Here is a 109,665-nt window from a genome sequence, read left to right on the forward strand (position 1 = left end):
CGCAAAGTCAGCATTCGTCGAAACCTTCGGCTCACGAGGCTCAGGCCGGTCGGAGCTCGACGGCGTCGGCTCTGGAACTACGTCAGTATTCGGAGTAGTAGAAGGCTCATCAGATTCATCAGTAGTCGACTCATCAATGGTCTCAGACGGCGTCTCTTCGGTGGTCTGCTCTTCGGTCGTGGACGGCTCAGACGGCTTGGGGGTCTCTTCCGTACCCGGATTCTCACCGTCATCGTCCGGCAGACCCGGCTGGTCTACTGGGATAACAGACTGGGCACTCGAATTGGGATTGTTGTTGGGATGCACAACAGTGATATACGCATCTGCAGGTTGCTTCGCAATCTGAACCGACGGGTCTTTTACAAGCTTCGGAACATCAACGGAGCCTTCAATCTTATAGCCCGTAAGTGCCGTAAACTCTTCGTGCGATCCGGTAAACGCCGGGAATGCCTTCTTATCATTCTCCTTGATAGCACCAGCAGGCCAGCTCTTCGGGTTTTGCGACGAGTTCAGGAACATCAGCAGATAGACGTAATAGTTAGCAGCCGACTTGCTGTCACCCCGGGCAGCTGCAGATTCCATCTTCCGCGCGAGATTGATTACAGCGTCGTGATAGGTCTTGTCGAACTTAAGCTTCGTCGCTTTCTTCTGTTCGTACTTTTCCCACGTATTGAGCGGGGTTTTGGCGTGCGGCTCAATACACCAAGCCCAGCCCACATCGTTACCCTTATATCCGCCGTTGTTGAACCCAGGTCCTGCCGGCTTACCCGCCCAAACAAGCAGACCCCAGCTATAGTCCGCGGCGAAATGCTGCGGGTTCGTTTCTTCCTTCTTCTGCTCGTTACCAAGCGTAGTGTCAGGCACAAAATCGGTTGGCTCCGCAGCCTCCGCTCGCACTCCAGGAATGGCGACCATGGCCGCAATTACCGCAATGGCAGTCAGCACTGCGGTAAAGACCATCCACCCCTCTCTGGAGATGTTTCGTAATCTACTCATTGTTTCCTCTTCGGATGTTGCAAACTCTTACAATTTATTCTGCGCAGCGTCCGGATGGATGCTGAGAATATCTGAAATCTTGACGTGGCATTTCCACCCTGACCGGCACAAACACCTTCAGACTCTCGATCTACTCTTAAAGTCCACTCAGCAGAATATCATCACACACAGGCTCCTGCAAGATTGGTGATTCTTTCATAAATTTCGCTTATGTCGGTGGAAAGTCGGCAAACCGGCAGGTAAATCGGCATGATAACACCAGCAAATCGTGCTGTTAGCTAAAATGTTCGACGCCTTGTTGACGTATCTACATTCTCAGCTTTTAGAAAAACTGATTAAGTTGGAGTTCTCTCGTCTTAATTTCTCAACTCAGGTTTTCTAAGCTTTAGCAGGGGTTGGTATGTGCAAATTTCAACCAAATATGAACAGCATCGCGGACATTAGAGCACTGAGTGAACATGAAGCCCAGTAAGAAGGGGTAAAAAGGTTTGTTGAACCTTCAACTTTAACTAGAACGCCCGTTCCCTTGATTTTGTCAGCTTCCCCACCCTGCGCAGTCCCTGAGATAGACGAAAGCGGCCGCGCATACCGCGCAACCGCTTAAAAAATTCCTGCACACATCTACACCCAAGGGTGTAGTGTTACCTCCCCATTAGTCGTCAGCAGACCTGGTGAGCTTGGGATCGACGTCAATGACGGGCTCGGCGACTTCGATGACGTCGATGTCGGGAATGGGGGCGTCGCTAAGCGCCGGCTCCTCTGAGGCGCCCTGAGCGTACTCACTATGGCTTGACCCCACAGTAATCTTAGAAGCCGCTAAGTTGGCTCTGTCGCGGGCAGTTTCAACGTCCTCAGCGGTCGTGGACACCATGCCCATGCGGCGGCCGGCGTAGGCGCTGGGCTTGCCGAAGAGACGGACGTCAGTTTCCTCGTAGGCAAGGGCTGCGTCGAGGCCGGCAAAGGAGACGGCGTCAAGCTTGGCGTCCGCATGGAGAATGACCGCAGCACCAGGGCTGACCAACGTGACGTCAATGGGAAGGCCCAACATAGCGCGCACGTGCAGATCGAACTCAGAGAAACGCTGCGTATAGTCCGTTAGCATCGCCGTATCCAACGGGCGCGGCGATACTGAGGAGAAGTACACATCATCGCCAGCCACAAAGAGCTCCACGCCGTACACGCCGCGCCCACCCAACTCATTGGAGATACGCGCGGCCACGGAACGCGCATTCGCCAGCGCATCCTCGCTCATCGCCATGGGCTGCCAGGACTCCACCAGGTCACCTTTTTCGTGACGGTGACCAATAGGCTCACTAAACCACGTGGCCATCTTGCCCGTGGCCGGGTCAATGGAGCGAACTGCTAGGAGCGTAACCTCATAATCAAAGTCCACGAAGCGCTCCACCACCACGCGCTTATTATCTGAGGACACGTGGCGCACCATGGTCCAGGCTTCCTGAACATCCTCTTCTTCCTTAAGAAGGACGTGCCCCTTGCCGGAGGTCGTAATGTCCGGCTTCACGATGCACGGCAGGCCCAACTCCCCCACTGCCTTCTGCAGCTCCTCAGGGGACTCCGCAAAGCGATAGCCGGACACGGGCAAGCCGATGCTCTCCGCCACGGCACGAACGCTCTCACGCGATTGGGTCAGCGCGCACGCACGCGCGGAGGGCACCACGGTGGCTCCCAATTCTTCCTCCACGCGCTCGAGGGCTTCAATCGCCACGGTTTCCACCTCGGGGACCACGTAGTCCGGCTCGATGCGCTGGATGAGCTCCCAGACCTTTTCGGGGTCGCGGATATCCGCAATGTAGCTAAAGTGCGCGAGCTGCTGTGCTGGCGCTCCTGCGTAGCGGTCCACGGCATGAACTTCGAGCCCCACATTTTGGAAGGCTATGGCCAGCTGCTTGCCTAGCTCGCCCGCCCCCAGCAATAGCACCTTGGTAGCGGTTGCTGTGAGCGGGGTGCCGATGCGGCCTGCGTTATCGCCTGCGGTAGTCATTCTCGAATTATCGCACACATTTAACGCCATGCTGCTTGGCGACGTCCCCCTGCCTGCTTACTGATCTTCCATGACGTCGTGGCGCACAATGGTCTGATCACGACCTGGGCCGACACCAATGTAGGAGATACGGCAACCAGAGAGCTCCTCCAAGCGCAGGACATAATCCTGAGCCTTCTGAGGGAGGTCGTCAAAAGTCTTGCAGTCAGTGATGTCCTCATCCCAGGCAGGCATGGTTTCAAAGATGGGCTCGGCGTGGTGGAACTCGGACTGAGTCAGCGGCATCTCGTCGTAGCGCTTGCCATCAACGTCATAGGCCACGCAGATGGGGATTTCACCAATGCCGGTAAGCACATCCAGCTTCGTGAGGAAGTAGTCCGTGAAACCATTGACGCGGGTTGCGTAGCGGGCGATAACGGAGTCATACCAACCGCAACGGCGCTTGCGGCCAGTGTTGACGCCGATTTCGCCACCGGTGGTCTGCAGGTACTCGCCCCACTTATCGAAGAGCTCCGTAGGGAACGGACCAGCGCCCACGCGGGTGGTATAAGCCTTGATGATGCCCAGGGAAGTCCTAATGCGAGTTGGGCCGATGCCGGAGCCTACAGAGGCACCGCCGGCAGTCGGGTTCGAGGAGGTCACGAACGGATAGGTACCGTGATCCACATCCAGCATGGTGGCTTGGCCGCCTTCCATAAGGACGTGCTTGCCGGCATCTAGAGCCTTGTTGAGCTCCAGCTCGGCCTCAATGACCATCGGGCGCAAGCGATCGCGGTAGCTCAAGAAGTAGTCCACGATCTGATCTGGGTCGATAGCCTTTCGGTTGTACATCTTCACCAGCATCTGGTTCTTGATATCTAGAGCCGACTCAACTTTCTGGCGCAGGATGGATTCATCGAAGATGTCCTGCACACGGATGCTGATGCGGGCAACCTTGTCGGCATAGGCGGGGCCGATACCGCGGCCGGTAGTGCCGATGGCTCGCTTGCCGAGGAAGCGCTCCTGTACGCGGTCGAGCGTCTGGTGATAAGGCGCCACGAGGTGCGCGTTGGCGGAAATCTTCAGACGCGACGCATTAGCGCCGCGGGCTTCGAGGCCATCGATCTCATCAAAGAGAGCCTCCAGGTTAATCACCACGCCATTGCCCAGGACCGGGGTGGCGTTTTCTGAAAGAATACCGGCGGGAAGGAGCTTCAGCTCGTACTTCTCGCCGCCGACCACGACGGTGTGGCCGGCATTGTTACCGCCGTTGGGCTTAACTACGTAATCGACCTTGCCGCCGAGGATGTCGGTAGCCTTGCCCTTGCCTTCGTCGCCCCACTGGGCGCCGACGATGACGATCGCTGCCATTTTTGGTGTCACTTCCTAGTTATTGAAGTCAAATACGCACCTACTTTACCCGCCTTGCTGGAGCAGTGGTGGGTTTGTGACAAGGTCATCAAGAATTAGAGCGCTGGCAGCACGGAGCACCGTCCGCGAGGAGTTAAGCCTGGGGCTGACTAGACGCTTTCGGTGTTCGCGTCGCCACCGCCCGATTCCTCGTTATCGAAGTAGATGGTGTCGTTGGTGAACATCAGCCTTGACTTGTCTGGGGTGCTGACGATGATGCCGTCATCGACAACGGCGATCTGAGCTTCGATGTCACCGATGCCGATTCGGTAGAGCCCGTTTCCTTCAATTTTCTTGCCGTTGGTTGGGATATCGTCGTCATACTGGCTGAACTCGGTATTACCCTCCAGTGGCAGGAAGGTCACTAAGTTAAACTCCATGCCTTCTGGCATTGGACTCTTACCGCCCTTAATGCCCCAACCCCCGCCATCGCCATGTGCACAGTCGATAGCGCTATTCTCCTCAGCGATTCCGCAGACCATGTTCCAGCCATCGGCAGCGATAGTGAAGAGTTCTTCGCCGCGGAGGTCTTCTTCATCCTTAGCCAAGTCCGCAGATTCGGTGGGTTCAGACTTCACATCGAGGTAGAAAATGTCGGAGTTCACACCGTCAAAAGAGTCATCCATCATAGGTGCTTCGGTGCCTGGGCGCTTATAAACTTTGCCTTCAACACCAACAATGTCACCGTCGGTCTCGGACTCATAGGTGTAGCCCTCGCCATCCTCGCTGACCTCGAACGAGGAGGATGTGATGTAAAGAGCATCCTCGCTATAGATTTTGCCATTGACGAAGAAAGCAGGGACTTTAACGGATTCTCCACCGAACTTGCCCTCCAGCACCACGTAGCTGAGGAACTTGCACGGGTCATACTCGTCTTCACCGACGGTGAGGTCCTCGAATTTCTCGGTGGAGCCCTTCACGTAAGCTTCCTTGTTCTCCAACACCTTGCCGAGTTCGGTGTCTTCCAGCTTCGTGCCTTCCCCACACTTGGCGCTCGTGGTGGATGAAGCCGAGCTGCTGGAGGATGCGGTACTCGAGGTCGTGGATGCTTCGGAGCTCGACTCTGCCAGGGTCATTGCCGCCGCTGTGGTGAAAGCGGGTTCTTCGGCTTTGTCACCAGAGCCTCCGCCAAAAGTACAGGCGCTCAGCGCCAGGCCCGTAGCGGAGAGGAGTGCGAGAGTAGTCATGCGAGCAGACACAGTGAGAAACCTCCAAGGGGTAGATAGGACTCTGCTGGAACTCTTCGATGTAGGAAACCTTGTGGGGTTTGACTGCCAGACTACCCAGCCCTTGTGACGCGCACTACAGCATTGGGCAAGGCTCCCCGTTTCTCGGTTGGAGAACTGCCTGTCGTTACAGGTTTGTAGATAAGGCTTCTATGATCCTTGTATGTTCTGTGCGCTTTTATACTGCGGTGGCCAAGCCGCAGGCACCGCTTCCGCTCCCCTTGCCCATGCTGAAGAGCAAGGAGTGAAGGTGCGGCCCCTGCACATGAGCGAGGTTCCGACGCGTGCCGAACTCAAGGAGCTTGACGCACTGGCAAAGGAGGTCCTACCGGAGGACCCGACGCCAACGCTCGATGAGATCGCTGCACAGCCGGATGTGGATCATTTAGGACAGCCCGGCTCAGCACCGCAAGCACGGTTCTTGCGCGAGCCATTGCGCGTAGTCGTCGTCGGCAGCGACGCGGCGCTGAGCGCCGTGCTCACCCGGATGATGCGGGCGGACTACCTGTGGGCTGAGGTGGGCTTCGTGCCAACGGATGAGACATCCACGGCAGCGATGAATTGGGGACTACCAACATCCACAGAAGACGCTCTCTCATTTGCGTTGACTGCGCCGGTTAAACCGGTACCGCTCATTCGAAATGATGCGGGTCTGGCCGTTGCGGGCTCTGCCACCATTGCGGAATGGTCAGGGGAGGAGATTACGGGTGAGATTATCGTCGATGATGCTGTGCTTTTGCGCGCGGACCGCGAGAAGCATGTCTTTGGCGCTCGCCTTGTCCCCATGACCGATGCACCGGGCATCGTGGCGGCAAAGGCGGTATCGAGCTTTACTGCGGAAGATGAGCCACGGAGGGTACTATTCGCTCGTCTCCGCAAACAAGCACAGCCGGGACAACTCGACCCCGATAGTGTGGTGCAGGGAAGAGCCGTGCAGGCAGGCGGGCCAGAGCTGAGCGTCAGCGTCGATGGCATCCGCGCACCGCGTCCGGTCAAACGCGTGACGTTCTACCGGCACCTTCGGGACCTGCAGGTAGTGCGGCCCTAATTCTCCTGCTTAGTAATCCGATCAATCTGGCTCAGTACCGGGGCCACTAATTTGGGAGGCCAGCACGAAATGTCGTTTAGGCCCCGATTCTCGGGCACGAGTTTGAGGGTAAAACGAAATGAGGATCCGACCAGCATTACCTTTCGGTACTAGGCTCGGAACCGGATCCTCACCGCATGCGCATTGTGCAATGCGCCTAGGCGGTATGCGGAAAACTCTACCATTCTCGACTCCCGAAAGAACAAACCCATGCCACTCACAAGAAAAGTTTCTTGGGTATCCGAGGCCAGATTCGCTCCATACCTCGAAGAATGTGGCACACCGGAGGAAGCATGGAAGCTATATGAACTCAACGCACAAATCGCAGCTGCATTGTCTGAAGTCATTCATCACACTGAGGTCTTGCTGCGGAATGCCATGAGTGATTCACTTGCCGAAGCTCACCCTTTTGACTTCGGCTGGAGTCAAGATTCTTTCGATATTTCCGCACTCTCTACGAAGCTAGCCAAGAAATACAAGCGTCCTGTCACAAAGGACGACATCATCGCGCATCTGAACATGGGGTACTGGGCTTCACTACTTTCCACGAAGTCCGATGCCAATGAGGAAATCTGGAGAAAATACCTTCGAAACGCATTTCCGGGCCAAGGTAGCAGGAAAATAGTTGCAACCTTGTTGACAGACCTCAATGTCCTACGAAATCGGTGTGCTCATCAGGACTCACTTCTCAACGTGGACCCAACGGTAGAGCTAAAGAAAATTTTAAGACTTGCCAGTTGGATAGACCAAGATGCAAGACTATGGTTAGAAAACCTCGAACGCGTCACGGAGCTAGCCACAAATCGCACTCCAAAGCTCAATACCGCGATCTTGGGGCACGCCGACGACTCCCTTTTCACCTTCTACCAAAGGGTAGGTGCCGTGGTTCTGGAAGCCTCCACGCCACTTGCACAAGTAGATTACATAGGGTTCTATTTCAGCCAGAAAATCATCGGAATCTTTCCAAGGGTTTTAGACATCGAAATCGCTTCTAACTGGAACAAGAAGACCTCAAACGAGCTTAAGAAATCATCCGACCCCGAGGAAAATCGTCTCGGGAAGATCATGAGCTACGCCCTCTCAGATCCATTCGTTAAAAGCTATCCACCGGAGAAAACCTACAAGGTGTATCACCTTAGTGGACCCAAGCACGCCTTAACTCTCACTACCGCTGGTGAGCAGGAAATCTTGCACGAAGCAAGTGGACGCGGCTCCGCATTTGTGAAGAGACCCCGGTACTTTCAGAGTAGTTCTCTGTTGGCTGCCAAAGTCACATCTGATTTGCCTTCACCGAACAAGTAGTCCGAATGATTTCCGAATTCGCACTGCTAAAGTTGCGGCCCTAGTCATCCTTAGTCTTCGTCCTCCAGCACCTCCGGCGGGTAGGCCGGGTGCTTCGACGTGGGCACTAGCTGCGCCACCGCGGACTCGCGGGACATGCCACAAATCATGAGCAAGTCCACGATGATGGAACGCGTTTGTGCCAGCACCGCATAAGCGGAGAGAACCGGCTTGTCCCCCGCCATGTCAACGGAACAGCGTGCCGCTAGCTGGCGCAGACGGTGAACAATGTCGGGGATAGCGTGGGCCTCATCCACGCGGCGTTCCCGCGCGGATTGGTGACTGTAGAGTTCTGAGAGCTCCATCATGATGTCCGAGATGTCGTCGATAAGCTCGACCTGCTCCGGGGTTGCTTCATCATCATCTTCAGCCAGGACGAGTGCACGGCGGGACAGCACACGGGTGCCGCGGACAACGTTATCGACGGGGGTGAGAATACGCTCCAAGGAGCGGACGTTGCGCTGCGAGCCCCACAGGAACGGTGATAGACGTGCGGTCTCCGCACCACCTTTCGTGGCGTTCAGCATGTTGTTGATGTCATCCTGAGTTCCGCGCACAGCATCACGTGCTTCTTGGATGCGGTCGGGGTCGTTATCCTCGAGGCCTTTCGAGACATCGACAAGCACCGATGACGTGATTCCAAGAACCTTGGACACCTCGGTTCGGCCCGCTCGCAGAGGCGAATTCGGGATGAGCATGATCATGGACAGCCCGATGACTGCACCGATAATGGCGTCAATCGCGCGGGAGACTCCGCCCATCTCCGTCGGGGGCAAAATCGTGGCAATGAGGATGGCGGCGATGACAATCTGGTTGGACACCAACTGCGATCCGGTGACGAAAGAACCGATAATCAACGCCAGACCAATGATGATGGTCATATGAATTGGGCCGGTGCCCAGAGCATCCACGAGCAACGTGCCCACGAGGACGCCGATGACACCGCCGATGGCCATATCCACCGCGCGGCTAATGCGATCACTGCCGGAGAGACCCAAAATGATGATGACCGCCATCGGGGCGAAGAAGGGCTGCTCGTGGCCGAAAAAATCATGCGCTACATAGAATGCGAGGCCAGCACCGAGTGTGCTCTGCACCATGAAGACAAGCCGGTTGCGCACGCGCGTAAAGCGCGACTTAACCGACTTATCCACCAGCCGCAGCTGCTCGCGGGTAGTCCTGCGAACGCGCTTGACGGTACTCGACGATGACTCTTGCGCTCCCATGGTTTCCGTATCTTACGCGTTCAGCTGTAGGCGTTGACTGGGGCAGCCTGGGCTGGATGCAAAAAAATGAGCACGGTAGCCTTCCGAACCGGGTGGATTCGGGAGCTATCGTGCTCAGATCATGCGCTGGCTTGGGGAGCTGTACCAGAGGGATGGCGCCAAGCAACAGCGACTTAGAACCGTTACTTAGAAACGGTCTTGCCCACAGAGTGCAGGTCGGTGCAGGCCTCAACCACGCGGTCAGCCATAGCCTGCTCAGCCTTCTTCATGTAGGAGCGCGGGTCGTAGACCTTCTTGTTGCCAACCTCACCGTCAATCTTGAAGACGCCATCGTAGTTAGCGAACATGTGGCGAGCGACCGGATTGGTGAAGGCGTACTGGGTATCGGTGTCAACGTTCATCTTGACAACGCCGTAGCCCAGAGCCTGCTCGATCTTCTCCTTCTCGGAGCCGGAGCCACCGTGGAAGACGAAGTCGAACGGCTTGGAGCCATCCTCAAGGCCGAGCTTCTTGGATGCGGTCTTCTGACCCTCATCGAGAACCTCCGGGCGCAGCTTCACGTTGCCCGGCTTGTACACGCCGTGGACGTTACCGAAGGTAGCTGCCAGCAGGTAGCGGCCCTTCTCACCGGTACCGAGGGCATCAACGGTCTTCTCAAAGTCCTCCGGGGAGGTGTAGAGGTTAGCGCCAGCCTTAGCCTGAACGCCGTCCTCTTCGCCGCCGACAACACCAATCTCAACCTCGAGAATGATGTTGGCGTTCTTTGCCTTCTCCAGCAGCTCCTGAGCGATTTCCAGGTTCTCATCGATCGGGATAGCGGAGCCATCCCACATGTGGGACTGGAACAGCGGCAGCTCGCCGCGGTCTACGCGCTCCTGGGAGAAGGCGATGAGCGGGCGCACGTACTCATCCAGAACTTCCTTCTGGCAGTGGTCGGTGTGCAGCGCAACGTTGATGCCGTAGTGCTGTGCTGCTTCGTGCGCGAAGGCAGCGAGTGCCTTTGCACCGGCAACCTTGTTCTTCACGGACAGGCCGGAACCGAACTCGGCACCGCCGGTGGAGAACTGGATGATGCCGTCGGACTCAGCCTCGGCGAAGCCGCGGAGTGCTGCGTTGATGGTTTCGGAGGAGGTGCAGTTGATGGCCGGGAATGCGAAGCCGCCCTTCTTGGCGGTATCGAGCATCTGGTTATAGACCTCAGGGGTTGCGATTGGCATAAAGATCCATCCTTTGGAGTTGCTGTGCAGTAAGCCGTGCTACCTCGCTGTTAGGCGAAACAACACGTTCCAACACCCAAGTATGCCTATCGATGTTGGTTTCCGCCGTACGATACGGTGTGATCTCACTTAAGGGGGTGATTTCAGTTCGAAGGTGTGCAGGTCTACTAGGAGTTTTGTACCTTTTTGGATTCTTCCTTGTGCTTCCAAATTCGGGCGCAGGCCTCCAGTAGCATCCAACCGGACAACTGAACGGACAAATCTCGCTCGGCCACGCGGATAATGCCGACCTTTTGGCCCAGGCTCGACGGGCCGAACCCATAGTTGTGGGGCAGTTTCGCGTCCGCGGTCCAGTCAGAACCGAAGATGGGCAGGCCGTCCACCTCGAGGCGGTGTTCCCACACGGACTCGGCAGAGCTGATGACGAGGCGTGCCGCGAGCTTTTTCGTGGCGCGATTGGCAGGCGAATCCCCAGGGAGGCGCACGGCCACGTCTGCGAGGTAGCGCACGAGAATGCCCTTGAATAGGCCGCCATCACCGTCACCGGTTTTCCAGTCAATAACGCCTGTATGGGTTGCCATACCCGTGGCCACAGCCTGAACGAGACTGCGGATGCGGGTGGTGTAGTCCATCATGTCTTTGGCCAAGTCAGCCTCGTAGATGGTGTCGATGGTTTCCAAAGAGGTCAGTCCTGATTTCTTGCGCAGAGCAAGGACAATTTCCAGGCAAGCACCGAGGACAACGCCTTGGCAGTAGGGATGGATGGCGCGAACAACTTCGCGACCGTCCATACGCATGCGGATGCCGTCCATGACGAAGCCGTCATCGTCGATGAGATGGTCATAGATCCAGTCCACGATGTGGCGGGCTTCGTCTAGGCGACCCATGCGGGCAAGCATGATGGCGCCGGGGCCGTTGGAAGGCACGTTAAGGAAGGTCTCGCCTTCGCGCCACGGCAGTACTCCCACCTGGGAATCGATTCCGGCGCGAATGTTTCCCTGCAGGACGCTGAGCTTCTTATACGGGCGCAGCTTATTTAGCTCCCCGGCGCGGGCCATGGCGAGGGCCATCCAGGCCTTGTCATCGTAGTAACGATTCTTCGTCAGCGCGCGCAGGTTGCGCACGTGAATGCCGCGCATGGTGTTGGCGATAAGCGTTCGGCGCACCTTGGTGTTTTTGCGCAGTGCGGCATCTACCTGGCAATCCAGGTAGTGGGCTTGCCACCAGTAGTGCCAATGGACAAAGAGCGATTCCTTGGTGGTGGGCGGCCAGCTCACCACCGCAAGGTTGGTACGCGGCAAGCCCCACACGGCGCTCGCGTGGCGCTCGTTGATGGCTGTCTCCGCGAGGTCAGCACGGTGTGCCCATTTTTCTTTCACGTCTGTCTCATCATTCTGGCATGTGAATTCGTTACCTCACATGTAAACATAGTGGGCGGGGCCTCACCATGCTTTTGATAAGTCGGCGTGCTGCCGAATCCACGCATGCATGGCAATACCTGCGGCCACACCTGCATTAATGCTGCGCGTGGAGCCAAACTGGGCGATGGAGCACGTCATTAGCGCTGCGTCTTGGGCCTCTTGGCTCACACCGGGGCCCTCTTGACCAAAGAGGAGAAGACAGCGTTCAGGTAGTTCTGCGGTTTCGAGAGGCACACACCCGGGGGTGTTGTCGATGGCGACGACGGTGAGCTCCTGCTCGGCGGCCCAGGTCATTAGTTCACTAACGTCCGCATGGTGCATGAGGTGCTGGTATCTATCCGTAACCATGGCGCCGCGGCGGTTCCAACGGCGGCGGCCTACGATGTGGACGGTGTCGACAGCAAAGGCGTTGGCCGTGCGCACGACCGTGCCGATGTTGGCGTCGTTCTCGAAGTTCTCGATGGCGATGTGGAGGGCATGCCGGCGGGTATCAATGTCCGCACGGATGGCCTCGCGCGACCAGTAGCGGTAGGCGTCCACGACGTTGCGGCGGTCGCCTTCGGCAAGCAGCTCTGGGTCGTATTTTTCCGCTTCTGGCCCTTCGGGAAGCGGCCCTTCCCAGGGCCCGACGCCATGGCGGCCTTCGTTCCACTCGGTGGGGCCTTTGGCATCGGTGGCTTCGTTGTGGTGAGCGGCGTCGCCGGTATTAGGCAAGGTCGAGGTCCTCAAGGCCCAGTAGGTAGCGGTACTCCAAGCCTTCGGCGGCGATGGCTGCACCAGCGTCGGTATCACGGTCCACAACGGTGGCCACGCCAACAACCTCAGCACCTGCGTTTCGCAGGGCCTTGACAGCGGTCAGCGGGGAGTTACCGGTCGTGGTGGTGTCTTCCACGACGAGCACCTTCTGGCCCTCAACGTTGAAGCCTTCAATCTGGCGCTGCATGCCGTGCTTCTTGGCTTCCTTGCGCACGACGAAAGCGTCGATGTCACGGCCATCAGCATGCATGATGGACAGCGCGACAGGGTCGGCGCCCATGGTCAGTCCGCCGGCAGCGGCGAAGTCCCAGTCCGCAGTGAGCTCACGCAGCAGGGAGCCGATGAGACGGGATGCCTCGTGCTGCAGGGTGGCACGGCGCAGGTCAACGTAGTAGTCAGCCTCCTTGCCGGAGGACAGCGTGACCTTGCCGTGGACGACGGCCAGCTCCTTTACCAGTTCTGCTAGGCGTTGCTTCTTCTGCTGATCCAGGCTCATCGCGCGCTCCTTCGGTATGTGGCTGTCTCTAGCCTTTAAAAATCCGCCCTGTAGTCTACCCTCTTCCAAGTGGCAGACCATTACACGGGCTGCAGTGCTTGCGGCGCGGACTATTCGTGGCGCTGGCTAGTCGAAAATAGAGGAACCACCATCAAAGCGGCGCGGCAGGCGGGCTTGGTTCTGCTCGTGGGTGGGGTGTTCGCGACCATCAGCGATGGCGTCCACCTCGTCCGCGCCCAGGCTCGTGTGGTCGATGGGGCCATGTGCTTCGCTCGTCGTGCGGCTCGGCATGACCACAGGTTCAGTCGGGCGCTGGATATTAGGGGCACCGACGGAGGCGTCACGGTCAGGGACGGCCGTGGGGCCAGTGGGTTCCGGCTGTGGGGGTGCGGGAATGTCGCGGCTCGGGTCGAGCTCGTCTACGCGCAGCACCTGGGTAGCTTCGGAGCGTGGCGGAAGGACGCGTGCGGTATCAGCCAGCACCGCAAGTGGTTCGAGCATCTCTTCCCACTCGGTGCTGCGAGCCTGCTTGGTGGTTTGGGCAAGTACCCACTCCCCTTCCATCCACGCAGCAGTGACTACAGCGGGTAGCGCGCGCAAAGCACGAGTGACGCGGTCATCGATGAGACGCTGGCCCACGCCGGCTTCGGAGGCGAAGACGTCGAAGCCTTCCTCCGTGCACACATGGACGAGGTCGTCGGAAGGAGTGTCCACGGTCTCCCCTACGCGACGAAAATCAATCACGATGTCAGAAGCTGCGCCAGTGCGCATGGCCATGATGGGGATAGCGCCCATATCGAAGAGCAGCGTTTCATGGCCACGAACCGTTCCAGCAATGATGTCTTTCGGCTCCTGGCCGCGGGCAGCAGCACCACGGGTCCATTCATCCGCGAGGTAGGAATCATGCTTGGCGTACTCCCAGCCGCGCTGTTGGCCGAAAGTTTTCCGCTCGCGTCGAGCGCTGCCGGGCACGAGGTGCTTGGCGCGTTCGGCGCGCTCCGTAAAGCGGGGTGCCGGAGCCGGTTCCCCGGAATTGGAATCGGCGGCAGTTTCTGGCTCTGGAATTGGTTCCGGAGTTGGTTCTGCTGCCGGCATTGCTTCCGGCAATGGCTCTGGCGTGGGTTCCGGCTCGGAAGTGGGTTCGTACTCGGGCTCAGGTGCCGGTTCGGGCTGCGGCGCAGACTCGTCTGCCGGTGCGGGCTCGGTTGCTGTATCGGTTGCTGCGTTGTCGGCAGCGTCCGATTCGGTGGCGACGGGCTCGGAGGTGGGCTGCTCAGGCAGCTGTTCGTCGGCGGAAGGAGTGGTGTCAGCGGCCGGAGAGTCGGTGCGCTGGCGCTGGTCCCACCAGAGCAGGAGCAAACCCGCGAGGAGCGCGGCGGCGGCGAGGAGTAGGAGTACGAAAGGCATTACTGACTGAGCTTAATCGCTCGGGACGAGGACGGGGCGCTTAGACGTGGTCGCGGTCGCCGCGCTCGATGGGGTTCTTCGGGTTCGCGGACCACTGAGACCAACCACCCACGAAGTGCCGCAGGCCCGTAAAGCCCACGTACTCAAAGAGGGCGATGGCTAGGGAGGAGTGGTTACCGGAGCCGGAGTAGATAATGGCGCCGTCGGTGTTCTCCTTGGTGACGCCGTGCTCGCCCAAGATGTCAAGGATTTCTTCCTTGGAGCGCCAGACGGTAACACCGTCGGTGTGGAAGAGGCGCTCCGGCAGGTTGACTGCACCCGGGATGTGGCCGGCCTTGAGGTCGAGGTTCTCGCGGCGGCCAGCGAAGCGGTTGCGCGTGCGGGCGTCGAGAAGCAGCCCCGTATGTTCCTTGACCTCATCGATCGTGACCGTGGGCATGGAACCCGGCTGAACGGTGATATTCGAGGTCATGCCCAAGTTGCCCGGCCCGGTAAGGGTAGGCATGCCCTGGGCGCGCCAATTGGACAGGCCGCCATCGAGAATGCGGACGTTCTGTACGCCCGCCCAGCGCAGCGTCCACCAGGCGCGGCCAGCGAAGAGGCCACGGCCCTCGTCGTAGACGACGACCTCGTAGCCCTCGCGCAAACCCCAGTGGTCAACCCACTCCTGGACCTTCTCCGGCAGCGGCAGCGGGTTGCGGCCCACCTTGGAGCCTGGCAGGCCCACGAAGGCAGAGGCAGCGTCCGCATACTGGGCGGTCGGCACATGGAGGGAGGAAAATTGGTTGAAGGACTCTCCTTCGCCAGGAGCCCAAAGAGAGGCAAGGATAGTTGTTTTGTCGCCGTGGTAAATCTTGTCACGAAGCTCGTGCGGGGAGACCAAAATGCTCATGCCCCCGATGATAGGGGCATGAGCGAGTTGGCGCGCGCTGTGCGGAGACGGCTCGGCTTAGCGGCGGGCAGTGAGGTCCAGGCGCTCGCCGCCATCGGCGACGTCGACATGGACGGTATCGCCATCCACGATGTCACCGGCCAGCAGCTTCTTAGCCAGCTGGTCACCGATGGCCTGCTGAATGGTGCGGCGCAGTGGGCGAGCACCATAGGCCGGGTCATAGCCGCGGTCCGCGAGCCAAGACTTGGCAGAGTCCGAGACCTGCAGGGTCAGGCGGCGGGAGGCAAGGCGCTCAGCCAGGCCACGCAGCTGGATGTCAACGATGCCGCGCAGGAGCTCCTCGGAGAGGGGCTCGAACATGACCACATCATCGAGACGGTTGATAAACTCGGGCTTGAAGGCCTTCTTCACTGCGGCCATGGTCTCCTCCCGGGTGCCGCCAGCACCCAGGTTGGAGGTCAGGATGATGACCGTGTTGCGGAAGTCCACCGTGCGCCCTTGGCCATCCGTCAAGCGGCCTTCGTCGAGGACCTGCAGGAGGACGTCGAAGACGTCGGGGTGGGCCTTCTCCACTTCGTCGAAAAGCACCAGCGTGTACGGACGGCGACGCACAGCTTCGGTGAGCTGACCACCGGCCTCGTGGCCAACGTATCCCGGAGGGGCACCGACGAGGCGGGAGACGGAGTGCTTCTCGCCGTACTCGGACATATCGATGCGGACCATGGCGGATTCATCATCGAAGAGGAAGTCCGCCACTGCCTTGGCTAGCTCCGTCTTACCCACGCCGGTGGGGCCAAGGAAGAGGAAGGATCCGGTCGGGCGGTTCGGGTCAGCCACGCCCGCGCGGGAGCGGCGCACCGCATCCGAGACCGCGGTGACGGCTTCCTTCTGGCCCACGACGCGCTTGCCCAGCACAGATTCCATATTGAGCAGCTTCTCGGTTTCTCCCTGCAGCATCTTTCCGGCAGGAATGCCGGTCCACGCGGAGACGACCTCCGCGATGGTGTCTGGGGTGACCTCCTCACTGAGCATGGTGTTGCGCTGCTGCGTGGCCTTCTCCTCAGCGGCAGCGAGGTCCTTCTCCAGCGGTGGGATCTTGCCGTAGTTGATCTCAGAAGCCAGCGCTAGGTCACCATCGCGTTCAGCGATTTCCGCCTGGCGGCGCAGGTCATCGAGTTGTTCCTTGATGTTTTGGACATCATCGATGGCCTTCTTCTCATTAGCCCAGCGGGCCTTGAGCTCACCGAGCTTTTCTCGCTGGTCTGCCAGCTCCTGCTGGAGGGTTACCAGGCGGTCCTGGGAAGCGGCGTCGGACTCCTTCTTGAGAGCCAGCTCTTCGATCTCCATGCGGCGCACGATGCGCTCCAGCTCGTCGATTTCCTGCGGGGAGGAGTCAATCTCCATGCGCAGGCGGGAGCCGGCCTCATCGACCAAATCGATGGCCTTGTCCGGCAGGAAGCGGTTGGTGATGTAGCGGTTCGACAGCTCCGCGGCGGACACCAGGGCGGAGTCCATGATGCGCACGCCGTGGTGTACCTCGTAGCGCTCCTTGAGTCCACGCAGGATGCCGATGGTGTCCTCGACGGAAGGCTCGGCGGCATGGACCTGCTGAAAGCGGCGCTCAAGGGCGGCGTCCTTTTCAATGTACTTGCGGTACTCGTCCAGGGTCGTGGCACCGACGAGGCGCAGCTCACCGCGGGCCAGCATGGGCTTAATCATGTTGCCGGCGTCCATCGAGCCGTCACCGGTAGCGCCGGCGCCGACGATGGTGTGCAGCTCATCGATGAAGGTGATGATTTGCCCCTCGGAGGCTTTAATCTCATCGAGCACGGCCTTGAGACGTTCCTCAAATTCACCGCGGTACTTTGCACCGGCAACCATGGAGCCGAGGTCCAGGCTAATGAGAGTCTTGCCCTTGAGGGACTCGGGGACGTCGCCAGCCACGATGCGGCGAGCCAGGCCTTCGACGATGGCGGTTTTACCCACACCGGGCTCACCGATAAGCACCGGGTTGTTCTTGGTACGGCGGCTAAGAACCTGCACCACGCGGCGGATTTCCTGGTCACGGCCGATAACCGGATCAATCTTTCCTTCGCGGGCACGGGCAGTAAGGTCCGTGGCGTACTTTTCTAGTGCCTGGAACTGATCCTCCGGGTTCTCCGAGGTCACCTTGGCGGCACCGCGCACGGAAGGGAAAGCACCTTTCAGCGCGTCGTAAGTCGCGCCGCGGGAGGTGAGAAGCTCAGCGGCATCCGACTTGGACCCCGCGATGGCAGCCAGCAGTACCTCGGTGGACACGTATTCATCACCGAGCTCACCGGCCAGCTCCTGGGCGCGGGTAAGAACGTTGAGTGCGTCGCGGTTAAAGTTCGGGTTCGCCATGTTGGCGCCCTCTGCCTTGGGCAGGGCATCAATAAGTTCGCGCGCCTCCTTAAGAACCGTGTCCGGGTCCACGCCGGTGGCCTTAAGGACCGGGGCGGCGATGCCGTCCTTTTGCTCGAGGATGGCTGCTAAAAGGTGTGCCGGGCGAATGTCCGGGTTGCCGTTAGCGGAGGCGACTTTCAGCGCCTGCTGCAGTGCTTCCTGCGTCTTGGTGGTGGGGTTAAAAGAATTCATGCGTTTATCTCCTTGTGTTTATTGCCCTCCCTCGCACCAAGGTGATTGTGGTTATGCCCGGTGCGGGAAGGTGGCTTCACCGACTATAACGCCAAAGAACTTGAGTCTGTTCCACTCAAGTCAAACTTTTGTGGAGATTTTTATCCGGGCAGGTTGATATAGGTTCACTCAACTTTGCGGGAGGGTTTGCAGGCTTGCCCCGAATGCAGAAAGCACGAAGCGCCCTCAGTGCGGGCGCAGGAGGGCGGGATGCGGTGCGGGTAGCGCGCGATGGGCGCGCGCTACGTGACGGGATTGTTAATCGCGCGATGGGCGCGCGCTACGTGGAGAGAATGTTAGGCGCGGAGGCCGTGCTCGAAGGTGGCGAAGACGATGCCGATAACGGCGTAGTAGATCGACCACTTCTGTTCGAGGTCAATGGAGCGGAACTCGCCTACGGAGGCCAGGTGGCACATACCGTCGGCGCCGGCCCACAGGGTGAAGTTCTTGATGTAAACCAGGCGGTCCTTGGGCTCGAGGCCGGCTTCCCACAGTGCTTCACGGTTAAAGCGCATGAGCTGCGCGAAGGACACGCCCATCTGAGTTTGGTCTTCCTCGCCGTCCTCACTCAGCGGAACCACGGAGCCTGACGCAGCTGCGATGCAGGCACCGTAGCGATCCGGAGCAGTCATGGCGTAGTGGAAGTACGCCACGGCACTGCACAAGAGTTTGTCCTTGGCACTGGCATCCGCCGGCAGCTTATCTAGGAGGTAGAGAATCATGCCCTCAAGTTCGCGGTCGGTTTCATGTTCGACGCGCTCACGCAGCACAAAGTCATTGTCCACGAGTGACGCCACAAAAACGTCAGACACACCAAAATACTCGGCGACGTTCTCGATAGTCACCGCCTGCATGCCTTGCCGGCCCGCAAGCTGAATGGCGCGTTCCATAACGGCAGCCCTAGCCCGCTCCGTAGGAAATGCCGTGAGGTCCTCAATAGTGGAGATATCCGGTAGCGCTTCGCGGCTTGGGCCGTAGGCGGAAATACGCTCGCGGAAGACAGACATGCTATCGCTAACGTCGAGTAGCTCACAGGTCTCAGCGGAATGGAAAAGCGTTCCGATGAGTGCCTTGCACACCTCGCGGAGATTAAAGCGGCGAACCACCGGGTGCTGGTGGCGCAAGACGCCCAGAACACTCAAGTGCGCCATGCCATGAACGGTGGCCCAGCTGGCCACGCTGAGTTTTGCCAGGGTCTCCGGGCACACATCTGGGCCTACCTCAAGCCCAGCATGGTCCACGATGAGAGCCATGTTCTGGTGAACAAGTTCCAAGGCCAAATTGTTGGAGGGGCCCCCCTTCAGCAACGCCTGCCATTCATCATTGAGAACGCGGGCCTTCTGTTCAAAGAGGTAGCGGAAAAGCTCCGGTTCACGCTCGGCATACTCGTAGTAGGACTCCACAAACGTGGTGAGCCTGTCAAACAAACCCGCGTAGCTCGGGACTGCCTCGAGGGTGTCTTTGAGGAAGTTCACCCTGCGCTGGGAGACGTACTCGGGGATAGCGGAGATGATCTCCTCACGGTTAGGAAATACTGCAGTGACATCGGAGGGCTTCAGATCTGCGTATTTAGCCACCGATTCCGCAGTGACGGCATCGTCGCCCTGGGCAGCGGCCACGTGGATCGCCGACTCGAGGACAGCCTCGCGAGGAGAGTCCTCATAAAGATGCTTCATGTAGTTTCCTAAAGATTGTGCCCAGCAGGCGAAAGAGAAAGATAGAGGCAGATTAACAGCCCCTCAGATTTTAGCCTGAGCAATCTTTAAACAGCAATGCGAGAAGGGTATTTAATTGCTATCCCACAGCAGCTATACAGCGTGAGTTCACTTAACCCAGCCGCAGCGCCTGCTGTAATTTCTCCTCAAAATATTTTAGTATTTCGACTATTTGCTCAGCTCCCCCTTTCGCCAGGGCGAGCACGCGTGGCGGCGGGTTCTATTGGCGCGGATTCTGATGGCTGTTGATCCTGATGGCCGTGGACGCATAGCAAAGCCCCCAGGCTGCTCGTTCATGCAGCCTGGGGAGCGACGAGGGATAGGTGCGCTCTACTTTTCTACTTTGAGGCGCCGACGTGCCCGATACCCTCCTTGAAGATGGTGCCGCGCGGAGGCATCATGCCGGTGAACTTGAACACGAGGTAGATGACCACCGCAATACCCAAGGAGAGCCAGCCAAAGCCTGCGGTGAAGCCGTACATGACGGCCAGCGGGGCGATGATGGTCCAGGAAATCTCGAAGGGGCCGAAGCCGATGTAGGCCATGCCGTACTCAGACAGCGTGCCGGACTTGAGCTTCGGGTCGACGATCTTGAGGATGGCAATACCCGTCGCCACGGTGGCGGTAGCCCAGCCCCAGCCGAAGATGCCGCGCTCGATCCATCGCTCGCCAAAGAACTCGGCGGGGAACCACATGAGGAAGAAAATGCAGTAGACAGTACCGAGGACGAAGAGCAGGAGGAGCGCCTGCCAGTAGGCGGCCACGGCGGCCGGCACGATGGCGGCCACGCCGAAGGCGATGAGGTAGTCGGTCGCCGCACCGGATACGGAGCTCACGGTGTCCTTATCCAGGTAGTCCTTGGCACCGATCATGTTCATAATGGCGCGGAAGAGAAGGCCGACGACCATGGACATGGCAAACAGCGGGATGGAGACGTTCTCCCAGAGGGAGGCGATGCCCTGAGTAATGCCGTAGGCGGTCATCACGGTCAGCGCAATGAAACCGACGTGGAGGGTGATGGGCTCAATGGCAGACGGATTGGTCGTCGCACGGCCCAGGGACGGGCGATCTTCGAGGCGGGAGATGTAGCCGCGACGCAGCTCTTCCGGAAGTTCCTTCGGAACATGGGACACCTTGCCCTTGCGAATACCCCAGTTACCGGCCACGATGCCGCCTACGATGGCGGCCAGCGTACCCACGGTAGCGGAAGTAAAGCCCAAGGAGGAGGCTGCATCCGCGCCCACGCCTTCGAGTGCGCCGCCCACGGCCGCAGCAGTACCAAAGCCACCGGTAAAGCCCACCGGAAGCATCATGCCGAACCAGTCAGGAGTGTCAAAGGCCGGCTTAAAGACCAGAAGACCCAGCACAATGAACAGGCCCCACTGGCCGGTAAACATCATGGTGGAATAACCCCACATATTGCGGGCACCTTTGCCCATGTTGCCGCCCATCTCCATGGAATACGCCATGGAGGCGAACACCACGGCGATGAGCAGCGAGGTGTAGTTGCCCAGGTTGTCCGATAGGCCGATCCAGCCCAGGACGTTGGGGCCTAGGAGCAAGCCGAGCAGGCCGGCAGTAATGGGCGCGGGTAGGAGCAAATCCTGGAATACGAACTTGACCTGGTGGCGCAGAACGTTGCCGATGACCATGAGCAACGAGATCCAGCCGACATCGACCATGATCGTATACGCAGAGAATTCTTCCATGCGAAAACTTCCTTCCATGCCGCTGAGCGCGGCGTCATAGAGATACGAGTCACCCTCTTCCGGGAAATGGACCGTAGATTACACTACAACCAGATGCCCTCTACGCCACCCCCTGCATATAACCCGTGGGTAATCGGTGGTTACCCCCGGCGACTAGGATGGGCGGGCATGAGGGAACTGGGTGAGCATCTGCGCAATCATGCTGAGGACTATCGCGACGCAGTACACAGCCACTTTTTCAGCACTGTGGCACAGGCTCGCCAGATCTTCGCTCTCTCCATGAAGGACACGCACCCTTCGATGGCGCCGGCCTTGGCGTGGGTGCTGGAGAATTTGGAGGATGGGGAGGTTCGGGGGGACGTCGCCAAGCGCATGGCCCTCATGGGCCGTGATCATCGCCGCCATGGGTTCCCACCGGAGGTCTATCCGCAGTTTGAGGCCTCGCTCATTCATGGGCTGGGGGTGCTGGGGCTCACGCCGCATCAACATGAGGTGGCGGCGCGGACGATTTCCCGTATCTGCGCGCTGATGCAGGAGGCAGCACAGCTTGACGACGCCTCCGGGATCCCCCCTGCCCACAGCGCCCAGGTCGTGTCCGTGGAAAAGCCGAATCGACGCACGGCCGTGGTGCGGCTGGAATCGGGTGTGCCGCTGGAGTACCGCGCGGGCCAGCACGTTCCGGTGACGTCGCAGCTCACGCCCGGTACCTGGCGCCTGCTGACTCCGGCTGCCCCGGCGGATCCTTCGGGTCAGTTGACTTTCCACGTGGCGTTGGCGGGCGAGGCCTCGTCGATGTTGGCCATGGCGCAGCCGGGCGATTGGTGGACGCTGGGCGCGCCTGCTGGCGAGCCGGTGACTTTGGATTCCTCCACGACGCTCATCTCGTTTGGCACGGGGTGGGCCGGTGCGCGGGCAGTGCTTCTCGACGCCCTCCCCGACCTCCCCGCCGGCCTGCGCGTGGTCGTCGTTGCTCCCACGCCGGGCAAGCACTATGACACGGAGTTTCGGGCCAATTTGAAGGCGCTTGTTCCTTCCCTTGATATTCAGCACATTGTGCGCGATGCTCACGATCCCTGGCTGCTGGGCGCAGAAGCACCAGCGGAGGGCTTTGAGCCCCTCGTGGCGGAGGAGCCTATGGGGCCCGTCCTTGCCCGCGGCACGGATCGCCGTTTCGTGCTCATTGGTCCGGCGGATCGCGTCGAGGTAGCCCAGGCGGCGCTACTCAAGGGCGGGGTGTCTCCTACATCCATCGTGACGGAGGGCTGGCAGCGCGGCAGTGAGTGGACGGCGTCGGCCGCCGAGCTCGACGGCTGGGGTGATGACTGGGAGGCGTGGGCTGCGTGGAAGAAATCGCAGTGGGCCTAAGCGCTTAGGCGTCCAGGACGGGGAGGGATTCCCTAACCTTCGTCACGGTGTCCGCGTCCACCTCACCGTAGAGGATCTCCGGTTCATATCCGGCTTCGGCCACGCGGGTGCCATCGGGCGCCACGAGTACTGAGTGGCCAATTCCCGTTGGCCCCGAGGCCTCCCCTGCCTTCGCTTCCCCGCCTGGGCGCGCCTGGCCGGCAGCGAGGATGTAGCTGGTGGAATCCAGTGCGCGGGCAGCGGACAGCAGGCGCCATTGCTCTAGCTTGCCCGGCCCATCGGCCCAGCTGGTGGGCACGACGATGAGCTGCGCGCCTTGGCGGGCGAGCTCTTTAAACTGCTCGGGGAAGCGGATGTCATAGCAGGTAGCCACGCCGACGGTGATGTCGCCGGCGTCGAAGACCACGAGGGATTCGCCCGGGCGCACGGTATCGGATTCTTTGTATTTAAAGGCGTCGTAAGTGTGGATTTTTTCGTACCCGCCCAGCACACCTGGGCCGGCGATGAGCGCCACATTGGCCACGCGGTTGATTGTCTTGCCGTCGCGCTCGACGGTATCGGCCGGCGCAAACATGCCCAGCACCACATAGACCCCGAGTTCTTCTGCCTGCGCGCGCACTGCCGTGGCCACGCGGCCGTCGAGGCCTTCCGCATGGGTGTCGAGACGCCCAGAGTCGAAGCTTTGGGTGGTGGCCTCTGGCAAGACGATGAGCGTGGCGCCATTCTCGGCGGCCTCTCGAATCTTTTCGAGGGCTATTTCGAGGTTCTCCTCAACGTCTCCGGTGCTGGTCAACTGTACTGCTGCTACCTTCATGCGGCCCACGGTAGACGAGCCCGGGCTAGTTATCCACAGATTGCGTTCTTCAGCGCCTCTGCCCCTTTACCTTGCCACGTTCGTGCCGCACTCTGGGCTGCATGAATCATCTCGATATTGACCCCGCAGCGCTTCCGCATATCCGTTCTCTCTACGACCACCGCCCACCTCCCGGCCCCGCGGCCTTAGATGCCCCGCCCCGCACCGCGGCGGCTCTTGCACGTTTAGCTTCGCGGTGGGAATCTTCCCGCCATTCCAGTGACACCGCGCGCATGGCCCAATTAGAGGACCTGGAGCGTTTCGTGGTGGCGGCCCACGATATCGATTCCGGGCTATCAGCCGGCTTGGGTGGCGCCCGATGACTAACGCTCATGCTCTCTATGCCACCTCCTCTGCGCTCGCCACTTCATCCCATGAGCTGGATCGTTATATCGATGCGTCCCACCATCATTGGGTAGCTCTAGCTATCTCCGGCGCCGCTGGCGATGCTGCCCGCTCCTCTCTTCGCCGCGCCACGGACAGTCTTCTCAGTCCCGCCCAGCAGATGCGTGCGGCCGCCCAGATCGTGTCGCTGTACGCTCCCCTCCAGGAGAAGATTGAGAACCTTCGCGCCCGCCTCAGCTCCTCCCCTCTTGCCCATCCACGCAGTAGTCTCATGGGCCAGCTCGACACGCTTGCCGACGCCCTCGATTGGGCCTGCGCCCGCCAACTCCACGCCCTATGCACTCCCGAGATGTCTGCACCCCCAACTCGGCTGGAGGATTTCGCCGACCTGTCCCTGGCTGAGCTCCATCAGGTGCAGCTCAGCGTCGCCAGCGACGAGGTCCGCGCGCTTGCCGCCGCGAACCCTGACATGACCATCCTGGAGACCAGCCCCGGGCGGCTCGTGGCTCTTATCGACCCTTCTGGACTCGCCACTCAGCCCGCACAGGTACCTCAGGTCAACACCTTCGTGGGCGGCGTGGGTTCGTCCGATCCAGCAGGCTGGCCAACCTCGCTTGAGCGGGCTCGCTCCATTGCTCACGCCACCGGCGGGCCCACGGTGGCGTGGCTCGGTTATTCTGCTCCCTCCTCCTTATCCCGCGCCGCACACGAGGAACCTGCCCAGCGCGGTGCCGCCGAACTGGTTCGCTTTCAGCGCGCACTCCGCGCTCGTTTTCCCCAGGCGCAGCACATGCTTGTCGGCTATTCCTATGGCTCGGTCGTGGTGGGCAAGGCTGTACAAGAGGCAAAGGTAGCTGATGACATCGTGCTCGTCGGCAGCCCTGGCGCTTCCACTCCCAGCGCGGACCAGCTCCACGGCCGGGTATGGAGTGCAACCAATGCCGAGGATCCCATCGCCTTGACCACCGGCCCCCTCGGTGGCATCCACGGGCCTAGCCCGTCCTCCCCCAATTTTGGCGCTTCTCCCCTCCCCGGCGCGAACGGTTTGCCGGGCGACCACGGCACCTATTGGGAAGACCCCGCATTTCTGCGGGGTCTAGGCGCTATTGCTCAGCGCCCTCATCTTGAAGACCTCAATGTCCTACCGTAACGACGACGGGAACGCCCGAATGGTCTACGCTTGGGTCAATGGTGTCGAGATAGTCACGTACCTGTGCTTCGGCGTTTTTAAGTTGAGCGGTACTTGTTGCGTTTTCCTCATCGATCACCAAATCCCAGCCATGCTCCCACCGAGAGGCGGTAACAGCTACAGGAGCCACAGTTTCAGTCACCGCCGATCACCTTCCTCACTTCTTCGATATCTAGTCTCTAGAATAGCCCAGCGTGCTCCTCTGAATAAGACACGAGCATGTTCTTGGTCTCCTGGTAGTGCCCCAGCATCATGAGGTGGTTCTCACGGCCGATGCCAGACTCCTTGTAGCCACCGAAGGCACTGTGCGCTGGGTACACGTGATAGTGGTTAATCCACACGCGGCCGGCCTGAATCTCGCGGCCAGCGCGGTAGCAAGTGTTCTGGTGGCGCGACCACACACCGGCACCGAGGCCGAAGTTGGTGTCGTTCGCAATCTGGATAGCTTCCTCGAAGTCCTTGAACGTGGCGACAGAAAGCACCGGACCGAAGATCTCCTCGCGGAAGATACGCATATCGTTGGTGCCCTTGAACACGGTGGGCTCGATGTAGTAACCGTTCTCCAGGCCTTCCACCTTGTTCACGTGACCACCGACGAGGGTTTCCGCACCTTCCTTCGGGCCCACTTCGAGGTACTCGGTGATTTTATCCATCTGCTCCTGCGAGGCCTGGGCGCCCATCATGGTCTCAGTGTCGAGCGGGTGCCCAATCTTGATTTTCTTTACGCGCTCAACGGCCAGCTCAAGGAACTTGTCCGCAATGTCCTCGTGGATAAGCGCACGCGACGGGCACGTGCACACCTCACCTTGGTTGAGGGCGAACATGACAAAGCCCTCGACGCACTTCTCTAGGTAGTCATCATCCTTATCCATAATGTCGGCGAAGAAGATGGACGGTGACTTTCCACCCAGCTCCAGGGTGACCGGAATGATCTTGTCAGCAGCGGTCTTGTTGATGATCTTGCCCACCGGAGTGGAGCCGGTAAAGGCAATCTTGGCAATGCGGTCAGAACCGGACAATGCCGCACCGGCTTCCTCGCCGACACCATTGACGATGTTGAGCACGCCCTTAGGCAGGAGATCCTCAATAATCTCGATCAGCAGCAGGATGGATGCAGGCGTCTGCTCGGCCGGCTTCATCACGATGGTGTTGCCGGCAGCTAGGGCCGGGGCAATCTTCCATGCGGCCATGAGCAGAGGGAAGTTCCACGGAATGATCTGGCCCACCACGCCCAGTGGCTCGTGGAAGTGATACGCCACGGTGTCTTGGTCGATTTGGGAAAGTCGGCCCTCTTGGGCGCGAATAGCACCAGCAAAGTAGCGGAAGTGGTCCACGGCTAGTGGAATGTCAGCGGCGAGGGTCTCACGCACGGCCTTGCCGTTCTCCCAAGTTTCCGCGACAGCAATCTTTTCTAGATTCTCCTCGATGCGGTCCGCAATGCGGTGCAGCAGCAGTGCACGTTCTGCCGGAGTGGTCTTACCGAAGGTCTCGAAGGCCTTCTCGGCGGCATCGATAGCCAAGTTAATGTCCGCTTCCTTGCCGCGGGCGACCTGGCAGAAAACCTCGCCGGTGACTGGGGTGATGTTGTCCATGTACTTGCCATCGACGGGTGCGACCCACTCGCCGCCGATGTAGTTGTCGTAGCGCTCGCAGAAGGAGACGATGGCGTCAGCGGTTCCGGGGTTTGCATACAAGGTCATGTGCGTAGTGCCTTTCTTGTGGGTTCTGTTCCATCACGGCGGCCACCCGCACAAAACACTTGGAACGTGACGGGCGACACAACGTTGAATGCGAGTGTAGCGATATATTTTGCCAAACTCACGTTTTTCCAGAAGAAAGCTTTTGACACTGGGCAATTAGCCCAGAAGGTGGCCTAGAAGAAGGCTGGGCTCAAGCATGCGGCCGGGCAGGCAGGCCGAGCAGGGCCGGCCGGGACTTGGAAAGGCCGAAAACGAAAGAACCCCCTCCATCTAGGAGGGGGTAAAGGCGCCTAGTTGTGGCGGCCGCGGCGCGGCTTCCACATCACCACGGAGGTGGAGCGCGGCACGTGGACCAGCTCGCCGCGCGATGGGCGGGCCTGGCTGCGCAGCCGTTCGACCTCTGCCTGGAGTTCGTCGCGCTCAGCAGCAAGGCGGTCACGCTCGGCAGTGAGCTCGATGATGGACTTAATGCCCGCCAGGTTCACGCCATCGTCCTGCGACAAGGTCTGAATCTTACGGAGCAATTCAATGTCGTTTTCAGAGTAGCGGCGGCCGCCGCCCGAGGTGCGAGCTGGGGAGACCAGCCCCATCCGGTCATACGTACGCAGGGTTTGCGCATGCATGCCGGATAGCTCGGCCGCCACGGAGATGACGTACATGGCCTTGGGCTTTGCGGTATCGCTTCTGCCTGGTGTTTCCTTGTTCATCACTTACCTCCTTCTAGCGCATGACCGGGTTTCCGGCCCAACCCTTGCGCGGGTCAAAACCGGAGTCCTTCTCCGCCTGCGCGTATGTGCGCAGCGCCGAGGAGGCGGCAGCGTCCAAGGTAGAGGGCACGGTCACCTGCACTGTCACCATGAGGTCGCCGGCTTTACCGGAACGCTTTGGCACACCGCGGCCCTTCACGCGCAAGGTGCGGCCGTCTGGGGTGCCGGCAGGCACTTTGACGCGTACCGGCGAATCGAGGGTGGGCACCGTAATGGTGTCCCCCAACGCCAGTTCCGCAAAGGAAACCGGGACGGTGACGTGCAGGTCATCGCCCTCACGGGTAAAGACCTCATCCGGCTTGACCGTCACGGCAACAAAAAGGTCACCAGACGGTGTGCCGTTGGGGCCGGCCTCACCTTGGCCTGCCAAGCGCACCTTCTGCCCATCAATCACACCGGCCGGAATGCGCACCGTGATCGAGCGCGTACGGTGCACCGTACCGGAACCGGAGCAATCCGCACATGGGTCCTCAGCACGCTGGCCGCTGCCAGCACAGTCGGTACAGGGAGCGGACAATCCAAAGGAGCCGCGCTGCTCCGAGGTGAAGCCGGTGCCGTCACAGGTTGAGCACTTCGACAATTTGCCGGTCTTCGAACCCGAACCGTGGCAGGTCGTACACGGCGCTTCACCACTGAGTTGAAGCGGGATGGTCGTGCCCTTGGCGGCTTCACGGAAGGAGAGGGTTATGTGCGTTTCGACGTCGGCCCCCCGCGACGGCCGAGCTGTGTGGCCAGCACTACCGCCGCGGTTGAAAACGCCACCGAAGATATCCCCAAAACCGCCGCCTTGAGCCGATCCTCGAGGGGATCCTCCGAAGATGTCGGAGAGGTCGAAGTCTTGCGCACCCGGTCCACCCATGTGCGTGGATCGAAACCCGCCGGGAAACCCGGCGCCTCCTCTCCGTCCAAAGCCGCCGCCGCTGCGCATCATGGCCTTGAACTGGTCGTAATCCTTGCGGTCGGAAGCATCTGACAGCACGTCGTAGGCTTCAGCCACCTGCTTGAATTTCTCCGCTGCCTCCGGGTTATCCGGGTTGGCGTCGGGGTGGTTCGCGCGGGCGAGCTTGCGGTAGGCGTGCTTAATCTCGTCGGCGGTAGCGGATGAGGAGACCCCCAGATCCGCGTAGTAATCTTTGTCTGCCCATTCTGGCTTAGCATTCACTGGGCATCTCCTCCTTTCAGGAGAATCGAAAAGTGTGTGTCTAAAAGAAGAGTGGCGCCAAGGACTGAACACCCTGACGCCACCATCTGTCGTTATTCTGCGTTATCCGGGTTGTCCGGACTCTCAGCCGAACCGGCTGGGTCAGCAATAATCACCATGGCGGTGCGCACGACACGCTCGCCCACCTTGTAGCCGCGGCGCAGCACGGTACCGACAACTTGCTCGTCACCAGAGGAGAGGTCCTGGACGGCCTCGTGCACCTCGGGGTCGAAGGCATCGCCTTCCTCACCGAAGGGAGACAGATTGTTGGCGGTGAGCACACCGTTGAGCTTGTCCGCGATGGCCTTGAGCGGGCCCTCGTTGAGGTCACCATGCTGGCGTGCGAGTTCCAGGTCATCAAGGATAGGCAGGAAATCTGCCAGGACCTTGGCCTTAGAAGTCTCAATCACGGCCTGACGGTCACGCTCGGTGCGGCGACGGTAGTTGGTGTACTCCGCGTTGAGGCGCTGGAGGTCCTCGGTACGCTCAGCCAGCTGAGCCTCCAGGGAGTCCTCCGCAGCGGTGTCGTCACCGGCGGCGGCTTCCTCGGCAATATCGCTCGCGGCGTCATCAACGGCCGCCTCGGCCTCAGCAGTGTCCGCAGTAGCGGCGTTGGCCTGAGCCTCAGCGGCCTCGTCCACGGCACCGTCGGCAGCAGCGGCCTCTGCGGCGGCAGCCTCCGCGGCGTCGGCGGAGGTTGCCTCAGGGTCGGTGTTGGCCGGGTTGCCCGGGTCCTGAGGGGAGGTCATGGTTTACTTCTCCTTGTTCTCGTCGTCTTCGTCGACAACCTCGGCGTCGACAACGTTCGGGTCACCAGCGGCGTCGCCAGCAGCGCCCTCGGCGTTAGCCTCAGCTGCCTGGGCCTCGTACAGAACCTTGCCCAGCTCCTGGGACTCGGTGCCGAGCTTCTCGACGGCCGACTTAATCGCCTCGATGTCATCGCCCTTGAGCGCCTCATCGACGGCGTCAGCAGCCTCGGTGACGCGGGTCTTGAGGTCCTCCGGCAGCTTGTCGGAGTTCTCATCCATGAACTTGCGGGTCTGGTAGGAGGTGGACTCGGCCTGGTTGCGGGTCTCCTGCTCCTCGCGGCGCTTCTTGTCCTCCTCAGCGTGAGCCTCGGCGTCCTTGACCATGCGGTCAATCTCTTCCTGGGACAGGCCGGAACCATCCTGAATCTTGATGGTGTTTTCCTTACCGGTGGCCTTGTCCTTAGCGGTGACGTGGACGATGCCGTTGGCGTCGATGTCGAAGGTGACCTCAATCTGCGGAACACCGCGCGGAGCCGGGGCAATGCCGCCGAGCTCGAAGGAGCCGAGCAGCTTGTTGGCGGAGGCCATCTCACGCTCACCCTGGAAGACCTGAATCTGCACGGAAGGCTGGTTGTCATCAGCCGTGGTGAAGGTCTCGGACTTCTTGGTCGGGATGGTGGTGTTGCGCTCGATGAGCTTGGTCATCACGCCACCCTTGGTCTCGATGCCGAGGGAGAGCGGGGTGACGTCGAGAAGCAGCACGTCCTTAACCTCGCCGCGCAGGACACCTGCCTGCAGAGCAGCGCCGACGGCCACGACCTCATCCGGGTTCACGCCCTTGTTCGGATCCTTGCCGGTCATTTCCTTGACCAGGTCAGACACGGCCGGCATACGGGTAGAACCGCCGACGAGGACCACGTGGTCAACCTCGGACAGGGACAGGCCAGCGTCCTTGATGACCTGGTTGAACGGAGCCTTGGTGCGGTCCAGCAGGTCCTGGGTGATCTTCTGGAACTCGGTACGGGAGAGGGTCTCATCCAGGAAGAGCGGGTTCTTCTCGGAGTCCACCGTGATGTACGGCAGGTTAATGTTGGCGGACTGGGAGGAGGACAGCTCAATCTTGGCCTTCTCCGCAGCCTCACGCAGACGCTGCACGGCGCGCTTATCCTTGGTCAGATCCACGCCCTGGGAAGCCTTGAACTTATCGACAAGCCAATCGACGATGCGCTGGTCCCAGTCGTCACCACCGAGCTGGTTGTCACCAGCGGTAGCCATGACCTCAACCACGCCGTCACCGATCTCCAGCAGGGAGACGTCGAAGGTACCGCCACCGAGGTCGAAGACCAGGATGGTCTGCTCCTGCTCGCCCTTCTCCAGGCCGTAGGCCAGAGCAGCGGCAGTCGGCTCGTTCACGATACGCAGGACGTTGAGGCCCGCAATCTGGCCGGCCTCCTTGGTGGCCTGGCGCTGGGAGTCCTCGAAGTATGCCGGGACGGTAATGACGGCATCGGTAACGTCCTCACCCAGGTAAGCCTCAGCGTCACGCTTCAGCTTCATGAGTGTGCGGGCGGAAATCTCCTGCGGGGTGTACTTCTTGTCATCGATGTCGATGGTCCAGTCGGTGCCAATGTGGCGCTTGACGGAGCGAATGGTGCGGTCAACGTTGGTGACCGCCTGGTTCTTCGCGGACTGGCCGACGAGGATTTCGCCGTTTTTGGCAAAAGCCACGACGGACGGGGTGGTGCGGGAACCCTCGGAGTTTGCAATAACGGTGGCCTCGCCACCTTCCAGAACGGATACGACCGAGTTGGTGGTACCGAGGTCAATTCCTACTGCGCGTCCCATGATGTTTCTCCTTGCTTGTTGGGGTTTGTTCTTAAGTTGATAGTGCGCGACTCAACTTCTGCCGCGTTCAGTCAGCGACTGTAGCAGAAGCAGCACCCGAAGTCATCCAAACCTGAGCGCTGGTCACTCAACCCTTTCAACGGCACGTGCCCCAAAGTTGTTCCCGGTTGGCTCAACTTTCTTTTCTCACACCACATCACCCCAGCACAGCGTGCTTTTAAATCCCCTTTTTGTGACGGGAAACACTCTTGTTCGATGGGCGGGGCTAGCTGTACTGACCGGGGACGTTGGTCAATCGAGAGATGGGCGGCTGGTAGTCACAGGCCGTGTGCGGCCGGTGGTGGTTGTACTGGTGGAGCCAGTCAGTGAGTGCGTCGCGACGCTCCTGCTCACTGGTGTAGCAGCGAGCGTAAGCCCATCCGTCAGCCATTGTGCGATGAAAGCGTTCGACCTTGCCGTTGGTTTGCGGCCGGTAGGGGCGGGTCCACTTCGGGGTGATGGACAGCGCCTCGCAGGTGTCGCGCCACAGGTGCGAGCGGTAGGCACCGCCATTGTCTGATAAGACTCGTTCGACAGTGACGCCACCATCGGTGAAGCACTCGACCGCACGGTGCAGCACAGCGACCGCAGTGGTGGCGGTCTCGTCGTCGTGGGCCTCGGAGTACGCCACTCGTGAGTGATCGTCGATCACGGTGTGGATGAAGGCGTACCCGAGCTTGGGATCGCGCCACTTGTTCTTCGGCTTGTCGGGGGTGGCGGAACGGTTCTTCTCTCCTTGGCGGCGGCCCACGTAGCGCCAGCCACCGCCATCGGGGATGTTCCCGAACTTCTTCACGTCTACATGGACGAGGGAGCCAGGGTAGCGGTGTTCGTACCGGCGAACTAGCTCGCCAGTGGCGCGGTCGAGGTAAGCAAGTCGGTTCAATCGAGCCGAGCGCAGGATGCGGTGCACGGTCGATGGAGCGACACCGACGCGCACGGCGAGCTGAACCGGTCCTTCTCGCAGTCTCATTCGCAGGCTGATACAGCGCTTCGTGACCGCGAGCGATGTCTTGGTCGGTGAGTTCTTCGGGCGCGAGGACCTGTCCTGCATGGACTCGCCGGACAGATAGCGGTCGACCCAACGCTTCACGGTGGGCTACGACACCTGGAACCGGGCTGCGATCTCGCTGATCGGCCATCCTTCGTCGACGACGAGGCGGGCGACCTTGAGTCGGTGGCGAGGTGCGAGAGCGGCGTTCGCGTGCGTCGTCATCGGACCGGCTCCCACTGGAAGCGCCACCGGCCAACGAGAGCAGCGACAGCGAGTACAACGCACAGAAGAAACACCGGCATGATCATGGCGGCTAGTGGGTCGCCGTCCCACGCGTGTTGAGCGGCTTCGACGAACCAACGGACGGGTGAATACTTAACGATCTGCTGAATCGCCGACGGCATCGCCGCCAATGGCGTAAAGGCTCCGGATGTGAGCATGAGCAGGATCATGAGCACGTTCCCTATGCCCGTAGCGGCAGTGGCGGAGGGATAGAGCGCCGCAAGCGCGCAACCCACTGCGAGGAAGGTGCTGAGCCCGATGAGGCACACGGCCAGGACACCTGGGACGTGGGTAGGCATGGGCACCCCGAAAACCCCGATCCCAATCGCCAAAGCGGTGAGCATGCCCGCAATACCTACGACGAAGTGCACGGTGAGGCTCGCTGCGATGAAGGTGGAACGACGCAGCGGCGTAAGACTCAGGCGTCGGAGTGCGCCCGTGTCACGAAGGGTCAGCATCGCCACGGGCACCTGGAGGACCCCGGTCATGGCGAGAACAAGAGAGGCGAAGGCGGGCAGGGTCGCATCGAGGAATCCCCGTCCACCGAACTCCGGTCGCGGATCGTTACCGAAGATCACACCCAAGGCCAGCACCAGAACCGGCGCGAAGGCGAAAGAGAAGAACAGGCCTACAGGGTCGCGGCGCTGGGAGCGCCATAGGGCTTTGAGAAGGGCTCGATATGCGTTCATGCCGCCTGCTCCTCTGTGGTGATGTGTCGACCGGTGAGGGCCAGAAAGACGTCTTCAAGGCCGGGAGTCGTCGTGCTCATGCTCGTTACGGTGATGCGGTGTGCCGTCAGTGCAGCAAGGACGCCCTGCAGCCCGTCCGCAGCGCCGCAGATGGTCAGTTCCCGTCCCTCTGTTCGAGCGCTGGTCACGCCAGGAACTCCGGTGAGGTCGAACTCTGCGCTAGGCGACGCCGACAGGATGAGCTTCGCCGTGGTGTCACCGGCATGTTGCTGGATGAGGGAAGTCACTGTATCCAAAGCAATCAACCGGCCGTGGTCAATGATTGCTACGCGGTCGCATAGCCGTTCGGCCTCCTCCATGTAGTGGGTTGTGAGAACGACCGTTGCACCGCCATCGCGGACGTGCTCGACGGTGTCCCACATGTTTCGACGTGACTGAGGATCGAGAGCGGTGGTGAGCTCGTCCAAGAAAGCGAGCCGGGGGCGGTTGATCAACGCGAGGGCGACGAACACTCGTTGACGCTCCCCACCCGAGAGCCTGTCAACGCGGGCGTTGGCCTTGTCCTTGATCCCCAGATCCGTCAACAGTTCGCGCCAAGGCCGCGGGCGCTCGTAGAAGGCGGAGTAGAGCTCGAGGGCGTCATGCACAGTGAGGCGAGGTGGCAGGGCCGCGCTTTGCAGCTGGACCCCAATTTGCTGAGCCAACGAGTGCTGGTCCCGCACGGGGTCGAAGCCGAGCACCTCGACGCGCCCAGACGAAGGGCGGTCCAGTCCTTCCATGCAGTTCAACAGGGTCGTCTTACCAGCACCATTCGGGCCCACCACCCCGAAGACCTCTCCTTCACGGACCTCGAAGGAGACGTCTTCGAGGGCAGTGAAGCTGCCGAAGTTGCGGCTGACAGCCGCACAGCTCACGACGTTCTTCATTCCTCATCACCCTCTGAGTCCACGGGGGTCTGATGGCCAGGCATCGCCTGCATGACGATCTGATCGAGCGTCTCCTGGCGCATCAAAGCGATCCCTTGGTTCGCGTCAGCGAGGAGGAGCAGGGTGTCGCCCGGGTGGATGTCGAAGAGCTCCCGCGCGCCCTTGGGGATGACGATCTGTCCCTTGGGGCCGACCTTGACTGTCGCGGCGTACTTGCCCGGTGGGGGCGTTTGATCCATGTCCATGTTGACCTCCTGGTTGGTGCCACAAGTATAACAAGTCTGGTTAGTGCCACAAGTATAACAAGTGGAACTAATCAGGAGGTGACCTCACGGCATGTAGTCAATCAACGTGTCCGGTCAGTACAGCTAGCCAACTGCCCCCGTTCTTTTCACCGTGAGGTCTATTACATATACTGTGCGCACATTCCATGTGACACATCACAGGAAATCCCCCGCCGTGGCCCGACTTACAGGCCCCCGTTCATCACTGAGAAAAGGGAATCGGACTCATGATTTCTGCCGTGCTCCGCACCCGCCGCGAGGGCGACCGACCACCGGTCAGCCTGGCTTTAACGCCCACCATCTCTACTACTTAAGGAAACTCAATGACGAACGCTCACACCCCCGTCCCCGAATCCACTGACATCGACGCCGCGCTTATCGACGCCTCCGCGGCCCAAGCCCACTCCTGGCTCGCCTCCACCGCCGACGAGCAGGACCCCGCCACGGAACAGCTTGCGGACCTCCTCCGCAACCCGGATGGCGTGGCCTTCACCATGGACTTCGTGGACCGCGTCATGCGCCCCGAGGATGACAAGGTGGCGGCCCACGCACTGAAATCTGTCACCGCCAGCTACGATGCGTCCTTCCTTGGCCTCATCAACGGCTCCCTCGTGGGCCTCGGTGGCTTCTTCGGCCCAATCCTGCCTAACCTCGTGATGCCGCTGGCCCGCATGCGTATGCGCCAGATGGTCGGCCACCTTGTTCTCGATGCTGAGGGCGAAGCCCTCAACAAGACCCTGGACAGGGCCGCAGAATCCGGCGAGCAGCTCAACCTCAACCTGCTCGGTGAAGCCGTGCTCGGTGATAAGGAAGCCCGCTCCCGCGCTGACCGCACCTTGAAGCTCATCCAGAACCCGCGCGTGACCTACGTGTCTGTCAAGGCCTCCTCCATGGTGGCCCAGCTCAACCCGTGGGACATCGAGGGCTCGCTGGTTCGCCTCAAGGAGCGCCTGCGCCCACTGTATGAAGCCGCGGTCAAGCGCCCGGACAAGGTCTTCATCAACCTGGATATGGAGGAGTACCACGACCTCCACCTCACCGTGCGCCTGTTTACCGAGCTGCTCAGCGAGCCGGAGTTCACCAACCTCGAGGCCGGCATCGTGCTGCAGGCTTACCTGCCCGATACTTTCGACGCCTTGGCCCACCTCGCGGACTTCGCCAAGCAGCGCGTGGCAGAAGGCGGTGCGCACATCAAGATTCGCATCGTCAAGGGCGCCAACCTCTCCATGGAGCACGTGCAAGGGGAAATCCACGGCTGGCCGTCCGCTCCCTACTCCACTAAGGAAGAGGTGGACGCCAACTACTACCGCCTACTCGACTACATCCTGCGCCCGGAATTCGCCGAGTCCGTGCGCATCGGTGTGGCTACCCACAACCTCTACACCGCAGCTTTTGCCCACGAACTGGGCAAGAAGCGCGGCGTGCTGTCCATGATGGATTCCGAGATGCTCCAGGGCATGTCCCCGGCCCAGCAGGCAGCCGTGCGCAAGGCCTTTGACGGCCGCCAGATCCTCTACACCCCGGTGGTGCATATGGAGGACTTCGACGTTGCCGTGTCCTACCTCGTGCGCCGCTTGGAGGAAAACGCTGCCCCGCAGAACTTCCTCTACGCCCTCTTTGCCCCAGAGGAGCAGGCGCTCAAGGACCAGGAGGCGGTCTTCCGCCAGGCCGTCGAGCAGCGCTGGGACACCTTTGCTGGCCCACGCCGCACCCAAAACCGCCTGCAGGAAACCGAACACGCAGCCGGACGCCAAGCACCGCGCACCGGCCGCTTCGCCAACGAGCCGGACACCGACCCAGCCCTGGAGGCCAACCGCGAATGGGCCATCCAGGCGCTGAACACCGACCCCGGTGCCCATGGCGTGGACGAGGTGACGGATGCGGGGGACGTCGACAAGCACGTGGCCCGCGCCGCCGAACTCGGTGCCGAGTGGGGTGCCCGCCCCGCTGAGGACCGTGCCCGCGCGCTCGAGGCCGTAGCTGATGAGCTGGCCAACCGCCGCGGCGAGTTCATCTCCGTCGCCGCTTATGAGGCCAACAAGACCGTCACGCAGACCGACCCGGAGATTTCCGAGGCCATCGACTTCTGCACCTACTACGCCCAGTCCGCGCGCCTGCTGGAGAACTACGCCGCCGAGTTCACCCCGCACCGCGTGACCGTGGTGACCCCGCCGTGGAACTTCCCGGTAGCCATCCCCACCGGTGGTATCGCCGCAGCTCTCGCCGCAGGTTCCGCCGTCATCATCAAGCCCGCGCCGCAGGTGGTGCACTGCGCGAAGCTCGTCGTCGATGCCTTCCGCACCGCACTGGAAGCCCAGGGCCTGGACCCGGATCTGGTCCAGCTCGTCTTCACCGATGAGGGCGAGGCCGGCCGCGCGCTCATTTCCCACGCCGACGTCGACGCCGTCATCCTCACGGGTGCGTCCGATACCGGCCAGCTCTTCCGCTCCTGGAAGCCGGAGATGAACATCATGGCGGAGACCTCCGGCAAGAACGCGCTCATCATTACCCCGTCTGCCGACCCAGACCTGGCCATTCAGGATCTCTACCTGTCCGCCTTCGGCCACTCCGGCCAGAAGTGCTCGGCGTCTTCTCTGGTCATCTTCGTCGGCGCGGCCGGCGATTCCCAGCGTCTGCGCTCGCAGCTTGTCGACGCCGTCGAGACCCTCATCCCCGGCCCCGGTCACGAGATCACCACCACGATGAACGGCCTGGCCGAAGCGCCCGGCGAGAAGCTCCTGCATGGCCTTACCCAGCTGGAGCCGGGCGAAACGTGGCTGATTAAGCCTCAGAAGCTCAACGAAGAGGGCACGCTGTGGTCGCCGGGTATCCGCGATAACGTGCGCCCGGGTTCCTGGTTCCACGTCAACGAGTGCTTCGGCCCGGTCCTCGGCATTATGCATGCGGAGACTTTGGATGAGGCCATCGAGTGGCAGAACTCCACCGGCTACGGCCTCACCGGCGGTATTCACACGCTGGATAACGACGAGATTGACTACTGGCTCGAGCGCGTCGAGGTGGGCAACGCCTACGTCAACCGCGGCATTACCGGCGCGATTGTCCAGCGCCAGTCCTTCGGCGGTTGGAAGCAGTCCGTCATGGGCCCGGGTGCCAAGGCAGGTGGCCCGAACTACGTCGCGCAGTTCGGTACCTGGGCCGATGGCGCGCTGCGCCCCTTCGACGTCGACATCACCCAGCCGGTGGTGTCCCAGCTGCGTGCCTTCGCCAACCTGTCCCTTTCTGATGAGGACACCGCCTGGCTGTGGCGCGCTGCTGAGCTCGACGAGCTGGCCTGGCAGCAGGAGTTTGGCCGCGACCACGACCGCGCTGGCCTGGTCTGCGAGGCCAACGTCTTCCGCTACCGCCCGGTGCTCACCCCGCTACAGGTGCGCATTGGGGCGGATGCCTCGCTCCGTGATGTCGCCCGTCTCGCCCTTGCTGCCACCCGCACCAACTCCCCGGTTCGCTTCAGCGCCGCCCCGGAGAAGGCTGCGGAGCTGCGCGAGCTCGGCTTTGGCGTCGATGGCGTAGCACTCGAGGCTTTTATCCGCGAGGTCTCCAGTCTCGAGTCCGGCCGTGTGCGCTCGGTAGGCTCCGTGGAAGCTGGCGTCTTTGAGGCCGCAGTACAGTCCAACTCCGTGGTGCTGGACCAGCCTGTGCTTGCCGACGGCCGCCGCGAGCTCCTCCCCTTCCTCCTCGAGCAGGCCGTATCGGTGACCATGCACCGCTTCGGCATCATCCGCACGGTGGGCAGCATCCGCGCATAGTTAATTTCCTGCGCTCATATGAGAAGATGTAGCGCATGAGTCAAAACACCGGTGATGCCACCGCTTCGGACGCCCAGAACACTGAGGCCTCCGGCGCGGCGGCGAAACCTATCAATGAAGAAGCCACCCTTCACCCCTCAGAAACCGACGACAAGTCCCGTGTCCTCGGCCGCGATGCCATTTCCCTGGCGAAGATCTGCCTGATCTTCATCATCGTGGTCGCAGGCGTGGGCCTGGCCGGCTACCTGCTGAAATTCATCTGGGTGGGCCTCCTGCCCGTGATCCTTGCCATCCTGGTCTGCACGGTACTTTTCCCGGTGACCGCCTGGCTGCGGGGCAAGAAATTCCCCCGCGCCCTAGCCGCCATCACCACCCTGCTCGGCTTCCTGGCCATCATCGGCGGTGTCTTCGCCGCGATGGCACCGGTCGTGTCCTCGCAGGGAGCAGCCCTGGTCAATCAGGCCGAGGACGGCCTGAACAAGCTCGTCGTCATGGCGAAGGATCTCCCCTTCGAGATTGATGCGGCGAAGGTGCAGGAAGTGCTTGATGACGCCATGGCGTTCATCAAGGGCCAAGCCTCCCAGATCGCTACCGGCGTCATTTCTGGTGTCTCCATGGCCAGCTCCATCGTCATGGCCTTGGCCATCATGCTGTTCGTGTCCTTCTTCATCCTCAAGGACGGCGATAAATTCCTGCCGTGGCTGCGCACCTACACCGGCTACTCCGCCGGCTGGCACGCCACTGAGCTGCTGACCCGCGTGTGGAATACGCTGTCCGGTTTCATCCAGGCCCAGGCTGCCGTGGCGGCTGTCGACGGCCTCCTCATCGGCCTCGGCCTCTGGGCCCTGCAGGTCCCGCTGGCCCTGGTTATCGGCGTGGTGACTTTCTTCGCCAGCTTCATCCCCGTCATCGGCGCGGTGACCGCCGGCGCCTTGGCCGTCATCATCGCACTGGTTTCCGACGGCCTCACCAAGGCCCTTCTCGCCCTGCTGCTCATCATCGTGGTCCAGCAGGTGGAAGGCAACGTCCTCCAGCCGATGCTCCAGTCCAAGGCCATGGGCCTGCATGCCGCCATGGTGCTACTCTCCGTCACGGTCGGCTCTGCCCTAGCCGGCATCATCGGCGCCTTCCTTGCTGTGCCGGTCGCCGCCACCATTGCCGTCGTCTTCCGCTACCACCAGGAGATGGCCAGCCTTCGCGCCGGCGAGATCGAGGCGAAGAACATCAAGATCTCCACCACCGAGGGCCATGACACCGTTATGAAGCTCTACGAGCACCTCGAGGCCAGCGGCGCCCGCTAATCACACAACCGGCTCATGGCTCGAGCTCTCTCGGCCGTGCAACTGCCCTAGTTGCCAAACTTCTCCCCCACCACCCGCGGCGGGAGCAACGGTTTTGGCAACTAGGGCACTTTCCATATGTAGGGCCTAATCTGCGGTGACCGTGCCGAAGGCCACCGCTAGTTCTTCCGCCGCGCGGTCCAGCACAGACGCCCACGTGCCATAGGACTCCTCGTTGGCGGTATCCGAGACCTGCTTGAGCAACGTGCACGGCACACCAAACTTCCGGCACACCGCCGCGATGGCATAGCCCTCCATGTCGCACAGCTCGGAATCCTGGGCAAGGCGCGTGCGGGTTGGGGTATCGGAGATAAAGGAATCACCCGTCGCCAGCGACGCCGTGGGCAACTTACCGGAGGTCTCCAGCTCGATGACCTCCGGAGGGAGATAGCGGGAAACATCGCTGAGCACGTCCAAGTGAAAGTCGTGCTTTCTCACGTGAGAGATCTCGAAGACGCCAGAGAGATCGTCGACAAGCGCGCCCGCAGTACCAATGTTGATGACACGCTCCGGCAGCACCTCAGCCGAGGCCAGCGCGTTCGTCAGCTCAATCGCGGCGGGCACCGTGCCGATCCCCGTGATGAGCAGCGGCGCGCCGTCCGGGACGTGGGAGGCTTCAGCGTCAACGGCGGCAACAAACAAGACATTCTCCATGCCTGCGAGACTACCCGGTGACCCGAGGAATGTTCTCCGCGGCTCTGGTCTGGGGTCCACGGCCGCTTGTAGGGTCTGGAATCACACCGAGACCTCAGAAAGGAGAACACAATGTTCACACCACGAGCTTTCGCCGGAGCAGCACTACTCTGCCTCCCACTCATCGCCTGCAGCAGCCCCAAAGAAGTCCAGGCCAGCCCCGTCGCCGAAGTCTGCGGGGTAGGAAACGCCCAAGCGGCTGTCAACGCCAACATCGCGCAGGTTCCGCAGTGGAATGGCCACAACTGGAAGGTTGTCGATAGCTCCCACTTCGACCCGTGCGCGGAGCTGAGCTGGCAGACCATTTCCGTCGAGGGCGGCACTGCCTCCTCGCCGCACCACATCATGCTCTTCCACAAGGGCCACTACCTCGGTACCGCGACGGCTGAGCCTTATGGTTTCTTCCCGAGCATCGAGCAGGTCAACGGTAGCGAGATTGCCGTGACCTACCACTGGCCGCAGGCAGGCGACGCCAATGCGGCGCCGACGGGCCAGACGCATGCTAGCTTCCGCTGGGACGCCGCCCAGCAGAAGGTCATCATGAACGGCGATGTTCCCCCGAAGGCCTAGATAAGATAGAGCCAGTCGTGCGCCCCACAAGAGGCGCACAATGCGAGGAAGGAACATTAATGTTGAGGCGTAGCTGTGCACTTATGGGTGCTGCCCTTCTCTGCCTCCCGCTCGCCTCCTGCTCCGGCGACGCGGCGCAGGATAATTCGCCGGCGTTCGATACCGTCCACGACAGTGCGACGGACAACGCTCCGGATGACACGGAGAGCACTGAAGACCCTGTGTCGGAACCACCGGCCGCGGGCGCCTCGCCGACGCTTCCTGCTGAGGCCCCGGCAGAAGAAGAGGACGCGGAATCCTGCGAGACTATCGACGCCCACGCTGCCTATGAATCAGGAATCGGCACGATTCCTCCATGGAAGGACAACAACTGGACGCTGGTGGATTTCTCACAGTTCGATCCTTGTGCGGATCTGAGCTGGCAAATCATCACCATCGAGCGCGGAACGGCCTCTTCGCCGTACCACATCATGCTCTTCCACAAGGGCGAGTACATCGGAACCGCCACCGCCGAGCCCTACGGTTTCTTCCCCACCGTCGAGCAGGTCAGCGGCGCTGAGATTGCCGTGACCTACCACTGGCCGCGCGAGGGCGAAGCCAATGCGGAACACACCGGGACCACGGAGGCCGGCTTCCGCTGGGACGATGCCGAGCAGAAGGTCATCATGAGCGGCGACGTCCCGCCGGGAAGCTAAGCGCGGCAGATCGGCCGCTGCAACGCAACCGTTAACGCAGCCGCTGGCCCACAAAGCCCGCGGCCAGCGTGTTGCCGCTGGAGGCATCGATGAGCAAGAAGTTGCCCACCGCGCCACGCGCGGCGTAGTCCTCGACCGGCAGCTCCGCTTGGGTCTGGACGGTGATGTAAGCGATGTCGTTCAGGGAGGCCCTTTCCGGCGACTCGTCGTCGGCCACGCCGTCGAGGTCGAGGACGCGATCCACCGACGCAATACGAGCCTTGACCAGGTCCGTGCCGTAGCGCAGCTTGAGCATCTGGCCTGGTGTGAGGTCCTTGTCGGTAAGCACGACCGCAGTCGCGGCGAACTCGCGGACTGCTTCGGGGCGCTGCGAGCCGGCGAGGAGATCACCGCGGGCAAGGTCGATGTCATCAGCCAACAACAGCACGACAGAATCCCCAGCCGTGGCCTGCTTGCCTTCCGCGAGCGGGCCATCAGCTGTGTCGATACCCGTTACGGTGGTGGAACGCCCGCCTGGCGTCGTCACGGTGTCCCCCACCGCGACGTGGCCGGCCTTCACGCGGCCGGCATAGCCGCGGTAATCGGAAGCGTGCTCGCGGATGACGTACTGAATGGGGAAACGGAAGTCCAGGTCATCGGCGCGCCCGGTTGCCACGGGGACGGTCTCCAAAACATCCAGGACGGTCGGCCCGGAGTACCAGTCCATATTCGTGGAGCGCTTCACGACGTTGTCGCCTTTGAGCGCAGAAATCGGAATAGCCACCGAATCAGTCAAACCCAGGCGCGCGGCGAGTTCGGAGAACTCATGCTCAATGGAGCGGAAGGTGGCCTCGTCGTAGTCCACCAGGTCGATCTTGTTCACGCCCAGCACCACGTGGCGCACGCCCAAGAGCGCTGCCACGTTGAGGTGGCGGCGGGTTTGCTCGACGACGCCATGGCGGGCGTCGATAAGCAGCACCACCACCTGGGAGGTGGACATGCCGGTGACCGTATTGCGCGTGTACTGCACGTGGCCCGGGGTATCGGCGAGGATGAAAGTGCGCTTATCGGTGGCGAAGTAGCGGTAGGCCACGTCGATGGTGATTCCCTGCTCGCGCTCGGCGCGGAGGCCGTCGACAAGCAGCGAGAGATCCATGCCGTCAAAACCGCGGTCGGCAGAGGAACGCTCCATGGACTCCACCTGGTCCGCCAGCACGGACTTGGTGTCATAGAGCAGGCGGCCGACGAAGGTGGATTTGCCATCATCAACGGAGCCAGCGGTGCACAGGCGCAGGGTATCGCGCTGCTTAAGGGCGCTAACATTGGGCGCGAGAGTCATCAGAAGTAACCTTCCTTCTTGCGGTCCTCCATGGCGGACTCGGAGAGTTTGTCGTCGGCACGGGTAGCACCCCGCTCGGAGAGGGTAGACACAGAGATTTCGGCGAGGATTTCATCTGTCGTAGAAGCCGTGGAATCCACCGCGCCGGTGCAGGACATGTCACCTACGGTGCGGTAGCGCACGGTGCGGGTTTCTACCTGCTCGTCCTCGCGGGGCCCGCCCCACTCTCCCGGAGTCAGCCACATGCCGTTGCGCTTGAACACCTCGCGCTGGTGGGAGTAGTAGATGGACGGCAGCTCCAGGTTGCGGGCGCCGATGTACTCCCAAATGTCAGACTCGGTCCAGTTGGAGATGGGAAAGACGCGCACGTTTTCGCCGGCCATCTTGCCGCCGTTGTAGAGGTCCCACAGCTCCGGGCGCTGGCGTCGCGGGTCCCAGCCGCCGAAGGAATCACGGATGGAGAAGATGCGCTCCTTGGCGCGGGCGCGTTCCTCGTCACGGCGCGCACCGCCCAGGACGGCGTCGTAGCCGCGCTCGGCAATGGTCTCCACCAGCGGCACGGACTGCAGCGGGTTGCGCGTACCGTCGGGGCGCTCCTGCAACTCGCCGCGGTCAATCCAGTCCTGGACCAGGGCCACGTGCAGGCGCGCGCCGGATTCCTCAACGAGGCGGTCGCGGAACTCGATGACCTCCGGGAAATTGTGGCCAGTGTCCACGTGGATGAGCTCAAACGGCACGGTAGCGGGAGCAAAGGCGCGGCGGGCCAGCTCGAAGACCACGACGGAGTCCTTGCCGCCGGAAAACAGCAGGCCTACCTTGTCGAATTGCCCGGCGACTTCGCGCAGGATGTGGAGGGATTCGTTCTCTAGGTCTTTAAGGTGTGGTGAAAGAGTCATTATTCGTGCAACCCGCATTCTGTCTTGCCGTCAGCGAATACGCGCCCGGAGCGCGCGTCCTCACCTTCGCCCACCGGGAACGTCAGCGGCGCGCAGCCGATGGAACGGTAGCCCTGAAGGGTGAGGGGGTGGATGATGAGGTCGTGGTCCTTGATGTACGCATCGGTGTCATCGAGGTCCCACGTAATGATCGGGGAAATCTTCAGCCGGCCGGTGCGGTCCAGGCTCAGCGCCGGCGCGGTGGCGCGGTGCTCGGAATCGGCGCGGCGCAGGCCGGTGACCCACCCGACGTACGGGTCCATCGCCATGTTGAGCGGTTCCACCTTGCGCATGCGGTTATACGCCGCCACATCGCGCGCATACAGGCGCGGACCGTAAATCTTGTCCTGCTCCTCGGGGCTCAGAATCGGCAGGACCCTGACCAAGGGCAGGTCCGCATAGCGCTTGGCGACGTCCCCCGCCACCCCCAACGTCTCCTCAAAGTGCCACCCAGTATCGATGAAGAGCAGGTCGGCGTCGAGGTGGGCGCGGTGAGCGAGCTCTGCGAGGACGGTGTTTTCCATAGACATCGTCACTGCAAGCCGGCCCGGCGCGTGCTCGGCGGCCCATTCGGTGATGGTCTCGGCGGAGGCGTCGTAAAGCTTGTCGGCCCAGGCGTCGACGAGTTCTTGGTTGCGCTGGGCCACTGAGGGGTCGAGAGGTGCGGTGTCTCGTGTGCCCTCGGGGCTGATGCTGGGGTCGCGGTAGTCGCCGCGGTCCAGCAGGTTGATCGGTTCGGTCATGGCATCACACTTTAGGGGTGATGGGTGCGGCGCGCAGCCCTACCCGGGGGGCTTAGTGCCGTGAGCTTGGGCACTGGGGAGAATAAAAATTGGCCGTAGTGAACCGAGCGGACTAGATTTACAGACTATACAGTCTATTTTTTCGAACCGAAGGGGTTCTCATGCAGCGTGTTGCCATCGTCGGCGATAGCCCAGCGGCGCTCTCCACCGCGGAACGGCTCATTGCGGCCGGTTTGTGTGTGGACCTCTACTGCGAGCGCCCCGCGCCCTTCGGTTTGCTGCGCCGCTTCGCAGGGCTTTCCGGTGCCGAATCCGCTCCTGCTCCGTGCCCAAAGGGAACAACGCCGAGGCTGCGACTCATCGGCAACGTCCGCGTAGGCAATGGCCCCGGCGCCGATATTAGCCACACGGACCTCAACCAGCTCTCCGCGTCTGGCGACCGCCACCTCGTTTTGCTAGAGCTCATGGCACGTGGCGTGGCCATCACGACGTGGGAAGGCCTATGCCGCCCCACTGCCGACATCGAGGATTGGGCTACCGTCGCGGCCCGCGCCCAGCGCGCCCCGGTCTGCTTCTAGCGCGCGAGCTCATCGCTCGCGCATTACCCTCATCACCACGCGGCCCCCGACTTCACCCTCATCACCACGCGGCCTCCGCCCATGCGCGAGCGCGCGGGCTAGACGCGCGAGCTAGCGCGTGAGCTAGACGCTCACGCGGGGAAACGGATAAAATTGCGCGGTCAATGCTCTTCAGCGGCCCAGCGCAGAAACCGCACGGCCGCCCACACGTATGAAACGCTGGCACATGGAACTCGTTCGCATCCTTTTATCCCGCTCCAAGCCCTATACCGGCTACGTCATCGCGGTTCTGCTCCTCCAAGCGCTATCCACCGCGGCGACGCTCTACCTGCCGTCACTCAACGCCCGCATCATCGACGAAGGCGTCGCCAAGGTCGACATCGACTTCATCTGGCGCACCGGCGGCATCATGCTAGGCGTGGCCTTCGTCCAGGTCACCGCCGCCATCGCCGCCATCTGGTTCGGCTCCCGCACCTCGATGGGCCTAGGCCGCGACCTGCGCTCCGACATCTTCCGCCGCGTCACCCGCTACTCCGCCGAAGACATGAGCCACTTCGGCACCGCTACCCTCATCACACGCGGCACCAACGATGTTCAGCAAATCCAGATGGTCTACATGATGATCCTCAACTTCATGGTCACGGCCCCCATCATGTCCATCGGCGGCATCATCATGGCCATCCGCGAAGACGCCGGAATGTCCTGGCTCGTCATCGTATCCGTCGTCGTGCTGCTCGCCGCGCTCTCGGCAATCATCGTGCGCCTCATGCCACTCTTCCGCGCCTGGCAAGACAAGCTCGACACCATGAACGGCACCCTGCGCGAGCAAATCGCCGGCATCCGCGTCGTCCGCGCCTTTACCCGTGAGGAACACGAGTCCGAACGTTTCCGCGACGCCAACCGCGACCTCACCAACCTCTCGCTCAAGGTGGGCCAGCTGTTCATCCTCATGTTCCCCATCATCACGGTCATCCTCAACGTCGCCACGGGCGCGGTCCTGTGGTTCGGCGGCCACCGCGTGGACGAGGGCCTCGTCGAGGTCGGCTCGCTGACCGCCTTCCTCCAGTACCTGCTCCAAATCCTCGCCGCCGTCATGATGGGCACCTTCATGGCCATGATTTTGCCGCGTTCCATCATCTGCGCGCGCCGCATCACCGACGTTCTCGACCACGCCCCCTCCATCGAGGAACCCACCAACCCCGTCACCCCGGCCCGTTCCGAAGGCGTCGTCGAGCTGCGCAACGTCACCTTCCAGTACGCCGGCGCCGAGGAGCCTGTGCTTCGCGACGTCTCCTTCACCGCCACCCCCGGCACCACCACAGCACTCATCGGCGCGACTGGCTCCGGCAAAACCACCGCGCTTTCACTCATCCCGCGCCTCTACCTGCCCACCGAGGGCCAGGTGCTTCTCGACGGGACGGATGTCGCCGAGATGAAGCGGGGGGACGTCGTCAAGCGTGTGGGCCTGGTGCCGCAGAAACCGTACCTGTTCAGCGGCTCCGTGGCCTCCAACCTGCGCCTCGGAGCCCCCGAGGCGAGCGATGAGGAGCTGTGGGCCGCGCTGCGCACGGCGCAGGCGGACTTTGTCGAGGACCTCGATATGCACATCGCGCAAGGCGGCACGAATGTGTCCGGCGGTCAGCGCCAGCGCCTATCTATTGCCCGCATGCTCGTCGCGCGGCCGTTGGTGTACCTGTTTGATGATTCCTTCTCCGCACTCGATGTGGTCACCGACGCCGCGGTGCGCGACGCCATGCGCGAATACACCGCCGAGGCGACGACGATTATCGTGGCGCAGCGCGTGAGCTCGATTGTGGACGCGGACCAGATTCTCGTCATGGAGGCTGGGCGCATCGTCGCGCGCGGCACGCACGAGGAACTGCTTGAAAGCTCCGAGACCTACCGCGAAATCGTAGAATCCCAGAAGACCGCGGAGGTGGCGTAAATGGCTGAACACGACGCACAAACGGCAGAGCTGGAAGAAAAGACTGGCGAGAACGCCCCGCGCAAGGCCAAGAACTTCTGGCCGTCTGCGAAACGGCTTTTTGGCCTGCTTGCACCGTTCAAGGTGCAGCTTTTCGCGATTGCCGCCATGAATATCGTGTGCGTGCTGCTGGCGGTAGCCGCGCCGAAGGTCATGGGTATGGCCACCGACGTCATTTTCTCCGGCGTTATTTCGCGCCACATGCCGGCGGGGATCTCGAAGGAGCAGGCCATTGAGGCGCTCCGCGCGGGCGGGCAGGACAACTTTGCCGACATGGCCTCCGCCATGGACTTAAACCCCGGCTTCGGCATTGATTTCTCCAAGCTCGGCACCATCATCCTCATTGTCATCGCGATGTACGTGGTGTCCTCACTCTTCCAGTGGTGGCAGGGCTTTTTGCTCAACTCCCTGGTGATGAAGGTGGTCTTCGACCTGCGCGGAGATATCGAGTCCAAGCTCAACCGCTTGCCGCTCAATTACTTCGACACGCAATCGCGCGGCGACCTGCTCTCGCGCACAACGAACGACGCCGACAATATCCAGTCCGCCCTCCAGCAGGCCATCTCGCAGCTGTTTTACAACCTGCTCATGGTCGTGGGCATTACGGTCATGATGTTCTCCGTGTCCTGGCAGCTAGCCCTCGTGGCGCTGCTCGCGCTGCCGCTGACGGCCGTCGTGATTGCGGTCATTGGTTCCCGCGCGCAGAAGCAGTTCAAGGCGCAGTGGAAAGCGACCGGTGACCTCAACGGCCAGATCGAAGAGGCCTTCTCCGGCCACGACCTCGCCACCGTCTTCGGCCGCATCGATGCCATGACGGAAGACTTTGACAAGCGCAACGAGGAACTGTTCCGCTCCGCGTCGCTGGCACAGTTCCTCGCGGGCATGATGATGCCGATCATGCAGTTCATCTCCTACCTGTCCTACGTGGTCATCGCGGTCCTCGGCGCGCTGAAAGTGGCCTCCGGCTCGCTAACTCTGGGCGGTGCCCAGGCTTTCATCCAGTACTCCCGCGAGTTCAACCAGCCGCTGGGCCAGCTCGGTGGCATGATGCAGCAGGTGCAATCAGGCGTAGCGTCAGCCGAGCGTGTCTTCGAGTTCCTCGACGCCGAGGAGGAAACCCCCGAGCAGCCCACCTCCCGCCTAGGCGGCCGCGCGAAGGGCCTCGTCGAGTTCGAGGACGTCGATTTCTCCTATGACCCCGACAAGCCACTCATCCAGGACCTTTCCCTGCGCGTCGAGCCCGGCCAGACCGCCGCCATCGTGGGCCCCACGGGTGCTGGCAAGACCACGCTGGTTAACCTCATCATGCGCTTCTACGACATTGATTCGGGCACCATCCGCCTCGATGGCATCGACACCGCGGAGATCTCGCGCCACGAGCTGCGTTCCCAAGTGGGCATGGTGCTCCAGGACGCCATGGTCTTTGAAGGCACGATCATGGACAACATCCGCTACGGCCGCCTCGACGCCACCGACGAAGAGGTCATCGCCGCGGCGAAGGCCACCTATGTCGACCGCTTCGTCCATTCCCTCCCCGAGGGCTACGACACGAAGATTGACCAGGACGGCGGCGCCATTTCCGCCGGCGAGCGCCAGCTCATCACCATCGCGCGCGCCTTCCTGGCCCAGCCGGCGCTGCTCATTCTCGACGAGGCCACCTCGTCCGTCGATACCCGCACCGAGATGCTCGTCCAGCAGGCCATGAACGCCCTGCGCAAGGACCGCACCTCCTTCATCATCGCGCACCGCCTATCCACGATTCGCGACGCCGACGTCATCATCGTCATGGAGGAAGGCCGCATCGTCGAACAAGGCACACACGCCGAGCTTCTCGACGCCCACGGCGCCTACCGGCGCCTCCACCAGTCCCAGTTCCGCGAACCCTAACCCCGTGCGGTGCTCCCGCACTGCGCGCTAGTCCACGCCCACCGCAATCACCGGCGCGGAGAATCTATCCCCGGTGAGGTTCGCCAGTTCGAGGGTGACGTTGGTGAGGGAGAGGTGGTCCATGAGGGCGTCGGGAAGCGCGGCGTCCGGGACGGGGTGTGGCTGGGGAATGCCGAGCTGGTCGAGGACGTGATTGATATCCCCGGTCAGATCCACGGTGACCGGCACGGTACGCGCGCCTTCAATGGTGGGCGTAGCGGTCAGAGACGTCGCGACGATGCGTACGGACCCCTCCACTGTGGTCTGCGCACCACCGGTGGTGAGTAGTCCATCACCGGCGTTGCCGGGCAGCGTGATGGCGAGATCCCGCGCGTCTAGGCGGTCCCCGGTGAGTTCCAGGACGCGCACCTCGCCGTCGCCGGTCGGTGTCGTGCTGATGGTGGCGCCCACGTTACCCCGCAACGTCACCTCCTTCGCGGTCACCGTGGAGAAACAAGGCTGGTCGGGGGCAACCTGCGCGCTCACGACCTCCACCCCGCCCTTCGCGCTCACCGCGAGGGCCACAGCGGCCGCGATCACTGTGCTCCGTGAGCGCGAAGGGCGGTGTTTACGTATCGCTGGGCTCCCAAGCCAAGGTCAGCGCGCCGCCAACAATGCCGAGCAGCGAGCCAACGAGGAAGCCTCCTAAATTAGACGCCGGCAGGGCGATGACCGCCACGATGATGCCCAGCACGCCAAGATACGTCGCGGTGGCGGGTCGACACCACGCGCCGAGGCCAAACATGACGAGAAGCGCGCCGATGAGCAGCGTGGATACGCCCGACACGGTGGAAATCATGACGAGTAGGTCCGAAATCTGGACCGTGAAGTAGGCGGGCATGGCAATGATGACGCCCGAAAGGATGAGCAGCAGCCCCGGGATGAAAGGCCGCTCGCGGCGCCAGGCTTTAAAGCGCGTCCACGCTGACGGTTCGGGTGCTACAGAGCCAGATTGATCGGCATCGATTGAATCGGGTTCCACGGCGCTCGTTCCTGGAGCGCCACTAGCGTCATCAGCAGGCATGGCCACGGCCCCGCTCCACGGATACGCCCACGTTCTGCGCGGACAGGGTCTTCGCGCCGATGGAGGTGGCGCGGACGTCGTCGGCGGTCAGCGAAACCTGCTTGGAGTAGAGGCCCCAGGTGCCGGGGTCGGCGGCGTCGGAAAGCTGGCGGGCGTCAATACCCACATTGGCGTCCTGCATGACCAGCGAACCTTCGATATCTGAGGCACCGACGAGGAGGTCGGTGGCCTCCACGCTGTTATCGCCCTTGGCCTTGAGCGCGAGCGTGGACTCCCCCACTGCGGGCAGGTCCGTGGTGACGTAAAGGCACAAGTCCGAGGCCACGGCGTGCTCCAGCTTGAGGCGCGCGGTGGGGACGTCCTCCTCACCCTTCTTGTCGCTATCGATGAAGAGGGAAAAGCCCTCGCCCTCCAAGTGGCGCATGTTGACGTTAAAGAACGTGCCCGACAGCGCCAGGTTCGCCGTCAGACCGCCCTGCGCCACCGCAAAGCCCGCCACGCCAAACGCCGCGAAGCCCGCTACTAGGCCCGCCGCGGCTTTCGGCACACTGATTCTGCCCACAACGCCTCCTGAAAAGTTGACCCTCAGAATGATAGCTGAATCCCGACTCCCGGAATTGAGCAGTGAGGCTTTAAGGTAGGAAGCAGCATTGAGCCAAGCAATAAAGGAGCGCGCATGTTCGGCTGGGTTGCCATCGCCGCATCGATCCCGGTGTGGCTGTATTTCTTCTACCGAGTCGGTGTGCTCTTCCGTTTCATCCGCTCCGGTGGACCCACGCAGCTCAACCGCACCGACCGCCCCATGGCGCGCCTCGGCCGCGTCCTCGTCGAAGTCTTCGGCCATACCCACTTCAAAGGCCGACCGCTGGTCAACGCCGCGCACTGGCTTGTCATGGTAGGTTTCCTCTTCGGCATTCTGGTGTGGTTTGAGGCCTATATCCAAACCTTCGCGCCCGATAAAGGCTGGCCGTGGCTCAGCGACTGGCCGGTCTATCACTTCATCGAGGAGGTCCTCGGCATCGCAACGGTGCTGGGCATTGGCTTCCTCGCCGCAGTACGCCTCAAGCTCGGCCACACTGAGCGCGGCAGCCGCTTCTACAATTCGCAGGTCTTCCCAGCGCACTTGGTGGAGGCCATCGTGTTTGTCGAGGGCCTCGGCATGCTCCTGGTCAAGGCGTCCTCCATCGCGACGTTTGGCGGTGGGTCGCCGTGGGCTGATTTCTTGACGGTGCATGTGGCGGGGGTGATGGGGGCGTCGCCAAGCATGGTGCAATTCTTTGCCCTGGTGAAGCTGCTGTCGGGCCTTCTCTTCATCGCCTGCATCGCCCGCTACTTCCAGTGGGGTGTGATGTGGCACCGTTTTATGGCGTTCTTCAACATCTTCTTCCAGCGCAACGCCGACGGTGCAAAGGCGCTGGGTGCTGTGCCCACGCCGGACCTGGAGGACCTCGAGCCGGGGAGCTGGAAAATGCTTCTCGACGCCTCCTCCTGCACCGAATGCGGCCGGTGCCAGGACCTGTGCCCCGCGTGGAATACCGGCAAGCCGCTGAGTCCGAAGAAAGTCATGATGGACCTGCGCCAGGGTGCGCTGGATAATTACAACCCGCACGAGGGACTCAACGTGCTGGCGATGGCGGGCACGATTGATGATGACGTCCTGTGGTCCTGCACCAACTGTGGTGCGTGCGTGGACCAGTGCCCGGTGGATATCGAGCACATCGACCACATCGCGGACCTGCGCCGTTTCAAGGTTCTGGCGGAGTCTGACTTCCCGTCGGAGCTGACCGGGCTGTTTAAGAACATGGAAACGAAGGGCAACCCGTGGGGCCGCAACGCCTCGGAGCGCCGCGCGTGGATTGACCAGGCGCGCGCCGACGGCATTGAGGTGCCGATTATCGGCGAGGACGCTACGGATTTTTCCGACCTCGAGTACCTGTTCTGGGTCGGCTGCGCCGGTGCCTACGACGACAAGGGCCGCGCCACGACGCGCGCGGTGGTGGACATGCTGCACACCGCCGGCGTGAAATTCGGCGTGCTGGCCACGGGCGAGACCTGCACGGGTGACCCGGCGCGCCGTGCCGGCAATGAGTTCCTGTTCCAGGTAATGGCGGAGCAGAATGTTGCCGCGCTTAACGACGCCTTCCACGGCGTCCCCCAAGGCCAACGCAAGATCATCACCACGTGTCCACACTGTTTTAATACGATTCGCAACGAATACCCCGATTTCGACGGCCACTTTGATGTGCTGCACCATACGCAGCTGCTCAACCGTTTGGTGCGCGAAAAGTTGCTCGTGCCGGTGCCACGTTCGCCGGAGAATCGCCGCCCCGTCACGTATCACGATCCCTGCTTCCTGGGCCGTCATAACAAGGTTTTCGACCCGCCACGTGAACTCGTGGAAGCGACTGGCGCAACGCTTGCGGAAATGGACCACAACCGTGACGAAGCTTTCTGTTGTGGTGCCGGTGGTGCGCGTATGTTCATGGAAGAAAACCTGGGCAAGCGCGTCAATGAGTTCCGTTCGGAGCAGGCAGTGGCCACCGGTGCTTCTGAGATCGCAACCGGTTGCCCGTTCTGTAACGTCATGCTCACCGGTGGTGTGAAGTCCGTTGCGCCGGAAACCCAGGTCAGCGATGTAGCGCTTATGCTTCGCGACGCCATCGCCCCCTCCGGCACTCTCCCCGCCCCGCGCGAGAAGGCTTTCCTCGATACGCCGCGTCGTCTGTCCCCTGCCGCACCGTCCGACCCCACCGCTTCTTCGCGACCTAACGACTCGTCGGTGCCCGACACTTCCGCGCCCGCCGTTGCCGCCGATGCGCCCACCACCCCAGAGCCTCTAGAATCTCCCGCTCCGACGCCTCCAACCCCAGCGGCGACTCCTGCAGCTCCCGCCACCCCGCCAGCTCCATCTGCCCCTTCCGCGCCTTCGGCCCCTGCCACGCCAAGCGCACCAACAGCTCCGGCTGCTCCCTCCACTCCGTCGGTGCCCACAGCACCCAGTGCCCCCACGGACTCTTCCACCCCGTCCGCACCTGCTACTCCGAAGCCACCTAGCGCTCCGGCAGCAACAAAGGCGCCAACCGCACCGTCCGCGCCCGCGGCCCCTGCAGCTCCCGCCACGCCGCCGGCTCCAACCGCCCCATCCGTGCCAAGCGCACCTGCGGTGCCGGAAGCGCCGAAGGCAGCGGAGACTCCTCGTGCGCCAGGAGCGCCGAAGGCTCCAGCAGCGCCCGCTGCGCCGGATGTACCGAGTGCCCCGGCGGCGCCTAAGGCTCCGAGCGCGCCAACAGCACCCCAGGCACCTGCGGCACCCGCGGCGCCGAAGGCACCAAGCGCGCCGAAAGCCCCCGAAGTGCCGGTGGCGCCGGGGGCGTCGGAAAGCGTGGCACAGGCCCCGAAGCCACCGAGCCAGGACTAGTTTTTAAACTAGGCGCGATTGGGGCGGCACGGGTAGTCTCTAGACATGCATTTTGACGTGACGTACGTCCTCGCCGCTGGCGAAAGCAACTACACCGACTCGCTCGTATCCTTCGCGTGGATTATGGCGGTGTCCCTGCTGGCGCCACTGGTCTCCCACCTGACGGGCAAAAAGATGCCGGCCGTGGCGCTGCTTATCTTTTTCGGCATGATTATCGGACCCTCGATGCTGGGTTTGGCGCACGAGGACCCGGGTATCGGCATGCTGAAGGAACTGGGCGTCGGCGCGCTGTTCCTGCTGGCAGGTTTCGAAATCGACATTGCCGCGCTGAAATCCAAAGAAGCGGTGACCGGGTTTTCCACGTGGGCCATCTGCATGGTGGCCTGTGGTGTCGGCGCGTATTTCCTCATGGACGACATCCCGGGAGCCATCGTGATGGCGATTGCTCTGACGTCGACAGCGCTCGGCACGATTACGCCGATGCTGAAGCAGGACAAGCTACTCGGCACGCGCGTGGGCGATTCCGTGCTGATTCACGGCGCGATTGGTGAGGTCGCACCGATTACCGCGATGGCGCTACTTCTGGGCTCGCGATCGACGCTGGCAACGATGCTCATCCTGCTGGCCTTCATTGGTATTGCCGTAGCGGTGGCGATTATGCCGTTTGCCATCACAACACTCATGCCGTGGTTCAAAGACGCGTTCATCTCAAGCGCGGGCTCGACGAACCAAACCATCATGCGTCTCATCATCCTCATTCTGGCGATTCTTATGGCGGTGACGGCCGTGTTTGAGCTAGACATCGTGCTGGGAGCGTTCGCTGCGGGCATCATTCTGAACCGCATCATCCCGGATGAATATCACAAAGGCCTGGAAAACCGCCTCGACGTGGTGTTTTATTCCATGCTCATCCCGGTGTTTTTCGTGATTTCCGGCATGGCGATTGACTGGAACGTTATCGTGAGCGAGCCCATCAAGGTGCTGGGTATCCCGTTGCTTATTTTGGTCACGCGCGGCCTGCCGGTGTTCCTACGTGAGAACATCCACCACACCGGCTCCGACGTCGAGACCACCCGCGAGCGCATTCAGGTCGCGCTCTATGCCGCGACGGGTCTGCCGATCATCGTGGCGGTGATGTCGCTGGCGGTGGCGTCGGGAATCGTCGACAACGAAATGGCGTCCATCTTCGTCGCCGGTGGCGCGCTGACGGTGGCGATCTTCCCCTTCATTGCCAGCCTGGTGCGTGAAAAGGAGCCGGCTAAGTCGGAGAAATAGCCTGTTAGGATAGGTGCTGTGACTAATCCATTCAGTATGCGGCTTTCCGACGCCGAACGGACCGACGCCGTCAACGACCTCGCCCAGGCCTTGGGTGAAGGCCGTCTGACTATGGATGAGTTTGAGGAGCGCACCGACGCGGTCATGCAAGCCACGACCCGCCGCGAATTGGCGGAAGTCTTCATGGATATTCCCACCAAGGCCAGCACGGAGCTCAAGATTTACTCCCGCGGCGAGATGGAGCGCGCGTACCAATCCACGCGGAAGCCGCGCTTGGCCACGGCCATGGTGGGCACGCTGGGGTTGTTGTTCGGCTCGATTGCATCTTTCGGCGCCATGTCCGGCGTCACCGCCGCGCTGACCGGAACGGGTTTGCTCTTCCTCATCCCCGCGCTGTGGATCATGCTCTACGTGGCCAAGGTCGGCCCGGAATCCTGGCACCGCCCCTCGCCGCGGCAGATTGAGCGCCAGCGTATGAGCGAGCTCAAGGCGGCGACGGCGGAGGAACGCGCGCAGACGAGGGCGCTGGAGCAGGCGCAGTGGGCGGAGAGGCGTCGGCAAGCAAGTGAAATTACGGGAAATGCGATGAATCTGGCGAAACGTAAGCTAGACGAGTGGAACCAGAAGTAACATATCCCGCATGACTCACCATCGGATTTTTGATCAATCCACCAAACTACAAGACGTTGCCTACGATATTCGCGGCGAGGTTTCCGCGGAGGCTGAGCGCATGGAGCTCGACGGGCACAGCATTCTCAAGCTCAACACCGGCAACCCCGCGGTGTTTGGTTTCGATGCGCCGGATGTCATTATGCGCGACATGATTGCGGCGCTGCCGACCTCGCAGGGTTATTCCACGTCGAAGGGTATTATCCCGGCGCGGCGCGCGATTGTGACGCGCTATGAGCTGGAAGACTTCCCACCGTTTGATGTCGATGATGTCTACCTAGGCAATGGTGTCTCAGAGCTCATTTCGATGGTGACGCAGGCGCTGCTTGACGACGGCGACGAGGTTCTCATCCCCGCCCCCGACTATCCCCTGTGGACCGCGGCGACGTCGCTGGCGGGTGGCACGCCCGTGCACTATTTGTGCGATGAAGAGGATGATTGGAATCCGTCCATTGAAGATATTCGCGCGAAAGTAACGGAGAAGACCAAGGCAATTGTGGTCATTAATCCGAATAACCCGACGGGTGCGGTGTACTCGCGTGAAACGCTGCAGAAAATCGTTGAGGTAGCACGCGAATACAATCTGCTGATTCTGGCGGATGAGATTTATGACCGGATTCTTTACGACGGCGCGAAGCATATCTCGATTGCTTCGCTAGCGCCGGACTTGCTGACGATTACTTTTAATGGTTTGTCGAAGGCCTACCGCGTGGCCGGCTACCGCGCTGGCTGGATGGTGCTGACGGGCCCGAAGTCCCATGCCCGCGGTTTCATCGAGGGCCTGGATTTGCTGGCGGGCACGCGCCTGTGCCCGAATGTGCCGGCGCAGCACGCGATTCAGGTGGCGCTGGGCGGGCGGCAGTCGATTTATGAGCTCACCGCTGAGAATGGTCGTTTGCTCAAGCAGCGCAACATTGCGTACGAGAAGCTCAACGAGATTCCGGGCGTATCCGTGGTGAAGCCGATGGGGGCGCTGTATTGCTTCCCGCGTCTGGATCCGGAGGTCTACGACATTCACGATGACTCGAAGCTCATGCTCGACATTTTGCGCGCAGAGAAGATCCTCATGGTGCAGGGCACGGGCTTTAACTGGCCTACCCCGGACCATTTCCGTGTGGTGACGCTGCCGTGGGCATCGCAGCTGGAGAACGCGATTGAGCGCCTCGGTAATTTCTTAGTGAGTTACCGCCAGTAGCGCGGATTCGACCGGACCTGCGAGAAATGGAGTCGGCGCAAGGCTAAGCGTCGCGGGGCGGGTCTGGTCCAGGCTCGGAGAGGGAAGCTGCGGTGGATTCGGCGGGGCCTGTCGACGAGCATGGGTAATCACCGCGGCCAGCAACGGGAGCGGCAGAGCCGGTGCTGCCAGCGACGCCGGCGGAGACAGTGCGGGCGTTGCGGAGGCGCTGGGAGCGAGGCGCGCGGTGCGGATTGACCGGTTCGCGCGGATCGCGAGGCCCTGGCGGCTGCCACTTAATGCGCCCGTTCTCCCGCACAATGCGCCCACGACCGGGCAAACCGTTGATGGCGTTGTGGTATTCGCAGAGTGGGGTGAGGTTCTCGGGGTTGGTGGCGCCGCCGTTGCGCCACTCGGTGATGTGGTGAATCTGGGCGTAGTCCGCACCACATAGGCAGTCATGCCACGCGCAGATGGGCTGCTCACCAATGGCCATGGTGCGCTGTTTGTCGGAGGCGAGGCGCTGGGTTCGGTGCAGTTCGACGGGGCCTTTGACGCGGTCGACAAGCATGACGAGGCCCTCCTCGGCGAGCTCACGCTCGATGAGCTCGGCCCCAGTGATTTTCGCACCATTGGACAGCTGGACGACGATGTCCCCAAGATCCGGCGCAGGACCAGGTTGCACCGCGGTGGTTGACGGGTGTGGGGTGACGGTGGAGCCGGGAGATGGCGGGGCAGGGTGGGAATCGGGGCGCGGGGTGGAGGGGTCCCCGAGGCGGCCGAGAATCCGGGCGTACTCGGGAAGCTCCATGACGGCGAAGGTCTGGGCGACGGGGCGGGCGAGGCGGCCCTCGCGAAACGCAGCGGTGAAGGAACCCACGGGATCGTCCTCGTCGATGTTGTAGCGCAGGTCCTCAATGACAGAAGGCGGGGCTGTCACCGTGAGCTTCGACATCTCCTTGCCGCGGCGAATTTTCACGCCGGGCTTCGGAGCAGGAGGCGGGGCAAGCTCGCGGATGCGAGTGCGGGCATGCCGAGCGACTGCCTCTTCATCGCCGCTGATGCTACACAGCTCAATGCGCAAGTCCCAGGCCTCACGCTGTTTCGTGAGGCGGCGGGCAAAGCGCTCGATAAGCATCAGCGTGGGCAAGTCATGACTATTGGCGCGGGCAGCATCGACGGCGCGGGTTTGTTTGCGGGAGAAGGTGGTGGGGGAAAAGTAGACGTCGTAAAGCGCTAGCAAGGACCGCGCCACCGACTCCGGGCCCCACGCCCGGAGCTGGTCAAGGCTGAGGCCCGCAACGGCGGCGACGAGCTCGATACCCGCCGCCTGGCTGCGAAGATGCGCTTCAACAAGGTTCATGCCAACGACGCTATTGGGTGCCACGAGAGTGCACAATGGTTCAAGAAAAAGCCTGTGGACAACTTGTTGACCGCGTCAGCATAAGTTTTCATTCTCATGACAATCGTTCACAATAGTAGGCATGACTAGCCTAAGCCCTTGGCGGACGGGACTTCTCGGATTCTTGGCAGTGGCAGCGCTCGCAACGGTGGCTGGCCTGCTTATACTCCGCCCCACCAGTGCACTAATGGAGCACACCAGCCCCGACTTCGCGTCGACGTACGCTCTCAACCAGCCGCAAGTTGAAGGTACGGTCACGACTGTGGATAACCACTTATGCAGCGACCCGCACACAGGCAAAGCCTTCGACGAGGCACCGCTTATCCCCGCCTCAGGCGATGACACGTCCTGCACGCGCGTTCTCCTTGACCTCACGTCCGGCGACGACCAAGGCCGCTTAACGCAGCTCGTGTTTTATGGGGTGGCGGGCGACCCGACACTGAACCCCGGCGATGAGGTGATGCTGTCGCGCTCGGCTGACGGAACATATGCCTTCGCCGACTATCGACGCGGCGGAAACCTCGCGTTGTGGGCCATCATCTCAGCACTCATCATCGTGGGCTTTGCCGCGTGGCATGGCCTGCGTGCGCTGGTGGGTTTGGGGATTAGCCTGGCTATCGTCCTGTTTTATCTCGTGCCTTCGCTGGTGGAAGGGCACGCGCCGCTGCCGCTGGCGATGGTGGCCTGCGCCGCGATCATCTTCCTCGTCGTACCACTCGTCCACGGAGTGAATTGGAAATCCGCCTCAGCGCTGGGTGGCGTCTTGGTGGCGTTGGGGGTTGCGGGGGCGCTGGGGTGGGCGTCGATAAGCAGCACGGCGTTGACCGGCGCCAGCTCGGAAGACAACCTCAAGTTACTGCTCTATATGCCCGGGGTGCCCGTCGTCGGCGTGCTGTTGTGCGGGTTCATTGTGGGCGCACTGGGCAGCCTTAACGACATCGCGGTGGCGCAGGCCTCGACCGTGCGGGAGCTGCACGCCGCCGACCCTTCGGCGGGCCCCGGAAAGCTGTTTGCATCAGCAATGAAGGTGGGACGCGACCACATCGCGTCCATGGTCTACACCATCGTGCTGACCTACACCGGTGCCACGCTGCCGCTGCTCATTCTTATTGCGGCGGCGCAGCGCCCAGCGGGTCAGATTCTCTCCAGCGACCTCGTGGCGACGGAGGTCATGCGCTCGCTACTCGGTGCCATGGCCTTGACCCTAGCGGTGCCACTGACCACGGCAATTGCGGCGTTTACGATGCCGGAAGGACGCGCCCCAGGGCGTCGACAGTCCAGCCGGCGGCACGCCAAGCATCGACGTTGAGCACATTCCGGCCGTCAATGATGTGGCGGCGGGCAACAAGCTCGCCGGCGACGGCCGGGTCCAAATCGCGGAACTCCTGCCACTCGGTGGCCAGGATGACGAGCTCGGAGTCCTTGAGGGCGGCGTCGGCAGTCGGCGCGTAGTTGAGGGTCGGGAACACCTTCTTGGCGTTCTCCATGCCCTGCGGGTCGAAGACCGTCACGGCAGCGCCGGCGAGGGAGAGCGAACCTGCGACGGACAGCGCCGGCGAATCGCGGACGTCGTCGGAGTTCGGCTTGAAGGCAGCGCCCAGGACGGTCACGCGGTGTCCTAGGAGAGAGCCGTCGAAGGCCTGCTTAGCCAGGTCCACGACGCGGTCGCGGCGGCGCATGTTAATGGCGTCGACCTCGCGCAGGAAGGTCAGCGCTTGGTCCGCGCCGAGCTCGCCAGCACGCGCCATGAATGCGCGGATGTCCTTGGGCAGGCAGCCGCCGCCGAAGCCTAGGCCAGCGCCGAGGAACTTGCGGCCGATGCGCTCGTCGTGACCGATGGCGTCCGCAAGCTTGACGACGTCCGCGCCGGCAATCTCGCAGATTTCAGACACGGCGTTGATGAAGGAGATCTTGGTAGCCAGGAAGGCGTTGGCGGAAACCTTGACCAGCTCGGCGGTCTGCAGGTCCGTGACGATGAACGGGGTGTTCTGCGCCAGCGGCTGAGCGTAAACTTCGCGGGCGACCTCTTCGGCTCGACTCTCACCGTCGGCGAGTCCTGCCTCGCCGACGCCGAGAACTATGCGGTCTGGGGTGATGGTGTCCTTGACCGCGTAGCCCTCGCGCAGGAACTCCGGGTTCCAGGCGATTTCCACGGTGGTGCCCTCTGAGGCAAGCTCATTGGCCATCTGCTGGAGATCCGCCGCGGTGCCCACCGGGACGGTGGACTTGCCGAAGATGATGTGCTCACCCTTCAGCCGCGGCACGAGCTCCGTGATGACGGACTTCACGTAGGTCAGGTCCGCGGCATAGGAACCGTGAGCCTGCGGCGTGCCGACGCCGAGGAAGTGCACGTTCGCGAACTCGGCGGCGTCGTCATAGCTGGTGGAGAAGTCCAGGCGGCCAGCCTCGATGTTGCGCTCGAGGACCTCCGGCAGGCCAGGCTCGTAAAACGGCACGCGGCTGTTTTTTAGAGCCTCAATCTTGTTTTCATCAACATCTACGCCGAGTACCTCGTGGCCAAGCTCCGCCATACAGGCGGCGTGTGTCGCACCTAGGTAGCCGGTACCAATAACAGTCATACGCATAACCGGCTATTTTACGCGCTGTAATGCCGGCTCGCCCGGCGAGATGCGGATTGTTTAACGGAAGTTCAGATAGGACTTCGACGGCGTCGGCCCACGCTGGCCCTGGTACTTCGAGCCGAGCACGCCGGAACCGTACGGTGCTTCCGCCGGCGAGGACATCTTAAAGATGGCCAGCTGCCCCACCTTCATCCCCGGCCACAGGGTAATGGGCAGGTTCGCAGTGTTGGACAACTCCAAGGTGATGTGGCCGGAAAAACCCGGGTCAATAAAACCCGCCGTGGAGTGCGTGAGTAGCCCCAGGCGGCCCAGGGAGGACTTGCCTTCCAAGCGGCCCGCTAGGTTGGCCGGCAGGGTGAACTTTTCCAAGGTGGCGCCGAGCACGAACTCGCCCGGGTGCAGGACGAAAGCATCGCCGTCCGCGACCTCCACCTCGCTGGTGAGGTCCGGCATCTCTTCCTTCGGGTCAATATGCGTATAGCGCGAGTTATTGAACACACGGAAGAACTTGTCGAGGCGCACGTCGATGGAGGACGGCTGGACCATCTCGGCGTCGTAAGGCTCGATGCTCAAAGCATCAGGACCTTCAGAGGCGATGGCGGCACGAATGTCACGATCTGAAAGAAGCACGGCTATCAGTCTACGCGGCCACGACCCCACTCCCCTCCTACAGGGCCATTTGCGGGCGCGCGCTATGGCGGTGCTAAGCTTTCATGAGTGCATAACCTGCATTGTGCCGACGTAGTTTAATGGTAGAACTGCAGCTTCCCAAGCTGCTGGCGCGGGTTCGATTCCCGTCGTCGGCTCCACTTGTTTACCCAGCTCAGGCTGGGTTTTCTTAGCTCCACCGCACGTGTCCGCTGTTGCGTCTATGCTTAGAGCCACGAGGAAAGGAGTCACCGTGTCCGCACCTATTTTTACCCCACGCACTACCGCCGAACTCTGCTTGGAACGCGCACAGCTCCTTCAGGATTTGAGCCCGCGCACTATTGATGAGCTTTACGCGTTGCGCGCTATCGACGAAATCACCATTGCGGACGAGGACATTCTCAACCGCTACGAAGCCCTCTCATTCGTTATTGGAGATTAGCTCGGAGATATGGATGCAGACCGTCTAGCTGAATTAGCTAACACGTTCGCTTCCAGAGCCACAAAGCTTTTGGATGATTGCCTGCCCGGACAAACCGTCATCACTGGCGAGGCTTTTAACTCTGAACTCAAGAGGTTCAGTTTTCAGCTGTCGAAACCACTGCAGGCACAAACCTCAAATGCTAAACCCGCATTGCTCGAAGCATCTTACGCAATGTGCGAGAACAGCTCAGGCGAGTATCTGGCTGTAGCATCAAGCAGCTTTAAGATTTGTTATCGCCAATCGAAAAAGCGGCCTCCTATCGTCCGCTTTGAATACGAACGGGACGCACTTAATAAACCTGTTTCCCATTTCCATTTTCATTCCGACTCCGTTGCTCTTGGACTTTTACTGGCTTCAACTGGGCAGAAAGACAAGGCTTTCCAGCAACAAGATATCCACTTCCCTATGGGAGGTCACCGCTTCCGCGTGTGCTTGGAAGATGTAGTCGAACTTGTGATTCGGGAGTTTGGCGTTGCAGCTCTCGATGGTTGGGAACAGCGCGTGCTGATGGGGCGAGAAGAATTCCGTAACTCGCAAAAGAAGGCAATCATTCGTTCCAACCCACAGTTGGCCATCGACGTTCTCCGAGAACTCGGCCATACCATCCCAGATGAGGCTGGAAATAGCCCGAAAGCAAACCTTGCCGAATGGTAACTAGGCGTCGGAGGCGGCGCGAAGGAGCGCGGCGTAGGCGCCCTCGCGGGCGAGGAGCTCGGTGTGAGTGCCGCGCTCGACCACGCGGCCGGCGTCGAGGACGATGATCTGGTCGGCGTCGTAAATCGTGGACAGGCGGTGGGCGATGACTAGGCGGGTAGCATCCGCACCAAACACCGCTTCCTGGATGGCGCGCTCGGTTTCGTTGTCGAGGGCGGAGGTGGCCTCATCGAGGATGAGGACCTGCGGGCGGCGCAGCAGCGTGCGGGCCAGGGAGAGGCGCTGTTGCTCACCACCGGAGAAGCGGTAGCCGCGCGAGCCCACGAGGGTATCGAGGCCGTCGGGAAGCTCTTTGACCACGTCGGCCACGTGTGCCGCATTAAGGGCCTTCCACATGTCCTCCTCCGTGGCATCGGGTTGTGCGAAGAGCAGGTTCTCGCGCACCGAGCCGTGGATGAGGTAAGTCTCTTGGGAAACTCCGCCGATGACCTCCGCGCGCTGCTCAGGTGGAATATCGCGTAGGTCGACACCACCCAAAAGCACGAAGCCGGAGGTCGGGTCAGCCAAGCGCGCCATAAGTGCAGCGACGGTGGACTTGCCGGAACCGGTATGCCCCACAAGCGCGGTGGTGGTGTGGGCGGGGATGGTGAGGAAGACGTCGGAAAGCGCGTCGGTGTCCGTGCCGGGGTAGCGGTAGGAGACGTGGTGGAGGGTGAGGGAGGCGTCGGCAAGCTGGGCGGGCTCGGTGGCTTCCGTGAGCTCGGGCTCCAAGTCCAGGTACTCGAAGATGCGGCTGAACAGCGCCATGGACGCCACCCACTGCGCGCCGACGTTGAGCAGGCCGGTAATCGGGCGGAAGATTTGGGTCTGCAGGGTGGAAAAGGCGATGAGCGTGCCAATCGTAATCCCCGGGCGCAGGCCGGCAACGAGATAAATCAGGGCCGGCATAACGCCAAAGATGATTTGGGTCAGCGCCATGCGCCAGCGCCCGGCTAATTGGGACTCGAGCTCCAAGCGGATGAGGGAGCGCGAGGTGGCCGAAAAGCTCGAATAGACCCGATCCTGCGCGCCCAACGTGGTGGCCAGGCGCATGCCGGAAACGGACAGGTTCTCCGAAATGGTCTGTTGGAGTTCCGCCTGGGCTTGGCTGTTTTTCTCCATGAGGCTGCGGCGCAGAACGGCGGCGCGACGCGTGAGCCACACGGCAGGAGGCAACACCAGCAAGGACAGCAGCGACAACGTCGGTGAGAGGGCCACCATCGCCACCAGCGTGGCCACCGTCATGGTGAGGTTGCTGGCCACGGACGTCGCGGTGGTAGTCACCATGCCGCGCATCGCCGCGATGTCATTGGTCAAGCGCGATTGGATTTCACCGCCGCGGTTGTTGGTGAAGAACTGCAGCGATTGGCGCTGCAGGTTGGCAAAGACCTGCGTTCGCAGCTCGTGCATGATGGTGTGTCCCACCCGCGCGGATAAAAAGGACTGGATAACGCCGATTGCCTGAGAGACCACGGTGATGGCGAGCATGCCGCCGACAAGCCACAAAAGCAGCGCGGTGTCGTGGTTCGGAATGGCCTCATCCACGGTGCGGCGCACGAGGAACGGCTGCACCACCGTAAGCCCCGAGGTCGCCACGATGAGCACAAGCACCAGCAGCAGCGTGCCGCGGTGCGGGGCAAACAGGCCGGCCACGCGGCGGAAGGCAACCGGGTGCTGGGCCAGCTGATCGACGTCCGCGGGGTCCTTCACCGCGGTATGCATCGGCCGCGTCATGATTTAACCGCAGGTGACGATAGGCTGCGGGTCATAGACCGTGGTGGTGGTCTCCCGGGAGATCTCCTTGCCGGAGAGGTCCTTGATCACGCGGGTATCGGAGGTGGTGAAGCCGGGCGCGCCAGACGACGGCGAGCAATCCTCGCTCACCGACTTGCGCTGCGGCTCGGTCTTGGCCCAGCGGCCGTTGTTGATGGACTCGACCTCAACTGTCTTCACGCCTTTGAAGCGCACGGTGATGTCGCTGCCGAAGCTGGTTTCGATGCGCACCGGGTGGTTCGAGGTGTTCTTGAACTGCAGGTCAATCGCGCCTTCGTACACGGTAGCCTCTCGGCCGGCCGGGTAGCGGGAAATGTAATAGGAGTGCGGGGTATGCGCCACATCCTCCATGCCGGCGAAGTACGCGGCGTTGTACAAGGTGGTGGCGAACTGGGAGATGCCGCCGCCCACGGCCTTGCCCGCGTGGCCGTCGATGATGATGCCGGATTCCACGTAGCCCTGCGCAGTGCCGCGCGGGCCGGTGTAGCCGTTGAGGGAGAAAGTCTCGCCTGGGTTGACCACGGCACCGTTGACCTGCTGGGCCACCAGCCGGATGTTAGTGCCGGAGGCCCCGGAGAAGCCACCGGTGGAGAACTCCGACACGGTGTCATCGAAGGTGGCCTTCTCCGCCATCTCGGTGGTGAAATCCGCGGGGTCCGGCTTGTAGTCGGCATCCCACTCGCGGTCATCTTCGCTGCTCACGCGGTCTTCGAAACCGTCGAGGGTCTTCTCCCAATCGATGACGGAGCCATCCACTGAGGGCGTGATCTGCTTGTCGTTGCCGCTGAAGGAAATCTTGGCGTTGGTGCCGGGCACCTCGGAGCCTTGCATACGCTCTTGGAAAAGCTCGCGCGCGCGGTCCTTGTCTACCTTGAGGTGCAGCTCACCGTCCTCGGCTGCGATGGAAACGAACTGGGAAATCTCCGGCTTGCGCAGGGTGCCGGCGGTGTTGTTCTCGCCTTTCAGAGTGAGCGGATTATCCAGCGCGCGGGCGGCATCACCGGTGCGCATGGCCTCAATCGCCGCAGCGTTGATCTGTGGTTCCACCACCATGGGCGTGACCTCCACGCCGTCGGGGTCGAGCCAGTGCTTCTCGACGTCCCCCCTCAACACCTCTTTCTCCACCGCCTGGCCGAGTACGGGTTTGGTCTCTTTGAGGGAGCCGTCGACAAGCTCGAGGTTTCCGTCCTCCGGCTCGATCGCAAGCTCTTCGCCTACGCGATCCAGCGCGCCGTCGAGCTGGGCATCATCGACATCGACGGCGACTGGGATTTCCTCGGTAGGTTTGATGAAGCTGTAGAGGCGGGCAAAAGGATTGAGCGAGGCATCCGGGATGCCGTCGACAGCCTTCTGGTAGTTCAGGCTCAGCCCCGAATCCTGCGGGATGAGCTCGGAGGCCTTTTCGTCTGCGCGCACGATGACGGGCCGGGTGGCCACGTCACCGAGTTCACTTTCCAGCTTTTCTACCGCGGCGGTGCGCTCCATGCGGGAGATGTCCACGCCGCCCACTGACGTCGCGCGCGGCACTTTGTGCTGATTAGCCATGACATCCCACGCGTAGGCGACGCCGGCGATGAGCACGAGGCCGACGAGCACGCCGAGGGTGACCTTGAGTCCCCGACGGTTGCGGTCGCGTCGGTATTGGCTGTGTCCGATTGCCTTTTTCACGTGTATGAGATTAACGTCTGCCAGCTAGTTTTTCCTAGTCGGCATCCTGCTGTGCCACTACTTCCACCGCCGCATCAATCACCGCGTCAATGTCGTCATCGGTGGACCACAGCGGCATGTCAGCACCTGCGGCGAGGGCGGCGGCCACGGCTTCCGGCACGCTGAAGTTCTCCGAAATGGAGGCCATTCCTCCCAGGTCATCGGTATAAATGGCGCCTTCGAAGCCAAGTTCTTCGCGGGCTAGCTGGTAGGCGCGCGGGTTAAGGGAAGCAGGTTCTTCACCCAGGCCGGGGACCACGAGGTGGCCCATCATGAGTGCTGCTTCCGGGGCTTGCGGAAGAGCTGTGTGAAAGGGCACGAACTCGTGGCCATGCAGTTCTTCCAGGGGCGGGGTAACGGCCTCACCCAGGTGAGTATCCCCGGAGGCACGCCCATGTCCGGGGAAATGCTTGAACACGGCCTTAACACCTGCTGACTGTAGCCCGCGGGCAAAAGCCGCGCCATAGTCGCCGGCGGTCTCTGGGTCGGTGGAGAAGGCGCGGTCCCCCACCACCTCCAGGCCTCCGCCATCCACATCAAGTACTGGAGCAAAGTCCACCGTCACGCCGTGCGCGCGCAGGCTGTGCCCAATCTCGGTGGCCATTTGCTCCACTTCTTCTGGGGTATGGCCCTCCGCCATGGCCTGCGGCGAAGGATAGTCGCCCAAAATCTCAGAAAAGCGCTGGACGCGGCCGCCCTCGAAATCGATGGACACCTCGAAGTCGCGGCCCACCTCCTCGCGCAGGGCGTTGATTCCCCGCGGACCATCGCTGAGTAGTTCCGGGTCGGCCCAGCTCGGGATGAACAGCCCGCCCACACCTGCGTCCAGCTTCGCGCGCGCATCCTCATAGTTCAGTGCCGGTGGCATGAGCTTCGCTGCCGCACGGGCGCGCACGTCCTCGGGCGCCTCGGCCTCGGTTGTCTCAGCCTCGGTTGTACCGGCCTCGTTGGCCCCGTCCGCAGCGCTTGGGGCGGCGGACGAAGTTGGGGTGGGCGTTGTCGGGACGTCGGAAAGCACAGGCTCCGAACCGCACGCACTGAGGGCGCACGCGGTACTCAACAGGAGGGCGGGCATTGCTTTTCTCATACCCACCAGTGTGCCTGAAGGCGCCGCGCGGGCAACACCCGGTTGTTAGGATGGTCACATGAGCAACGGAGAGACCCTGCTAATCGCCTACGACGGCTCCGACCGCGCCGACCGCGCCCTCGAATACGCCGCGAACCTGCTGCGCCCAACCGACGTCGAAATTCTCACCGCGTGGGAAACCTCCGCGCGCCAGGCCGCACGTGCGGTCAGCCGCACTGGCCTGCACCAGTCCACGATCTCGCCGGACAGCGTGGAGGAGGACCCTGCTTATGAGGAAGCCGTGGCGATTTGCCGCCGGGGAATCGCCAAGGCGGAATCCCTGGGCCTGCGCGGACATGCCCACCTGGTGGAGTCGGTGACGTCGATTCAGAGCGCGATTGTCGACGCCGCCCAGGAACTCAACGTCGACGTCATCGTCACCGGCACCCGCGCGCTGACCGGCTTCCGCTCACTGTGGACGAACTCGACGGCAGAGTACATCGTGCGCAATGCGGGCCTGCCAGTCTTTATCGTGCCGCCGGAGAACGACGACGAGGACGAGGACTGCTAGAATCTGGCGCCATGGCATTCGATAGCGACTCCCTCAACAAGCGCACCCTGGGCCCCGCCCTGGGCAGTGCTGTTGTTGGCGTGGCGTTGGGAGTCGTGACCATCCTGGGTATTGCCCAGTTCTCGCAGGCAGACGCCGTGCCGAGCGATAATTCTGTCAAGGCCTCCGACGCCGTGATGGGCGGGCCGGAGTACGGCTCGCGCGAGTAAACGTGCGCGCACGCAGCGGGGGGCTTTTCTTTCTAGCCCTCGTGGTCTTGGTGCAGCCATGGGGGCTCACCGCCGCCGATACCAAACATGATCTGGTGGCCAACCCCGCGGGCTTTCTAGCTGGTGCGCTGCATGCTTATACCGATACTTTCACGCTGGGCCAGCTGCAGAACCAGGCATATGGCTTCCTCTTCCCGCAGGGCTTGTTCTTCCTTCTGGCGGACCCGCTGCCGGATTGGATAGCGCAGCGCGCCTGGTGGTTCCTGGTCTTGTCCGTGGGCTTTCTGGGTTTCTTCCGCCTCGTCCGCACGGTGCTTCCCGCTGCGCCGGGTTATGCCGCGCTTATGGGCGGGTTGCTCTTTGCGCTCTCGCCGCGCACGCTGACGACTTTAGGCGCGATTTCCTCGGAGACCTGGCCGGTCATGCTGGCCCCCTGGGTACTGCTGCCCTTCCTGCGGCTGGGCCGGCTTTGCTGGCGGGACGCCGCACCCTCGGTGGTGGCGGTGGCGTGCATGGGCGCGGTCAACGCCACGGCCACACTCGCCGCTTGCCTTCCGGCGGGCTTGATCTTGCTGTGGCGGCGCGCGGGCAAAACCGGTCTTGCCTGGCTGGCCGGCTGCGCCGCGGTGTCCGCATGGTGGATTATCCCGCTGTTCATCCTGGGCCGCTATGCCCCGCCCTTTACCGAGTTCATCGAGTCCGCCGGGGTGACCACGCGCTGGCTTAACCTGGCGGAAATCCTGCGCGGCACCACCAGTTGGGCGCCCTTTGTGGATACCGAGCGCATCGCCGGTAATGAGCTGGCCACCGAGCCGGTCTTCGTGCTGTTCACGGCCGGTGTGGCCGCCCTGGGTCTTGTGGGGTTGTCCCGCCTGCCGCGCGTGTGGAGTTTCATGCTGCTGGTGGGCGTGGCCGTGCTCGGCACGCATGCCGCATGGTATCTCGATGCGCTCGATGGCCCGCTGGCCGCGCTGCGCAACGTGCACAAGTTCGACCCGCTGGTGCGCATCCCGCTGGTGCTGGGAGTGGCCGCGATTGCCGCCCGCGTGAGGTTGCCGCGGACGTTGTCCCTGGGGCGTCGTCAAGCAGCGGGCCTTCTGGTGTGCCTCGTGGTGATGGGGGCGACCGCCCCGGCGTGGGCAGGCCGGCTGTTGCCCAAGGGGGCGTACGAGGAGGTCCCGGCCTATTGGCACGAGGCCGCCTCTTTCATGAACAGCCTAGATACGCGCGTGCTCATCTACCCGCCGGCCTCCTTTGCCCGGCAGGACTGGGGCTGGACGCGAGATGAACCGGCGCAGCCGCTTCTCGACGTCCCCTGGGCCGTCCGCGACGCCATCCCCCTCATCCCGCCCGAAGCCATCCGTGGCTTGGACGGGGCGATGGCACAGATTTCCCGCGACCCCGCGTCCGCGCCTTTAGTGTTGCAGCGCCTCGGCATCGGCGCCGTCGCCGTGCGCCACGACCTCATCTCTGGTTCTTCGGTGCACATTCCGGGCGAGGTCCACACCTTCGGGGAGGTCGACGTCGTGGTTTTCGACCCCGACCTCTCCATGAACCTGGCACCTGCGGATCCGCCGCGCGTGGCGGGCGGCGGGGAATCGCTGGCACTCCTTTCCGGCCCCCACGAGCTCGTCTCTGCTAACGCGGACATCGTCACCGATACGCCCACCTTGCGTGACCGCAACTACGGAACGCTTTCCGGACCGGTTTCCGCGCCGCTGGCCCCTGATGACCCCACCTCCGTGCGCAATCGCCTGCGCGACTATCCCTCCGCCGGCCCGCTGACCCAGGTGGTAGAACACGATGGCCGCGTCACCGCGTCGTCATCTGCCGCGGATGCTTCTGCCTTCGGCGGGGCGAACCCGGCGCGTTCTCTTACCGCGGCCGTCGACGGCGAGAACTCCACCGCTTGGTGGCCAGCGCCTGGCGATTCCGGCTGGCTGGAGCTGCACTCCGATTCCACGTGGACCTCGCCGAAGCTGCGGCTGATGACCACCGGCACGACTGAGGTGACCATCCACAACGGCGCTTCCAAGGTGACTGTCACCATGGAGGCCTTCCGCGCCCGCGATATTCGCGTGCCCGGCGCGCATGCCTCCACTATCCGCATCGAGCCGCAACGCCGCACCGGAATTGCCGAGGCCTCCATCGTGGATCAACCCTCCCCGCGCCGCCTCGTCACCGTGCCCGATACTTCACCGGATGCCGAGCAGTTCCTCTTCCAGCAGGACAACGAACGCATCCTCATCCGCTCCTTTACTTCCCCGCGCGATATGACCGTGCGTGTGTTGGGTGAGAAGCCCGTGCTTATCGACGGCTCCCCCCACTCCCCCGGCTCCACCTTCGACCTGTCCGCCGGACAACACCTCGTGCGCACCACCGGCGATTGGGCGGCCCTGACAAATACCGCGTCCTCCTTGCCCGCGCCCCTGTCTGCCTCGTCTCCTGACCTATCCGGTTCCGCCGCCGACTCGGCCGCCGCATCCGGCGCGGACCACGGCTATGCCCCGCTCGCTGCTGGTTCCCCCATCGAGCCCGCCGACCACGACCGCCTCCTTGTCACCGGCCGCGCCTTCAACGAGGGCCTGCGCGGCGAGCTCCGCTCCCCCAGCTCAGCCCCGGGCTCGGCACAAGATTCCGCGCCAGCCTCCAGCTCGGAACCTCTAGCCCTCAAGCCGCGCTCCATCGATGCCGACACTCAGGCCTTCCTCATCCCTGCTGGCGCTAGCGGCATCTTCCACATGACTTTTGTTGCTGACTGCGCCTACCGCGTGGGCCTCGGCTTCGGCGGCGCGCTCGCCGCGCTGACTACCGCGCTGTGCCTGCTCGTCATGGCCCGCGGCCTCCGTTCCCAAGCCACTGCCCCTGCCTCATCCGCGACAAACGCAGCACACGATTCAGCCGCAACCGGCCCAGTCGCCGATGCTGCCCTCCTGGCAACCTCCGCGGCTTCCGAAACGGCCTCGCCCGCCCGTGTTGCCCACTCGTCTCTCTCGGCGCGTGTCCTTCTGGCACTACTCGTCGCGGCAACGATGGCGCTCGTCGCGGGTATGCCCGGTGTGGCCGCCGCTGCCGCGGCGTGGGCCATCACGCGCTGGACCACGCTGCGCTCCGACTACTTGGCGGGCGCGCTCACCTTGGCCGCGGGCGCGATGCTCGCCCGCGCACCCTGGCCCTCGGAGGGCTACGCCGGTGACTCGCTGCTGGTCCAGCTGCTCTGCGTCGCGGCTATCACGTGTGCTTGCCTCCCACCCCGCCGCGCCTCTTAGGGACGCAGCCGCGCTGTACATAGCTGTCCGCCCCTGCTGCTTCCTTTGGGGCCGCTGGTTTCGACGCGGACCCGCTACGCATGGTGCTCCGAGCAAAGCGCCTCTCAAAGGGCTCCCCACAGAAGGCATCCCACAGACGGCATCTTCAGCGCTAAAAACGCCATCTAGAAGGGGCAAATGGCGTTTTTAGGAGCAAAGACGCCTTTTGACTGATGCCTTGTACAAGATGCCTTTTGTCAGATGCCTGCTGCGAACTCGGAGGCGAGGCCAAGAAGGCTAGTTAGGAAGCAAAATCAGTCGAGCCAGCGGCGCTGGCAAGGGATGCGGACCCCACGGTGGCGGAATGGGAAGCGGAGCCGGCAGAGCTATCTGCCTGGCGGGGCAGGGAGCGCGGGACGGCGATGCGGCCGCGGGCAAGGGAGCGGATGAGGTCGCGGCCGGGGACCTCGACAAACGCGTAGGTCGCAGCAGACAGCACGCAACTGACCACCACTGTAAAGACCAGCACCACCGCGAAATCCCAGGCAGAACCGGAGAAGGCCGACACGCCTAAAAGCGGAAAAGCGATGGCCAGCACCGCCACGTGCCACATGAAAACCCCATACGACCAGCGGCCCAGTGCGCGCATCCACTCGGAGGAAAGCCAGCTCTCACGGGGCGCCAGCGCCACCGGCACCACGATGCAGGCCCCGCACACTGCGCCCACCGCGATGCGGCGCGCGAACTCGCCAGGCTCCGGGTGGACCAAGCCCTGCGGCCCGAACCACTCGCGGCTAGCCAGCCACACACACCCCGCGGCCACCGCCCAGCAGACGGCACGCACAATACGTCCAGCGCGTACGCGCACACCGGCCGATTCAGCCTCCGCAGCCAGCATTCCCACCGCGAACCACGAGAAATACGCCGGTGGCCAAATCTGCGTATTGACATCGCCAGATTCATATCCGGCCACAAACGGCAGGAAACCCCAGAACAGACTCAGCACGCCAACACCAGCAATAAGCACCACCCGCGGGCGTGCCGAGAGCTTATCCAACATCCACACCAACAGAGGCAACACCGCGTAGAAGGCGAACTCCACGCTCAACGACCACAATTGCGTCAGCCCAGGCACCAGCCCATCGGCGATATACAGCTGCGTGCCGGTCAGGTTGGTGAGGAGTTGAGGGAGGGTTAAGGGGGAGGCGTCGGGAAGCAAGGCGAGTACCGCCACCACGCACACCAGATACAGAGGCGCCAAGCGCGCCACACGGGAGAGCGCATACTGCCGTGCCGTATGCGCGTGCCGCCGGCGCCACAGCAAGAACCCACTGAGCACGAAGAAGACCGCCACGCCGTAGTCCAAGCGCTCGGCCCAGGCCCAGCCGGTAGCCGTCTGGAAGGACACGTGCGTGACCACGACCGCCAATGCGGCCAGCGCACGCACGCCTTCGAGCTCAGGGAGAAAGCGCATGGCCCACTACGATACTATTTTTGCAGTACATCCCTCGACCGATCGGAGCTGACGTGTTCCTTCGCTCGCGCCTAGCGCAGGTGACGATTGCCGCCGCGGTCTTCCTCATCCTCGGGTCCATCCTGCCGCCGCTGTACAACAACCAGTCGAGGCCCCTAGCCACGGACCTGACCTTCGAAGTCCGCGCGGAACAAGACGGCGCCGCGTTGACCCGGCACACCGCAACCACACCTGTGGACAAGGATGCGGTGGCACGCACACAGTCCACCATGGACCTCACCGTCGATGGCGAGACCGTCGTGCACATCACCGAGGATTCCCTGCTTAACCGCGAATCCACCTATCCGGTCGCCGGCCCCAACACGACGCAGCACATCGAGATCCCGGCTTTTGACCTGCAGGTGGACAACGAGATCGAGCGCGATGGCATGAGCTACTTCTTCCCCGCCGGCGCGGAGCAGCGGTCCTATCCCTTTTTCGATCCCCTGACGCAAAGCGCTAAGCCCATCGATTTCCTTCGCGATGAAAAGCTCGACGGCATCCCCACCTACGTCTTCCACCAGGACGTCGCGCCGGTCTCACTTCTCCAGGTCTTTGGTTTTGATGCCCACCGCGCCGGCCCCGCGGGCGATTTCTACTCGCCGGAGTCCCTGGAGCGCTACCACCTGAAGCCGGCTTCGCACGTCATCCTTGAGCCCTTCTACGCGGTGAGCCGCACGGTGTGGGTGGAGCCCACCACGGGCACCATCGTGAAGGAGGAGCAGCACCCCCGCATCTTCTGGGCAACCGACGCCACCCAGGCCCAGGCTATGGTCGACGCCGATGACACTAAGGAGCGTGCGCTTCTCGACGTCCCCCTCACCTGGTCCCCTGACACCCTCACCGAGCACCTCGACTCGGTGCGCCGGGTGATCGACACGGTGAAGGTCTTGGGTATCGTCGGCTGGCTGGGCAAGGCCATCGGCGTGGTGTTGTTGGCGGTAGCGGCCGCGATGTTCATGCGTGGCCGTAGCCAGAACGCTTAAGGGCGTCTGCCGTGTCCTCCTCGCAGCGATCTGCTCTTGCGACCTCCAGTTCTCGGGCAGTGAAGTGGGCCCTTGGGCTCTGGGGTGGAGTGCTTGTGCTTGCGGTGTGCTGGCCGTTTCTGCTGCCGGGTGAATTCGTGTGGCGCGATATGGTCCTGCTTGACCGGCCAGCTTTGAGCGCCTCTGCCTTCGGTGCCGGCGACCTGCCTGCGCGCAATGCCCCGCAAGATGGCGTGCTCGCTCTTTTCGGCGGTGCGTGGCTGGCTCGAGTTTTCATCCTTGCTGCCGCGAGTGCCTCGGCGTGGGTAGCGTGCCGGTGGGCACGCACGTCTGGCCCGTGGGCCGCATCCGCGGCGATGGCGTGTGCCGTGGCCAACCCCTTCGTCATTGAGCGCCTCCTGCAGGGCCAATGGTCCCTGGTGGTGGCTGCATGGTTAGCACCCGTGATCGCGTGGGGCTGTCTGCAAGGTCGCCCCCGTCTAGCGTGGCTGGCGCTGTGGGCTGCGTCCTTGACGCCCACCGGCGGGCTCTTCGGGGGACTCATCGCGGTTGTCTGTGAGCGCGAAGGGCGAAGAAGGTGGCTCTTTGCGGGCGGCTCGGTGTTGTTGTGGCTGCCGTGGTTGGTTCCAAGCCTCGTGGCTGGACATCCAGCCGCCTTTGGGGACCCCGCCGCCCAGGCCGCGGCCTTCGCCCCGCGCGCAGAAGCCTACGTGGGCACGGTCGGCTCGCTTCTCGGTTTCGGCGGCATCTGGAATGCCGCCGCCGTGCCGGCTTCCCGTGAGAACGGCTTCGCCGTGGCGGGACTAGCGGTCGTCGTCCTCGCCGTCTTGGGCGCCACTCGCCTTCCTCGGCGCGAGCTGCGCCCCCTTGCGGCCCTGGCAGTACTTGGCATGGGCCTGGCCATCCTCGGCGCGCTGGCGCCTGGGGTCACTGCCTTCGCCATCGAGCACATCCCCGGTGCGGGTTTGCTGCGCGATTCCTCCAAGCTCACTCTTCTGGCTTTGCCGCTGGCCGTCGCGGGAATCGGGGCCCTGCGCCACCTACCGGCCGCGCTCGCACTATGCGCCTGCCTGATCCAAGCCCCTGATGCCCCGCGGGAGCTCGTCGTGTTGAAGCCGCGCGAAACGGGCATCGACCGCCAGCTCGTCGAGGAACTCGACGGGCGGCTCACCTTCTTCGCCGACCGCCCCGCCATGGTGCCGCTCGACGACGGCATTGCCCTCGACCCCTACTCCAAGGCGGCGAACAAGCTCGACTCCGGCAAGCTCACCGTCGACGGCGTGACCGTGGATGAGCCATCTCCGCGCTACCTGGCGGCCGCCGAAGCCTGGACCACGCGCGACCTCGCCCGGTTGGAGGAACTCGGCGTGGGCGCAGTAGTCGAGGACGGCCGCATCGTTGCCACCACGAACGCACAACCGGCACCCGTACCGTGGGGGCTTAGCGTCGCATGGTGCGCACTTCCGCTTCTAGCAACTCTTCGAAACGCGCGCCGGTTTTCTCCCACGAAAAAGTAGCCGCCAATTCGCGGGCAGCCTGGCCGAGACGGGTGCGGAGAAGGGGGTCGTCGACAAGCATGCGCACCGCTGAGGCGAACTCTTCCTCACGCTGCACCAGCACACCAGTCTCACCGTCGATAACGCTGTCTTGCAGGCCAAACGCGTACCCTACCGTGGGAACCCCATGTTGGGCTGCCTCCATGACTGCCAGTCCCCAGCCCTCTTTGCGAGACGGCATGAGGTGGACGTCGGCACGCGCGAGCAACGCATGTTTATAGTCCTCGGTGACCTGACCGCGGAAGCGCACGCGGTCCTCCACCCCGTGGGCCCGGGCGTACTCGCGCAGTTGGGATTCCCACCAGCCGGAACCGATGACGTCGAGAAGCGCGCCCGGAATCCTAGCCACGGTGTCCATGGCGTGCTCAATCTGCTTGTGCGGCACGAGGCGCGACAGCGTCACCAGGTGGATCTCAGCCTCGCGCTCCAGGGTAGGCACGTGCTCCGGCAGAGGGTCAAGGCCGTTCTCAATGATGCGCGCACCGTGGATCCCTAGCTTCTCCAGGTCGCGCTTCGAGGCCTCCGAGACCGTCACCCACGTGTTCTCACGGTAGAGCCTTGGCACCACGCGGGATTCCAGGAACCAGCCCAGCCGCGCCAGGACAGGGCCGGCCACCGGCCACTGCTCGCGGTGACAGTGGTGCGTCAGGATCACCACGGGCGCACGAGTAGCCAGGCGCGCGAAAAAGGGGATGCCGTTGTGGGTATCCACCACGACATCAAAGCCGCGCATACCGGGCGCGCCGAACAACATCGCCAACAACGCGCGCGGGTAGACGCTGAACTTGGCGCCGGCGCGCGAATACAGCACACCGTTGCGGCGCTCGCGCTTCGCGGCGTTCATGTGGCGCGCAGTACGAAAGACCACCTCGTGGCCTTGGGCAGCGAGGTACTCGCCGACGCGCTCGAGGTAGCGCTCCGAGCCACCGCCTTGCGGGTGGGTGGAATCGCGCCAACAGAGTAGAAGGATTTTCATGTCGAGGAACTAGCCTAGTGGGTTATGAAACGCACCCGTAGCTTGGCCACCCTGCGCCGCTCTTGGCGGCTGCTGCGCTCTTTCCGCTTCGAGCAGACAGCGCCCGCCATCTTTTATGGTGGTTTGGCTGAGGACACCGCCGCGCTTATCGACGCCCTCTGCCACGACCTCTCCCTCCCCCTCACCGGCGCGCGCGTGCTCGACGTCGGGGGCGGGCCCGGCTATTTCGCTTCCGCCTTTGCCCAGCGCGGGGCCAGCTATGTGGGGCTGGAGCCCGACGTGGGCGAGATGGCCGCCGCTGGCATCGAAGTGGCCCAAGCCATACGCGGCGATGGCACGCGCCTGCCCTTTGCAGATGACACCTTCGACATCACGTATTCCTCCAACGTAGCCGAGCACATCCCGAACCCGTGGGACATGGGCGAGGAGATGCTGCGCGTGACCAAGCCCGGCGGGCTGGTGATCCTCAGCTACACAGTGTGGCTGGGGCCTTTCGGCGGGCACGAGACCGGCCTGTGGGAGCACTACGTGGGAGGCGAGTTCGCCCGCGACCGCTATACCCGCCGCCATGGCCACCCGCCGAAGAACGTCTTCGGCACCTCACTCTTCGCGCTCTCCGCTCGTGAGGGCTTGGACTGGGCGCGGGGCGTGACGTCGCAAGGCTCGCAGCTCGTCGCCGCCTTCCCGCGGTACCACCCGTGGTGGGCATGGTGGGTGACCAAAGTACCGGTTGTGCGCGAGTTCCTCACCTCCAACCTGGCCCTCGTCTTGCGCGCTTAACCCCCGTAAAACGCCGAATGCTCCCCCGCAGGGGAGCATTCTTAACAGTAAAGGTTAGGAGGCAGCCTCAACGCGCTCCTTGAGCGCCTTGAACTGGTCCCACACCTCAGACGGCACGCGGGAACCCAAGAAGTGCAGGTATTCCTTGTTATCTTCCATGTCGCCAGCCCAATCGGCCGGGTTCACGGCAAGGGCCTCGCGGACGTCTTCGATGTCGAAGTCTAGACCGGTGAGGTCGATATCCTCCGGGCGGGCGGTGTGGCCCACGACGGTCTCGACGGCGTCGACGTTGCCCTCGATGCGGTCCACGATCCACTTGAGAACGCGGGAGTTCTCGCCGAAGCCCGGCCACAGGAAGCGGCGGTCCTCGCCACGGCGGAACCAGTTGACCAGGAAGATCTCCGGCATGCGGTCGCCGCCGTTTTCACCCATGTCGATCCAGTGCTGTAGGTAGTCACCAGCGTTGTACCCCATGAACGGCAGCATGGCCATCGGGTCATGGCGCAGAGCACCGACCTTGCCCTCAGCGGCAGCGGTCTGGCCAGAGGACAGCAGGGCACCAATCATGGTGCCGTGGTTCCAGTCGAAGGCCTGGGTCACCAGCGGAACGGTATCCGCGCGGCGGCCGCCGAAGAGGATGGCGTCAATCTTGACGCCCTTCCAGTCATCAAACTCCGGCGCGGCGGACGGGCACTGCGTAATCGGCACGCAGTAGCGGGAGTTCGGGTGCGCAGCCTTGGTGGTGGAATCCGGGGTCCAATCGTTGCCATGCCAGTCAATGAGGTGCTCCGGGGCCTCGCCCATTTCCTCCCACCAGACATCGCCGTCGTCGGTCAGCGCGACGTTGGTGAACAGGGTGTTGCCCGGCTCCATCGTCTTCATGGCAATCGGGTTGGAGTCGTAGTTGGTGCCCGGTGCCACACCGAAGAAGCCGTTCTCCGGGTTCACGGCGTACAGGCCATCCTCGCGCAGCTTCATCCAGGCGATGTCATCGCCCACAACCTCAGCCTTCCAGCCCGGGATGGTCGGGGTGATCATGGCCAGGTTGGTCTTACCGCAAGCAGACGGGAAGGCGGCTGCGATGTGGTAGTTCTTGCCCTCCGGGTTGGTGAGCTTGAGGATGAGCATGTGCTCTGCCATCCAGCCCTCTTCCTTCGCCATGACGGAAGCGATACGCAGCGCGTAGCACTTCTTGGCCAGGATGGCATTTCCGCCGTAGCCGGAACCGTAGGACCAAATCTCCTTGGTCGCCGGGAACTGCGTGATGTATTTCTTCTCGTTGCACGGCCACGCGACGTCCTCCTGGCCCGGCTCCAGCGGGGCACCGACGGAGTGCAGAGCGTGGACAAAGTCGCCATTCTCACCAATCTTGTCCAGAGCCTGCTGGCCCATGCGGGTCATGATGCGCATGGACAGCACAACATAAGCGGAGTCAGTAAGCTGCACGCCGAGTTTGGGGTCCGGGTCACTGATGGGGCCCATGCAGAACGGCACGACATACATGGTGCGGCCCTTCATGGAACCTCGGAAGGCCTCGGTCATTTCTTCCTTCATGGCTGCCGGCGGGGCCCAGTTATTGGTCGGGCCTGCGTCCTCGGCAGTCTCGGTGCAGATGAAGGTGCGGGACTCGACACGGGCGACATCCGACGGGTTCGAGCGAGCCAGGTAGGAGTTCGGGCGCTTCTCTTCGTTGAGCTTGATGAGGGTACCCTTCTCCACGAGCTCGGCAGCGAGGCGATCGGCCTCCTCCTGGGAGCCGTCAACGAACACGACCTCTTCCGGCTGGAAGAGCTCGACGCTCTCACTGATCCACGAAATGAGCTTCTCATTCTTCGTGGGCAAGTCACCTACAAGGCCTGGAATAGTTGCGGTCATTTCATATTCTCCTGTGTTCGGTGGGCCAGGGCACTTCTTAGCGTCGGTGGGGATTTTCTCCACCATCGACGTCTCGCCTTCCAGAGTACGGACGCTGGTGATACCAAGATGTGTAATAAGGGCCACCCTGGTTATATCCACCCAGCTCACGCCGACTATCCCAAGGGTATAGGACTGTGAAATACAGCACGGCAGGGAGAAACTCACCCCTGCACGGGGGTGAAAAATCCTCTATCGGCACGTACCGTACGGCCGTACTCTTACCCCCGACTCGCCCGATCGGGCATCACCCGGGCGTCCCGCACGGCGCGGCACGTTGCCTCAAACCCCTGCTTAAGGGAAAGATATAAGCCGATGAATAGCGCAGACTCTTCCCAGAACCCCGCCGCCGAGATGCCCCATGGCCGCGGTCTCCAGACGGACTTCAATGCAGAGTTCAACAACGATCTGGACTACCCACGCCTTGGCAACGTCACCTTCCGCCGCGGCACCCTGACTGACAACCAGAACGCCCTCTTCGAGGAACACTGGCCCAAGCTGGGGCAGATGCTTGCCGACGTCCCCCTCGACATCCCCTCTTGGTTCGGCCGCGAGGGTGCGAAGACCATCGTGGAGATCGGCTCCGGAACCGGTACCTCAACCGCAGCGATGGCGCCACTGGAGCAGGACACCAACATCATCGCAGTGGAACTTTACAAGCCGGGCCTGGCCAAGCTGCTGGGCTCCATCGTGCGCAATAATATTGAGAACATCCGCATGGTGCGCGGCGATGGCATCGAGGTGCTTATGCGCATGTTCGCGCCCGAGTCCTTGGATGGCATCCGCATCTTCTTCCCGGACCCGTGGCCCAAGGCCCGCCACCACAAGCGCCGCATTATCCAGTCCGGCACGCTCAACCTCTTTGCCTCCCGCCTGAAACCCGGCGGCGTGCTCCACGTGGCCACCGACCATGCCGGCTACGCCGAGTGGATTAACGAGCTCGTTGAGGTCGAGCCCTCCCTGGATTACAAGGGCTGGCCCTGGCCGGAATGCCCCATCCTCACCGACCGCCAGGTCATCACCAAGTTCGAGGGCAAAGGCCTAGATAAGGAACACGTCATCACCGAGTACCTGTGGGAGAAAAAGTAATGGCCGGCACCTATCTTCTGGTGTGGGATGCACCCAACATGGACATGGGGCTCGGCGCCATCCTCGGCGGGCGACCCACCTCCGCACACCGCCCGCGTTTTGATGCGATTGGCCGCTGGCTGGTGGAGCTGGCCTTCGACAACGACGCCACTCCCGAAGCCGCCGTCTTCACCAACGTCACTCCCGGCGGCGCCGACGTCATCCGCCCATGGGTGGAAGCCATCCGCAATGTTGGATTTGCCGTCTTTGCCAAGCCAAAGCTGCACGAGGACGATGACGTCGACCCCGACATGGTCGAATACATCAAGGCCAACCGCGAGAACCTCTCCGGTGTCATCGTCGCCTCAGCCGACGGCCAGAACTTCCAGCACCTGCTGGAACAGCTCTCTGCTTCCGGCCTGCCCACCTGCGTCCTCGGCTTCCACGAGCACGCCTCCTGGGCTGTGACCCATCCGGAGATTGAGTTCGTCGACCTCGAAGACATCGAGGGTGTCTTCCGCGAACCGCTGCCACGCGTTAACCTGGATAATCTGCCTCCAGGCGGCGCCTGGCTGCAGCCTTTCCGCCCGCTGTCCGCGCTGCTTCCGGACCGCGCGCCCGAGCACAGTTAGGAGCCGCATGTTTTATTCTTGGGGCCGCTTCTCCTACGCCCACCGCAAGGTCATCCCGCTTATCATCGTCGGGCTCATCCTCGGCCTCTTCTTCGGCTTCGGCACCCGCCTGGGTGACCGGATGAGTCAGGAGGGCTGGGAGGACCCGGGGGCGGCGTCGACAAGCGCTGCACAGATCGAACTGGAGACCTTCGGCCGGGACAATTCCGGCGACGTCATCCTGCTTTTCGACGACCCCGAAACCCACGCCGCCGAGGCCAAATCCTTTCTGGATGACCTCAAGGCTCAGCATCCGGAACAGATCGACTCCGTCACCAGCTACTTTGATAAGCGCAACCCGAACCTCATCACGCAGGACCACTCCACGGCATTCGCCGCCATCGGGCTCAAAGGCGACGGCGAGCAGACCCTCAAGGACTTCCGCGCCATTGAGGAGTCGCTGCACTCCAGCGACTTGCCGGTCCAGGTAGCGGGCGCCACCGCCGTGGCCGATGCGCTCGACGAGGGCATGGCCGAGGACATCTCCCGCGCGGAGAAGGCCGCCCTGCCGCTCGTGGGCCTGCTGCTGCTCATCGTCTTCGGTTCCGTCGTCGCGGCTTTCATGCCGCTCGTCGTGGGTGGCCTGTCCATCCTGGGCTCTCTGGGCATCCTCTCCATCTTGGCTGGCTTCCAGCAGGTCAACGTGTTCGCACAAGCCGTGGTCACGCTGCTGGGCTTGGGTCTGGCCATCGACTACGGCCTGTTCATGGTGTCGCGCTTCCGCGAGGAGCTGGACAAGGGCCGCGATACCAAGGAGGCCGTGGCGATCACCACCGCTACTGCGGGTCAGACCGTGGTTTTCTCCGCCGCCATGGTGGCCGTGTCCCTCTCCGGGCTCTTCCTTTTCCCGCAGGCCTTCCTCAAGTCCGTGGCCTATGGCTCCATCTCCGCGGTGGGCCTGGCCGCGCTGCTGTCGGTCATGGTGCTGCCGTCCCTGTTCGGCATGCTGGGCCACAACATCGATAAGTGGACCGTGCGCAAGACCTCGCGCCGCGGGCGCCGCATTGAGGACACGTGGTGGTACAAGCTGCCGCGCTGGGCCATGCGCCGCGCAGGTCTCATGACCGCCGCCATTTGCGCCCTGCTCATCGCGCTCACCCTGCCGGTGCTGGGCGTGAAATTTGGAGGCATCAACGAAACCTACCTGCCGCCGGATAACGATGTGCGCGTGGCCCAGGACCAGTTCAACAAGGACTTCCCCTCCTTCCGCACCGAACCGGTCAAGCTCGTGGTGAAGAATGCCACGAATGAGCAGCTTGTGGACGTCGTCATGCAGGCCCGCTCCATCCAGGGCCTTACCGAGCCGATGGGCCCGAAGACCGCGACTGTCGACGGCACCACCGTCCTCGGCGCCGGCATCCAAGACCGCGAGGACTACGCACGCATCGTCCACGAACTCGAGGACATCGAGGCGCCGGAGGGCGTGGAGCTCTACGTCGGCGGCACCCCGGCCATGGAGGTCGAGTCCCTCGACGCGCTCTTTGAGACCCTCCCCTGGATGGCCCTCTACGTGGTGCTGGCCACCTTCCTCCTCATGGCGCTGGTCTTCGGCAGCTTCATCCTGCCGCTCAAGGCCATCATCATGACGCTGCTTTCCCTGGGTGCCACGCTGGGCATTCTGACGCTCATGTTCGTCGATGGCCTCGGCTCCGGCCTGCTCAACTTCACCGCCGGTCCGCTCATGAGCCCGATTCTGGTGCTCATCATCGCCATCGTCTTTGGTCTCTCCACGGACTATGAGGTCTTCTTGGTCTCGCGCATGGTGGAAGCCCGCCGCCGCGGTGCGTCCACCGATGAGGCCATCGCTGCGGGCACCGCGCACACGGGTGGCATCATCACGGCAGCTGCGCTCATCATGATTGTCGTGGCGGGAGCCTTTGGCTTCTCCGACATCGTCATGATGAAGTACATCGCCTTCGGCATGATTTTCGCCCTGCTTATCGACGCCACCATCGTCCGCATGCTCCTCGTCCCCGCCGTCATGCACCTGCTTCGCGAAGACAACTGGTGGGCCCCGCGCTTCCTTACCCGCCTGACCCATCGCCTCGGCGGCGACAACGCTCCAGCTGCCAATCCGGCAGAACAGGTCGAGGAGGCGTCGGCAAGCGATGCTCCTGTACGTGGTGACCGCAGCGCCGACACGGATGAGGAGCTCATCCCCTTCACCGAACTGATGCAGCGCCTCAACTCGACGGATAGACGATGAACAAGAAGTGGCTCACCTGGATAATCTCCCTGGTTATCCTGGCCGCGCTGGCGTGGTTCTTTCGTGACCAGCTCGACTTCATCACCGAAGGCCTGCGCCGCCTGCGCCACGCCGAGCCGCTGCCGGTGGTGCTCGTCGTGGTGTTTGCGCTGCTCTCCATCGCGGGCATGGCCGAGGTGATGAAGCGGCTCATCGGCGCCGGCGGCGTCAAGGTGCCGCTGCGCGAAACCTACGCCATCACGCTGGCCTCCAACGCGTGGTCCACGACGCTGCCCGCGGGCCCTGCCTTTTCGGCCTTGCTCACCTTCCAGGTGCAGCGCCGCTGGGGCGCGTCGGTGGCGCTGTGCAGTTATTTCCTGTTTTTGTCCTCGATCATTAGCTCGATGTTCCTCGCGCTCATTGGGCTCGGTGGGGTATTTTTCCTCAACGCCGATATGGCTTTGGGTTCGCTGATCACGACTATCGTCCTGATGCTCGCGGCACTCGGCGGGATCTTCTGGCTAACCTCGCACCCAGTGACCCTCGAGCGCTGGCTGCGCAAACTGCGCCCCGGGTCGGCGCGAGATCGGGCCATTGAGGAGATCCGCAACCTCGGCGAGGTCCACCTCTCACGAGGACCTTTCGCCATCGTGGCGGGGGCGTCGCTGGTGCACCGACTGGCTGATATGGGTGCACTGTGGGCATCCGTGTGGGCAATGACCGGGGAGATCCCCTGGCTGCGTGCGGGTGCTGATGACACCACCATCGCTGGCGTAGCCTTAGCCTTCCTCGCCGCGAAGCTGGCCGGTTCCGCGCAGGTCACGCCGGGCGGTGTGGGCACGGTTGAGGCCGCCCTCATCACCCCGCTGGTGGCCACGGGCCTGACCGTGGTGCACGCCACCTCCGCGGCCATCATCTACCGGCTTATTTCTTTTGCGCTCATCACTATCATTGGATGGGTCATCTATTTCGCCCACTACGCCCGCGATGGCTTCTCTTACGCGGCGTTGAACCGGAAGGAATCCTAAATGCGCGTTGCCCCGCTTATCGACGTCCTCGCTCTCGCCCTCTTCGCCATCCTCGCCCGCCTAGCGCACGGTGGATTGAGTTTCAGCTCGTGGGTCGATGCCTTCTGGCCGTGGACTGTGGGCGCGCTCGTGGGCTGGGTCATCATCATGGCCGCGAAGTTGGGCGGCCTGTGGAAGCAGGGCGCTGTGGTGTGGGTTAGCGCCATTGTTGGCGGCATGGCCCTGTGGATGCTGGTCAACGGGCGCCTGCCGCACTGGTCCTTCCTCATCGTGGCCACGGTCATGTCCGCGCTGCTGCTCTTCGGCTGGCGCGGCATCGCGGCCTTTGCATCCCGCTCCCGCGCTTAGTATCCGGCTTCGCCATTTCCTCTAGCCTGTTTTCTTCCCTTCACAAGACGCGCTCACGTGTTAGGGAGGCACCCGCCAGCCAGGCTTGCCACGCTTACAACCAACCATAGTCACCCCCTTTGAGCTGGGAGTTTGCCGTTCCAGTTGCGGGGTAGGTGGAGCGGGTTTAAGGTGTGAGGCATGAAGTTGGGGGACTTACTCGGGGTACTCGCTCGCGGCATGCACGTCGTTTCTTTGTGCGCGGGCCACACGCTCGATGAGATGATCGCACTTGGCGCGACTCCTCGGGTGGCACGGCAGTTAGATGCGCTCCTCCGCGTCTATTTCGGGCAGACTGCCTACACCGCCAAGCAGCGCCGCGCGCGGGAGACCACTCACGCGCTTGATACGCTGCTCACCATCGAGCGCCACGTCGCGCGCGTGAAAGATTCCCGCAAAGCCTGGGACCTGCGGGTGGAATTGTGCGAAACACCAGTGGGAGAGGTTGCGGGTGTGGCGAAGCGCCGGCTTGCCGAGCTCACCCCGAAGCCCAGCCCTGGTGTCCGTGTGCGCCGCAGCGCTACCGGTCTGCACAGCATCACGATTACGGACCGTCCACGAGCGATCGCCGACATGGTGGGCACGCTTCGGGCGACAAACGACGACCTGCTCAAAGCCGCCCACGAGGTCTTTGAGGGCGGCGGCGCCCCCGCGCCGGCGCTGCATGCCCATGTCATCGTGCGCCTCGACGAGCTGGACACAATTGTGCGTGGCGAAGGCGATGACATCATTCTGCAGGCCACCGACGGCGGCACGATGACCGGCGCGGAGTTCGTGCGCACGAAGTTTGCCGAGCGCGGCTTCGTTACCCTCATCCACCCCACCCTGGGCCCGGTGAATCTCTACGGCACGAGCCGCTTCGCTAACGACAAGATGCGGCTCATGTTGGGCGCGGAGCATCCGACGTGCGCGTGGTTTGGTTGTAATAAACCCGTCACGGAATGCCAAATGCACCACATACAACGCTGGCAAGATGGCGGGCCTACCAACATCGCCAATCTGGTGCCTTTATGCCAGTATCACAACGCAATTAACGACGACGATCCCACTCGCCCCACCGGCCGGGGTCGGGTCGACCGCATCAACGGCAGAGTCCATTGGTTGCCGCCCGGTGGCGGTCCTCCAGTTCCCAGCCCCAGTCCTGCCTGGCCCTAAAACACGGATCGAAAAAGCCCCTCCACCAGGAGGGGCTACAGGTGTTGGCTTACTTCGAGCTCAGGGAGGAGCCGGAGACGGTAACACCGGCGCGGTTGAGCAGCATGATGACGAGGTTGATGATGTCGCCACCGAGGTCAATAACGCTAGACAGCATGAGAGTTCTCCTTTATTCGATTACCTAGACTTAATGTCTATCGTGCGAGGATGCCTTTGACGTTACGCCTTACGCGAAAAATCCGGCAGTTTGTGGGGAATGGCCCTAACCGGCCACAGCCCTCCCACCCAGCACCGCGGCAGGACCGCGGCAAGCCAGAGGGTTGACCACCCCCAGTAGAGAATTCGGCAGGGCAACCATCCCGCCGGCGCGGGCGATGGGCTAAAGCGGGGAGATGGTGTGCTTCTTGGGCAGATCCTTCTCTTGCTTATCGGCCAGCTGGCGCAGCGCGCGGCGCAGGGCTAGGCGCGACTCGGAGGGCTTAATCATGCCATCGAGGTAGCCGCGCTCCGCAGCGACATAGGGCGCGGTCATGGTCTCGTCGTAGAAGTCCATGAACATCTTCTTCGTCATCGCGCGCTGCTCCGGGGTTTCGGCGGCCTCGAGCTGCTTGCCGGCAATCATGACCACAGCGGCGGCCGAGCCCATCACGGCGATCTGGGCCGTCGGCCACGCCAGGTTGATATCACCGGTCAGGTTCTTCGAGCCCATCACGGCATAAGCACCGCCATAAGCCTTGCGCACGATGAGCGAGACCTTCGGCACAGTGGCTTCCACCACCGCAAACGCGAACTTCGCGCCGCGGTGAATCAAGCCTGCCTTCTCCTGGTCCACGCCCGGCAGGTAACCCGGCGTATCGACCACGAAGACCAGCGGGATGTTGTAGGCATCGCAAATACGGATAAAACGCCCGCCTTTATCGGCGGCGTCCGCATCGATACAACCCGCCGAATGCATCGGGTTATTCGCCACAAAACCCACGGCTTTGCCATCAATGCGGCCAAAAGCAGTGATGACGTTGGGGGCGTAGTTTTCCTGGATTTCGATGAGCTCGTCGTCGTCGCCAAGCTGCGTGAGCAGGTCCATCATGTCGTAGCCGGCATTCGTGTCATCCGGCATGAAGGAATCCAACTCGGTGTCCTGGGCCACCTCTTCATCAGACGGCGCGTCGAAGACCGGCGCCTCATCGAAGCAGGTCAACGGCAAATGATCCAGCAAGTCACGAACCAAATCGAAGGCATCATCCTCCGAGGGCACCACAACGGAGACGTTGCCGTTGAGCTCCTGCTGGCGGGCGGAACCTAGGTCGTGGGAAGAAATCTCCTCGCCCGTGACCTCCTTGATCACGTTCGGGCCCGTCACGTACATCTCCGCCTCACCATCGACGGCGATGATAAAGTCCGTGGTCACCGGCGCATACACCGCGCCACCGGCGGACTTGCCCATCATGATGGAAATCTGCGGGCTGCGGCCACTAAGCGGTAGCTGGCGGCGGGCAATCTCGGAGTACATGGCCAGTGACGTCACCGCGTCCTGGATACGCGCGCCACCGGAATCCTGGATACCGATGACCGGGCAGCCAATCTTGATGGCCAGGTCCATGATGTCGGTGACCTTCTTGCCAAAGGTCACGCCCACGGATCCGCCGTAGACGGTCTTATCGTGCGCGTAAATGCACACCGGGCGGCCATTGATGCGGCCGTGGCCGGTGACCACGCCGTCGGAGTAAATCGCATCCGGGTCGCCGGGGGTCTTGCCCAGGGCGCCGGTTTCGACGAAGGAGCCTTCGTCGAGAAGCGCGGCGATGCGTTGGCGAGGCGTCGAGCGGCCGGCCTCGTCGCGGCGGGCACGGGAGCGCTCGCTGCCGGGGTCCTGGGCACGCTCGAGGCGCTCGCGCAGGTCCGCTAGCTTGTCAGCGGTGCTAGTCACTTGCGAATCTTCTCCTCGATCCAATCCTCCATGTGCTTGCCCACGATACCGATTGCCGGCTCGTCGGGAACCGCCAGGTGGTCGCCCGGCAGCTGCACAATCTCCAGATCCTTCACGATAACGCCCCAGCCGCCGTCCGGGTTAATCTCCGCATACGCCGGCTCGAGCTCGATGGCGCCGTCGTGCATGCGCTCGGAGCGGAAGAGGATGACGGGCACGCTTACCGACGCCCACCTTCCCATATCCAGCGAGCCCAAAATCTGGTTGTCTACGAAGGACGCCCGCTGGTGCTCGAGTACACCGGCAGAGAGGCCGTGTTCAGAGGCGTCGGTGGAGCTGAGGAATTCCGCGAGCATGGCCATGAGCGCATCTTCGCCGACGGTTTCCAGCATTTCGTAGGGCGGCTCGAAGTCAAGACCGTAGGTCTTCTTGGCGAAGGCAGCGTAGCGGCCCCAGCGGGCCTTGGTTTCCTCCAGCGTCTTCGGTGCCGGATGCGCCGGCTGGGTGGTATCCAGCAGAGCGATGAAGGCCACCTCAGCCGCATCCTCGCCGCGGGCTGCGCGCTCCTGGAGCTGGTAGGCCACCTCATAGGCCAGCGCGCCGCCGAAGGACCAGCCGCCGAGCACGACCTTGCGGCCGCGCGCGTAGTGCAGGATGTCCTCAATGTAGGCGGCGGCGCGATCCTCCAGGCTGCCTTCGAGGCGCTCGACGCCGTAGACGGCGACGTCGGCAGGCAGGCGGCGGGTCAGCGGCTGGTAGACCACCGTGGTGCCGCCGGCCGGGTGGAACATGAAGACTGCTGGGCCATCGGCCTCGCGCAGCACACGGATGTTGCCCTCGACCTCGGTCTCGAGGCCCTCGCGGACGAGGTCCGCCAGGTTCTCCAGCGCTTCGGCCTCCTGAACCTGCTGCGCGGTGACCTCGATGCCGGCGCGCTCGGTGAGGCGCTCGGCAATCTTCTCTGCTATCTCATCGCTGACCTGCGGCAGCGCGGAAGTCACGCCGGCGGCGGCCTTGCCCGTAAAGGTGGCCCAGGTACCGAAGACCATGCGCTCGGAGGCATCGCGCGGGGCCACGCCCACGCCTTCGTGCTCCTCGCCGCTATTTTCGCCGCGCAGCCCATCCGCGCCGTCCTTCGCGCTCACCGTGGAAGCGTCTGGGGTGGTGTCGTCGCTCTCGGTGAGCGCGAAGGGTGCGGTGCGAGCGTCAGCGGTGTGAGCGTCAGCGGCGTCGGTGGCCGGCGCGGCGGGGTCGGTTTGCTCGGCGACGGCCTCCTCGACCATGGTGATGACGTCGGCGAGGGAGGCGTCGCGAAGCGCCTGCACCTGCAGCGGCGGAATCTGGAAGTCGTTCTCCACGCGGTTCTTGATGCGCATGCCCATGAGCGAATCGAGGCCCAGGTCAATGAGCGGCAGCTCGCGCGGGAGATCGGAGACGTCGTAGCCCATGGACTCCGACACGATGAGCGCCAAGCGCTCCTCCACGCTCTCCTTCTCCGGGTCCCAGCGCACCGCATCAACGCCCACTTCGGGGTCGGCGAACTGCGGCGCGGTCACGGCCTGCGGCAGGCTCGGCTCCGGGGCGGCGACAGGCGCCTCAAGGTTGAGGGTAGAGGCGAAACCTTCCGCGATGAGCTTGGTCGACGCGCCATCCACGTAGTGCACCGCCACGGACAGGCCGCCGAGAGTGCGGCGCACAATGGTGGTGACCTCACCCTTCGCCGGCAGGTCCGCATGTTCCTCGCTGGCGGCAATCTGTGCGCCCGGGGACACGGCCTCGGCGGCAGCCTCTAGGATGGCCAGGGCACTCGGCGCCTGGTCCGCGTTTGTGGAGAAGGCCACGGCGCCCTCCGGCAGGGTGACGCGCGCGCCCGGCAGACCGGAGATACCAGCGGAAGGGCGGGCGTTGGTCCAGAAACGCTGGCGACGGAAGTGGGTCGAGGGGGCGGCAACAAGCGCGCCGGAGCCGAAGACCTTTGTGTAGTCCACTGGGACACCCGCAACGTAGAGCTTGGCCAGCACATCCAGCAGCGACTCGGTGGGGTCCACCTTGCGCTTCAGGCTGTACAGCAGCTGCGCGTCCGCCTTGCCCGCGGCGAAAGCAGTGGACATGAGGCCCATCAGCGCAATCGGGTTCGGGGAAATCTCCACGATTTGGGTATGGCCCGCGTCAAAGGCCGACTCGGTCGCGTCCTGCAGGTAGACGGAGTGGCGAGTCATGCGGATCCAGTAGTCTTCGTCGTGCAGCACAGTGCCCGGACGGTAGGCCTTGCCGCGGTCCACGGAGGAAAACAGCGTGGTATGCAGCGGGCGGGCCTCAATGCCGGCGATTTCGGCATAAAGCTCACCGAGCAGCGGGTCGACGGCAGAGGTATGGCCGGCAGCCTTGACGTTGAGGGCGCGAGCGAACTTGCCCTCACCGTCGAGCTTCTCCACCAGCGCGAGGACCTCCTCGCGCGGGCCGCCCACTGTGGTCATGCCGGGGCCGGTGTAGACGGCGGGCTCGATATTGCCTGGTAGGGCGCCAATCTCCTCGGCGGAGAGTTCGACGACGGCCATGGCGCCTTGTTGATCGTCGGGAAGCGAGGCCTCGCCCTCCCCCATGAGGCGCGCGCGGTGGCAGGCAATGAGCATGGCGTCCTCCGCGGAGATGCCGCCGGACGCGTAGGCCGCGCCGATTTCACCCATGGACATGCCGATCACGCCGGCCGGGCGCACGCCGAAGGCGGCGAACAGGTCCGTCAGCGCAATCTGGATGGCGGTAATCGCCACCTGCGCGGTTTCGGTGTTGTAGGTCTGGGAGTCATCGTGGGCGAGCTCCAGAATGGACCAGCCAGATTCGCGCTGCACAAGGGCGTCGAGTTCGACCAGACGTTCTTTAAACAGCGGCGACATCTCAATCATATCCTTGGCCATCTTGCGGTGCTGGGAGCCGAAGCCGGAGTACATGAAGACCGGGCCGTGCACCGACGGGGAATCCGCCGCGGCGATGCCCACGGAGATGGTTCCTTCAGACACCTGGCGCAGGCGCTTGATGGCCTCCTCGCTTGACGACGCCATCACTACCGCCCGCGAGCGCCCATGATTACGGCGGGCGAGGGTGCGGGCCAGGGAGAGCAGGTTCGGGTTCTCGGCCTCGATGTACTCAACGAGGTCGGCTGCAGCAGTGGCGCGGCGCGAAGGCAGCAGCCCGGAGACCGGCAGGGCAACCGGCTGGCCCTCTCCGACGGCGACCTGCGGGGCAGCCTGGTAGGTCAGCCCGCGGTAATCGGTAAGGACAACGTGGGCGTTGGTGCCGCCGAAGCCGAAGCCGGAGACGCCGGCGATTTTTTGGCCGGAGTATTCGGGCCATTCGCGTGGGTCCTCGACCACTTCGAGGTGCTCAGCGTCAAAGTCGATGTAGCGGTTGGGGCCGGCGTAATTGATGTTCGGCGGGATGACGCCATGGCGCATACCTTCGATGACCTTAATGAGGCCAACCACGCCCGCAGCGGATTCAGAGTGGCCGATATTGGTCTTGGCGGAGCCCAGAAGGGTCGGGGTGGCGGCATGGCGGCCCGGCCCGAGAACACGGCCGAGAGCGGTGGCCTCGATGGGATCACCGAGGATGGTGCCGGTGCCGTGGGCCTCGACGTAGTCCACGTCCTGTGGGCGGATACCGGCGTCGGCGTAGGCGCGCTCGAGGACGTCGACCTGCGCGTCCGGGTTCGGAGCGGTCAGGCCGTTGGAGTGGCCGTCGGAGTTAACGGCAGAGCCCTTGATGACGGCAGCGATGGTGTCACCGTCGCGTTCGGCATCCTCGAGGCGCTTGAGCACGAGAACGCCGGCGGCATCCGCGCGGACGATGCCGTCGGCGTCATCGGAGAACGCATGGATGGCACTGGTGGGCGAGGTGACGCCGAGCTCGCTAAAGCCGATGGAGGCATGCGGCGAGGCCAGGATGTTCACGCCGCCGGCCAGGGCTACGTCGGCCGCGCCGACGCGCAGATCCTTGACTGCCTGGTTGACGGCCACGAGGGAAGCGGAGCAGGCAGTATCCACGTTGAGGGACGGGCCGCGCAGATCGAATGCGTAGGACAGGCGGTTGGCGATGATCGCCGAGGAGGTGCCCGTCATCGCGTAGGGGTGCATCTCTGCTGGGTCGGCGGTGATGAGCATGCCGTAGTCGTTGTTCGTAGAGCCCATGTACACGCCAGTAGCGGTGCCGCGCAGCTGGTTGGCTGGGACCCCGGCGTCCTCGAGGGCCTCCCAGGCCACTTCGAGGAGGATGCGCTGCTGCGGGTCCATGTTGGCAGCCTCGAGCGGGGAGAGACCAAAGAATTCAGCGTCGAAGCTGGCGATGTCATCGATGTAGCCGCCGTCGGTGTTCTGCTGCTCTATCTTCTCGCTGGTGATCGGGTCGGAGGAATACTCCGACCAGCGGCCCACGGGCAGCGGGCCGGTACCAGGCCGGCCCTCCACGAGCATGTTCCAGAATTCGGCGACGTTCTTTGCGCCTGGGAAGCGGCCGGCATAGCCGATGACGGCGATGTCGCCGCCTTCAATTGCGGCCGGGCGCGGCGCCGCCGCTGCTTCCCCTGGCACGCTGTGAGAGGCCCCGTTGACCAGACGCTCCGCCAGCTGCGCAATCGTGGGGTACTCATAGGCCACGGTGGGCTCGAGTTTGATGCCGAGGAGGTTTTCTAATTCACCGGAAAGAACCACGGCGTCGCGCGAGGACAGTCCGAAGTTCTCCAGCGGTTTGGTGTCCGTGATTTCCTCTGCGGAGAGGCCGGTGGTCTGCGCAACCCAGGTGCGCAGCCAGCCACGAAGCTCTTCAACGGTCATAAATCTCTAGCTTTCTAACGCGGACTCTGGTCACAAGGCGGTCGATTTTGCGCAGCACGAAGGCGCGCTCGACGACGCTCCTATACGAGTTATCGGACGATTATCTCACTTCGTTAACTTGGGTTTCATAACCGACATACCCATTGACTCCCCCACCAGCGAAAACTCGCCACAGATCCGCACACTTACGCGCGCACGCGCGCGCGAGGGGGCGGCTTGAGCTGCGCGCACGCGCGCGAGGTGACGCCACCCGCAGGAATCTGCCCCTGTTGGGCTTGGGCTGCGCGGGCGAGTGTTGCGGGGCGCGCGCACGCGCGAGAGCGGGGGTTGCTCTCACGTGGCTCGGTGCGCTCGGTAGGTGCTAGCTAGCCTCATGCACGACAAATCCCACCCAGCCATTGTGAGCAGGGTGGGCAGCGTAGGGCGCAGACTAGGAAGCGAGGTACTCCTTCTTCGCCACGCGGCGGGCAATCTTGCCCGAGGAGGTGCGCTTAATCTCGTTGGCGTTGAACCACTGAATGGCCGCCGGGGTCACGCCGTGGTGCGAGGAGACGGCGGAGCGAATGGCCTCGGAGGCAGCCTCGTCCTCGGCGGGGCTAGCGCCATCAGCACGTTCGATCAGCAGGACAAGCTCTTCGGTACTGCCGCCCTCGACGGAGAAGGCCGCGATGGAATCAGCACGCACGTGGGACGAGGCCTCCTGCACGGTGCCTTCGATATCCTGCGGGTAGTGGTTGCGACCAGCCACCACGATGAGGTCCTTGAGACGGCCCGTGATGTAGACCTGGTTATCCACAATCGCCGCCAAGTCACCAGTAGCAAGCCAGTTGTTGTCCTCCGGAGCATTCGGTACGCGGGACCCTTCAGCCAGGCGCTCGCCCAGCGTGTTGTGGAAGGTGGACGCGGTTTCCTCTTCACGGCCCAAGTAGCCGGCCGCGCGGTTTTCGCCGTGGAGCCAGATTTCGCCCACGAGACCGTCGGCAAGCTCGGCTCGGGTCTCCGGGTCCACGATGGTGAGTTCCTGGGCAATAACGCTCTGACCACAGGAAGCGTAGGCCACGGAGTCCGCAGACTTCTCCACGATGACAGCCTCGCCCTGCGCCAAGCGCTCGCGGTCGAAGTGCGAAATGATGGGGCGCTCCGGGGTCTGCGGCGTGGTGACGATGAGGGATGCCTCCGCCATGCCATAGGACGGGCGCAGGGTTTCGCGGCGCAGACCGTACTCTTCCTTGCCAAAGGTCTCCCAGAAGGAATTCACTGCGCTCTCCGTCACCGGTTCCGAGCCAATCACGATGCCATCGACGGCACTAAAGTCGAGCTCTTCCCCCGCTGCCGGCGCTCCATACCGCGCGGCCAGCTCGAGAGCAAAGTTGGGGACTACGGCGTAGGTGCCCTGCAGGTGGGCGTCGACAGGCTGGCGCTTGAGCTGATCTACCCAGCGCTTGGGCTGCTGGACAAAGTCGCGCGGGGTCATAATCTCCAGGTTAAGCCCCAGAATGGTGACGAAGACAGCAAGGATGATGCCCATATCGTGGTGCATCGGCAGCCAGGAGATCACGCGCGCAGGCAGCTTAATCTGCAGGGCAGTGAAGATCTGCAACACGTTCGTCATGATGTTGCGGTTGGTAAGCAGCACGCCCGCCGGGGTGCGCGTGGAACCGGAGGTGTACTGCAGGAAGGCCGGGTGGTCCACCGGTGCGGTCTGCAGAGCGGCGAGGGCGGCCTTGCCCTCTTCAGTCTCCAACGGGTTCACCCAGCTGGCGGCGAGGGAATCCGGCAGAGAATCAATAGAGATGATGCGCGGACGCTCGGCGGCGGGGCGGTCGGAGAAGTACGCGCGGTTGGCAGCTGCCGAGACATTGTTAGTCAGGACAATCGGCGGGTTGGCATCCCCGAACACCGCGCGCAGGTGGTCAGTGTGGCCCGGCTCGTTCGGGTCATAAAGCGGAATCGGAGTCATGCCTGCATACAAAGCACCAAGGAAGCCGAAGATGTACTCCGGGGAATTGCCGGCCAGGATGGCCACGCGGTCACCCATCTTGCCTACCTGCTGCAAACGCGCGGCCACCACCTTGATGCGGGTGTTGACCTGGGAGCGAGTGAAGTCACGCGGGGTGCCTTCCGGGTTATCAGTGAAGACCCACTGGCGCATGACCGGGCGGTCCGGAATTCCTGCCTGCTGCTCGGCGGCATAAACGTGTTCCGCCAAACCTGCCAAGGTGAGGTGCGGCGGCAGGTTGATGGCGCCCTTCTCGTCGAAGAACTGGCCGATCAATGCTTTCAGGTCCATGTGGGACTCCTTTGTGGGATAGATAGGTCACGTACTTTTGACACTGAAAATATCAGAGAAGGCGTGGCGAATGTTACACGGCGCGCCATTTTTAGTGTGCGTCGATGGTGTCCTTAGCCCACTGCGTGACCCACTGGTTGGCCGTTGTGCCCTCAATAACGTCCGGGTTTGAGGCGTACATGGCATGCACACCGTTGGCCTCAATGAGGTCCATCGCGCGGTCAAGCCCGTTGCTGACATCCAGCGGCGCATCACAAATGGAGTCGTTGGGTGCGCAAATCTGGAAGGTGCGGTCGGCCAGTTCGCCAAAGCCATTGGGTCGGGCCCCACGCATGGTCGCTCCCGGCACGATGCCCTGGATAAGGGTCGAGACCGGCTGCAGCGCAATCTCCGCGCCGACGCCGCCTACTTGGGCACCGGGGTTGATGCCGACGCCTTCTTGACGACGCCCATCCGCAATCACCGCCACACCAGCCACGCTGGAGGCAGGAATGGGACCATTGCCGCCACCGATACGGTCAGCGATATCTCCCACGATGACCGCGCCTTGGGAGAAGCCGGACAAGATGAACTTCGTGTCCGGGCAGGTCTCGTGCATGTAGGTCAGCTCGCCCTCCAGACGGGAGGTTCCTTCATCACGCGATTCGTCGTAGCTCATCTCGTGTTGGGCGTTGATGTTCTTGAACTGCGCGGTATACGGCAGCGTCCACACCTTGACGTCCTCGGGAACGTACGCCTCCTTAAGAGGATTGGTGATGGAGAGCATGAAGGAGTTCGGGTTGGCACCGGGGTTGATGGGATCATCATCCGCGGCAGATTCCCACGTGCCCGGCGCGGAGACAAACTCGAAGCGCGGGCACCAGTCCGGCTGTGTGGGAGGCTCCTCCGCGGGCTGTGCCGGCGTGTCGGAGGGTTCGCTGAGAATCCCTGGTTCGCCTTGGTCGCGGGTGTTGAGGAAGTGGACCACTCCGCCGCCGATGACAACGAGGAGGACAACGACGGCGAGGACGGTGATTGTTTTACGCATGAGGAAATTTCTACCTTGGGAAGGTGCGGGATTCCCTGAGGAATCCCTGCCACGGGGCTGGGTGCGCTTGACGACGTCTCCCTCGCCACCCCGCCACACCTACTCGGCGCAGAGCGCGCTGCCCTTCTCGCTGATGAGCTGGGTCAGCTGCTCGTGGCTGAGCTCGCTACGGCCTTGCTCAATGAGCTGGCCGGCCACGGCGGGCACGGTGACGGTATCGCCTTGGCAGGCAGCCTGGGCGGCACCGACGAGCTGATCTTCTACACCTTCGGTGTTGACGCCGCCGTCGGAAAGCGCGGCCAGGAACTCCTGGTGCGGGCCTTCGGCGGGTGCGGGGGCGGGGGCGGGGATTTCGGAGATTTCGCGTGCGCCGCGGTCCTCCGGTTCTTCGCCGGAACCGCGGGAAGAGCCGCTGCCGGACGAGGCCTTGTCACTCGAGCTCGCTGCCGATGAACTCGACGTCGAGGAGGATTCCGCCCCTTCAGACGAGCCGGAAGAGCGCTCGAGCGGTGCCACGGAGGTTTCGGTGGCTTCACTCTCGTCGACAGTGGCGGAGCCACAGCCGGCCAACAGGGCACCGGTGGCCAGCAACGCTGCGGCTGTCACCCGAGCCGAGGAGCTTAGTCGTCGCATGCGCATGGCTTAGTTCTTGTCTGCCTGGATGTTGCCCATAACCTTGCGGATGACTCCATGCTGGAAGGTCTGGGTCAGACCACCAGCCGGGATCTCCTTGTAGTCTTCGGTAGGCCAGCCGAACTCGCCCTGCTCGAAGCCGTGCTTGCCCCACTCATCAAAGATGTCGCCCTTGAGGATGTAGTGCGCACCGGAGTCCATGGACCAGTAGATGTTGCCGTGCTCGAATTCCTGGAAGAAGCCGCCATTGACCGCCTTCTCCTCGCCGACTGGGTATCCCAGGTCGGACTCGGCGGCCTTGAGCTCCTTGTACTTGGCACCGATGGCGCCGTGCACAATATGGAAGGAACCGTCCGGGTTGTGGGTCAGCACACCATCCTCAAATTCCTGCACCACGCCGTCGCCAACCTTGCGGACGTCGGAGGTCGGGTACTTGAGGTCGCCCATCTCGAAGCCGTTCTTGCCCCACTCGTCGTAGAGATCCTTCGGGATTGGCCAGGCGCCGTTCTCCGGGGTCCAGTAGATGGAGCCGTGCTCGAAGTGGACAAAGCGGCCGCGGCCGTCGAGGGTCTTGCCTTCGCCGGACGTCGGGAAGCCCAGCCAGGAGGTCGGGCCGCCCAGCTCAGAGTAGCGGGCGCCAATGCGGCCGAAGACTGCGTAGGCACCGGTCTCCGGGGACCAGTAGGCAGTACCGGCCTGGAAGTCCTGGGCCTTGCCGCGCTCGGCGACGTCATACTCGTTGTTCACGCAGGAACCAATGATGCCGGACTTGGTGGCCTCCGCAATTGCGCCCACCGGGGTGCAGTCAGCGCCGCGGTCGGACTTGTCGAGACCGAGGGAGTCAGCAATGAACGGCCACGCCTCGGTCATTTCGAACTGCCAGTACTCCCAGCTGTGAACGCCTGTCGGGCGGAACTTGACCACCGGCTCCACCTTGGCGCGCTTGGCGTAATCGACGAAGGTCTGAGTAGACATGCGGGAAATTGCCTCGAGGCCTACGCCGGCCATGTTGGCCTGGCCCTTGGCCACGGAGCCGATCTGGCCGTAGTCATCCTTGCCGTTGCCAGCGGAGACGTAGACCTTCATATCCTTGAGGTTCTCGATACCCAGCTTCGGGTCGTGGTCAATCCAGTCCTGGGAGTAGAGGTCGCCCCACATGTTGGTGGAGGTGTAGCCGCCGGCATCTGCCTGCGCGGCGGTAATGGCCTCCGGCATACCGGTGGTCGTGGTGTCGAGGTATCCCGAGAAGGAACCAACGAACTTGAAGGCCCAGGGGTTGCGCTCCGCCAGGTTCATCGCGGCAGTACCGCCCATGGAGATACCGGTGACGGCACGCTGGCCGTTGGAACGATATGCCTTCTCTAGGACTGGGATGAGCTCCTGCATGAGGAAGCTTTCCCACTTGTAGTGCTTCCCGTTGTCGGGCTTCTGCCAATCGGAGTAGAAGGAGGACTCGCCGCCAACCGGCATGATGAGGTTGACGTTGCGGTCGGCGAACTGGGACAGAATGTTGGTTTCAATGGTCCAGCCAGACTCGTCGTCGCGGGCACGTAGGCCGTCGAGGGCCCACACTTCTGGGAACTTCTTGTCCGGGTTGGAGTACCAGTCGCGGGCCAGCTGGATCTGCACGACCTGCTCCTTGTCCGGCATAGCGGCGGACTTGATGTAGACCTTGAGGTGGCGGTTGGTCAGGTACTCAACACGGGAGACGGACACGCCTTCCGGCAGGCCCTCGATGTCCGGGTACTCGGTCTCAATCGGAGTGCGCTGCGGCGGGTTGGACGGCGCGAAGGAGTCGGAGAAGTTGGAGCTTCCCAGAATGTCGGTAATGCCCTCGCCGGAGCTAGAGCTGGAGGACTGCGCATTGGCCATAGGCAGCAGCGCGAAGCCGACGGCCACGGCGGTAGGCAGTGCGGCGATGGTCAGGCCCTTGCGAGCGGCGGACGGGGAACGCAGGCCTGCTGCCTTGGAGGGCTGAGCAGACTTCTGAGAAGGCGCAGTGTTCGGCATTGGTGAATCCTTGCGATGTGTCGAGTGAAGGCACGTTGCATCGAGCGGGCTCCGCAGGTTCCCCTCCTGCGGAACACGCCACTGCAGACGCGGTGAGCGGTCTAACGTGAGCTCAAGTTTAAGTTGAACTTGAGACTTTTGGAAGAGGGACACGCCCACACTTTCCTTATCGAACACGACAAAGCCGGCCCGCCTAAGCGCCTCCAGCGAATGATTCCGCTAGAAGGCGACGGACGAGCCGGCGAAAAGAAAGGTTTCTACGCGTTTACCACGCGTTCATCACGTTGAGCACCTGCGACTTGGAGTACTCCAACTCGTAGCCGAACTGCTCCCAGTTGTGCAGGCCCTGAGCCGGGTAGTTCGTCTGGAGACGCACGCCCATCGCGCGCGCCTTAAGCTCCCACATGCGGGTCGTAGCATTAGCAAAACCTTCAAGTGCCATACCGGAAGCAATATGCTCCGGCTTATAGCGCTGCTGATCCAGCGGACCCGGAATACCGGAGGCGGCGGAGACAAACACGTCGGTACCGTGAGCGGCCAGCTCCGGAATCAGGTTGAACGGGTCATTGCTGAAGCGCTTCGGGTTAATGACGGAACCGTACATGGCGTTGATGTTGAAGCCGCCGGCGTCGAGAAGCGCGAGGCGCATAAAGGTCTGCGCACCCGGCAGAGTCGTGGTGAGATAACCGGAGTAGGACAGAGCCTGGCGGAACTGCTCCGTGTGCTTGCCGGCCAACGTAATGGCTGCGGTAGCACCCATGGACAGGCCAGCAACGGAGTTATTGTTGCGGGCCACACCGAAGTTGCCCTCGAGGTAAGCCGGAAGCTCCTTAGTGAGGAAGGTCTCCCACATGTAGTTCACCGGTTCCACCAAGTCATAGGTGGCCGGGGCGCGCCAGTCTGCGTAGAAGGACGCGGCGCCACCCACCGGCATCACGAGGGTGATGTTGTGGTCGACGTAGGTACGTGCGGCGTTAACGTCATTGATCCACGCGTTGGTGCGGTCGGTAGCGCGAAGACCATCGAGGAGGTACAGGCCCGCGTTGCCGCCGTTCTTGGCCGGCTGAATCTGCACCGGGATGGTGCGGCCCATAGCCTCAGACCAGACATCACAGCGCTGAACCCAGAAACCTACGCGGTCCCACTCGCAGGCGCCGGTGGCATCGCCACGCAGCCAGTCACGGTTAGCCGCAGAGGCCTCCTGGGTGCCGGCGGTGACGACGAGGCCCAGAGCAATAGCAATGGCGGCCACAACCGCCATGACACGCGTCCGCAGTGCGGAACTTAGTGCACTCATGTTTCTCCTTAACATTCTTACTGCCACTAGTACATCGCCAACACGCCAGCGATGGTTACGGATCAATAACGAGAATCTTTTGTAGGGTAACCTACCCGCCCGCGTTTTGTCTTCCTACGGGGGTGCCTACCCGGCGGGGAGGTAGTCCGCTGGGTCCTCCGACAGCTGTAGCGTACGGCCCGTCGTCAAGGAAAAGACCAGGTTCTTACGGAAGCGCTCCCAGGACATGGGCTCGCTATACGACGCCACCAACTCCTTGAGTTCCGGGGTCTCCAGCGCAGCACGGGCTTGGCGGGTGGTGTCCTTGTCGTACCACGGCGGCAGGTAGTCAATATCTGCGCCCGACTGCGCTGCCTGCCACTCCAAGGCAAGGGATTTATCGTGGCCGATGCGCCCGCCTTCCTCGCGCGGCATCCGCGCCGCCAGAGGGGTAGCCAAACCGATGGTGTCCTGGACTCGAACATCAAGCGGCGCATTCATCGACGTCATACCAAGGTTCACCAAGAACAGCGATGGCGCCTGCTCGCGCCCTTCTTCACGCGGCACGGTGAGCCAGTTGAGGCGGTCGGCATCTTTATCCTCGACATAGATGACGGCGAGGGCATCACCGTCTTCAAGCTTTCTCATCGCCTCCGGGTAGCCATTCATGAACTTCATCGTGAGATAGTCGCGCGCTGAGCGTGGCGGATGGCCTGCCTCACGGTTGGTGGCGTAGGTCCAGAAGTCGCGCTCGTCCACGATGGACAGCGTCTTTTCATAGGAATCCCAGTCCGTGTCGTGCCCCCTGAGCACGATGACGAGAGCCCACACCGCGCACACGCCCGCAGCCAACCAGGTAACGAGCCCCTTGAGCGGTAGCACGAAAACCGGCAGCAGCGCAGCGAACAGGGGCAACAGAAGCATGCGGCCGTGCATGAAGTCACCGCCGACGCGCAGGATATAGAGCACATGGATGACCACCGCGCTCAGAAGCAGGTACGTCACCGTCGTGGAACTGCGCAGCTCAGTTGGGCGCAGCTGCGCACGGAAAGCCCAGATGCCGGCGGCCGCCAGCACGATGACGGGCAGGTACAGGGCGTAGGGCCCCACGAAATCTTGCAGATAGTTCAGGCCGCTGGCCCATGCGCTTTCCGACGCCGACTTCGCCACCGCCGTGTGCGGCGTCACCAACCCGTAGTATCCCATGCGGAAAACCTGGTACGTACCCGGGATAGGCAGGGCTGCACCCAGGATGCCGAGCCACACCTTCCAATTGCGGTGCGTGGCCAAAAGCAGAATGCCGGTCAGCCCGCCATACAGCGCAAGCTCTGGGCGCACGAGCCACGATAGGCCCGCCCAGAAGGCCAACCAGTAGGCGCTCAAAGCACTGGTGCCCTCGGCCCAACGCTGCAGCGAAGCCCACAAGGCCGCGAGGTAGAAAATGGACAGACCCCATTCGAGCCCGGAGGTGAAGAAGTCCCGGGCAGGCGGGAGCGCCAGGTAGACCAGCGCGCCGGCAGGTGCGACGAGCGGCACGGCGTTGCGGCCCGCCTCAGCGGCTTCGGAGCGGGAACGGTAGAGCCCACGGGCCGTGGCCCACGTGCCCACCACCATGGCTGCCACCGAAAGCAGCAGACCCAGATTCACCGCAATGGATTCCAAAGAGGCATCAGAAACCCAGTGCACCAGCAGAATGAGATACTGCCACAGCGTGGACGTATTGGCCTCCACGCGTTCGCCCACGTTAAAGACCGGCCCATTGCCGGCCTCGAGATTGCGGACGGTGCGCAGGACGATGAGGCCGTCATCAGAAATCCAGCGGCGCGCGAATCCTCCCCAGAAAGAGAAAACCCCGATCACCAGGACCGAGGCCAGCGCGCTCAACGCCGCCAAAGTACGTGAATCGGGTTTTCGCATGAGGAGAGAGTCTAGCACTGAGACAGCTGTGAGTACTTATCCGCCGATAACCGGCATGACATAGACCGCCATGGCGATGCAGGCCAGCCACGCCAGCGCCAGAATCTGCAGGACGCGATCCTCCAATGCAATCTCATCCGGGGCGCCGCCATTGCCGCGGTCGACGTCCGCAGCGTAGCGCAGGATGGCGATAGTAAACGGAACCATGGACACCTGGTACCACACGCCCGCCGGACCATCAGACTCATTGGACAGCTGGAAACCCCACAGCGAGTAGGACATAACCACCGCGGTGGCCGCCAGGGTCCACACAAAGCGCAGGTAGGTCGGCGTATAGCCCTCCAGGGACTTGCGGATCTTCGCGCCCGTGCGCTCCGCCAGGAGAATCTCCGAGTAGCGCTTACCGGAAGCCATAAACAGGGAGCCGAAGGCCGCCACCAGCAGGAACCACTGGGACAGCTCAATGCCAGCAGCCACGCCACCGGCCATGGTGCGGAGCATAAAACCGGAGGACACCAAGCCGATATCGATCACCGGCAGGTGCTTCCACCCGAAGCAATAGCCCAGCTGCAGGCCGATATAGATAGCCATGACAATCGCCAGCTGCGGGCCCGCAGTGGCTAGGAAAGACAGGCCAATCGAGCCGATGATGAGCACACCGGCCATCGCATAGGCCAGGCCTATCGGCAGCACGCCTGCCGCAATAGGACGGAAACGTTTCGTTGGGTGCTCGCGATCCGCTTCCACGTCGCGGGCATCATTGATCAGATAAATAGAGGACGCACCCATGCAGAAGACGATGAAGGCGAGGAGGACGTCGAGAAGCACGCGCGTATGAAACAGCGCGTCCGCACCAGCCGCGGCGGGCGCAGCGAGGACGAGGACGTTCTTGACCCACTGCTTGGGGCGCAGGGCCTTGACCATGCCATCGGCGAGGTTCTTCGGCGGCTTGCGCTTGCGGCCGGTATCGATGCCGGAGGTGTGCGGCTCCGAGTGGAAGACTTTCTGGTCGCCGTCATCAACGCGTCGGGTGCTCATCGGGTCTTCCTTTCATAGCGGTGACAGGCCTCTGCGGTGGCGGCGCCGAGGAGGGCGCCGAGCGCGGTATCGGACGGATAATGTACTCCGAGCACCATACGCGAGGCCATCATGACCGGCACGCCCACGAGCGGCGCTGGGGTTCCCATGACGTGGGCGGCGCCGACGAGGAACGCGCTTGTCGACGTCGCGTGGGACGACGGAAACGACAGCTTAGACGGCGTTTTCACGCCGACCTTCACGTAGTCATAATCCGGGCGCTTGCGGCGCACAATGCGCTTGATCACAACGCTGGCTGCGTGGGCGGTAAATGCGCCCACACCGACATAAGCCCACTGGCGGCGCGCCGCTGGCTTTGCGTAGTTCACGCCCGCGCCCACCGCGGACAGGGCCATCCAGCCCAGGGCGTGCTCGCCGAAGTGGCTTAGCGCTCGGGCAGTGGGCAGGACGCCGGGGGCGTCGAAGGCCACATCTTGGATCTTTTCCAGGGCGTGGGATTCGGCGACGGAAAGCTTACTGGGCATCGAACACCTTTCGCCAGGATTCACGGGAGGTCAGCTCCGGCAAGGCTGCACGGTACTCAGCCCGCAGGTCGTCGAAGTTATCCTCGATTTCCTTGAGCAGCTCGCGGGTAGAGCTCACCAGCTCCTTGGCCAGGTCACGGTCGCGCTTGCGGAAGGCCACGCCGGTGCCACCTGCGGTGGAGACCGTGGCGGAGTCGACGCGGGAAAGCGTAAACCACCGCGCCTCCTCCGGGGTGAGGTTGAGCTGCGGGGCCTCGTGGTGCGCGCGGTCTTCCTTGCTCACCAAGTGCTTGGCGGACTGGAGGAGCCACGGGATCTTCTTGAGCTTGCCCAAGCGGCCGCCGATGTTGCGGGTGGGCACGCCCGGCGCGCCCGTAGGTGCAGGCAGTTGGTCGGCGGACTCGATAATGACAGCGTCGGAGTAGCCCTTGCGGATCTCCGCGATACGCGGCAGTGAAGACTCCAGGATGTCGAAGAGACGATCCGGTCCGGCCAGGAAGTCCTTCATGGCTTCCAGCTGGATGGCCATTGTGGAGTATTCCATGCACATGGTGTGCTTAAGGGTGGACTTGAAGATGCTGCGCGTAATGCCGCGCGGGTCGCCCTCGTGATAGAGCGCCGCCACGATAAGACGGTTGCGCAGGTGGAAGTAGGCCTGCCAGTCGATGGCATCGTCCTTATCTGCCCAGGCCATGTGCCAGATGGCTGCACCCGGCCACGTCACCGTGGGGAAACCCTTGGATGCTGCACGTAGGGAGTATTCGGTGTCATCCCACTTGATGAACAGCGGCAGTGGCTGACCGGTGGTCTCCGCCACGATGCGCGGGAAGAGGCACATCCACCAGCCGTTGTATTCCACATCAATGCGGCGGTGCAGCGCGCGGGAGTCGTACTTCTTCGGGTCCAAGCGAGATTCCTTGGTGCCGATGGCGCGCAGCGGGTACTTGGCAAAGTCGTGGTCGTACACAGCATGCTCGGCCGCGCCCCACATGAAGTCAGCGCGGTTGACGCGCTCACCGGTGGTGCGCAGCTGGGAGCGCTCCTGCAGGTTGAGCATCTCACCGCCCACGATGAAAGGCTTGGCCGCATAACGTGCCGCTTGGACCGCACGCAGGATGGAATCCGGCTCAATCGCGATGTCATCATCCATATAGAGGATGTAGGGCGAGTCGGTATTCTCCAGTGCTTCAAACATGATGCGGGAGTAGCCGCCCGAGCCACCCAAGTTGCCCTGGCGGAACTCGCGGAAGCGCTCACCAAAGTGCGCGACGGCCTCGTCGTAGCCCGGCTCGTCCGCCGGGTGCTGGTTGCCCTGGTCCGGCATGAGGACGTAGTCGATGATGCCGTCCACCACTGGGTCCTCCGCCAGCGCCTGCAGTGCTGCGACGGCATCGGTGGGGCGGTTGAAAGTCGGGATACCCACGGCCACGCGCTTGTCCTGCGCCGAGTATTCGCTGCCGTCCGGGAGGAGCTGCGGGTTCGGGGCGTGGGGGGCGGCCCAGGAGGCGTCGGCAAGCACGGTGTCTGCCACCGCCGCGACGTCGAACCACAGCAGGCCGCCATCCTCGAAATTCTTCAGAGGCAGCTCGAACTCGTGGTGGCCAGTGGTCACCACGTGGTTGGCCACGGAAATGCGCTGGCCGTCCTGCTTGGAGCGGTAGAGGGAAATGTTGGCCTCGCCCTCGACGTCCATCACGAGCACGATGGACTTCAGCTGGGACCAGCGGCGCCAATAAGCAGCCGGGAAAGCGTTGAAGTAGGTCTCGAAGGAGGCTTCCTCGCCCGCCGGAATGGTGACGGAGGTGCGGTCGTTCCAGCTGAGGCGCTCGCGGTTGCGCTCCGATTCGATGAGGTAGAGCATGCGGACGTCGCTCGGCTCGCCGCGCTTCGGCAGCAGGATGCGCTGTACGGGTTCGTACGCAGCAGGATTGTTGGCAGTCACGATATCTTCGGTTCTCCACACAGTTTTCGACAGTATTCAGGAACCAAGATTAGTGGTTTCGCGCTCTTCCGCTGAGTTCCCACGCGGCGCTGAGCAAGGTCTGGGAAATGCAGAGGCTACCGATCGCGAAAGCCTCCAGGATCTACGAGAGATCACTGGAGGCTGTACTACTTCGCCCTCAACTAGCGTCAGGGCTCCGGAGTTTTAGGCCGTCACCGGCGCATCCTCCGAAATGGGCTCGATGCCGAGGCGGTTGAGCATGTAGATCACGCGGGCGCCGAGGTCATCGGCCAACTCGCGGGTCTCTTCCACCGTTTCAGCGGTAGCGATATCCCAAATCTTGATGTCCTTGCCTGCCTCATCGCGTGGGAGGTCGCGGCCAAGGTACACAATGTAATCCGGGATGGTCAGCAGACGCAGGTCCTCAAGGTAACGGTCCGGGTGTTCAGCCATACCGCGCTCCTGGAGCACGTGGGCCATGTGGGAATCGGACTCGTTCTCCGGGTGAGCCACGGCAGCGTCCACCAGCAGGGCATCGCCGGCGTACTTCTTCGTCAACGCCACGGCTGCCTGGGCCAGCGCATGGTCGGCGCCGGCAGCAAAACGCACGTGGATACGGTGGCCACCAAAGTGCTCACGCACTTCACGCTCCACCATCACTGGCACAAAGTCCTCGAGAGTAGCGCCTTCCTCGTGGCGCTTAATGGCAGCGTCCAGGACGGAGTTAATCTCGTCGGTGCTGTATTCGTGACCGTAGTCGGCCTGAAGATCCTGGCGCAGAGTATCGAAACGACGGGAATTCGGGGCGGTCATTTTAAACTCACTTTCTGTTCGCCTATTGTTAACCTGGAGTTTACTTTAGCGAGTTGTTGTCCCGACCTCAAGTTTTACTTTCACACCGCTCATGATTGGCGCCGGCGATGGTCTTCGGGGCCCACAAAGGCCAAAGGCCTGCCGGGTGTTCCGGCAGGCCTTCTTTGCTTGCTGCTTCTTCTTATCGGGAATCTGCGTTGCCCGATTCCGAAGCTTGAGATGTTCCTCAAGCCGCTCCGGGGACATCTTCCACATGCTGCGGTCCGCAGCCCCGGGCGCGCGCTTCCTCTTCTTGCGCTGGGCCATGCCGTCACCTCCTTCCATCGAGGTGTTTCAGCATAGCGCGCCGTGCCGCACTATAGGGAGCGGCCGGGGCAGCGCCGTAGCCTAGTGGCCACGCTCCTGCTCCAGCGCCTTGCCCTCGTTCCAGAACGGAGCCAGCTTGTTATCGAACAAGCTCAGCGCGGAGGCAATGGCCATGTGCATATCCAGGTACTGGTAAGTGCCCAGGCGGCCACCGAAGAGGACGTAGTTCTCGCGGGCCTCAGCAGCAGCGAGCTTGCGGTAAGCCTCCAGCTTGGCGCGGTCCTCCGGAGTGTTAATCGGGTAGTACGGCTCATCGCCCTTCTCGGCAAAGCGCGAGTACTCCTTCATGATGACCGTCTTATCGGCAGGATATTTATCCTGCCGTTCCGGGTGGAAGTGGCGGAACTCATGGATGCGAGTGTAGTCCACGTCAGCATCGTTGTAGTTCATCACCGGGGTGCCCTGGAAGTCACCGGTTTCCAGCACCTCCAGGTCGAAGTCGAGAGTGCGCCAGCCCAGCTCACCCTCGGCGAAATCGAAGTAGCGATCCAGTGGGCCGGTGTAGACCACCGGCGCGCTTGGCGACGCCTCTCGCAGCTCCTCGCGGACGTCGAACCAGTCGGTGTTGAGGCGGACGTCGATAAGCTCGTGCTCCGCCATCTTCTCCAGCCAGGCCGCGTAGCCGTCGACAGGCAGGCCCTCGTAGGTGTCGTTGAAGTATCGGTTATTGAAGGTATAGCGCACCGGCAGGCGAGTGATGTTGCCGGCCGGCAGCTCCTTCGGGTCGGTCTGCCACTGCTTGGCGGTGTAATCGCGGATGAAGGCCTCGTAGAGCGGACGGCCAATCAGCGCGATGGCCTTCTCCTCCAAGTTCTGTGCCTCATCCACTGCAAACTCACCGGCCTGCTCCTTAATGAGCTCACGCGCCTCATCCGGCGAGTAGTAGCGACCAAAGAACTGGTTAATCAGGCCCAGGCCCATCGGAAACTGGTAGGCCGTGCCGTCATGCATGGCAAAGACGCGGTGCTGGTAGTCCGTAAAATCCGTGAACTGGTTGCAGTAATCCCACACGCGCTTGTTCGACGTGTGGAAGAGGTGCGCACCGTACTTGTGAACCTCGATACCGGTCTCCGGCTCAGCCTCCGAGTAGGCGTTGCCGCCCAGGTGCTCGCGGCGCTCGACGATGAGCACCTTCTTGCCCAGCTGGGAGGCTGCGCGCTCGGCCACGGTTAGGCCAAAGAATCCAGATCCAACAACGATGAGGTCATATGCAGTCATGGACTCCAGCTTAAAACAGCGCTACCCCTGGTGCCGCGGATGACGAACACGCGCGTGTCACACCTCCGACCCCACACGCAACTGTCGTAACATGTGTCCCGTTGGTTAACTTTTTGCGCTCTTTTTAACCTGCAGATAGCCCCTAGGGAGTAACAGTGCAACAGAAACGTCGTCTCGTCCCCGCGAAATCTCGGTGGTCCACGCCGATTATCGCCGCGGTCACCTCCATCGCCGTGGTCACCACCGCCGCCTTCGGAGGGCATACCATTCTCCAGACCCAAGAGGCTGGCAACGGGCCGATTGAGGTTTCGTCCCACAGCGAGTCCTTCGGTTCGGGCGAAACGGTCGTCGTCGATGACCCTGCCATCGCCTCCCAAGGTGACGGCTCCGGGCCGCGCGCGGTGAAGCAGTTCCACCGTGACGAAACCTTTTCCTCCTTCGCCGTGACGTGGAAGGGCCCGCGCGATGTCGCCGCCTTCGTGCGCGCGAAGCAGCCGGACGGGTCCTGGTCCGAGTGGTACGACATGGACGCGATGTCCTACTCCGGCAATGACCCCTCTGCCACTAACGGTACTGAGCTCATCTTCGTGGGCGACACTAACGATGTGCAGGTTTCCATCAACAACGTCGATCTCGTGACGGGGTCCAACCTCGATGAATCCTTCGAGGAGACGGAGGTTGAGGAGGACGCCGCGCTTGACGACGTCTCCCCCTCCCTCGCCGCCGCCAATGCTGCCGCGGAGCGCTCCGCGAACCCGCTGCCGGCGCCTATTGCGTCCAATGTCGGTGACATTGCGCCAGTCGCGGACGTCGAGAACACCGCCAGCGTGGAGGGCCTTGAGGCCGTGTTTATGGACGGCAATGCTCAGGAGGGCGAGGTTATCGAACCCACTGCCGATACTGACGGTATGCCGCGCGTGGTATCTCGTGCTCGTTGGGGCGCGGATGAGAGCCTGCGTTGTAAGGACGCTGATTACGATGATGGCGTGAAGGCTATTGCGCTGCACCACACTGCAGGTTCCAATGATTACACCCGCGCGCAGGCAGCTGCACAGGTCCGCGCGGCATACCAATACCACGCACAAAACCTGGGCTGGTGCGATATCGGCTACAACGCCTTGGTGGACAAGTACGGCACGATTTACGAAGGCCGCTATGGTGGCCTCGACGAGGCCGTGCAGGGCGCCCACATCGGTGGCTTCAACGAAAACACGTGGGGCATCTCGATGATTGGTAATTACGAGAAGACTCAGCCGACCGCTGCCCTGCTGAAGTCAGTCACGGACCTGGCGGGCTGGAAGGCCGCTATCTCTGGTGTCGATCCGGAATCCCGCGTGAACCTTCGCTCGCAGGGCTTCTCCGGTTCGAGGTACCCGGCCGGTGCTTATGCCCCGGTCTACGGCTTCTTCGGCCACAGTGACGCTCACTTCACTGCATGCCCGGGCCGCTACACCATTGCGCTCTGGCCGCAGATTCGTGCAGCAGCGCATAAGAAATACAAGGCCATCAGGTCTGGGGCATCTGGCTCAATCGATTGGTCTGATGACTTCGAAGGGTCCACTGCAACCGACACAGCGATAGTCACCGATGAACCAGCACCGCGCCCGAACAAACCGGCAGCGCAAGAGCCGATGTCCTCGATTGGTGATTCCGAGATTCCGCTCAGCACCATCACGGCACTCCTCGGCCTAGCTGCCACGGTCTTCGGCATCATGTACAGCCGCTCCGATAAGCAGATTGACATGGACCAAAAGGTCGGCGGACTGCCGGTCGAGCAGATTCCGGGCATTGTGACCAAGGTGGTGTCCTTGAGCAAGAATGAGGGCCTCAAGGAGACGTGGACCGCAGTGCTCAACAACTTCGGACCGGTCCTGGGGCTAGCCGTGGGCGGCCCGGATGAGACATCGGGTATCATCTCGCAGCTCTTCCAGAACGGCGTGGTCCTCTACTCCGAGGAGACTGGCGCCCACGCACTGGTGGGCCAGATTGCCAAGGAGTGGGCAACCGGCGCTAACGCCGCCAAGCTTGGCTTGCCGACGTCCGACCAGATCCTCACCGGCAACGGCAAGGAAGTCCGCGTTCACTTCCAGGGTGGTTCCATCGTCTACAACCCAGATACCGAGCAGATTCACGTCTTTACGGACTAATCCTCAGCTCGAGCGGGGCTCTGCACAGCGCAGGGCCCCGCGTTGAGGATCGCCAACGCCGCGGAGGCCTTGTGGGGGGCGTCCGCGTGGTGGTGCGTGTGCTTTGCGTGGCGGTCTACCCGCCAGGTGGTTCGAGTGCGCGTTGCGCGGCTTGATACGCCGCTTGGGCAGTGATCGGTTCTGCCCAGGGTGGGATGTAGCCTACTTCGCCGCGGAGGCGGAAGACGTAGCCGGCAC

The 109,665-nt window shown here is 62.6% G+C and carries 84 protein-coding genes, 1 tRNA gene and 2 pseudogenes; 33 read left to right on the plus strand and 54 right to left on the minus strand.

Annotated elements, in window-relative coordinates; translation table 11 throughout:
- The 4 genes and pseudogenes from HMPREF2875_RS13860 to HMPREF2875_RS11270 form a co-directional block, all read right to left on the minus strand.
- Positions 1 to 996: pseudogene (locus HMPREF2875_RS13860) on the minus strand (hypothetical protein); the annotation flags it as partial.
- A 652-nt stretch (positions 997 to 1,648) separates the two neighbouring features.
- Positions 1,649 to 2,998, minus strand: coding sequence for a formate-dependent phosphoribosylglycinamide formyltransferase (purT, locus tag HMPREF2875_RS11260; RefSeq protein WP_070673213.1), 1,350 nt, complete (start codon positions 2,996 to 2,998; stop codon positions 1,649 to 1,651).
- Between the two features lie 57 nt (positions 2,999 to 3,055).
- Positions 3,056 to 4,348 carry an adenylosuccinate synthase gene (locus HMPREF2875_RS11265; protein WP_070673215.1) on the minus strand — a complete coding sequence of 431 codons (1,293 nt, stop codon included), beginning with the start codon at positions 4,346 to 4,348 and terminating at the stop codon, positions 3,056 to 3,058.
- Between the two features lie 149 nt (positions 4,349 to 4,497).
- A complete protein-coding gene (locus HMPREF2875_RS11270) occupies positions 4,498 to 5,574 on the minus strand; it encodes a hypothetical protein (RefSeq protein WP_246817104.1) in 1,077 nt (358 codons plus the stop codon).
- 304 nt (positions 5,575 to 5,878) lie between these two features.
- Here HMPREF2875_RS11270 and HMPREF2875_RS11275 point away from each other — a divergent pair, with 304 nt between their 5' ends.
- Together HMPREF2875_RS11275 and HMPREF2875_RS11280 are read left to right on the plus strand one after the other, a co-directional pair.
- Positions 5,879 to 6,661 (plus strand): hypothetical protein, encoded by a 783-nt coding sequence (locus tag HMPREF2875_RS11275; protein WP_246817105.1) that lies wholly within the window; start codon positions 5,879 to 5,881, stop codon positions 6,659 to 6,661.
- 249 nt (positions 6,662 to 6,910) lie between these two features.
- Positions 6,911 to 8,002 carry an Abi family protein gene (locus tag HMPREF2875_RS11280; RefSeq protein ID WP_246817106.1) on the plus strand — a complete coding sequence of 364 codons (1,092 nt, stop codon included), beginning with the start codon at positions 6,911 to 6,913 and terminating at the stop codon, positions 8,000 to 8,002.
- A 50-nt stretch (positions 8,003 to 8,052) separates the two neighbouring features.
- Here the strand turns inward: HMPREF2875_RS11280 and HMPREF2875_RS11285 are convergent, their stop codons facing one another.
- The 10 genes from HMPREF2875_RS11285 to HMPREF2875_RS11330 form a co-directional block, all read right to left on the minus strand.
- Complete coding sequence (locus HMPREF2875_RS11285) at positions 8,053 to 9,267, minus strand: FUSC family protein (RefSeq protein WP_070673221.1); 1,215 nt, start codon at positions 9,265 to 9,267, stop codon at positions 8,053 to 8,055.
- 182 nt (positions 9,268 to 9,449) lie between these two features.
- On the minus strand, positions 9,450 to 10,484 hold the full coding sequence (gene fbaA, locus HMPREF2875_RS11290) for a class II fructose-bisphosphate aldolase (protein ID WP_070673223.1): 1,035 nt from the start codon (positions 10,482 to 10,484) through the stop codon (positions 9,450 to 9,452).
- Positions 10,485 to 10,651: 167 nt separating this feature from the next.
- Complete coding sequence (locus HMPREF2875_RS11295; protein ID WP_070673225.1) at positions 10,652 to 11,863, minus strand: glycoside hydrolase family 76 protein; 1,212 nt, start codon at positions 11,861 to 11,863, stop codon at positions 10,652 to 10,654.
- A 63-nt stretch (positions 11,864 to 11,926) separates the two neighbouring features.
- A complete protein-coding gene (locus HMPREF2875_RS11300; protein ID WP_070673227.1) occupies positions 11,927 to 12,619 on the minus strand; it encodes a TrmH family RNA methyltransferase in 693 nt (230 codons plus the stop codon).
- A complete protein-coding gene (pyrE, locus tag HMPREF2875_RS11305) occupies positions 12,612 to 13,157 on the minus strand; it encodes an orotate phosphoribosyltransferase (protein ID WP_070673229.1) in 546 nt (181 codons plus the stop codon). The genes HMPREF2875_RS11300 and pyrE overlap by 8 nt, the downstream gene beginning before the upstream one ends.
- A 126-nt stretch (positions 13,158 to 13,283) precedes the next feature.
- Complete coding sequence (locus HMPREF2875_RS11310; RefSeq protein ID WP_070673231.1) at positions 13,284 to 14,564, minus strand: type III secretion system chaperone family protein; 1,281 nt, start codon at positions 14,562 to 14,564, stop codon at positions 13,284 to 13,286.
- Between the two features lie 40 nt (positions 14,565 to 14,604).
- On the minus strand, positions 14,605 to 15,456 hold the full coding sequence (locus HMPREF2875_RS11315; RefSeq protein ID WP_070673233.1) for a sulfurtransferase: 852 nt from the start codon (positions 15,454 to 15,456) through the stop codon (positions 14,605 to 14,607).
- 57 nt (positions 15,457 to 15,513) lie between these two features.
- A complete protein-coding gene (gene clpB, locus HMPREF2875_RS11320; protein WP_070673235.1) occupies positions 15,514 to 18,072 on the minus strand; it encodes an ATP-dependent chaperone ClpB in 2,559 nt (852 codons plus the stop codon).
- A 335-nt stretch (positions 18,073 to 18,407) separates the two neighbouring features.
- Positions 18,408 to 19,787 carry a TetR/AcrR family transcriptional regulator gene (locus HMPREF2875_RS11325; protein WP_070673236.1) on the minus strand — a complete coding sequence of 460 codons (1,380 nt, stop codon included), beginning with the start codon at positions 19,785 to 19,787 and terminating at the stop codon, positions 18,408 to 18,410.
- Between the two features lie 377 nt (positions 19,788 to 20,164).
- Positions 20,165 to 21,535, minus strand: a complete 1,371-nt coding sequence (locus HMPREF2875_RS11330; RefSeq protein ID WP_070673238.1) for a sodium/glutamate symporter — start codon at positions 21,533 to 21,535, stop codon at positions 20,165 to 20,167.
- A gap of 168 nt (positions 21,536 to 21,703) precedes the next feature.
- Between HMPREF2875_RS11330 and HMPREF2875_RS11335 the strand changes: the two genes are divergently transcribed.
- On the plus strand, positions 21,704 to 22,900 hold the full coding sequence (locus HMPREF2875_RS11335) for an FAD-binding oxidoreductase (protein WP_070673240.1): 1,197 nt from the start codon (positions 21,704 to 21,706) through the stop codon (positions 22,898 to 22,900).
- A 4-nt stretch (positions 22,901 to 22,904) separates the two neighbouring features.
- Here the strand turns inward: HMPREF2875_RS11335 and HMPREF2875_RS11340 are convergent, their stop codons facing one another.
- A complete protein-coding gene (locus HMPREF2875_RS11340) occupies positions 22,905 to 23,714 on the minus strand; it encodes a carbon-nitrogen hydrolase family protein (protein ID WP_070673242.1) in 810 nt (269 codons plus the stop codon).
- 101 nt (positions 23,715 to 23,815) lie between these two features.
- On the opposite strand from HMPREF2875_RS11340, the gene HMPREF2875_RS13570 reads away from it, so the two are divergent.
- Positions 23,816 to 24,076, plus strand: a complete 261-nt coding sequence (locus HMPREF2875_RS13570; protein WP_141754623.1) for a hypothetical protein — start codon at positions 23,816 to 23,818, stop codon at positions 24,074 to 24,076.
- Positions 24,073 to 25,248, plus strand: a complete 1,176-nt coding sequence (locus HMPREF2875_RS11345; protein WP_070673244.1) for an alpha/beta hydrolase — start codon at positions 24,073 to 24,075, stop codon at positions 25,246 to 25,248. The genes HMPREF2875_RS13570 and HMPREF2875_RS11345 overlap by 4 nt, the downstream gene beginning before the upstream one ends.
- A gap of 218 nt (positions 25,249 to 25,466) precedes the next feature.
- Here the strand turns inward: HMPREF2875_RS11345 and HMPREF2875_RS11350 are convergent, their stop codons facing one another.
- The 9 genes and pseudogenes from HMPREF2875_RS11350 to HMPREF2875_RS11390 all read right to left on the minus strand — a co-directional run bounded on the left by HMPREF2875_RS11350 (position 25,467) and on the right by HMPREF2875_RS11390 (position 34,724).
- Complete coding sequence (locus HMPREF2875_RS11350) at positions 25,467 to 26,987, minus strand: acetaldehyde dehydrogenase ExaC (protein ID WP_070673247.1); 1,521 nt, start codon at positions 26,985 to 26,987, stop codon at positions 25,467 to 25,469.
- 290 nt (positions 26,988 to 27,277) lie between these two features.
- On the minus strand, positions 27,278 to 27,694 hold the full coding sequence (locus tag HMPREF2875_RS11355; protein ID WP_070673249.1) for a heat shock protein transcriptional repressor HspR: 417 nt from the start codon (positions 27,692 to 27,694) through the stop codon (positions 27,278 to 27,280).
- Between the two features lie 13 nt (positions 27,695 to 27,707).
- Positions 27,708 to 28,916 (minus strand): molecular chaperone DnaJ, encoded by a 1,209-nt coding sequence (dnaJ, locus tag HMPREF2875_RS11360; RefSeq protein ID WP_070673251.1) that lies wholly within the window; start codon positions 28,914 to 28,916, stop codon positions 27,708 to 27,710.
- Between the two features lie 92 nt (positions 28,917 to 29,008).
- Positions 29,009 to 29,704, minus strand: coding sequence for a nucleotide exchange factor GrpE (gene grpE, locus HMPREF2875_RS11365; protein ID WP_070673253.1), 696 nt, complete (start codon positions 29,702 to 29,704; stop codon positions 29,009 to 29,011).
- A gap of 3 nt (positions 29,705 to 29,707) precedes the next feature.
- Positions 29,708 to 31,549, minus strand: coding sequence for a molecular chaperone DnaK (dnaK, locus tag HMPREF2875_RS11370; protein WP_070673255.1), 1,842 nt, complete (start codon positions 31,547 to 31,549; stop codon positions 29,708 to 29,710).
- A gap of 265 nt (positions 31,550 to 31,814) precedes the next feature.
- Positions 31,815 to 32,804 (minus strand): annotated as a pseudogene (locus tag HMPREF2875_RS11375) (IS481 family transposase).
- Positions 32,801 to 33,553, minus strand: a complete 753-nt coding sequence (locus tag HMPREF2875_RS11380) for an ABC transporter permease (protein ID WP_070673257.1) — start codon at positions 33,551 to 33,553, stop codon at positions 32,801 to 32,803. Before HMPREF2875_RS11380 ends, HMPREF2875_RS11375 begins: the two are co-directional and overlap by 4 nt.
- Positions 33,550 to 34,479, minus strand: a complete 930-nt coding sequence (locus HMPREF2875_RS11385) for an ABC transporter ATP-binding protein (RefSeq protein WP_070673259.1) — start codon at positions 34,477 to 34,479, stop codon at positions 33,550 to 33,552. The genes HMPREF2875_RS11380 and HMPREF2875_RS11385 overlap by 4 nt, the downstream gene beginning before the upstream one ends.
- Positions 34,476 to 34,724, minus strand: a complete 249-nt coding sequence (locus HMPREF2875_RS11390; protein WP_070545069.1) for an AbrB/MazE/SpoVT family DNA-binding domain-containing protein — start codon at positions 34,722 to 34,724, stop codon at positions 34,476 to 34,478. Before HMPREF2875_RS11390 ends, HMPREF2875_RS11385 begins: the two co-directional genes overlap by 4 nt.
- 362 nt (positions 34,725 to 35,086) lie before the next feature.
- Here HMPREF2875_RS11390 and HMPREF2875_RS11395 point away from each other — a divergent pair, with 362 nt between their 5' ends.
- Together HMPREF2875_RS11395 and HMPREF2875_RS11400 are read left to right on the plus strand one after the other, a co-directional pair.
- Entirely contained in the window at positions 35,087 to 38,530 is a 3,444-nt protein-coding gene (locus HMPREF2875_RS11395) for a proline dehydrogenase family protein (protein WP_070673261.1), read from the plus strand.
- A 35-nt stretch (positions 38,531 to 38,565) separates the two neighbouring features.
- Positions 38,566 to 39,831 carry an AI-2E family transporter gene (locus HMPREF2875_RS11400; protein ID WP_246817107.1) on the plus strand — a complete coding sequence of 422 codons (1,266 nt, stop codon included), beginning with the start codon at positions 38,566 to 38,568 and terminating at the stop codon, positions 39,829 to 39,831.
- Between the two features lie 126 nt (positions 39,832 to 39,957).
- Here the strand turns inward: HMPREF2875_RS11400 and HMPREF2875_RS11405 are convergent, their stop codons facing one another.
- Positions 39,958 to 40,524, minus strand: a complete 567-nt coding sequence (locus HMPREF2875_RS11405; RefSeq protein WP_070673263.1) for a nucleosidase — start codon at positions 40,522 to 40,524, stop codon at positions 39,958 to 39,960.
- Positions 40,525 to 40,635: 111 nt separating this feature from the next.
- Between HMPREF2875_RS11405 and HMPREF2875_RS11410 the strand changes: the two genes are divergently transcribed.
- Both HMPREF2875_RS11410 and HMPREF2875_RS11415 read left to right on the plus strand, forming a co-directional pair.
- Positions 40,636 to 41,133 (plus strand): LppP/LprE family lipoprotein, encoded by a 498-nt coding sequence (locus HMPREF2875_RS11410; RefSeq protein ID WP_070673265.1) that lies wholly within the window; start codon positions 40,636 to 40,638, stop codon positions 41,131 to 41,133.
- A gap of 59 nt (positions 41,134 to 41,192) precedes the next feature.
- Positions 41,193 to 41,828 (plus strand): LppP/LprE family lipoprotein, encoded by a 636-nt coding sequence (locus HMPREF2875_RS11415; protein WP_070673267.1) that lies wholly within the window; start codon positions 41,193 to 41,195, stop codon positions 41,826 to 41,828.
- A gap of 31 nt (positions 41,829 to 41,859) precedes the next feature.
- Here HMPREF2875_RS11415 and HMPREF2875_RS11420 read toward each other — a convergent pair whose 3' ends face one another.
- From HMPREF2875_RS11420 to HMPREF2875_RS11430, 3 genes are read right to left on the minus strand one after another with little or no spacing between them, the layout of a single operon-like run.
- Positions 41,860 to 43,146: a sulfate adenylyltransferase subunit 1 gene (locus tag HMPREF2875_RS11420; protein ID WP_070673269.1), complete on the minus strand. Its 1,287-nt coding sequence runs from the start codon at positions 43,144 to 43,146 to the stop codon at positions 41,860 to 41,862.
- The gene (cysD, locus tag HMPREF2875_RS11425; RefSeq protein WP_070673271.1) at positions 43,146 to 44,042 is read right to left on the minus strand and encodes a sulfate adenylyltransferase subunit CysD; all 897 of its coding nucleotides are present in this window, start codon (positions 44,040 to 44,042) and stop codon (positions 43,146 to 43,148) included. Before cysD ends, HMPREF2875_RS11420 begins: the two co-directional genes overlap by 1 nt.
- Positions 44,042 to 44,824 (minus strand): phosphoadenylyl-sulfate reductase, encoded by a 783-nt coding sequence (locus tag HMPREF2875_RS11430; protein WP_070673273.1) that lies wholly within the window; start codon positions 44,822 to 44,824, stop codon positions 44,042 to 44,044. Before HMPREF2875_RS11430 ends, cysD begins: the two co-directional genes overlap by 1 nt.
- 161 nt (positions 44,825 to 44,985) lie before the next feature.
- Between HMPREF2875_RS11430 and HMPREF2875_RS11435 the strand changes: the two genes are divergently transcribed.
- The 3 genes from HMPREF2875_RS11435 (at position 44,986) to HMPREF2875_RS11445 (ending at position 49,273) form a co-directional block, all read left to right on the plus strand.
- A complete protein-coding gene (locus HMPREF2875_RS11435) occupies positions 44,986 to 45,402 on the plus strand; it encodes a methylenetetrahydrofolate--tRNA-(uracil-5-)-methyltransferase (protein ID WP_070673275.1) in 417 nt (138 codons plus the stop codon).
- A gap of 226 nt (positions 45,403 to 45,628) precedes the next feature.
- Positions 45,629 to 47,347: an ABC transporter ATP-binding protein gene (locus tag HMPREF2875_RS11440; RefSeq protein WP_070673277.1), complete on the plus strand. Its 1,719-nt coding sequence runs from the start codon at positions 45,629 to 45,631 to the stop codon at positions 47,345 to 47,347.
- Positions 47,348 to 49,273 (plus strand): ABC transporter ATP-binding protein, encoded by a 1,926-nt coding sequence (locus tag HMPREF2875_RS11445; protein ID WP_070673279.1) that lies wholly within the window; start codon positions 47,348 to 47,350, stop codon positions 49,271 to 49,273.
- A 27-nt stretch (positions 49,274 to 49,300) separates the two neighbouring features.
- Here HMPREF2875_RS11445 and HMPREF2875_RS11450 read toward each other — a convergent pair whose 3' ends face one another.
- The 3 genes from HMPREF2875_RS11450 to HMPREF2875_RS11460 are packed head-to-tail and all read right to left on the minus strand — an operon-like array spanning position 49,301 to position 50,898.
- Positions 49,301 to 49,852 carry a hypothetical protein gene (locus HMPREF2875_RS11450; RefSeq protein WP_141754624.1) on the minus strand — a complete coding sequence of 184 codons (552 nt, stop codon included), beginning with the start codon at positions 49,850 to 49,852 and terminating at the stop codon, positions 49,301 to 49,303.
- 28 nt (positions 49,853 to 49,880) lie between these two features.
- A complete protein-coding gene (locus tag HMPREF2875_RS11455; protein WP_070673416.1) occupies positions 49,881 to 50,294 on the minus strand; it encodes a DUF6114 domain-containing protein in 414 nt (137 codons plus the stop codon).
- 31 nt (positions 50,295 to 50,325) lie between these two features.
- Positions 50,326 to 50,898 (minus strand): DUF6230 family protein, encoded by a 573-nt coding sequence (locus HMPREF2875_RS11460; RefSeq protein ID WP_070673283.1) that lies wholly within the window; start codon positions 50,896 to 50,898, stop codon positions 50,326 to 50,328.
- Positions 50,899 to 51,012: 114 nt separating this feature from the next.
- Between HMPREF2875_RS11460 and HMPREF2875_RS11465 the strand changes: the two genes are divergently transcribed.
- The 4 genes from HMPREF2875_RS11465 to HMPREF2875_RS11480 are packed head-to-tail and all read left to right on the plus strand — an operon-like array spanning position 51,013 to position 56,893.
- Positions 51,013 to 53,754: a (Fe-S)-binding protein gene (locus HMPREF2875_RS11465; RefSeq protein WP_070673285.1), complete on the plus strand. Its 2,742-nt coding sequence runs from the start codon at positions 51,013 to 51,015 to the stop codon at positions 53,752 to 53,754.
- Between the two features lie 45 nt (positions 53,755 to 53,799).
- Entirely contained in the window at positions 53,800 to 55,029 is a 1,230-nt protein-coding gene (locus tag HMPREF2875_RS11470; RefSeq protein ID WP_070673287.1) for a cation:proton antiporter, read from the plus strand.
- A gap of 18 nt (positions 55,030 to 55,047) precedes the next feature.
- Positions 55,048 to 55,659, plus strand: coding sequence for a DUF1707 SHOCT-like domain-containing protein (locus HMPREF2875_RS11475; RefSeq protein ID WP_246817108.1), 612 nt, complete (start codon positions 55,048 to 55,050; stop codon positions 55,657 to 55,659).
- 10 nt (positions 55,660 to 55,669) lie between these two features.
- Positions 55,670 to 56,893 carry a pyridoxal phosphate-dependent aminotransferase gene (locus tag HMPREF2875_RS11480; RefSeq protein WP_070673291.1) on the plus strand — a complete coding sequence of 408 codons (1,224 nt, stop codon included), beginning with the start codon at positions 55,670 to 55,672 and terminating at the stop codon, positions 56,891 to 56,893.
- Between the two features lie 43 nt (positions 56,894 to 56,936).
- On the opposite strand, the gene HMPREF2875_RS11485 is transcribed toward HMPREF2875_RS11480, so the two are convergent.
- Positions 56,937 to 58,235, minus strand: a complete 1,299-nt coding sequence (locus tag HMPREF2875_RS11485; RefSeq protein ID WP_083311929.1) for an HNH endonuclease signature motif containing protein — start codon at positions 58,233 to 58,235, stop codon at positions 56,937 to 56,939.
- Positions 58,236 to 58,356: 121 nt separating this feature from the next.
- Here HMPREF2875_RS11485 and HMPREF2875_RS11490 point away from each other — a divergent pair, with 121 nt between their 5' ends.
- Positions 58,357 to 59,583: a YibE/F family protein gene (locus HMPREF2875_RS11490; RefSeq protein ID WP_070673293.1), complete on the plus strand. Its 1,227-nt coding sequence runs from the start codon at positions 58,357 to 58,359 to the stop codon at positions 59,581 to 59,583.
- Here HMPREF2875_RS11490 and HMPREF2875_RS11495 read toward each other — a convergent pair.
- Positions 59,513 to 60,859, minus strand: coding sequence for a UDP-glucose dehydrogenase family protein (locus HMPREF2875_RS11495; protein WP_070673295.1), 1,347 nt, complete (start codon positions 60,857 to 60,859; stop codon positions 59,513 to 59,515). The genes HMPREF2875_RS11490 and HMPREF2875_RS11495 overlap by 71 nt on opposite strands.
- Before the next feature lie 54 nt (positions 60,860 to 60,913).
- Complete coding sequence (gene dcd / locus HMPREF2875_RS11500) at positions 60,914 to 61,486, minus strand: dCTP deaminase (RefSeq protein ID WP_070673296.1); 573 nt, start codon at positions 61,484 to 61,486, stop codon at positions 60,914 to 60,916.
- Between the two features lie 105 nt (positions 61,487 to 61,591).
- Here dcd and HMPREF2875_RS11505 point away from each other — a divergent pair.
- The 3 genes from HMPREF2875_RS11505 to HMPREF2875_RS11515 all read left to right on the plus strand — a co-directional run bounded on the left by HMPREF2875_RS11505 (position 61,592) and on the right by HMPREF2875_RS11515 (position 62,642).
- Positions 61,592 to 61,665 (plus strand) — tRNA-Gly (locus HMPREF2875_RS11505).
- Between the two features lie 92 nt (positions 61,666 to 61,757).
- The gene (locus HMPREF2875_RS11510) at positions 61,758 to 61,946 is read left to right on the plus strand and encodes a hypothetical protein (RefSeq protein WP_070673297.1); all 189 of its coding nucleotides are present in this window, start codon (positions 61,758 to 61,760) and stop codon (positions 61,944 to 61,946) included.
- Positions 61,947 to 61,955: 9 nt separating this feature from the next.
- On the plus strand, positions 61,956 to 62,642 hold the full coding sequence (locus HMPREF2875_RS11515; protein ID WP_070673298.1) for a hypothetical protein: 687 nt from the start codon (positions 61,956 to 61,958) through the stop codon (positions 62,640 to 62,642).
- Here HMPREF2875_RS11515 and HMPREF2875_RS11520 read toward each other — a convergent pair whose 3' ends face one another.
- Genes HMPREF2875_RS11520 through HMPREF2875_RS11530 form a run of 3 tightly spaced genes read right to left on the minus strand, consistent with a single transcriptional unit; the run spans position 62,643 to position 67,248 of the window.
- Positions 62,643 to 64,415: an ABC transporter ATP-binding protein gene (locus HMPREF2875_RS11520; protein WP_070673299.1), complete on the minus strand. Its 1,773-nt coding sequence runs from the start codon at positions 64,413 to 64,415 to the stop codon at positions 62,643 to 62,645.
- A 3-nt stretch (positions 64,416 to 64,418) separates the two neighbouring features.
- Positions 64,419 to 66,122 carry a VanW family protein gene (locus HMPREF2875_RS11525; RefSeq protein WP_371327572.1) on the minus strand — a complete coding sequence of 568 codons (1,704 nt, stop codon included), beginning with the start codon at positions 66,120 to 66,122 and terminating at the stop codon, positions 64,419 to 64,421.
- A gap of 34 nt (positions 66,123 to 66,156) precedes the next feature.
- Positions 66,157 to 67,248: a glycoside hydrolase family 3 N-terminal domain-containing protein gene (locus HMPREF2875_RS11530; RefSeq protein WP_070673300.1), complete on the minus strand. Its 1,092-nt coding sequence runs from the start codon at positions 67,246 to 67,248 to the stop codon at positions 66,157 to 66,159.
- Between the two features lie 58 nt (positions 67,249 to 67,306).
- On the opposite strand from HMPREF2875_RS11530, the gene HMPREF2875_RS11535 reads away from it, so the two are divergent.
- The 3 genes from HMPREF2875_RS11535 to HMPREF2875_RS11545 are packed head-to-tail and all read left to right on the plus strand — an operon-like array spanning position 67,307 to position 71,276.
- Positions 67,307 to 67,798, plus strand: coding sequence for a universal stress protein (locus HMPREF2875_RS11535; RefSeq protein WP_070673302.1), 492 nt, complete (start codon positions 67,307 to 67,309; stop codon positions 67,796 to 67,798).
- Between the two features lie 11 nt (positions 67,799 to 67,809).
- A complete protein-coding gene (locus HMPREF2875_RS11540) occupies positions 67,810 to 68,007 on the plus strand; it encodes a DUF2613 domain-containing protein (protein ID WP_039672548.1) in 198 nt (65 codons plus the stop codon).
- A 2-nt stretch (positions 68,008 to 68,009) separates the two neighbouring features.
- Positions 68,010 to 71,276 carry an alpha-(1->3)-arabinofuranosyltransferase domain-containing protein gene (locus HMPREF2875_RS11545; protein WP_070673304.1) on the plus strand — a complete coding sequence of 1,089 codons (3,267 nt, stop codon included), beginning with the start codon at positions 68,010 to 68,012 and terminating at the stop codon, positions 71,274 to 71,276.
- Between the two features lie 280 nt (positions 71,277 to 71,556).
- Here HMPREF2875_RS11545 and HMPREF2875_RS11550 read toward each other — a convergent pair whose 3' ends face one another.
- The gene (locus HMPREF2875_RS11550) at positions 71,557 to 72,729 is read right to left on the minus strand and encodes an acyltransferase family protein (RefSeq protein WP_070673306.1); all 1,173 of its coding nucleotides are present in this window, start codon (positions 72,727 to 72,729) and stop codon (positions 71,557 to 71,559) included.
- Positions 72,730 to 72,782: 53 nt separating this feature from the next.
- On the opposite strand from HMPREF2875_RS11550, the gene HMPREF2875_RS11555 reads away from it, so the two are divergent.
- Positions 72,783 to 73,754, plus strand: coding sequence for a PorA family protein (locus HMPREF2875_RS11555; protein WP_070673309.1), 972 nt, complete (start codon positions 72,783 to 72,785; stop codon positions 73,752 to 73,754).
- Positions 73,755 to 73,765: 11 nt separating this feature from the next.
- Positions 73,766 to 75,271: an MmpA family trehalose lipid delivery protein gene (locus HMPREF2875_RS11560; protein WP_210388197.1), complete on the plus strand. Its 1,506-nt coding sequence runs from the start codon at positions 73,766 to 73,768 to the stop codon at positions 75,269 to 75,271.
- On the opposite strand, the gene HMPREF2875_RS11565 is transcribed toward HMPREF2875_RS11560, so the two are convergent.
- A complete protein-coding gene (locus HMPREF2875_RS11565; RefSeq protein WP_070673311.1) occupies positions 75,195 to 76,286 on the minus strand; it encodes a glycosyltransferase family 4 protein in 1,092 nt (363 codons plus the stop codon). The genes HMPREF2875_RS11560 and HMPREF2875_RS11565 overlap by 77 nt on opposite strands.
- A 24-nt stretch (positions 76,287 to 76,310) precedes the next feature.
- Here HMPREF2875_RS11565 and HMPREF2875_RS11570 point away from each other — a divergent pair, with 24 nt between their 5' ends.
- Positions 76,311 to 77,066 carry a class I SAM-dependent methyltransferase gene (locus HMPREF2875_RS11570; protein ID WP_070673313.1) on the plus strand — a complete coding sequence of 252 codons (756 nt, stop codon included), beginning with the start codon at positions 76,311 to 76,313 and terminating at the stop codon, positions 77,064 to 77,066.
- Positions 77,067 to 77,120: 54 nt separating this feature from the next.
- Here the strand turns inward: HMPREF2875_RS11570 and HMPREF2875_RS11575 are convergent, their stop codons facing one another.
- Positions 77,121 to 78,941, minus strand: coding sequence for a phosphoenolpyruvate carboxykinase (GTP) (locus HMPREF2875_RS11575; RefSeq protein WP_070673422.1), 1,821 nt, complete (start codon positions 78,939 to 78,941; stop codon positions 77,121 to 77,123).
- 354 nt (positions 78,942 to 79,295) lie between these two features.
- Here HMPREF2875_RS11575 and trmB point away from each other — a divergent pair, with 354 nt between their 5' ends.
- The 6 genes from trmB (at position 79,296) to HMPREF2875_RS11605 (ending at position 85,474) form a co-directional block, all read left to right on the plus strand.
- Positions 79,296 to 80,069 (plus strand): tRNA (guanosine(46)-N7)-methyltransferase TrmB, encoded by a 774-nt coding sequence (gene trmB / locus HMPREF2875_RS11580; protein ID WP_070673315.1) that lies wholly within the window; start codon positions 79,296 to 79,298, stop codon positions 80,067 to 80,069.
- A complete protein-coding gene (locus HMPREF2875_RS11585; RefSeq protein ID WP_070673316.1) occupies positions 80,069 to 80,680 on the plus strand; it encodes an NYN domain-containing protein in 612 nt (203 codons plus the stop codon). The genes trmB and HMPREF2875_RS11585 overlap by 1 nt, the downstream gene beginning before the upstream one ends.
- 7 nt (positions 80,681 to 80,687) lie before the next feature.
- Positions 80,688 to 82,925 carry an MMPL family transporter gene (locus tag HMPREF2875_RS11590; RefSeq protein WP_070673318.1) on the plus strand — a complete coding sequence of 746 codons (2,238 nt, stop codon included), beginning with the start codon at positions 80,688 to 80,690 and terminating at the stop codon, positions 82,923 to 82,925.
- On the plus strand, positions 82,922 to 83,932 hold the full coding sequence (locus HMPREF2875_RS11595) for a lysylphosphatidylglycerol synthase transmembrane domain-containing protein (RefSeq protein WP_070673320.1): 1,011 nt from the start codon (positions 82,922 to 82,924) through the stop codon (positions 83,930 to 83,932). Before HMPREF2875_RS11590 ends, HMPREF2875_RS11595 begins: the two co-directional genes overlap by 4 nt.
- Entirely contained in the window at positions 83,933 to 84,280 is a 348-nt protein-coding gene (locus HMPREF2875_RS11600; RefSeq protein WP_070673322.1) for a DUF3054 domain-containing protein, read from the plus strand.
- A 180-nt stretch (positions 84,281 to 84,460) separates the two neighbouring features.
- Positions 84,461 to 85,474, plus strand: a complete 1,014-nt coding sequence (locus HMPREF2875_RS11605; protein ID WP_070673324.1) for an HNH endonuclease signature motif containing protein — start codon at positions 84,461 to 84,463, stop codon at positions 85,472 to 85,474.
- A gap of 379 nt (positions 85,475 to 85,853) precedes the next feature.
- Here HMPREF2875_RS11605 and HMPREF2875_RS11610 read toward each other — a convergent pair whose 3' ends face one another.
- The 14 genes from HMPREF2875_RS11610 to glf all read right to left on the minus strand — a co-directional run bounded on the left by HMPREF2875_RS11610 (position 85,854) and on the right by glf (position 107,281).
- Positions 85,854 to 87,401 (minus strand): acyl-CoA carboxylase subunit beta, encoded by a 1,548-nt coding sequence (locus HMPREF2875_RS11610; protein WP_042532625.1) that lies wholly within the window; start codon positions 87,399 to 87,401, stop codon positions 85,854 to 85,856.
- On the minus strand, positions 87,398 to 92,227 hold the full coding sequence (locus HMPREF2875_RS11615; RefSeq protein ID WP_070673326.1) for a type I polyketide synthase: 4,830 nt from the start codon (positions 92,225 to 92,227) through the stop codon (positions 87,398 to 87,400). Before HMPREF2875_RS11615 ends, HMPREF2875_RS11610 begins: the two co-directional genes overlap by 4 nt.
- A 430-nt stretch (positions 92,228 to 92,657) precedes the next feature.
- A complete protein-coding gene (locus HMPREF2875_RS11620; RefSeq protein ID WP_070673327.1) occupies positions 92,658 to 94,517 on the minus strand; it encodes a FadD32-like long-chain-fatty-acid--AMP ligase in 1,860 nt (619 codons plus the stop codon).
- A 91-nt stretch (positions 94,518 to 94,608) separates the two neighbouring features.
- Positions 94,609 to 95,544 (minus strand): cutinase family protein, encoded by a 936-nt coding sequence (locus tag HMPREF2875_RS11625; protein WP_070673329.1) that lies wholly within the window; start codon positions 95,542 to 95,544, stop codon positions 94,609 to 94,611.
- A 99-nt stretch (positions 95,545 to 95,643) separates the two neighbouring features.
- Positions 95,644 to 96,177, minus strand: a complete 534-nt coding sequence (locus tag HMPREF2875_RS11630) for a hypothetical protein (RefSeq protein WP_246817109.1) — start codon at positions 96,175 to 96,177, stop codon at positions 95,644 to 95,646.
- Between the two features lie 9 nt (positions 96,178 to 96,186).
- Positions 96,187 to 98,187: an alpha/beta hydrolase-fold protein gene (locus tag HMPREF2875_RS11635; RefSeq protein WP_070673333.1), complete on the minus strand. Its 2,001-nt coding sequence runs from the start codon at positions 98,185 to 98,187 to the stop codon at positions 96,187 to 96,189.
- A gap of 265 nt (positions 98,188 to 98,452) precedes the next feature.
- Positions 98,453 to 99,484 (minus strand): alpha/beta hydrolase, encoded by a 1,032-nt coding sequence (locus tag HMPREF2875_RS11640; RefSeq protein WP_141754625.1) that lies wholly within the window; start codon positions 99,482 to 99,484, stop codon positions 98,453 to 98,455.
- 126 nt (positions 99,485 to 99,610) lie between these two features.
- Entirely contained in the window at positions 99,611 to 101,380 is a 1,770-nt protein-coding gene (locus tag HMPREF2875_RS11645; protein ID WP_070673338.1) for an arabinofuranosyltransferase AftB family protein, read from the minus strand.
- A gap of 36 nt (positions 101,381 to 101,416) precedes the next feature.
- The gene (locus HMPREF2875_RS11650) at positions 101,417 to 102,418 is read right to left on the minus strand and encodes a decaprenyl-phosphate phosphoribosyltransferase (RefSeq protein WP_070673340.1); all 1,002 of its coding nucleotides are present in this window, start codon (positions 102,416 to 102,418) and stop codon (positions 101,417 to 101,419) included.
- Complete coding sequence (locus tag HMPREF2875_RS11655; protein WP_070673342.1) at positions 102,415 to 102,942, minus strand: phosphatase PAP2 family protein; 528 nt, start codon at positions 102,940 to 102,942, stop codon at positions 102,415 to 102,417. The genes HMPREF2875_RS11650 and HMPREF2875_RS11655 overlap by 4 nt, the downstream gene beginning before the upstream one ends.
- Positions 102,932 to 104,884, minus strand: coding sequence for a glycosyltransferase (locus tag HMPREF2875_RS11660; protein ID WP_070673344.1), 1,953 nt, complete (start codon positions 104,882 to 104,884; stop codon positions 102,932 to 102,934). Before HMPREF2875_RS11660 ends, HMPREF2875_RS11655 begins: the two co-directional genes overlap by 11 nt.
- Positions 104,885 to 105,088: 204 nt before the next feature.
- Positions 105,089 to 105,697 carry a three-helix bundle dimerization domain-containing protein gene (locus HMPREF2875_RS11665; protein ID WP_070673346.1) on the minus strand — a complete coding sequence of 203 codons (609 nt, stop codon included), beginning with the start codon at positions 105,695 to 105,697 and terminating at the stop codon, positions 105,089 to 105,091.
- Positions 105,698 to 105,742: 45 nt separating this feature from the next.
- Positions 105,743 to 106,003 (minus strand): hypothetical protein, encoded by a 261-nt coding sequence (locus HMPREF2875_RS11670; RefSeq protein WP_070673348.1) that lies wholly within the window; start codon positions 106,001 to 106,003, stop codon positions 105,743 to 105,745.
- An 81-nt stretch (positions 106,004 to 106,084) separates the two neighbouring features.
- Positions 106,085 to 107,281 carry a UDP-galactopyranose mutase gene (glf, locus tag HMPREF2875_RS11675; RefSeq protein WP_070673350.1) on the minus strand — a complete coding sequence of 399 codons (1,197 nt, stop codon included), beginning with the start codon at positions 107,279 to 107,281 and terminating at the stop codon, positions 106,085 to 106,087.
- Positions 107,282 to 107,436: 155 nt separating this feature from the next.
- Here glf and HMPREF2875_RS11680 point away from each other — a divergent pair, with 155 nt between their 5' ends.
- Positions 107,437 to 109,428 carry an N-acetylmuramoyl-L-alanine amidase gene (locus tag HMPREF2875_RS11680; RefSeq protein ID WP_070673352.1) on the plus strand — a complete coding sequence of 664 codons (1,992 nt, stop codon included), beginning with the start codon at positions 107,437 to 107,439 and terminating at the stop codon, positions 109,426 to 109,428.
- Positions 109,429 to 109,665 lie beyond the last annotated feature (237 nt).

Origin of the sequence: Corynebacterium sp. HMSC078H07 (genome assembly GCF_001812805.1) — a bacterium.
GTDB lineage: Bacteria > Actinomycetota > Actinomycetes > Mycobacteriales > Mycobacteriaceae > Corynebacterium.

What these genes read in the sequence shown, in the direction of transcription:
- HMPREF2875_RS11395 (WP_070673261.1), top strand. Translation starts at nt 35,087, where the DNA reads ATGACGAACGCTCACACCCCCGTCCCCGAATCCACTGACATCGACGCC.
- HMPREF2875_RS11515 (WP_070673298.1), top strand. Translation starts at nt 61,956, where the DNA reads ATGGATGCAGACCGTCTAGCTGAATTAGCTAACACGTTCGCTTCCAGA.
- HMPREF2875_RS11585 (WP_070673316.1), top strand. Translation starts at nt 80,069, where the DNA reads ATGGCCGGCACCTATCTTCTGGTGTGGGATGCACCCAACATGGACATG.
- HMPREF2875_RS11630 (WP_246817109.1), bottom strand. Translation starts at nt 96,177, where the DNA reads ATGCGACGACTAAGCTCCTCGGCTCGGGTGACAGCCGCAGCGTTGCTG.
- HMPREF2875_RS11600 (WP_070673322.1), top strand. Translation starts at nt 83,933, where the DNA reads ATGCGCGTTGCCCCGCTTATCGACGTCCTCGCTCTCGCCCTCTTCGCC.
- HMPREF2875_RS11465 (WP_070673285.1), top strand. Translation starts at nt 51,013, where the DNA reads ATGTTCGGCTGGGTTGCCATCGCCGCATCGATCCCGGTGTGGCTGTAT.
- HMPREF2875_RS11335 (WP_070673240.1), top strand. Translation starts at nt 21,704, where the DNA reads ATGAGGGAACTGGGTGAGCATCTGCGCAATCATGCTGAGGACTATCGC.
- HMPREF2875_RS11635 (WP_070673333.1), bottom strand. Translation starts at nt 98,187, where the DNA reads ATGCCGAACACTGCGCCTTCTCAGAAGTCTGCTCAGCCCTCCAAGGCA.
- HMPREF2875_RS11390 (WP_070545069.1), bottom strand. Translation starts at nt 34,724, where the DNA reads ATGGACATGGATCAAACGCCCCCACCGGGCAAGTACGCCGCGACAGTC.
- HMPREF2875_RS11565 (WP_070673311.1), bottom strand. Translation starts at nt 76,286, where the DNA reads ATGAAAATCCTTCTACTCTGTTGGCGCGATTCCACCCACCCGCAAGGC.
- HMPREF2875_RS11380 (WP_070673257.1), bottom strand. Translation starts at nt 33,553, where the DNA reads ATGAACGCATATCGAGCCCTTCTCAAAGCCCTATGGCGCTCCCAGCGC.
- HMPREF2875_RS11435 (WP_070673275.1), top strand. Translation starts at nt 44,986, where the DNA reads ATGCAGCGTGTTGCCATCGTCGGCGATAGCCCAGCGGCGCTCTCCACC.
- HMPREF2875_RS11665 (WP_070673346.1), bottom strand. Translation starts at nt 105,697, where the DNA reads ATGACCGCCCCGAATTCCCGTCGTTTCGATACTCTGCGCCAGGATCTT.
- HMPREF2875_RS11385 (WP_070673259.1), bottom strand. Translation starts at nt 34,479, where the DNA reads ATGAAGAACGTCGTGAGCTGTGCGGCTGTCAGCCGCAACTTCGGCAGC.
- HMPREF2875_RS11470 (WP_070673287.1), top strand. Translation starts at nt 53,800, where the DNA reads ATGCATTTTGACGTGACGTACGTCCTCGCCGCTGGCGAAAGCAACTAC.
- cysD (WP_070673271.1), bottom strand. Translation starts at nt 44,042, where the DNA reads ATGACTCTTTCACCACACCTTAAAGACCTAGAGAACGAATCCCTCCAC.
- HMPREF2875_RS11310 (WP_070673231.1), bottom strand. Translation starts at nt 14,564, where the DNA reads ATGCCTTTCGTACTCCTACTCCTCGCCGCCGCCGCGCTCCTCGCGGGT.
- HMPREF2875_RS11575 (WP_070673422.1), bottom strand. Translation starts at nt 78,941, where the DNA reads ATGACCGCAACTATTCCAGGCCTTGTAGGTGACTTGCCCACGAAGAAT.
- HMPREF2875_RS11265 (WP_070673215.1), bottom strand. Translation starts at nt 4,348, where the DNA reads ATGGCAGCGATCGTCATCGTCGGCGCCCAGTGGGGCGACGAAGGCAAG.
- HMPREF2875_RS11550 (WP_070673306.1), bottom strand. Translation starts at nt 72,729, where the DNA reads ATGCGCTTTCTCCCTGAGCTCGAAGGCGTGCGTGCGCTGGCCGCATTG.
- HMPREF2875_RS11490 (WP_070673293.1), top strand. Translation starts at nt 58,357, where the DNA reads ATGACTAGCCTAAGCCCTTGGCGGACGGGACTTCTCGGATTCTTGGCA.
- HMPREF2875_RS11530 (WP_070673300.1), bottom strand. Translation starts at nt 67,248, where the DNA reads ATGAGAAAAGCAATGCCCGCCCTCCTGTTGAGTACCGCGTGCGCCCTC.
- HMPREF2875_RS11645 (WP_070673338.1), bottom strand. Translation starts at nt 101,380, where the DNA reads ATGCGAAAACCCGATTCACGTACTTTGGCGGCGTTGAGCGCGCTGGCC.
- clpB (WP_070673235.1), bottom strand. Translation starts at nt 18,072, where the DNA reads ATGAATTCTTTTAACCCCACCACCAAGACGCAGGAAGCACTGCAGCAG.
- HMPREF2875_RS11595 (WP_070673320.1), top strand. Translation starts at nt 82,922, where the DNA reads ATGAACAAGAAGTGGCTCACCTGGATAATCTCCCTGGTTATCCTGGCC.
- HMPREF2875_RS11285 (WP_070673221.1), bottom strand. Translation starts at nt 9,267, where the DNA reads ATGGGAGCGCAAGAGTCATCGTCGAGTACCGTCAAGCGCGTTCGCAGG.
- HMPREF2875_RS11640 (WP_141754625.1), bottom strand. Translation starts at nt 99,484, where the DNA reads ATGAGTGCACTAAGTTCCGCACTGCGGACGCGTGTCATGGCGGTTGTG.
- HMPREF2875_RS11540 (WP_039672548.1), top strand. Translation starts at nt 67,810, where the DNA reads ATGGCATTCGATAGCGACTCCCTCAACAAGCGCACCCTGGGCCCCGCC.
- HMPREF2875_RS11325 (WP_070673236.1), bottom strand. Translation starts at nt 19,787, where the DNA reads ATGAAGCATCTTTATGAGGACTCTCCTCGCGAGGCTGTCCTCGAGTCG.
- pyrE (WP_070673229.1), bottom strand. Translation starts at nt 13,157, where the DNA reads ATGAGCCTGGATCAGCAGAAGAAGCAACGCCTAGCAGAACTGGTAAAG.
- HMPREF2875_RS11605 (WP_070673324.1), top strand. Translation starts at nt 84,461, where the DNA reads ATGAAGTTGGGGGACTTACTCGGGGTACTCGCTCGCGGCATGCACGTC.
- HMPREF2875_RS11350 (WP_070673247.1), bottom strand. Translation starts at nt 26,987, where the DNA reads ATGACCTTGTATGCAAACCCCGGAACCGCTGACGCCATCGTCTCCTTC.
- trmB (WP_070673315.1), top strand. Translation starts at nt 79,296, where the DNA reads ATGAATAGCGCAGACTCTTCCCAGAACCCCGCCGCCGAGATGCCCCAT.
- HMPREF2875_RS11355 (WP_070673249.1), bottom strand. Translation starts at nt 27,694, where the DNA reads ATGAACAAGGAAACACCAGGCAGAAGCGATACCGCAAAGCCCAAGGCC.
- HMPREF2875_RS13570 (WP_141754623.1), top strand. Translation starts at nt 23,816, where the DNA reads ATGAATCATCTCGATATTGACCCCGCAGCGCTTCCGCATATCCGTTCT.
- HMPREF2875_RS11405 (WP_070673263.1), bottom strand. Translation starts at nt 40,524, where the DNA reads ATGGAGAATGTCTTGTTTGTTGCCGCCGTTGACGCTGAAGCCTCCCAC.
- HMPREF2875_RS11535 (WP_070673302.1), top strand. Translation starts at nt 67,307, where the DNA reads ATGAGCAACGGAGAGACCCTGCTAATCGCCTACGACGGCTCCGACCGC.
- HMPREF2875_RS11615 (WP_070673326.1), bottom strand. Translation starts at nt 92,227, where the DNA reads ATGACCGTTGAAGAGCTTCGTGGCTGGCTGCGCACCTGGGTTGCGCAG.
- HMPREF2875_RS11280 (WP_246817106.1), top strand. Translation starts at nt 6,911, where the DNA reads ATGCCACTCACAAGAAAAGTTTCTTGGGTATCCGAGGCCAGATTCGCT.
- HMPREF2875_RS11415 (WP_070673267.1), top strand. Translation starts at nt 41,193, where the DNA reads ATGTTGAGGCGTAGCTGTGCACTTATGGGTGCTGCCCTTCTCTGCCTC.
- HMPREF2875_RS11620 (WP_070673327.1), bottom strand. Translation starts at nt 94,517, where the DNA reads ATGGACCTGAAAGCATTGATCGGCCAGTTCTTCGACGAGAAGGGCGCC.
- HMPREF2875_RS11270 (WP_246817104.1), bottom strand. Translation starts at nt 5,574, where the DNA reads ATGACTACTCTCGCACTCCTCTCCGCTACGGGCCTGGCGCTGAGCGCC.
- HMPREF2875_RS11670 (WP_070673348.1), bottom strand. Translation starts at nt 106,003, where the DNA reads ATGGCCCAGCGCAAGAAGAGGAAGCGCGCGCCCGGGGCTGCGGACCGC.
- HMPREF2875_RS11340 (WP_070673242.1), bottom strand. Translation starts at nt 23,714, where the DNA reads ATGAAGGTAGCAGCAGTACAGTTGACCAGCACCGGAGACGTTGAGGAG.
- purT (WP_070673213.1), bottom strand. Translation starts at nt 2,998, where the DNA reads ATGACTACCGCAGGCGATAACGCAGGCCGCATCGGCACCCCGCTCACA.
- HMPREF2875_RS11590 (WP_070673318.1), top strand. Translation starts at nt 80,688, where the DNA reads ATGTTTTATTCTTGGGGCCGCTTCTCCTACGCCCACCGCAAGGTCATC.
- HMPREF2875_RS11495 (WP_070673295.1), bottom strand. Translation starts at nt 60,859, where the DNA reads ATGCGTATGACTGTTATTGGTACCGGCTACCTAGGTGCGACACACGCC.
- grpE (WP_070673253.1), bottom strand. Translation starts at nt 29,704, where the DNA reads ATGACCTCCCCTCAGGACCCGGGCAACCCGGCCAACACCGACCCTGAG.
- dnaK (WP_070673255.1), bottom strand. Translation starts at nt 31,549, where the DNA reads ATGGGACGCGCAGTAGGAATTGACCTCGGTACCACCAACTCGGTCGTA.
- HMPREF2875_RS11400 (WP_246817107.1), top strand. Translation starts at nt 38,566, where the DNA reads ATGAGTCAAAACACCGGTGATGCCACCGCTTCGGACGCCCAGAACACT.
- HMPREF2875_RS11345 (WP_070673244.1), top strand. Translation starts at nt 24,073, where the DNA reads ATGACTAACGCTCATGCTCTCTATGCCACCTCCTCTGCGCTCGCCACT.
- HMPREF2875_RS11410 (WP_070673265.1), top strand. Translation starts at nt 40,636, where the DNA reads ATGTTCACACCACGAGCTTTCGCCGGAGCAGCACTACTCTGCCTCCCA.
- HMPREF2875_RS11440 (WP_070673277.1), top strand. Translation starts at nt 45,629, where the DNA reads ATGGAACTCGTTCGCATCCTTTTATCCCGCTCCAAGCCCTATACCGGC.
- HMPREF2875_RS11650 (WP_070673340.1), bottom strand. Translation starts at nt 102,418, where the DNA reads ATGAGCACCCGACGCGTTGATGACGGCGACCAGAAAGTCTTCCACTCG.
- glf (WP_070673350.1), bottom strand. Translation starts at nt 107,281, where the DNA reads ATGACTGCATATGACCTCATCGTTGTTGGATCTGGATTCTTTGGCCTA.
- HMPREF2875_RS11330 (WP_070673238.1), bottom strand. Translation starts at nt 21,535, where the DNA reads ATGGAAGAATTCTCTGCGTATACGATCATGGTCGATGTCGGCTGGATC.
- HMPREF2875_RS11485 (WP_083311929.1), bottom strand. Translation starts at nt 58,235, where the DNA reads ATGAACCTTGTTGAAGCGCATCTTCGCAGCCAGGCGGCGGGTATCGAG.
- HMPREF2875_RS11480 (WP_070673291.1), top strand. Translation starts at nt 55,670, where the DNA reads ATGACTCACCATCGGATTTTTGATCAATCCACCAAACTACAAGACGTT.
- HMPREF2875_RS11445 (WP_070673279.1), top strand. Translation starts at nt 47,348, where the DNA reads ATGGCTGAACACGACGCACAAACGGCAGAGCTGGAAGAAAAGACTGGC.
- HMPREF2875_RS11520 (WP_070673299.1), bottom strand. Translation starts at nt 64,415, where the DNA reads ATGACGCGGCCGATGCATACCGCGGTGAAGGACCCCGCGGACGTCGAT.
- HMPREF2875_RS11420 (WP_070673269.1), bottom strand. Translation starts at nt 43,146, where the DNA reads ATGACTCTCGCGCCCAATGTTAGCGCCCTTAAGCAGCGCGATACCCTG.
- fbaA (WP_070673223.1), bottom strand. Translation starts at nt 10,484, where the DNA reads ATGCCAATCGCAACCCCTGAGGTCTATAACCAGATGCTCGATACCGCC.
- HMPREF2875_RS11655 (WP_070673342.1), bottom strand. Translation starts at nt 102,942, where the DNA reads ATGCCCAGTAAGCTTTCCGTCGCCGAATCCCACGCCCTGGAAAAGATC.
- HMPREF2875_RS11315 (WP_070673233.1), bottom strand. Translation starts at nt 15,456, where the DNA reads ATGAGCATTTTGGTCTCCCCGCACGAGCTTCGTGACAAGATTTACCAC.
- HMPREF2875_RS11570 (WP_070673313.1), top strand. Translation starts at nt 76,311, where the DNA reads ATGAAACGCACCCGTAGCTTGGCCACCCTGCGCCGCTCTTGGCGGCTG.
- HMPREF2875_RS11430 (WP_070673273.1), bottom strand. Translation starts at nt 44,824, where the DNA reads ATGACCGAACCGATCAACCTGCTGGACCGCGGCGACTACCGCGACCCC.
- HMPREF2875_RS11275 (WP_246817105.1), top strand. Translation starts at nt 5,879, where the DNA reads ATGAGCGAGGTTCCGACGCGTGCCGAACTCAAGGAGCTTGACGCACTG.
- HMPREF2875_RS11625 (WP_070673329.1), bottom strand. Translation starts at nt 95,544, where the DNA reads ATGCGTAAAACAATCACCGTCCTCGCCGTCGTTGTCCTCCTCGTTGTC.